The organism is Neomoorella stamsii (assembly GCF_002995805.1).
GTDB lineage: Bacteria > Bacillota > DSM-521 > Neomoorellales > Neomoorellaceae > Neomoorella > Neomoorella stamsii.
In genome coordinates, this window is sequence record NZ_PVXL01000050.1 from 1 (window position 1) to 115,343 (window position 115,343).

A 115,343-nucleotide genomic window follows, 5' to 3' on the forward strand; every position below is an offset into this window, starting at 1 on the left:
AATTTCTTTTGCACCTCATTCATTCGGTTTCTCGCCTCCTGGTTGGTTTGTTTGTTTTGGTCTATTATTTTTTTACCAGGAGGCTTTTTTATTGGCAACACCTACCTTACATCATTACAGGAATGCTTTCACCTTAGACAACCCCCGTTGCATAGGATGGAGCAGGGGGTGAGTGACGTGGGCTACCAGGCACCAGTAATCTTGCTGGCAGCTGTTGCTTTCCTGGCCCTGGCCTATGGGTGTTTCTGGTGGCGGCAAAAAGAATTAACCTTAGACTATCCCTGCCTGGCCCTCCTGGTGGGTAACCAGGAAGAATTTCTAGAAGGCCTCTTGCTACGGTTTTGGTGGTGGTGCTACTGGTACGATTCGCCATGGAGGTTAGTGGTAATTACCGACGCTCAGGCAAAGGCGACCCTTGCTATCTTGCGCCATTTTTTTTATCCCTATCCCTTTTTCCGGGTAATTTACGCCCGGGAAGAAGCACTTTTAACGATGGAATTTACGGCCGGTGCTGGCGGGCTGCAGGCGCATTTTTTAGATATTCGAACAGAACAAGATTTTAACTCTGCCTGGACCAGGATCTACCGGACCTGCCTAAAAAAATAAATTGACAGAAGGAAAAAATAACCCTGGTGGCGAAATAGACTGCAAGAGTCAAGTTTAAGGAGAGCGGATTCATGGACGAAGGGCGCAGCCGGGAGGGGTGGGTGGCAGGATTAACCCTGGCCGCAGGGGGAGTATTTTTAACCCTCGCAGGTCCATCGGGCCCGGCTGTCTGGTGGGGTTTAAGCTGGAGTATAATTAACGGCCTGGTGCTGGTAACCAGAACCTTTTTTAGGAGCCGGCAGGGACAGTTCTTCCTCCTGGGGGTCAACCTCGTCCTGGCCGGCAGCTGGTTATTTGTTGGGGGCGGGCCGGGTACCTCTTTTTTTCCTTTTTTGCTGCTTTTGCCCCTCCTGGTGCCCCTTTACCTGGGCCAGAAGCAGGTTGTTGCTGCAGGCCTGGTGATGGTTCTATTTCTTGGTCTGTACTGGTATATTAAGGCTGGATTGCCATTAAACAGTCATTCCCTGGCCCTCTGGGGAGGCTGGATTGCCCTGGCAGGCTTTTGCTTTCTTGCCTGGCTCAAAATACTCGCTGAAGCCCTTAAGGTATCTTCCCTGCAGGCTGAGGTGGACCACTGGCGCCGGGAATATAAACTCTCCCGTTCCCAGCTGGCTGCTGTGGAGTTAATGGCCGTGACCGACGACCTGACCGGGGTTTTTAATTATCGCTATTTTGAGCAGAGCCTGGAGCGGTTGTTGAGTCCCCAGCACCAGCTGCGGTCCCTGGCTGTTTTAATGGTGGATATTGATCATTTCAAAGAAATCAACGACTCTTACGGCCATCTGGTTGGTAACCGCGTGCTGAAGGAGATAGCGGCCATCTTGAAAGAACACACCCGGGAACAAGATATTGTCACCCGTTTCGGCGGGGAAGAATTCGCCATTATTTTGCCCGGTACTGACTACCGGGGAGCCCTCCAGGTGGCGGAAAGAATACGTCGGGCCGTAGCCGAACACACCTTCAACCGGGAAGGGCCGCCTGTCCACCTGACGATAAGCACCGGGTTGGCTGTCTGGCCGGAAGATGGAGTCCAAAAAGAGGAACTGGTCTCGCGGGCCGATCTGGCCCTTTACCAGGCCAAGACCACGGGGCGCAACAGCGTATGCCCGTACCGGCTGCTCAAGGCTGATTCCGGGCCGTAACCCTGGCTGGCCAGACAATGCCAGCCTGTGACAAAGCTATTTTCGGAGTCACCTGAGGCTATCTTCGAGGGAGGGCCGGCCATGACGGTGGAGGGGAGTTATGCCCCGGTTTTTTGCTGGCAAGGGTTTGTGTACTTAGCCTGGGGAGACCGGTCTGGCCGGGTGGGGATCAGCCATAATCCGGGCCTGGATCGTACCTTCTGGCTGCAGCGCGGCTGCCGGCAGTTTTCGTTGTTAACACCGCCATTACCCCTAGGTACGGCGGCTTTTTTATGCGACTGGCTGCAACGCCACCTTCCTTTAAAAGGAGAACCCCCGCTCCAGCAGGCTGCCGCCCTGGTAAACAGGGGCCGATTAAAATTAGGTCTACCGCCGTGGGAGGCTCCGGCCAACACCCTGCCCGAACCCAGGCCGGCGCCGGCGGCAGCAGAGCTGGTTCTGGTGCAAAAGTACCTGGCGGGCCGGATCCTCTGGCGGGAAGAAATAGCCCTGGCCCTGGCGGAAAATAAAGCTGTAGTGAGTACCCCCCTGGAAGACCTCCTTCACTGGCTCTACCTGGCAGGGGAGGTAATCCTCCTGCCGGGAGTTGGTTATGAACCCAATGGTGAGCCCCGCTGCCGGCGTTGTGGCCAGGCCTCCAGGTTATTAAAGGTAGCTTGTGCTGCCTGCGGGAGTGGGGACTGCCTGGTGTGTGAAGGGTGCCTGGCCATGGGGCAGGCCCGCAGTTGCCGGCCTCTCTATGCCCGCCCCTGCCAGGCTCAGGCCGCCGCCCGGGGAAGGCCAGGCTTGGATACCCGTCCCCGGCTCAACTTTGCCTTGACACCGGCCCAGGTGGACGCCTACCGGGAAGCGGAAAGCTTTGTTTTCCAGGGAAAGGAAAAGGAGTGTTTACTCTGGGCCGCCTGCGGTGCCGGCAAAACGGAAGTGGCCTGCGGGGCTATTGCTGCCGCTTTAAGCCGGAGTAGAAACGTCCTTTATGCCTGCCCCCGCCGGGAGGTGATCCGGGAGCTAGAGGTACGGTTAACCTTTGCCTGGCCGCATTTCCGTATCCTGGCCCTTTATGGCGGGAGTCCCGGTAAATTTGGTGCAGCCGACCTCATCCTGGCTACCACTCACCAGGCGCTGCGTTTTTACCGCCGTTTTGACCTGGTAATCCTGGATGAAGTCGATGCCTTTCCCCTGTCCGAAGACCCCATGCTTTATTATGCGGTTGCCAGGGCCCGCCGGGAAGACGGCCAGACTCTGTTTCTTACGGCTACCCCGCCGCCGGGGCTGGTAGCCAGGGTGAGACGCCGGCAGGTAAAGGTAATTTACCTGCCGGCCAGGCACCACGGCCATCCCCTGCCGGTACCGGAGATCCTCCGGGACCCTTTTTTAAGCCGGCCAGGCGCAAAACGCCTCCCCCGCTCCCTGGTTAATTGTTTGGACCTGACCCTGGCGGAAGAGGTCCAGCTCATTATCTTTGTCCCGGCTGTTAAACTGGTGGAGGAAGTAGTTGCCTGGCTCTTACAGGAACGGCCGGGACCGGACCCAAACCGGCCCTGGGTACAGGGTTGTTTTGCCGCCCACCCCCGGCGGGATGAAATTATCGCCGCCTTTCGCCGGGAGGAGTTTCCCGTGCTGGTAACGACTACCGTTATGGAGCGGGGGATTACCATTCCCCGCCTCAATGTCCTGGTCCTCTATGCCGATGAAGAAAGGGTTTTTACCGCCAATACCCTGATCCAGATGGCCGGGCGGGCCGGGCGTTCGCCGGCCTACCCCAGCGGCCGGGTATGGTTTCTGGCCAGCCGTATCAGCCCGGCCATGGCCGGGGCCCGCCGCCAGATCCAGGAATTCAACGATCTCGCCCGCCGGCGGGGATACTTGCTGGTAAGGGAGAAGTGAGAGGGGGCGCGTTATGCTTCTCTCCTGGCTTTTTCCCCGGGGTAAAGCCTGTGCCTGGTGCGGCCGGCCGGTGCACCAGGGGTTCTTTTGTACCAGCTGCCGGCAGCAGCTCCAGGCCTGGCAGCAGCACTACCATCCCTGCCTTTACTGCGGCCGCCTCCTGCCCCTGGGGAAGCAGGCAGTATGCAGCCAGTGCCGGGAGGAATTGCCTCCCTTCTACAAAGCCCGTGCCGTGGGCCCTTACCAGGGGTTATTAAAAGAAATGATCTGGGCCCTCAAGTACCAGGGCCGCCGCTCCCTGGCCAACCCCCTGGGACACCTTTTAGCCGGGGTAGTTGTCAGGGAATTGGGGCCGGGGCGTCCCGACCTGGTAATCCCGGTCCCCCTCACCAGCACCCGCCTGCGGGTGCGGACCTTTAACCAGGCTGAACTCCTGGCCCTGGCCCTGGGGCAGGAACTGGGCCTGCCGGTGAATGGGGAGGTAATGTTCAGGGTCAGGGAAACGGCGCCCCAGGTCAACCTTTCCCGGCGCTCCAGGTGGCAGAATTTAGGCGGCGCTTTCCAGGTAACAGCACCGGGTAAAATAACAGGGCGCCGTTTGCTCCTGGTGGACGATGTCCTGACTACGGGGGCAACGGCCAGCGCCTGTACCCATGCCCTGCTGGCTGCCGGAGCGGCTGGTGTGGCTGTAGTTACCCTGGCTACGGGTATCGAAAATCTTCCCTGCTTTTCAGCATAAATAGCCATAGCGAATACCTGTATCGACAAAATTTTAGGCCTTCCACATTTCCATCCACAGTTCCAGGGCAGGGATTGCAACTTATTAACAGGGTTATCCACTTTATCCACAGGTTTGGGGACTAAAAAACAAGCTTACGAAGGCTGTTTTCGACAACCAAAATCTGGCATTTTCTGTTTAAGAATGATTTGACAGCCAACTTTAACCATGATAAGATGAAATTGCTTGAGGGTGTTCCCGGCCCCAAGGGAGAATTTTTTAGGAGGAATGTTGACAAGATGTTGGGCAAGGTTAAATGGTTTAGCCCGGAGAAGGGTTACGGTTTTATTGAGAAGGAAGACGGCAAGGACGTCTTCGTACACTTCTCCGCCATCCAGGGTGAAGGTTTTAAAACCCTGGCTGAGGGTCAAGCGGTGGAATTTGACATTGTCGAAGGACCTCGCGGTCCCCAAGCAGCAAATGTGATTAAACTGTAGCCTACCAGGCCCCGGCTTGTGCCGGGGCCTTGCTGGTATTTTAAAGGGCAGGAGGCAGGAATTTGCCCTTCTGTGGGGAATAATATATAAACGGAGCAGAAAGGAGTGCTTTAAAGGAATGGAAATCATCATCCGCGGCAAAAACCTTCCAGTAACCGAGGCTTTAAAACAGTATATAGAAAAAAGGTTGAGCAAAATTGAACGGTACCTGGAAGGAGTGGATGAGGTCCAGGTTAATCTATCTGTTAATCGTGACTCCCATGTTGTCGAAGTGACCATTCCCCTCAACGGCTACCTGCTGCGGGGTGAAGAGGCCACCGGTGACATGTACGGGTCTGTTGACCTGGTAGTAGAAAAGCTGGAAAAGCAAATTGCCAAATATAAAACCAGGCTGGCCAGGAAGCTGAAGAACGGTACCTTAAAGGAACTGGTAGCCGAAAATCCTGAAGAAGCCACTCCGGAACCGAAATTAATCAGGACCAAGCGTTTTCCCATCAAGCCCATGCCGGTGGAAGAAGCTATCCTGCAAATGAACTTGCTGGGACATAATTTCTTTGTCTTTTCCAATGCGGAAACGGAAGAGGTTAACGTCCTTTACCGCCGCCGTGATGGTAACTACGGTTTAATTGAGCCGGAATATTAATACAACAACAAAAGATATTTGGAGATTTTGGGAGATACTGGTCGCGATTCGCCTGTATCTCTCTTTTTTTGCCCATATTTTATTCCTGTTTAGCAGGGAATTTTATCCTTGTCCGCGAATATAGACCAGAAAACTGAGAGAGAGAAAGGTGAGGGGGTTGCCGGAGTCGAAACGGGAACCGGGGGTTGCCGATTATGAAAAGGTAATCTGCCAGATAAAAGATGTCCTGGGGGCGCGGTTAGTAACAGCTCCTGATGGGAGTATCAGCGAAATACATATCATGGCCGGTAGTAACCGTAATCCCAAGCAAATTGTCCGCGACGTGGAATCGGCCCTTCTTATTCAACTGGGAATTACTGTTGACCATAAAAAGATCAGCGTGGTCCAGGTACAGGGCCAGGAGTTAACAGGAGAAGTGGCTGAAGATAAGGCCCTTTACCGGTCCACCTGTATGCCCCTGCGCCTGGTGAGCCTTAACCTCTATACCCGGGGCCTAGAGGCCGAAGCTACAGTCGAACTGGAAGCCGGACTTAGTGGTACTATCTACCAGGGGTATGCCTGCGGGCCCAATACGCCGGAGCGCCACCTCTGGCTGGTGGCAGATGCTACCCTGAATGCCGTTGAAAAATATAGCTGCGGCATCTGGAATCTGGCCCTGGAAGACCTGGTGCTGGTGGAAGTAGCCCACCGCCGGGCCGCCCTCTGCGTTATTGTTTTAGTCAGCCAGGCAGGATACGAATACCTGGCCGGTGTAGCCCTGGTTAAAGGTGATGACCGCCAGGCTGCCGCTCAGGCCGTCCTTAGAGCCCTTAACTGTCGCTCCTGTGTATACGGGTCAGCAGGGTAAAAATTCTAAAGGTAAGGCAAAACCTCAATTGCTCCTGGCCCTGATTCGTGTTAAAATATAGGCGATAAGGTTTATCCTTTTAAGGAAAGGAACCGGCACGGTTCCTTTTATATTGAGGTGATAAAAGTAATGCTGGGAATATTGCGTAATCTGCTTGATGATAATGCCCGGGATATAAAAAAATTAAGCCGCCAGGTCGAGGCTATCAACGCCCTGGAACCTGAAATACAGGCCTTGCGTGATAGCGACCTCCAGGCCAAAACGGCCGAGTTTCGCCGCCGCCTGGATAACGGGGAAAGCCTGGATGAACTGTTGCCGGAGGCCTTTGCCGTGGTCAGGGAAACCTCGCGGCGGGTCCTGGGGCAGCGTCACTTTGACGTCCAGCTCATGGGGGGGATTGTCCTCCACCAGGGCCGGATTGCGGAAATGAAGACCGGTGAAGGCAAAACCCTGGTGGCCACCCTGCCGGCCTACCTCAACGCCCTTACCGGCCAGGGGGTGCATATTGTAACCGTTAACGACTACCTGGCCCGGCGGGACAGCGAGTGGATGGGCCGTATTTACCGCTTTCTGGGGCTAAAGGTGGGCCTGATTGTTCATGGTCTGGATGCGGCCGCCAGGCGGGAAGCCTATGCCGCCGATATAACCTATGGTACCAACAACGAGTTCGGTTTTGACTACCTGCGGGACAATATGGCCCTACATCCTGAGGAGATGGTCCAGCGGGAGCTAAATTATGCCATTGTCGATGAGGTGGACAGCATTTTAATCGACGAGGCCCGTACTCCCCTCATTATTTCCGGTATGGCCGAAAAGCCGACGGAAATGTATTATACCGTGGCCCGGATTATTCCCCGTTTAAGGCCGGGGATAGATTATACTGTTGATGAAAAGGCCAAAGTAGCCACCCTGACGGAAGCCGGGGTGGCCAGGGTGGAAGAAATGCTGGGGGTGGACAACCTTTACGACGATGCCAATATCGAGCTTTCCCACCACGTTAACCAGGCCCTCAAGGCCCATACCCTGATGAAAAGGGACCGGGACTACGTGGTCAAGGACGGCCAGGTAATTATCGTCGATGAATTTACCGGGCGGCTCATGTTTGGCCGGCGCTACAGCGAGGGGCTGCACCAGGCCATTGAAGCCAAAGAAGGGGTCAAGATTGAACGAGAGTCCCAGACCCTGGCGACCATTACCTTCCAGAACTACTTCCGGATGTACAAAAAGTTGGCAGGTATGACGGGTACGGCGGCCACGGAAGCAGAGGAGTTCCGGAAAATTTACCACCTGGATGTAGTGGTGATTCCCACCAACAAGCCCATGATCCGCAGGGATTACCCTGATGTCGTCTACCGGACGGAAAAGGGTAAATTTGAGGCGGTAGTAAACGAGATCTGCGAGCGCCACGCTAAAGGGCAGCCCGTGCTGGTGGGCACCATTTCCATCGAAAAATCGGAACGCTTGAGCGAGATGCTAAAAAGGCGGGGCGTACCCCACCAGGTACTGAACGCCAAGTACCATGAAAAGGAAGCTGAGATTATTGCCCAGGCCGGCCGGCTGGGCGCGGTGACCATTGCCACCAACATGGCCGGCCGCGGTACGGATATCATCCTGGGGGGTAACCCGGAGGCCCTGGCTAAAGAAAGGATGCGGCAGGCAGGTTTCAGCCCGGAACTGATTGCCGCGGCAAGCTGGTTTAAAGTGGATGGAGAAAACCCGGAGGTAGAGGAAGCCCGGCGGGCCTACCAGGAGTTTCTAGCAGCAACCCAGAAGGAGACAGAAGCTGAACGGGAAAAGGTCGTGGCCCTGGGGGGTCTCCATATTATCGGTACCGAGCGCCATGAGAGCCGGCGCATTGATAACCAGCTGCGTGGCCGCGCTGGCCGCCAGGGCGACCCGGGCTCCAGCCGCTTCTACGTCTCCCTGGAAGATGATTTAATGCGCCTCTTCGGGTCCGAGAGTTTAACCGGGATTCTTGACCGCCTGGGGATGGATGACAGTACGCCCATCGATCACCCCCTGGTGTCCCGTTCCTTGGAGCAAGCCCAGAAAAAGGTGGAGGCCCATAACTTTGACCTCCGCAAGCACGTCCTGGAATATGACGACGTCATGAACCAGCAGCGGGAGATTATCTACCGCCAGCGGCGGGAGGTGTTGACCGGGGCGGACCTGCGGCCGACCATTGAAGACATGATTACCACCGTCGTGGATCGGACCGTAGACCGCTTTGCCGGCGAGAGCAAATACCCCGAAGAGTGGGACCTGGCCGGCATGCTGGACTACGCCGAACAGCTCTTTTTACCCAATTGCGACCGGGAAGCTTTAATCCAGGCCATCCGCGAAATGGAAAAGGAAGAAGTTTACGGCTTCTTGAGGGAAAAGGCCCTGGAAGCCTACCGGCAGCGGGAAGCAGAACTGGGCCCGGAAAATTTGCGCACCATTGAGCGCCTGGTTCTCTTGCGGGTAGTAGACGTCAAGTGGATGGATCACCTGGACGCCATGGATCAGCTGCGCCACGGCATCGGCCTCAGGGCTTATGGCCAGCAGGATCCCCTGGTGGCCTACAAGTTTGAGGCCTACCAGATGTTTAACGACATGATCGCCTCCATCCAGGAAGACGTGGTCCGCTATCTCTACCGGGTGAAGGTTGTCCAGCCGGAAACCGAACGGCCCCGCCAGGTGGTGGAAAACCGTTATGCCGGGGAAGAAACAGGGCCGCGGCAACCGGTGCGCCGGGAGCAAAAGATAGGCCGCAACGACCCCTGCCCCTGCGGCAGCGGCAAAAAATACAAAAAATGCTGCGGGGCAGGAAAGTGAGGGGAAACCTTTTATAGTGGCTAATGCCTACGCTGGGAACAATGAAAATTAGGGCTAGCTTTAGTTTGGAGCGAGCGACTTGGCCCGAGTGGCAAAGCGGCCGCAGGCTGTGCCGGAGAGCGAGGGCGGGGCCGAGGACAGCGAGGCCTTCGGCCGGCCTCTGAGGCATGGATGCCGAATAGGCCGGGAACCCCGCCCGAGCCGAAGGCTGAGCCTTAGGCCGCTCCGCGAGGGTCAGGGAGCGAGCGAAAACAAAGCTAGCCAGCAAAGAAGCTATTTTTGGGGAGTGATTTACCATGCTACAGGACTATAAAGGCCGCCTGGAGGATTTAGCCCGGCGGCTGGAAGAATTGAGGGTTTCCCTTTGACCTGGAAGCAGCAACGGCAGAAATAGAGCACCTGGAAAAAGAGATGCTTAAGCCCGGCTTCTGGGAAGACCGGGGACGGGCCGAGGCCGTGGGGAAACGCCTCAACTACCTTAAAGAGAAACTGGCCCGGTACCAGGAACTGGAGAGGAAGTACACCGACGTCCGTGAACTCTGGCAGCTGGCCCTGGCCGAAGAAGATACTACCCTGGAGGCAGAGATCGTCGGGGAACTGGCGGCCGTGGAAGGCCAGGTAGAAAAAGAGATCCTGGCCACCCTTTTGAACGGCCGCTATGACAGCCACAATGCCATCCTCTCCCTGCACCCCGGCGCCGGGGGTACAGAATCTCAGGACTGGGCCGCCATGCTCCTCAGGATGTACAACCGCTGGGCCGAAGATCATGGTTACCAGGTGGAACTCCTGGATTACCTGGAAGGGGAGGAGGCGGGGATTAAAAGCGCCACCATCCTCGTCAAGGGCGAGAATGCCTATGGCTACCTACAGGCCGAGAAGGGCGTCCACCGCCTGGTGCGGATTTCGCCCTTTGACGCCGCCGGTCGCCGGCATACTTCCTTTGCCTCCGTCGACGTTATCCCCGAGGTGACGGCCGATGAAGAAGTGGTTATTAACCCCGACGATTTAAAGATCGATACCTTTCGCTCCCAGGGTGCCGGTGGCCAGCACGTCAACAAGACGGATTCGGCGGTGCGCATTACCCACCTGCCCACGGGCATAGTCGTTACCTGCCAGAACGAGCGTTCCCAGCACGCCAATCGTCTTGCAGCCATGAAAATCCTCCAGGCCAAACTGGCGGCTCTAAAACGCCAGGAGCAGGAGGAGGAACTGGCCCGGATCCGGGGTGAGCAGCGGGAGATAGCCTGGGGGAACCAGATTCGTTCCTACGTCTTTCATCCCTACAGCCTGGTGAAGGATCACCGTACCGAGGTGGAAACAGGCAACATCCAGGCTGTCATGGATGGCCAACTTGACCCCTTTATCCACGCCTATTTACATTGGCAGCGGCGCCAGAATGGTTAAAAGCCCGGCTTCTTAAGCCGGGCTTTTACCTTGACATGGGGGGAGGTTTAGTGTACGATGAAATTGGGTCATTTGGGTCTTTTGGGTATAATATTTGGGTTTCTGGGCATTGCTAAAGGAAATTGTACCAGGAAAGGAGAGGGGTTAAGCAATGGTCGCCGTGCGTGCCAACCTGGACCTGGCCAAGAGATACGTGGCCGAGAAAGTTTTACGGGAAGCCTTCGGTTACATGGAAAAAAATCCAGAAGAGAATTTCCCCCGCCTGCTGAATGTGGCCCGGATGCTGGCCCGGAAAGAGGTACATAAACAGCAGATCGCCAAAGTCCTGGAGGCTTACCGGCAAAACCCCAGCATCCACGCCTATGTGAACCGCCTTTTTAACCTGCACCCCAATGTCAAGCAGCGCCTCATTTACAACTGGTTCGTCAACGCCATGCTCCTGGGTATCCCCCGCCAGCAACAGATGGAAAAGGAGACGGGGGTCCATATCCCCAACTTTTTCCTCCTGGACCCAACCAGCGACTGCAATCTGCGCTGCCACGGTTGCTGGGCCGGGGAGTATGCCCACCATGACAGCCTGGAACTGGACCTGGTGGACCGCCTCTGCCGGGAGGCTAAAGAAGTGGGCATCTACTGGCTGGCCATGTCCGGGGGCGAGCCCTTCCGCTGGCCCCACCTCTTTGAACTGGCAGAAAGGCACCCGGATATGGCTTTCATGCTCTACACCAACGGCACGTTAATTGATGACGCTGTTGCCGACCGCCTGGTGGAAGTGGGCAACATCACGCCGGCCATCAGCCTGGAAGGCTGGCGGGAACGAACCGACGCCCGCCGGGGTAAAGGCGTCTTTGACCGGGTCATGAAGGCCATGGACGCCTTAAGGGAACGAGGCCTGGTTTTCGGCGTTTCCCTTACCATTACCCGGGAAAACGTCGAGGAAGTAACCAGCGATGCCTTTATCGATTTCCTGCTGGAGAAGGGGGTTATTTACGGCTGGAGTTTCCACTACATTCCCATTGGCCGGGAACCCAAACCCGAGCTCATGATCACTCCCGAACAGCGGGCCTACCTGGTGGAGCGCGTGGCCTATATCCGTAACCACAAGGGCCTGCAGCTGGCCGATTTCTGGAATGACGGCGAGCTGACCCTGGGCTGCATCGCTGGTGGCCGCCGCTACTTCCATATTACCGCCAGCGGGGCCGTCGAACCCTGCGCCTTTATCCACTTCTCCCTGGAAAATATCAAAGAGAAAAGTTTAATGGAGGTGCTCCAGTCGCCCCTCTTCCGGGCCTACCAGCAGCGCCAGCCCTTCAGCGATAATCTGCTGCGGCCCTGCCCCTTAATTGACGTTCCCGGAGCCTTAAGGGAGATCATTGCCGCAACAGGGGCCAGGCCTACCCACCCGGGGGCGGAAACGGCCTTAAGCGGATCCATTGGCGCCTACCTGGATACCAATGCCGCCCGCTGGGCCGAAGTTGCCGATAGAATCTGGCAGGAACGCCATCCGGTGGAAGCAGAAAAACAATTGACAGCCGGGAAATAAAAGGATATGCTGGGGGTAGCAAGTTATGGGAGAGGGACGCCTATGCTTACCAGACGCCGGTCCCAGTTCCTGGACAGGATCAGGGAAATCTACCAGGAAACCGGGGAGCCCGTCCATTATATTACCGTGGCTGAAGCCCTGAAGGTCAGCAAGTGGACGGCCTACGACGTCCTGCTGGAGCTGGAGAAGGAAGGTTTCCTGGAACGGCAGTATGTCGTCAACAGTAACGAAAAAACGCCGGGCCGCTCCATGATTATGTTTGTTCCCACCCCCCTGGCCGAAAGTCATTCTACCTTTGCCCTCGACTGGCAGGAGGCTCGATCCAGGTTGCTGGAAACCTTAAGCAATCTCTTACCCCGGGAGGCCGGCCGGGTGGCGCGGGAACTGTTAGAAGAGATGCCCGGTAAGGCCCACCCGGTAATTACCAGCGCCTACACCCTGACTATCCTGCTGGTGTATTTAAAATCCCTGGGGGAAAAGGCCCTGCAGCTGGTGCGCAGTGCCCTGAAGAAAGCGCCGCGGCCGGAGGCCGGGTTGCTCCTGGCGACGGGTACGGGCTGGGGCCTGGCCGCCAACATGCTGCCCCAGGGTAACCTGGCCGGACAGTTGGCTGCTTATTTGAGCCGCCTTCAGGAGCAGATCGAAAATTTAACCGGCGGCGAACACAAACTGCTACTGGATTTTCTTCATGAAGCCCTGGAACGGGCCAGTTAAAAGGCAAAAGCCCGGTGCTGTATCAGCCCGGGCTTTTTTAAACTAAATGGAGGCTTAAGTTTATGTCCCTGCGGCGCCGTTATATCCACCTGCACCGTTATCGCCAGATAGTGAATATCCTGGCCCGCTATGGTTTTGGCTATCTCCTTGACCAGCTGGGGCTGGGCGAGCTAATCTTAAGGCGACCGCGGCAGGAAGCCCACTTATCTGCGGGAGCGCGCCTGCGCCTGGCCCTGGCCGAACTGGGTCCTACCTTTATCAAGCTGGGGCAAATTTTGAGCACCCGCCCCGACCTTTTGCCACCGGATATCATTGCCGAGCTGGCCCGCCTCCAGGACCGGGTGCCGCCCTTTCCCTTCGCTGAAGTTAAACAGACGGTAGAAAAGGAGTTGGGCCAGCCCCTGGAACAGCTCTTTCGCGAATTTGATCCCGAGCCCCTGGCGGCCGCCTCCATTGGCCAGGTGCACCGGGCCACCCTGCCTGAGGGCGACCAGGTCATCGTCAAGGTCCAGCGGCCGGGCATAGCAGAACAGGTGCGGGTGGACCTGGAAATTCTCTTCGACCTGGCCCGCCTGGCCCAGCGCCATACGGCTTACGGCCAGATCTATGACTTCACCCGGATGGTAGAAGAATTTGCCCGGGCTATGGAGGGAGAACTGGATTATACCCGGGAAGGCCGCTATGCCGATCGCCTGCGGGAAAACCTGGCCGGCAACGCCCAGGTCTATATTCCGGCCGTTTACTGGGATTATACCACTGTGCGGGTGCTGACCCAGGAATATGTAGAGGCGGTAAAACTAAACGACCTGGAAGAAATAGACCGGCAGGGTTATGACCGCCGGCGGATAGCCATCAATCTTGCCCGGGCCATTTACCAGCAGGTCCTGGTGGATGGCTTTTTCCACGGCGATCCTCACCCGGGGAACCTGGCGGTACTGCCGGGGGAAGTGATTGTCTTTATGGATTTTGGCCTGGTGGGGGTTTTAAGTGAGGAGCGCCAGGAGCAGTTTATCAACCTGATGCTGGGCATCATCCGCCGGCGCAGCCAGGATGTCCTGCGGACCATTTTGGCCATGGGAGTGGTGCCGGACGGGGTGGATAGGAATGCCCTGAGGCATGACATAGAAACCATGCGCGATCGCTATTACCACCTCCCTTTAAGCCAGATCAGCCTGGGCCGGGCCGTTGAAGAGCTGCTGCAGCTGGCCTTCAAATATCGTTTACGCCTACCGCCGGAACTAACTATGCTGGCCAAGACCCTCATTACCCTGGAAGGCCTGACCCGGGAATTAGACCCCACCCTGGAGCTGGCTGAACTGGCCGAGCCCTATGGCCGGGAACTCTTACGCCGGCGCTTTAGTGCCGGGGCCCTCTGGCAGGCCCTGGCTGATAACCTGTCTTCCACGTGGGAGATGCTGCAGCACCTGCCCCGCCAGCTCCAGCATATAGTGGAAATGCTGGAAGGGGGAGAATTAACCCTTAAAATTGAATTCCTCAATTTACGCTCCCTGGTGCGGCAGATGGACCGGATTATTAATAAACTAACCATGAGCGTAGTCCTGCTGGCCTTTAGCATTATCATGGCCAGCCTGATTATCAGTACGGCCCTGGGAGCGCCAGGTACCAGCCTCTTTTTCCGCCTGCCCACCCTGGAGATCGGTTTTGGAGCTGCCGGTTTAATGCTTTTATGGCTGCTGGTGGCCATGTGGCAGGGTGGCCGTGATTGAATAATGTCTCCTGTTAAGGCGAACAATGGAGGTAAAAAGCGGGGGATTGCCATGCCTTACAAAATAACCAATGCCTGCATTGCCTGCGGCGATTGTACGGTGGTTTGTCCCCGGCAGGCCATCGTGGAGGACGGCAGGACCCATAGTGGTGGTAGCAATTCCTTAAATGGCGTCGTTCCTGAGGGGGATGGGGCCGGTTCCTCTGGCAGTCCGGCCGCTTTTTATCGGATAACGGCTGACTGTGATGCTTGCGGCTGCTGCCGGGAGGTTTGCCCGGCCCAGGCCATTATCTGGCAGGAGTGAGCAGGCGAGGGCATGAAAATGGCAAAACTACTGTGGCTAGGCAGGAAAATAGCTTTTTCTGGCGAAAAGGAATAACGTTCCAGGGGGGGTAGGTGATTTGCGGCGTAAAGAATGGTATGATTACATTGGTATTACAGCCGGCACCCTGATCACTGCCCTGGGACTGGTCCTTTTCCTGGTACCCAATAAAATTGCCGCCGGCGGCGTCAGCGGCCTGGCCACGGTTCTCCATTATGTCTTCGGCTGGCCGGTGGGCCTGACCATGCTGGTCCTCAATATCCCCCTTTTCCTGGCCGGTCTTAAGGTCCTGGGCTGGAACTTCGGCCTCAAGACTCTCTACGGTACCATTATGCTTTCCGTATTTACCGATACCCTCACCCTGTGGCTCCATGCGCCAACGACCAATGCCCTGCTGGCCTCTATTTACGGCGGCCTCATGAGCGGTGTGGGGCTGGGAGTTGTTTTCCGCTCCGGCGGGAGCACCGGTGGTACCGACCTGGCGGCCCTCCTATTTGGCCATTTTCTCCATATAAGCTCCGGGGTGGGCCTGCTCCTGGTTGACGCCATGGTAATCAGCCTGGCGGGTCTCACCTTTAATGTGGAACTGGCCCTGTATGCCCTCCTGGCCCTGATTTTAACCAGCCGGGCCATTGATGCCATCCAGGAGGGCGGCGGCTATGCCAAGGCAGCTATCATAATTTCCGACCATGCCGGAGCAATAGCCCGGCAGGTAATGGAGCAGCTGGATCGCGGCGTAACTGGCCTGGCCGGCCGCGGCCTTTATACGGGCAAGGAACGGGAAGTTTTACTGGTGGTGGTGCAGCGGTCCGAGGTCAGCCGCCTGAAAAGCCTGGTGGCGGCCATTGACCCGGGGGCCTTTGTTATTGTAAGCAATATCCATGAAGTTCTGGGCGAAGGTTTTCGCCAGTGGAGGAGATGATGGGTTTGACAGCAGATTTTCCAGAGTTAACGGCAACGGCGCGGCGGCTGCGGCAGCACATCATCAGGATGGTTGGTGCCGCCGGTTCCGGCCACCCCGGGGGGTCTTTATCGGCGGTAGAAATTATGACGGCCCTCTATTTTAAAGTCATGCGCCTGGACCCGGCCCGCCCGGACTGGCCGGAGCGGGACCGGTTCGTCCTTTCCAAGGGCCATGCCGCCCCGGTCCTTTACGCTGCCCTGGCGGAAAGGGGCTTTTTCCCGGTGGAAAAGATCACCACCCTGCGCCGGCTGGGGAGCCCCCTGCAGGGCCACCCGGACCGTAAGGCCCTGCCAGGGGTGGAGGTTTCTACCGGCTCCCTGGGCCACGGTCTGGCCGTAGCCAACGGCATGGCCCTGGCCGGCCGCCTGGACGGGCGGGATTACCACGTCTATGTCCTTCTGGGCGACGGCGAATTGGAAGAAGGCATGGTCTGGGAAGGGGCCATGGCCGCCGCCCACTATCGCCTGGACAACCTGACGGCCATTGTCGATCACAACCATCTCCAGATTGACGGCCGGGTAGAAGACGTCATGTCGCCGGAGCCGGTGGCCGATAAATTCCGTGCCTTCGGCTGGGAGACAAGGACCATTGACGGCCATGATTTCGGCCAGATCCTGGCCGCCCTGGCCTGGGCGCGGCAAGTAAAAGGCAAACCGGCGGTAATTATCGCCGAAACCATCAAGGGTAAAGGGGTCAGTTTCATGGAAAACGAGGCCGGCTGGCACGGCAAAGCCCCCAAGCCCGAAGAAGTCGAAAAAGCCCTGGCCGAGCTGGCATAACCGCTACCCCCATGGGCGGCTGACACCCGTCGCCGGCGAAGGCTGTTGACGACGGTATGTCCCGTAGCCGCGAAGGAACGAGCCAGATGAACAGGCAGCCCGTTCAGGGGGCATAATTTGAGCAGGAGACTATTTTCGGGGGAGATACATATGACCAAAATCGCGACTAGGGAAGCCTACGGTAAGGCGCTGGTGGAGCTGGGGCGGCAGAACAGCCAGGTAGTGGTCCTGGACGCCGACCTGTCTAAATCCACCATGACGGCTTATTTTGCTAAAGAATTTCCCGAGCGCTTTTTCAATATGGGCATTGCCGAACAGAGCCTCATGGCCACGGCTGCCGGCCTGGCCTTGAGCGGCAAGATCCCCTTTGCCAGCACTTTTGCCGTCTTTGCCACCGGCCGGGCCTACGACCAGGTGCGCAACGGCATAGCCTACCCCAGGGTAAATGTTAAGATTGCCGCCACCCACGCCGGACTCACCGTAGGCGAAGACGGGGCCTCCCACCAGGCCATCGAAGACATCGCCCTCATGCGGGCCGTACCCAACATGACGGTCATCGTTCCGGCCGACGGCGAAGAAACCAGGCAGGCCGTCTTCGCGGCCGCCGCCCACCAGGGACCGGTATATATCCGCCTGGGCCGCCCGGCTGTTCCGGTTATTTACAACGAGAATTATCAATTCCAGATTGGACGCGCCCACACCTTGCGGCAGGGGAAGGATGCGGCCATCATCGCCTGCGGCGTCATGGTCCATGAGGCCTTGAAGGCAGCGGAGGAACTGGCGGCGGCGGGCCTGGAAGTTATGGTCGTTAATATGAGCACCATCAAACCCCTGGACAGGGAGGCGGTCCTGGCGGCAGCAGCCACCAGGGCGGTGGTTACAGCCGAAGAACACACCGTCATCGGCGGCCTGGGGAGCGCCGTCGCCGAGGTCCTGGCCACGGAGAAACCGGTACCCCTGGCCATGGTCGGCATCCGCGACACCTTCGGCGAGTCCGGCAAGCCCGACGAGCTGATGGCCAAATACGGCCTGACGGCAGCAGACATAGTGGTGGCGGTGAAGGGGTTGAAGGGAAAAAAGGATTAAAATCAAAGTCGCCCTGGAAGCCGCCCTCCGCCGGCGTTCCGGATAAACTGACTACCACAGTTGACTTCTGCGATTTGAAGAAGCGCATCGACATTAAACCGCCCCTGAGGAGGCGGTTTTTACTTTTAGCGTGGGGGCAAAGCGCCCCCCTGGATACCAGGATCGGGTCAGCGGTTAGTCGGGGCGGCGTTTCGGAAATTGGTAGGAGTGCCGAAATAGTAATGATAATTTGGAAAATATCAGGTGTAGGGGCTGGCTGGAGCGGTGAATAATGTGACGAGGCCTGTTCTTCGTTTGATAGACATGCCGCGCTTCCGGGAGGGAACGCCGGCGAACCGGGGCCGGGGGAACGACTGTCAATGACTGGTTGGGAATAGAACGGGATGGCTTAAAGAGTTACGATTATACATCGTCCGGGATCTGGAGGGCGGCGATAAAGGCGGCGATGTTTTTGGCCGGGACACCGGTGCGCTCCGCTAAGAGCTTCACCAGCGGGTCGGCGGCCAGGGAACGATAGCTGGCCAGGGGTAACGGCGTGGCGGCTCTTTCGACGCCCACCAGTTCGTCCAGGGAAACACCAAAGAGTCGGCTCAGCCTGACCAGCGTCTCCAGGCCGGGCTGCTTCGTCCCGCGCTCCCAGTTGGCGACGGTGGGACGCTCGACGCCGACCATCCTGGCCACGTCTTCCTGCCGCAGGCCCTTCCGCTGGCGCAGCTCCTTTAGCGACTCGCCGAACTTCAGCACGATCAACACCTCCAAAGTTTCTAATAGAAACCTTATATGTTTGGAATCCTATTGATAAGTTTCCATTAGATTACATATAATGTTTCCAGACGGCACATCAGGGGATGAGCAGTACGAGAAGAAGGAGGCAGCCAATGCGCACTGCCTTGCGCAGGGTCCGGCTCCAGGCTGGCCTGACGCAATCCGAACTGGCCCGCATGGTGGGGTTGACCCGTGCTTCCTACACGAACAGCAGACAGTTATCAGATTACGGTCCGCGCCCCCTATCCCACCGATGCCGGGAGTTCGGCAAGTGTAACGATCACTCCAGCGGATCCTGTTAAGCTGGCGATCCAGGGTCTCACGGATGAAGACGGTAGTGCACCTGGCATCCAGATAACGGTCGGTAGCACCCAGAATTTGGTTATCACACTGGTCGACAGGTACGGCAACGTGGGCGCAGAGAACAGCTCCGGCAAGGACATCCACGTAAAGCTGATCGATACCGATACCCAGGCTAACTTTGGTAGCAACCAAGAAGTCGAGGTAACAATTGCGCAAGGAGCCACGCAAAATACTGCGGCGTGGACGCCCAAGACCGCTGGCACGGTGACCATCACCGCCACCGACGTGACGGAAAACCCGAACCCGCAGATGCAGGCGGCTTCGGTGGACGCGCAGGTGCGTGCTGCCGCTCCTGCTAGCATTCTGCTGGACGGACCCAGCTATCTCGATAAGGACGAAGAGGGTGCCTATAACGTCACTTTGAAGGATGCCTATGGGAACACGGCCCCAGCACCAGCAGGTGGCATCACCGTTACCCTGGCTGCCAGCCCCGGTGATGGCGTAACTTTCACACCCAGCAGCGTTGTGATCCAAGAAGGTCAAAGCTCAGGCACCTTCAAATTCAAGAGCAGCAAGGCCGAGATGTACAACATCACGGCGTCAGCTACCGGTCTGGTGCAGGCCGAAAAGAGGGTCGCCGTGGGCGTGACCGTCCTGAGTAAGCTTGCCGTCACCGCACCGGCTACGGGCGAGGTTGGTATTGCCAACGAAATAACCATCGAGTTAAGAGACCAGTTCGACAAATCGTTTGCCGCTCCGAACGACCTGACGGTCACCCTGAGCACCGACAAAACCGGTACCTTCTACGACAAGCCCTCGAACGGTACTAGCATCCTCAGTGTAACCGTTCCAAAGGGCCAGAGCAGCGTCAAGGTCTACTACGTGCCCGGCACCAACGCCGTTGGCGCTCACAAGCTGATCTTTTCGACTGTTCAGCTTTTGAGCGACGGGCGCTCTACAGGTACCACCGTCACGGCTGAGGCCACCATCAACGTGGGCACCGGCGCTGAGCTTAGCCTCGTGGTGAGCGGGCTCAACTTCACCGCCGGCCAGCGGGGCGAGGCCACCATCACGGTTAAAGACGGCCACTATAACGACGTTCCTGCAGGCCCGAACGGCCGTGTGGTCTATCTGGAAACCGAGAGCCCGACCGGCAAGTTCTACTCTGCTGCTGAGGGCGGCGACCCGATCACCCAGGTGACCATCCCGGCAGGGCAGGCAAGCGTGAAGGTCTACTACGTGGACACCGAGAGCTGGACCAAGAAGGCTATGGCCGACGGTAAGCTTTCATCCGCAGCTGTTTCGGATAGTGGGCTTTATAGCTACACTGTGGCCTTCCGCTCTGAGGGTGTGATTGGCTTCTCCGGAAAGGCTATCGTCACTCCGGACGAGGCCAAGGCCATCACCTTTGACATAGCGCAGCAGGATGTGAACGCGGTGCCCGATTCGATTTGGACCCAGATCGGTTCCAAGATCGGCGCCACCGACCTGATCGGTATTGCCAAGATGCGCGTCGGCGTGGTCGACCAGTACGGCAACCCTGTACCGCAGAACACGCTGCTTCGCATCTCGGTGAAGAACGACTCGCCGTCGGCGTTCCTCTGGGTTGACTACGCGGAACTCGAGAACGGCGAGTGGGCTGAGGAACACGATGCCTGGCTCATCGTCACCGCGCCTGGCACGTACAACGTGACCGCTTCTGCGGGCGGCTTCGAAGCCGTCTCGAAGCAGGTCGTCTTCGAAGAGCCGTCCCTAGAGATCGTAGCTCCGGCTACGGCCCTGCCCGACATCCGCGTGCCGGTGATGGTAAGGCTCACCAACCTATGGGCTTCCGGCCGTGACCTCGAGGTTGACCTTGCCACCAGCACGACGAACAGCGCCTTCTACGCTACTGATCAAACCGCGGAGCCCATCACCCAGGCAGTCATCCAGGCATATAACAGCGAAGTCACCGTATACCTCGAAAGCGACGAGCCGCTGGGCACCGCAGTTGAGCTCACCGCCTCCATCGCCGACCTTAACCTGACGGCAAAGGCAACTATCAACCTCGGCAGGAGTGCTGATGGTACTACGACGCTGAGCCGCGGCTGGAACATCGTCTCCACGCCGTGGACGCTGGCTGAGGGCAAGAACACTATCGATCAGGTTCTGTCCCATCCCGAGTACGTAGAGCAGGCCTACGGCTACGCCAACGGGCAATGGTATCAAGTGACCACCGCGGATCCAGCGACCATGGAACTCCGGCCGCTGGAGGCGCTGTACGTGAAGCTCAAGGGTGCCATCGACGCGGCCTTCTGGGCGAGGCGCGGCCTGGGCACGCCGCCGGTGCGGGATCTGGCGGCCGGCTGGAACCTGATCGGCAACCCGGCGAGTAGTGCAACGGGAGCGAACGAAGCTCTCTCCAGCATCACTGGCAGCTACGCGGTGGTGATCAACCCGGTTGGTTGCAACCAGGGTGACTGGGTCTATACCCCGCAGACGGCAACGGTACCTAACATGGAAGCTTTCCGCGGCTACTGGGTCTACATGACCAAGGCCGATAAGTTGGCTGGCCAGGCTATGCCGCCGCTGGAGTAGGGGGTAGGTAGGGAATGCGCAGGCAGCGCCACGTAAGGCTCTTGAGCATGTTGGTGGTCGCTGCCCTGCTCTTAGCGGTGATGGGCGGAGGGCTGGCCCTTGCGCAGGGCACGCCCTCCGCACCCGTCTTGCCGCAGAGCTTCTGGGGCAGCGTGAAGGATGCGAGCGGTAATCCCATTATCTCTGGGACCGTGGAGGCTTGGATGAGCGGCGTGAAGCAGGATAGTATCGCCATCGTCAACGGGCAGTACGGCGGTCCTGCTGGTTTTGATGAAAGGTTAGTCGTTCAAGGGACAAGCGAGGAAGTAGGTAAAACCATTGAATTTTATGTGAATGGTGTCAAAGCTAATGAAACGTACCAGTACGCGCCAGGAGAAAAAACGAACCTTAACTTGACCGTAGCTGGAGCACCCCAGCCCCCCCAAGATACTACCCCACCAGCGGTGGTCAGTACGGATCCGGCTGACGGTGCCACTGGAGTTTGGGGTTGATAAGACTATCACTGTAACTTTCAGTGAAAGCATTCAGGCAGGAGATGCAAAGGAAGGCGTTTTAGTTAAGGACTCCGTGGGCAACGCGGTGGCTGTGAACACAAGCATCGAGGGCAATATTCTCAATGTAAAGCCAAGCACAAACCTCGCATACAATACCAAGTACACCGTAGCCATCCCCGCCGGCGCGGTGAAAGACGCGGCGGGAAATAACCTAGCGCAGGCCTACGTGTTCAGCTTCACCACCTCCCAGGCAGTATCGAAAGTAGAAATAAGCGTGCCTTCTGATGGCAAGCTGGACAACTTCACCATGCCGCCTGGCGCTTCCAGCGTAGTTTTGAACCAAGGCGGCGCCCAGATGGAAATCCCGCAAGGCACTTTTAGCGGCGCAGCAGCAATCACTTTCAAGCCTGTGGATAATACTGGGCTTCCCGGCGCCAGCTCGATAGGCCAGGTCTTTGAAATAAAGATCGAGAAAGTGACCCTTTCCCAACCGGTGACCCTGCGACTGCCTGCACCGGCCGGCGATCGGGTACGGGTGTTTAAGCTGGTAGGCGACCGTTGGGTTAACCTTGGAGGCACCGTAAGCGGTGGATATGTAGAGGTAAGCCAGAACTTTTTTAGCCTCTTTGCTGCTGCCAATGCCCCGGCACCTCCTACAGCCAGCCCGGAACCCGGCAGTTACATTGGCAGCGTGCAGGTGACCCTTTCTGCGGAATCTGGCACCACTATCCTTTACGGGCTTAACGCTCCCCCGCAGAACACCTACACAGCGCCCATAATGCTGACCTCGAACGGTACCATCCGGTCGGTGGTAGTGAAGGACAACCTCACCAGCGATGAGGTGAACTTTGCCTACACCGTAACCACTTCCACCGATAGCGGCGGGGGCGGCGGTGGCGGTGGTGGGGGAGGCGGTGACGGCGGCTCGACCACCCCTTCCACCAACCGGGTAGAGCAGCCCATCCAGTCCAGTGCGGCGACGGTAGCTGAACTCTCCGGCGTCGCCCGCGTTGACGTGCCGGCCGGGGCGGTTGCCGGCACGGGCGTGACCATCGCCGCCGAGGTGAAAGACGACTCCCTGGCCGCCCAGGCCGGCATGCCCCTCATCAGCAAAGTCGTCGACGTGACCCTGAACAACGGTACCTTGAGCGGGCAGCTAACCATCACCATCTACTACGATAAAAGCAAGCTCGGCGCCGAGCAGCAGCCTGTGGCCTGCTATTACAACGCTAGCCAGAGGCAGTGGGTGCGCCTTGAGGGCAGCGTGGACGAAAACGCCGGCACGGTGTCAGTCACTGTAGACCACCTCACCACCTTCGCCGTGTTCGCCGCGGCCAAGGAAGTAATGCCGCCGGTGACCTTCAAGGACATGCAGGGCCACTGGGCCGCCGGGACGGTAAGCCACCTCGCGAGCATGGGCGTCATCTCCGGCTATCCCGACGGTACCTTTAAGCCTGACACTCAGATCACCCGGGCGGAAGCTACTGCCATCCTGGCGCGGGCACTGAAGCTGGCACCGGGCACCGAGCAGGACCTGAAGTTTAAAGATAACGCCGCCATTCCCGAATGGGCCCGGGGGGTCGTCGCCGCTGCAGCCAGGGAAGGGCTGATTAAAGGTTATCCGCAGCCTGACGGCAGCGTCACCTTCGAGCCCGGCCGATCCATCTCCCGTGCGGAGCTGGCCGCTATAGTGGTCCGCATCCTGGCCATGAAGTCGGGCGCTCCGGCGCCGTCCGAGCTGAAGTTTGCCGACACGGCCAGCATCCCCGGCTGGGTGCGTCAGAGCGTGGCCCAGGCCGTAGCTAGCGGGATCGTCGCCGGCTATCCCGACAACACCTTCCAGGCCGAGCGGCCCGTTACCCGGGCGGAAGCCGCGGCCATGATCCTGCGCCTTCTGGATAATATTGGAACCTAGGGAGGCCAGTAAAAGTTGCAAGAAGCAAACTAGAAATAACCGTTAAAGAAAAGGCAAAAGGCGGGGCAATTTAAAGCCTCGCCTTATTTTGTTGCGGATAGTAAAGTTTGGCTGACTGTCCGGGGCTCCTGCTCTTTGTTAGCAGCGCCCCGGTTTTATATACAGAGTAGACTGCCAGCGGCACCCTGACTTGACTGGAATTCCCAACCGGTAAAGGCAAAATTACCGGCGACCGGATGGCATGGATCTGGCAGATAAAAGCCGTCTGGTCGACAGGACCCGCCTCAAAATATCGGGCAAAATCACTGTTCTAGCTGTTTCTTCAACACGGCGATCTCGTCCGGAGTAAGCCCCGTAGCTTTAACAATGGTCTCTATATCGAAGTTGAGCAGCAGCAGGTTCCGGGCTACTTCTCGTTTGCCCTCTAATTTTCCTTCCAGTTTTCCTTCCAATTTACCTTCCAATTTACCTTCTAATTTACCTTTCTGTTCGCCTTCTTTTAAGCCTTTTAACAAAGCCTGCTGTTGCATCTCTTCCAGGGTTATTTCCAGGTTGTAAATCATCCGTTCCACCTCCCAGGGATTGCTTGCGTCCAGGATGCCGTCGATTTTTGCGCTAAAATCTCCGGGTATTCTGGGCTTGACGACGTTCTTCAGCCAGGTGGTGAAATGGCGGAACTCATCAGGCGTGAGCCGCCTTAAAATACCTGACAATTTCTGCAACCGTCCTGCCAGCTCTTCCGGGCGCATCTTCTGGTCCAAAAGAAAGACGCTGGTGATTAAATTGGCCGCCCTGATAAGCTCTTCTTCATTGTAACGGTTGACGTCAAATAGCAAGTAGCGGTAGTCCAGAAAATGCCCGCTGAAGTCTTGGTAACCGTCTAGCATTTCTTTGAAGGAGAGCGCCGCCGTCCAGGAGCTGGCCCCGTTGTAGAGCACCGCCGGGATGATGGGCGGCAGGCGGAAATGCTTGCTCTCCCGCTCGTGCTGCGGGGTGTTGTTGTAGATTTCCCGCCAGATTTCGACCATATAGAGCAACAGCCGGAAAGGTATCAGGTAGTCTACGGTTGACTGCAGCTCCAGCAGGACGTAAAAGATGACGTTTTTATCCCTGGTCTTAAGCCTGTAGACGATATCAGCTTCTTTCTCGCTGAAATCCTGGAGGACGTAGGACTTATTCATCAGGATGAGGTCATCGGCGTCAATGGTCTCCACCCATTTTTCCCGGACAAAGGTTTTTAAGAGTTCCATGAACACTCTTTTGTCGGCCAGGAGCTGCCGGTAACCTTTGTCGTAGGGGTGGTGGGGAAGCCGGGGCTGCCCTTCATTTTCCGGCAAGGGATCACCTTCTTCTGGATTTTATTATAGCAAATTTTTGTGGTATGACCGGAGGGGAGAGATATTCGCTGGCACAAAAACGCTAACTGGTGTCGCTATAGAATGCGTAAAGAAGGTTTATTAACCACCTCGCAGTTGAATGGATTTTATTTTGTAACGGAATACCCCCCCGGTGCATTTACTTCTACTTCATCACCGACTTTTTTTAATAATAATGATTTGCCTACCGGTGATATGAGATATCTTTTTCTCCTAAGCTATTATGAAAGGGATTCACTATGCAAAACTTAAAAACTTCCTGGGTATCCAAGTCTTGAAATTCAACTTCACTACCGACAGTGACAAAGGGGACTTGACCGCCCGCAGTTTGTGACTTATTTCCTCGACTTCTACCAAGTGTTTGACTAAATTTTCAAAGGTAGCTTTCGACAAGGTAACCTTAGCCAATTTAATTCCTCACAACATTTGCCCATTAAATGGAAAATCCCATATAAAGCGTAAGGGCGCTTCGCCATAGTATTTTCAAAAACAATCAATAACAGTAGGTAATGTACCATGACCAAAGTGGCGTACCCCAACCAAGGCGGGCTGCCCTGCGCTTTAACTCCCTAACGTTCTTTTCGGTAACTGGAGAACTCAAAGCCTTTGATGTTTCTAAAGAGCAGGGCCAGGCATGCCCCATCAGAGAACAGTGCTTTACCAGGAAAACCTCTAGCATTGCCCGGCCATAGAACGCAAGCAGGCAGAGATGGTACACCTTGGAGCCCGCAAGGCCCGTTAGTTCGGCCTTATCAAGGTGCGGCTGCAAATGCTTTTTATAGCGGCGACGGTGAACTACTGGCGTTTTCTTTCTCGACCTTTCACTTCCCTACAAAACGCCGGACTGCAGCACGGACCAAAGTGGAGTACCCCAGCCCCAGGCGGGCAGCCCTGCGCTTTAATTCCTCAACGTCTTCTTTCGGTAACCGGACGGTTACCGATACCAGAGAACGATGAGGCTTTTCCCTGACCTCCTCAAGGCCCTCGAGTTCACTTAAATCTGTCCGGTCGAAGAAGTTGGCCAGGGCCTGGAGATCGTCTGTATTGGGCGGGAATTTCTTCACTTCTTTTTCCTCCTTTCATAGCGACGGCGCTCTACAGGTACCATATCGCGGGCAGTAACAGGCATGGCGATGCCGTTACCTTCATCTAGTAATACCACTACCAGATACCTGCCGCCGGCGGTACGGCCCAGGGCATAATAAATATACTTGTCGGCGCGGCTCTCAGACCTGGGCCCACGCAGGAGCAGGCAGCGCGGGTCGTCAAAAACGGCCTCTTCTACTTCTTCGGTATTAATGCCATGCTTTTTCTCAATATGTGCTATTCGATCCGGGCGCCAATGGAGAGTATGAAACAAGACGTCCCCTCTCCTTTGTATTACATCGTAATACAAAAGGAAGGAAAAAACAAGTCCTTAGATCGATAGACAAATTATAACAATAACCACCAACCAAGAGGATTCTTGCCAGTTGTGTCGAAAACAACCCATGTGGTTGTTTTTTCTTTTTCCCCTGGAGGTGCTGGTTTGAGTTTAATCCAGTTTTATAATGTTACCAAGGTTTACCCGCCGCATATTACCGCCCTGGATGATATCAGCGTGAAGATAGATAAAGGCGAATTTGTCTTCCTGGTAGGACCCAGCGGGGCAGGTAAAACGACCTTTATCCGGCTCCTTTTCCGGGAAGAAGTGCCCACCAGGGGGCAGATTCTCATTGGCGGCCGGAGTATTGCCCGTCTGAAAAGGAGTGAAGTGCCCTTTTTGCGGCGCAATATCGGCATCGTTTTCCAGGATTTCCGTTTACTACCGGAATGGACTATTTTTGAAAATGTAGCCTTTGCCTTACGCGTGATAGAAGTTTCTCCCCGGGAAATTAAACCGCGGGTCGAAAAGGCCCTGGAACGTGTGGGCTTGAGTAACCGGGCGCGGATGTTTCCCCACCAGCTGTCCGGCGGTGAGCAGCAGCGGGCGGCCATCGCCCGGGCCATCGTCAATAATCCCCGCATCTTGGTGGCCGATGAACCTACCGGCAACCTTGACCCGGCAACGTCCAGGGAAATAATGAAACTCCTGGAAGAAATCAACCACCTGGGAACCACCGTGATCATGGCCACCCATGCCTGGGATATTGTCAACAGCATGCGCAAGCGGGTTATTGCCCTGCAACATGGCCGGCTGGTACGGGATGACCGGGAGGGGGCTTATGGTTATGAAGCTTAGAACGGCCGGCTATTTCTTCAAACAGGCCGGCATATCTTTGTGGCGCAATTTCTGGATGAGCCTGGCGGCGGTGGCCAGCGTGGCCATCTCCATGTTTCTCCTGGGAGCCTTTTTGCTCCTGGTCTTTAATGTCAACTATATTGCCGCTAACCTCCAGTCTAATGTCGAAATCGCCGTCTTTCTCCAGGTTGATACCCCGCGCCAGGCAGCTTACCAGGTCCGGGACCAGGTTAAGGCCATGCCCGGCGTGACGGAGGTTACCCTGGTACCTAAAGAAGAAGGTTTGAAGCAATTAAGCCAGCAATTTGGCGGCGAAGAGGAACTCTTAGGGGCTACCGGTGGCGTCAACCCCCTGCCCGACTATTTGCGGGTCCGGGTGGCCGACCCGGAAACCATTCACGAAGTGGCGCGGTCCATTGCGAACCTGCCGGGAGTGGAAAAGGTAAATTACGGCCAGGAGGTTGTCGATCGCCTATTTGCGGTGGTACGCTGGTTGCGCTGGCTGGGAGCAGGCATTGTCCTTGTCCTGGGGCTGGGGGCCCTCTTCCTGATAATCATCACCATCCGCCTGACGGTTTACTCCCGCCGGCGGGAAATCAACATCATGAAGTATGTAGGTGCTACCGACTGGTTTATTCGCTGGCCCTTTTTCCTGGAAGGCCTTTTCTTAGGGCTGGTGGGTTCAGGGTGTGCGGCCCTGGCCATTTATGCCGGTTACAGCATGATCTTAACCAGGGCGGGGTCGGCCCTGGTTTTCATACCCCTCCTCAATGACCGGGGACTGTTATTAAACAGCGTTTTGAGCCTGGTGGCCGGAGGTGCCCTGGTAGGAGCCCTGGGCAGCCTCCTCTCCATCAGGCGTTTCCTGAAGGTCTGATCTAGCGCAGAAGGGAGGTGAAGCCATGCGCGGTAAAGTTACGGTCTGGTTGATCCTGGCGGTTTTTGCCCTGGGTATCCTGCCGGCCTATGGTGCTACCCTGGAAGAACTGAAAAAGCAGCAACAGCAAATCCAGAAGAATATCGAGGACCAGCAAAGGCTCCTGGAGCAGAAGAATGATGAAGGCGAAGCCCTCCTCCGGCAACTGCAGCAATTGGAGCAGGAGATCAAGGAAAAGGAGGCCCAGATAGCCAGGCTGGACCAGGAATTGAACGCCGCCCAGGCACGCGTCCGGCAGGTAACCCTCGAGCTGCAGCAGGCCGAAGCGGCTCAGGAAAAACGCATGGATATACTGCGGACCAGGCTCAAGGATATCTACCAGGTGGGCCAGGTAAATTACCTGGAAGTCCTCCTCCAGTCCACCAGCCTGGAAGATTTCCTGGTGCGCATGGAACTCCTGGCCAAGATCGCCCAGGGTGATATGAAGCTCATTCAGGAAATCAAGGCTGAAAAGGAAAAGATTGCCGTCCAGAAGGCCCAACTGGAAGCCGAGCGGGATAAGATTGCCCAGCTCCGGCGCCAGGCCGACGGTGAGCGGGTGCAGCTGGCTTCCCGCCAGGAAAGTCGGCGGCAGCTCCTGGCCCAGGTCGAAGCGGAGAAAAAGCGGGTCGCCGCGGCTCTGGATGAAATGGAAGCCCTAGCCCGCCAGATTGCCGCCAAAATCCGGGCCGAACAGGCCAAAAGCAAGCGCCAGTTATCACCAGGGGGTACAAAGGGTATGCTCTGGCCGCTACCCGGTTATACGGATATTTCTTCTCCCTTTGGCTGGCGCATCCATCCTTTGCTGAAGACCAGGCGCTTCCATGACGGCGTTGACCTCCCGGCTCCAACAGGGACGGAGATCATTGCCCCGTTAGACGGCCAGGTCATATCTACCGGCTACCTGGGGGGGTACGGCAATCACATTGTCATCGATCATGGCGGGGGGTTGTCCACCATGTACGCCCACCTGTCGGCAATCCTGGTCCGGGAGGGCCAGGAGGTAAAGAAAGGCCAGGTAATTGGCCGGGTAGGTTCAACGGGTTGGAGTACAGGCCCCCATCTCCACTTTATGGTCCTGCTCCAGGGTGAGCCCACCAACCCCATGAATTATTACTAATCTCTATCCCTGCTACATAAATTAAAGTATGGGTTCAGGGAATGTTTTATAGCAGGCGGTGGTTGGCGTGGCAAAGATCTGGCGACAGGTTACCAACGGGCTACTGGTCCTTTGTGTTCTGGTCACCCTGGCCCTGGGAGTGGGGGTGGCAACCCACTTCCAGGAAGTAGAGCAGCTGGTTAAGACCTATACCCTGTTGCGCTTCCAGGCGCTGGAGCCTATCAATACGGACAAGCTCATGGAAGGGGCCATCAGGGGCATGGTGGATGCCCTTGATGACCCTTATTCTACTTATCTTGATGCTAAAACTTACCGGCACCTCCAGGAAAGCGTTGCCGGCAGTTACGGTGGCGTTGGCCTTTTGATTACCCTGGATGAGAAAGACAAGAGGCTGATGGTGGTTTCTCCCTTTAAGGGTACTCCGGCCCAGCGGGCGGGGATTAAAAGCAGGGATTATATCGTGGCCATCGACGGCCGCGATACCACCGGCATGGACCTGGAGACGGCCTCCAACCTGATGCAGGGGCAGCCAGGCACCAGGGTCGAACTCACTATCCTCTCCGCAGGCGAGAGTAATCCCCGCAAGGTAACCCTGACCCGGGAGATTATCAAGGTACCGACGGTGGATGGCAAAATACTTCCCGGCCATCCCGGCACCGGTTATATCAGCTTGACCATGTTCAATGAACAGACGGCCGGCGACCTGGGGCGGCAGCTGAACGAACTGCGCCAGCAGGGGATGCAGAAGTTGATCCTAGATTTGCGCAATAACCCCGGCGGTGCTCTGCCGGCGGCCGTCGATGTGGCCAGCTATTTTGTGGCTAAAGGGCCGGTGGTTTATATCGCTGACCAGAAAAATACCGAAGCCCTCATGGCCCGCGGGTATGCCCAGCCCTTGCCCCTGGTGGTTCTGGTGAATAAAGGCAGCGCCAGCGCGGCGGAGATTGTGGCCGGGGCCATCAAGGATAGCGGCAGCGGCATCCTGGTAGGCGAGACGACCTTCGGCAAGGGCATCGTCCAGACTATTTTTCCCTTACCCGGCGGCGCCGCGGTGAAGATTACCACCCACAAATACCTGACCCCGGGCAAGCATGATATAAATAAGAAGGGGATTACTCCTGATTACGTAGTCCCCATGGACCCCCAGCTGGAACAGCAGGTCCTGGCCCACGCCCCGGACCTGGAGCGGGATGTCCAGTTGCAGAAGGCGTTGGAGGTGCTGGGGAAATAGGGTATACTCCGGAAAGAATCTCGAGAACCCAGTGACCGGCGGCAGTGCAGATAATTATTCAGAAGAGAAAAAGGACTCCCCGGGGGCACATGTTATAATTTAGATAGTGCCCCCCTTTTTATAACCGGAACAGGGAGGAGGAAAACTGATATGCGCCGCATCCTTTTTGTCATCGACATGCAGAATGATTTTGTCGCCGAAGGTGGGGCTTTAAGTTTTCCCGCTGCCAGGGAAATAATACCTTTTATAACAAGTAAAGTGAAAGAAGCCCTGTCCCAGGGGCAGGAAGTGCTTTTTACCCTTGATACCCATGCCCCCGGTGATGCCGAATTTCAAAAATTCCCGCCCCATTGTTTAGAGGGGACTTCCGGCCAGGCCCTGATCCCTGAATTACAGGCGCTAATTGCCCCTTATGAGGAGACAGGGCAGATTAAATTTCTCAAGAAGAACCGCTATAGCGCTTTCTTTAACACCGATTTAGATGCCTGGCTGGGGCTGACGCCTGGCAGCCCTATGGAAAAGGTGAGCCAGGTCGACCTGGTGGGCGTATGTACTAACATTTGCTGCTTTTTTACGGCTGAAGAGCTGGCCAACCGTGATATTCCTGTCCGCGTCCTGGCAGAAGGTATGGCTTCTTTTGACCTCGAAGCTCACCGCTGGGCCCTGAACCAGATGCGGCAGGTTCTGGGGCTCCAGGTGGTTGAATAATGGCCTGCCAGAGTTAACCGGGAATGGGAGTGCCTTTTGCTCTTAACAGGAGGCCAGCTCTGGAGTAAGAGAGTTGTCTTTAGCCTGGTATATGCCGGCATACCTGGAAGCCGGCTGGCAAATTACTAGTGGGACTGAGACAGAGAGTTACCATCGGGTCCGGTACGGAACTGGAAACCCGACGAAAGAATAGCTGTTTTCTGGAGAGGAATCATATGCCGGAAAAGCTACAACTGGTGGCAAAAAACTGCTATATTTACCGGGCTGGAGACAGCCCGGTAGCGATTCATGTTTACCTGAGCCAAAAGCTCCGGGCTGATTTTACCGAGGCTGAGGCCCTGGAGCAGCTTTATAATGCCTCCCTTTTACCCGGGGTAGTCGGGCCGGTTATTGGCATGCCCGATATCCATACCGGCTACGGCCTGCCTATCGGCGGGGTGATGGCTGCCGACTACGAGCGAGGAGTCGTCTCCGCTGGGGCAGTGGGGATGGATATTAACTGCGGCGTGCGGTTATTGACTACCAGAATCCCGGCTGCGGAAATAGAACGGGCTATACTTACAAAGCTGCTGGCGGCCATTGCCCGGAGGGTGCCGGCAGGGGTGGGGCGGGTCAGCCAGGTCAAAGAGCTGCGTCGGGCTAGCCTGGAAGCCGTTGCCGCCGGCGGCGCCAGGTACTTCATCCAGGAGGGTTTTGGCCGCGGGGAGGACAGGGAGAGGATAGAAGATGGCGGCTGCCTTTCGGGAGCCGACGTAGCTGCCGTGAGCAAGGAGGCACGGGAGCGGGCCGACCAGCTGGCCACCATCGGCGGCGGCAATCACTTTGTGGAAATCGGCAAGGTGGCGGCCGTCCTGGAGGAGGGGCTGGCCGCCAGGTTCGGGCTCCATAAAGACCACCTTTACATTTTAATCCATACCGGCAGCCGGGGCTTAGGCCACCAGATTTGTACCGATTACAGCAACCTGATGTGGGCTAACGGGGAGCAAAACGGCACGCCGGCACCGGTCAAGGGTCTGGCCTGCGCCCCCATCGCTTCGCGCGACGGCCAGAATTACCTCAAGGGTATGGCCCTGGCTGCCAATTACGCTTTTGCTAACCGCCAGCTCATTACCCACTTTATCCGGGAAGCCTTTGTTGAAGTTTTGAAAAAGCCGGAGGAAGATCTGGGCCTGGACCTTCTCTATGACGTAGCCCATAACATTGCCAAAAAAGAAAAGCATGGCGCAAAGTGGCTTTTAGTCCACCGCAAGGGGGCTACCCGGGCCCTGCCCGCCGGGCATGGGGACAATCCCGGCTGCTACCTGGCAACGGGACACCCGGCCATTATCCCGGGGAGCATGGGGACAGCCTCCTATGTGGTGGTGGGGACGGGCGAGATAAATAAGACTTTCTGCTCGGTCAACCACGGTGCCGGCCGGGTTATGTCCCGGAAGAAGGCCCGGCAGGAATTTTCCCGCGAGGATTTATTGAACCAGCTCGGCGGTGTTGTGGTCGCTGCCCGGGATATTAAATTCTTAAAGGATGAAGCGCCCCTGGCTTATAAAGATATCGATGCGGTTGTCGCTACCCTGGCGGAGGCCGGCCTGACCCGGCCGGTAGTGAGGCTCCAGCCCCTGGGGGTGCTGAAGGGTGAAGGGGAGGAAGCTTAAGTAAAAAATTTTCAGGCTCAAATCTTTGGCAGGCAGGGTTCGCGGCGATTTTTGATGCGTCAGCCCTGGAGGGCCGACGGGACCCTGGTTGTAGAATTAAATCTGGCTTTATGATACATTTGTCCAGAAAGCGGAGGGAAAGCGGAGTGATCCCGGAGAGGGTCCCGGCCATGATGTTAAACTACACTTAACGGGTCGGCCGTCGTCTACCGGCGGGGGCAGAACAATGGTATTATAAAAGTCGTGCGAGCAGGTATGATTTAGATAAAAAAAGCAATGCGTTGAGGTATAATAGAAGCAGGGTAGGAGAAATTTGAGTTATCCTGGACAGACTCGCTGGTTGTTACGAAAAAGGCGTGCCGGGAGAGCTGCCGAGTTGGAGAAAGGGGGCTGGATGCGATGGCAACGGAATTTAGAGGTATAACTCCAGAATTATACCATGCTATTATAGCTATAGTTGATCAGCGCATGGCTGAGATCAAGGTTACCCGCGCAGATTTCGATGATCTCAAAGATGTAGTCAAAGAATTGGCCGAGGCGCAGAAGCGTACCGAGTATAAATTGGAGGAGCTGGCCGAGGCCCAGAAACGCACCGAGGCAAGATTGGAGGAACTGGCCGAGGCCCAGAAACGCACGGAAGCGGAATTGCAGCAGCTGGCGCGCCAGGTGGGTTCTCTTTCCGCTACAATGGGTTTTGGCCTGGAGATATAGCCAGGGTTGTCCTACCTGGTTATCTGGAACGCAATCTGGGTGTAAAGATAGATAAGCTTACCAGGAAATATATAGATGCCGGCGGCGAACCGGTGGAAATCGATCTTTTCGGCCCGGGGAGTAAAGATGGGCGGCCGGTGATGGTGTTGGGCGAGGTAAAGGTACGTATCTACAGCCGGGAGGTAAAAGCTTTTGCCCGTAAAGTGGCCAGGGTACGAGCATCACTCCAGGGCGAAATACTAAAGGTTATGTTCGGCTACCTGATTCACCCTTCGGCTTCGGAATTAGCGACCCGGGAGGGGATAATCCTGGTAGCCTCTTATGAACGCTAAAAATGATTGCTCAAGATACAGGAATTTGTTTTAAGGTTACAGGCGCGAAATATGAACCTGCCAGTGGTCGCCGTAGAGGAAAGGCCTGAAACGCGATGATTTAATGGGGAAATCAATGAATATCAAGGCTTGCAGCAGATTTTAAATGTGTCGAACCTGGTGAGGCCGGCCCGGGGTAGTGTACCCCGGGCCGCTATGATATAATAGCTCCCGGAAGGGGGAAGCGCCATGCCGCCCTTTGTTCTGAAGTCAGATTACCAGCCGCGAGGCGACCAGCCGCAGGCCATTGCCGCCCTGATGGAGGGGTTGCAGAAAGGCTACCGCCACCAGACCTTGCTGGGGGCGACGGGTACCGGCAAGACCTACACCATGGCCCAGGTCATCCAGGCCGTGCAGCGGCCCACACTGGTCCTGGCCCCCAACAAGACCCTGGCGGCCCAGCTCTGCGGCGAGTTCAAGGAGTTTTTTCCCGACAACGCCGTCGAGTATTTTGTCAGCTACTACGACTATTACCAGCCGGAGGCCTACGTGCCCCAGACGGATACCTATATCGAAAAGGACAGTTCCATCAACGACGAGATCGACAAGCTGCGCCACTCGGCTACCGCCGCCCTCTTTGAGCGGCGGGACGTCATTATTGTGGCCAGCGTTTCCTGCATTTACGGCCTGGGCTCGCCGGAGGACTACAGCACCCTGATGCTCTCCCTGCGGGAGGGCCAGGAATACGACCGGGATGCCATTTTACGGAAGCTGGTGGACATCCAGTACAGCCGCAATGACTACGACTTCAAGCGGGGTACCTTCCGCGTCCACGGCGACGTGATTGAAATTTTCCCGGCTTCCTACCATGAGAAGGCCGTGCGGGTGGAAATGTTTGGCGATGAAATCGAGCGCCTGCTGGAGATCGACACCCTGACCGGGGAGGTCCTGGCCCGGCGCCGGCATGTGGCCATCTTCCCGGCCAGCCACTATGTGGTGGAAGAAGGCAAGATGGAGCGGGCTTTAAAAAGCATTGAGGCCGAGCTGGAGGAACGCCTGCAGGAACTGCGGCAGCAGGGGAAACTCCTGGAGGCCCAGCGCCTGGAGCAGCGGACCCGGTTTGACCTGGAGATGATGCGGGAAGTCGGCTTTTGTAAAGGCATCGAAAACTATTCCCGCCACTTGACCGGCCGGGCGCCGGGGGAGCCGCCCTATACGCTACTGGATTACTTTCCCGATGATTTCCTGCTGATAATCGATGAGTCCCATATCACCGTGCCTCAGATCGGCGGCATGTATGAAGGCGACCGTTCCCGGAAAGCAACCCTGGTGGAGTATGGTTTCCGCCTGCCCTCGGCCCTGGACAACCGGCCCTTGACTTTTGAGGAGTTTTGCCGGCACATCAACCAGGTAATCTACGTCTCGGCGACACCGGGGCCCTATGAACTGGAACACTCCCAGCAGGTGGTGGAGCAGATCATCCGGCCTACCGGCCTGGTGGACCCCGAGGTTCTGGTGCGGCCTGTCAGGGGCCAGGTTGACGATCTGGTGGGCGAGATAAATAAGCGGGTGGCCAGGAATGAGCGGGTCCTGGTGACCACCCTGACCAAGCGCATGGCCGAGGATTTGACCGATTACCTGCGGGAAGTGGGCATCAAGGTGCGCTATATGCACTCCGATATCGGCGCCATTGAGCGCATGGAGATCATCCGCGACCTGCGCCTGGGGGTTTTTGATGTCCTGGTGGGGATTAATCTGCTGCGGGAAGGGCTGGACCTGCCGGAGGTTTCCCTGGTGGCCATCCTGGATGCCGATAAGGAAGGCTTCCTGCGTTCGGAGCGCTCCCTGATCCAGACCATCGGCCGGGCCGCCCGCAACGCCAACGGCCAGGTCATCATGTACGCCGACACCATTACCGCCTCCATGCGGCGGGCTATAGATGAAACCAACCGCCGCCGCCAGGTGCAAATAGAGTACAACCGCCGGCACGGCATTATCCCCCGGACCGTCAGCAAACCGGTGCGGGATATTATTGAAACCGCAGTGGCAGAGGAACCGGCCAGGTACCAGGCGAGCAAATCTCAGGCTAAGGAAACTAAGGAAAAGAAGAAGGGCCAGTTTACGAAACGGGAGCTGAAGTCTCTCATCAGCCAGCTCGAGAAAGAGATGCGGGCGGCAGCCAAAAGGCTGGAATTTGAACGGGCCGCCGAGCTGCGGGACGCTATCCTGGAGTTAAAGCTGCAGGCGGGTTAGCACTGAAAACCGCGCTTTTCCCATGTTTCGCGTTCCTTCATGACATAGACGTCTATCTCTTCTCTGGTTTGGCCGTAGAAACCCTTTAATGCTCCGGCCAGCAATGCAGTGTAACTTTTTTACAACTAACAAGTGGTTTTGACAAGAATGGGTGATTAATGTTGCCATTTATCGCCGATTTCCACATCCACTCCTGTTATTCCCGGGCCACGAGCAAAGATGCCAGCCCGGAAAACTTCTACCGCTGGGCCCTTTATAAAGGCGTGACCCTGGTGGGCAGCGGCGATTTTACCCACCCGGCCTGGCGGGAGGAACTGCGGGACAGGCTGGAGCCGGCGGAGGATGGCCTTTACCGCCTGAAGGAGGAATTCTGCCGGGCGGTAGAGGAAGATACCGCCGCCGGAATGCCGGAGGCCTGGTTTAAGGGTGGAGACCCGCTTCGAGGCATTTTTCGCGGCGGATCCAGTTACGTTCCCTCCGGCCTGGACGGGCGGCCCCTTGTGCGTTTCATCATAAGTGGAGAAATCAGCACCATTTATAAAAAAGACGGGCGCACCCGTAAAGTCCACCACCTCATCCTCCTGCCCGATCTTGAGGCAGCGGAAGCCCTCAGCCGCCGCCTGGAAGGGATCGGCAACCTTCATTCTGACGGCCGGCCTATCCTCGGCCTGGACAGCCGCCAGCTCCTGGAGATGACCCTCGAGGCCTGCCCGGAAGCCATCTTTATCCCGGCCCATATCTGGACCCCCCATTTCTCCCTCTTTGGCGCCAACTCGGGGTTTGACAGTATAGAAGAGTGTTTTGAGGACCTGGCTGATTACATCTACGCCGTGGAAACGGGCCTTTCCTCCGATCCGCCCATGAACTGGCGCCTTTCAGCCCTGGACCGCCTTACCCTTGTCTCCAATTCCGATGCCCATTCTCCCCGCCACCTGGCCAGGGAGGCCAACATCTTCAACACAGAGCTTTCCTACCCGGCCATCCGCCGGGCCCTGCAGGAACGGGAGGCGGCTGGTTTCCTGGGAACGCTGGAGTTCTTTCCCGAGGAAGGCAAGTATCACTACGACGGCCACCGGGCCTGTAATATTTGCTGGCCGCCGGCCCGGACGCGGGCGGCAGGTGGAGTGTGCCCCGTCTGCGGCCGCAAGGTGACCGTTGGCGTGCTGCACCGGGTGGAGATACTGGCCGACCGGGAAGAGGGGGTTCGCCCGGAGGGCGCCCGCCCTTACGAGAGCCTGGTTCCCCTGCCGGAGGTGCTGGCGTCAGCCCTGGGGACGGGTACCGCTTCTAAAAAGGTCGCCGCCCTTTACTTTGACCTGCTCCACCGCCTGGGCCCGGAACTGGTAGTGCTGCGGGAGGCCCCCCTGGAGGCCATCGCCCGGGTGGCCGGGTCGCCGGTGGCTGAAGCCGTCCGGCGCATGCGCGCCGGCGAGGTAGAGAGGCAGCCGGGCTTTGACGGCGAGTATGGCCGGATCCTGCTGCTCCGGCCGGAGGAGAGGGAGTATTTCGTAGGGCAGGCCAGCCTGTTTGGGGAAGCCGAGGAAATTGCTGCCGCAGCAGCTACAAGTACCTGCCAGGCAAGTACAGCCGGGAAAAAGACTAAACCCGGTAAGGCCGTAAAGGAGAACGCAACGGTAAAGGGTAGCGATGCGGCAGCGCAGGCGAGGTGGCCGGCAGACACGGAGGGGTTAGCCGTGCCGGCAGGGGGAGGGGTGACGCCATCTATAGCGGAGGACCCAAGCCAGCCCGCAGGCCCTGCCGGTGAGGAACCCGTTCTGGTTGAGACGGCAGCAGGCCCCGGTGTTCCCCTGGCCGGTCTCAATGAGGAGCAGCGGCTGGCAGTCACCGCCACAGAGGGGCCGGTTATTGTCCTGGCCGGGCCGGGCACGGGTAAGACCCTTTCCCTGGTCCACCGCCTGGCCTATTTAATAGGGATGCGAGGCATTGCCCCCAACCAGATTACGGCCGTCACCTTTACCAATAAAGCTGCCGCCGAAATCCGGCAGCGCGTGGTTGAACTGCTGGGGGAGGCCGGGGGTATTGAGGATTTAACCATCGGCACCTTTCACAGCATTTGCCTGGACCTGCTGCGGTGCTGGCCAGGCCAGAACAGGGCAATGGCCTTTACCTTTGCCGGCAGGGAGCAGCCCACCGTCCTTGATGAGAGCGACGCCAGGAGCATCCTGGCAGAAATCCTGCAAGAAAGCGGGAGGGGCGGCTCCCGCCAGGCCCCGAAGCTGCAGCGGCAGATTTCCCTTCTCAAAAGCCGTGGCCTGCTTCCCTCATCCCCCTGGGTTCCGGAGGACCTGCGGCCAGTTTACAGCGCCTACCAGGAGCGGCTGGCCGAATACGGTGTCATGGACTACGATGATCTCCTGCTCCTGGCAGTTGAGTTGCTGGACGGTTGGATGGCTGCCGGGGAGGACACCCCGGAGGTTAAAAGGCTGCTGGCCCGGTTTACCCACCTCCTCGTTGACGAATTCCAGGACGTTAATCCGGTCCAGTACCGGCTGATCAGGCTCTGGAGCGGCGACGGCGGCAATCTCTTCGTCATCGGCGACCCCGACCAGGCCATCTACGGCTTTCGCGGGGCCAGTAACCGTTTTTTCCGGCAGCTCCAGGAGGACTTCCCGGCTGCACGGGTTTTCCGGCTAACCCGCAACTATCGCTCCACGCCCACCATCCTCCGGGCGGCTGCGGCCGTAATCGCCCATAACCCGCATCCTGGCCTTAAACTTCCGGGCGACAAGGTTCTTGTCGCCGCAAAGGAGGAGGGGCCCCCGATCCTTCACCTGGAGGTCCCCGGTGAGATGGCTGAGGGCATCGCCATTGTCAGGGAGATCGGCCGCCTGGTAGGCGGCACGACCATGCTTCAGGCCCACGGCCAGGGAGGCACGGCACCCATGGAAGTCCCGAGGGGGATGGCAGGGGAAGCCCTCGGTTTTGCCGATATAGCCGTCCTGGTCCGGACGGGGCGCCAGTTAGAGACCCTGGAAGAATGTTTCCTGAAGGAGGGGATACCCTACCGGCTGGTAGGCCGCGAAAGCTTCCTGGAAGACCGGCCCGTCCGGGAGGCCCTGGCCTTTTGTTGGTGCCTGGTCAACCCGGAAGACGATTTTCATATTTATCGCTGCCTCGGTGCGGGCCCCTTTAGCCAGGATAAAAGAGATATTGCGCTGGTCCGGGAGATAGCCAGGCAGATGCATTGCCCGGCCTGGCAGGCCATAGAAAGGTTAACTGCAGGCGAGGTGTCGCCAGGGGCAGCAGTCAGGAAGGGTTTGCAGGCCTTCAGGAATGCCGTGGCGACCTGGAGGACCATAATGCGCCAGGAACCTCCTGAGCGCCTCCTGGCCCGCTGGATGGAGGAGTATAACCTCCAGGGAGTAGAAAACATGAACCGCTTGCTGCGGGTGGCGGCGCGTTTTAACGACCTCCATGCCTTCCTGCGCGGGGTCGTCCTGGCCGGGGAAGCTGACCATGAGCGCTGGGGCAGCAATGTTACTTCCCCCGAAGCAGTAAGCCTGATGACCCTCCATGCCGCCAAGGGGCTGGAGTTCCCCGTGGTCTTTATTGCCGGTGTAGAAGAGGGACTGCTTCCCCTGAAAGAGCGGGAAGCCTCAACCCTGGCTGATAGCGACCTGGCTGAAGAACGCCGCCTGTTTTACGTCGGCCTTACCCGGGCGCGGGATATATTGATCCTGGTATCATCCCGCAGTAGGACTATTGCTGGCAGAAAGGTACCTTTCCGGCCCTCTCCTTTCCTGCTGGAAATACCTCCGGAGTGCCTGGAGAAAAAATTTTGGCCCGGCAGGACAAAAGGCAGGCAGGGAACAGATGATGGGAAATATAAGCAACTGCGCCTGTTTTAAATATGGAGTTAGAAACAGGCGCTCTTCCGGAATCATTTGAGCAAAAATTGGCAATAATTTATGCAGGACTATGTCGTTAATTATCGAAATAAAAAATTAAAAAGGTCGGGGGGATCTGTTTTGGGCCTGTTATCCCTGCAACAGCTGGCAGACCCGGCCATTCTAAAGAGGCTGCTAAGCTCTTTTACCGAGGCCACCGGGATGCGGGCAGTAATTTTAGATACTACTATGGAACCCGTTATCGGCGTCGAAGATTATACCTATCACTGCCGGTTGTGCCAGCTGGTTAACTCGGTGACAGAAGGTGCCGAACGTTGCCGGGAAACCTACCGCCGTGCCTGCCGGGCGGTGGAACTCATTGATCCCTGTATCCTCTTTTGCCATGCCGGCCTGGTTCACTGGGCCGCACCAATCAAATTGCAAGATCAGGTCCTGGGAACAATTATTTGCGGCCAAGCAATTATGTGGGAACTGGATGAGCAGGCCATGCAGGAGATATTTAACCGGGTGGCGGACCTGTGCCTACCACCCCGGGAACTGAGGGCTGCCATCCAGAAATTACGGGTTGTCCCGGCGCGGCAAGTCCAGCAAGGAGCGGAACTGTTAAAGAAGCTGGCGGCCCGGGTGGCAGCCAGCAGCCTGAGCAGCCTGGGGGCTACCGGGCAACAGGAAAAAAGAGGACCTTTAAAAGGGCCGTCCCTCTGGGACTGGCTGGTGGAAAGGGCCCCGTGGGAGCAAGGTAACGGCTACCAGCTGGATCTGGAAAATGAGCTGGCGATCAGGGTGCGCCTGGGGGACCGGCTGGGGGCAGAGACTATCCTGGAAAATCTCCTGGGGAACATCCTTTTTACCAACATCGGCCGCGCCGAAATTATCAAATATCGCCTGCTGGAGTTGCTGGCCATCCTTTCCCGGGCGGCTGCTGCCGGCGGCGCCAGGCCGGAAGAGATTTTAAACTTAAGTGCAGCCAGTATGCAAAAAATTTCCACCCTGTCCCTTGAAGAGAGCTTCATCTGGTTGCTGCGCACCCTGGATGAATTTATGGACCGGATCTACCGCGCCAGGGAAAGCCGCCAGACACCGCCGGTGGAAAAGGCTGTGGCCTATATCAATACCAACTACAGGCAGAGTATAGGTTTAGAAGATATAGCTGTCTTTGTTGATTTAAGCCCGGCCCACTTGAGCCGCCTGTTTAAAAAGGAAATGGGCCGCACGGTAATTGAATACCTGACCCTGGTGCGTATAGAAGCTGCTAAACGTTTGCTGCGGGAAGGGAAAACTATCGAAGAAGTAGCCACAGCGACAGGCTTTAATGAAGTTACCTATTTCAGCCGTGTATTTAAACGGGAGGTTGGCGTAACGCCTGGAACTTACCGGAGTAGATATGCCTGAAAAGTGATACTGTGAAAACGATCCCAATGGTCAAAAATATGCAAAAAAGTATCCGGATAGTTCAAAGGGTAAAGATGGTCTGATGGCGAAACCAAATTTAAATTTTACGGAGGTGACCTGTATGACCATGACACCGCGGGAAAGGGTATTAACTGCCCTGGCCCGGGGGGTGCCCGATCAGGTGCCCTTTGTGGAAAATGATGTCGAGGAGCCCCTCCAGGTAGAGATCATGGGCCGGGATGACTTCACACCGACCGAGCTCTGTGAGGTACTGGGACTGGATGGTTTTGGCTATCATTATCCTACCGGGGGGGAAGCCGGTACCGGCCAGTCCATGCAGGGGGGCGATGCCTTCCACGAGAAGTACTACTTCCCCAACAAGGTAACCTTTGACTTCTTCCCACCCTGGATCGCCAAAATGGGCGTTGATGCCGGTGGGCGCAACTTCATAGAAAAGGGCCTGCTGGTGGATGAAGAATCCTTGAAGCTCTTTGATGAATACCTGCCCGACCCCGATCACCCGGCCCGGTACGAACGGGTGGCTGAATGGATTGCCAAATACAAAGGCAAATACGCCGTCTTTGCCCGCATCCGCTTGGGCGCGGCTTCGACCATTAACAGCATGGGACTGGACCACTTCTCCTTTGCCATTTTTGACAATCCAAAGCTGGTCCATGAAGTCCACCGGCGTTTCTCCGAATGGTCGGCCCGGGTCGTCGAGCATTTAAATGAAATGGATTTCGACTTCTTCTGGGCCAACGATGATATAGCCGACAACCGCGGTCCCTGGGTATCACCGCAGATGTTCCGGGAATTTTTCCTGCCCCACATGAAAGTGGTGGCCCAGGCCATCAAAAAGCCCTGGATCTTCCACAGTGACGGCAACCTTTTTCCAGTTATGGACGACCTGCTCACCCTGGGGATGAGCGCCATTCACCCCATCCAGCCGGCAGCCATGGATATTGGCAGGATGAAGCGGGAGTATGGCCACCGCGTCTGCCTGGTGGGCAACATTGACCTGGACTATACCCTAACCCTGGGTACACCGGAAGAAGTGGACGCCGAGGTTAAGGAACGCATCCGGGTAGCGGCGCCGGGGGGTGGCTATATATGCAGCAGTGCCAACAGCCTGCCCAGCTACGCCAAAAAGGAAAACGCCCTGGCCATGAGGGATGCTATTAAGAAGTATGGTAAGTATCCCATTCAATTGGATTAAATTGCCGGCATTAACATTGAGGTAATTAGCAAAGGAGGGGATGCAAAAGGGCCGATAGGACGACAATAAGGTCAAAAAATGCTGGGGTTTAGTATATTTAACCTGTTAAAGGAGGGATTTGGTTGAGAAGGATCCGTGTATTGTTAATAGTGGCACTGGCAATAATTGTGGCACTGGCAGCAACGGGCTGCGGCGGTAACCAGGCAACATCAGGACAGGGCTCCGCAACTTCAGGAAGTTCATCCTCGTCAGGAACAATGGCCAAACAACCGGAGTTTGTCTGGCGGATGCAAGTGATCCATAATACCGGGCAGAGCGACTTTGAACAAAATAAACAGACGGCGGAAAAGATTTATAAGGCTACCAACGGCCGCTTAAAAATCGAAGTGCACCCCAATGGTACCTTTGCCAGCAGTATGGAAGCCTTCCAGGCTGCCGGCGACGGCGTTTTTGAGATGCTATCCAGTTGGCCCATATATGCCAAAGGAATCGACTATGCGTTCGTCCCACTGGGGACCGGGAATCTCACCATGGACGCCCACGACAAATGGGTGTGGGTCTATGAGGCCGGCGGGTGGGACCTGTTACAAAAGGCCTTTGATAAAATAAATTTGAAGCTCCTGGCGGTTGAAATCTGGGGAACGGAGGTTTTAATGGCCAATCAACCTTTCAAGAGCATCGAAGAAATGAAAGGTAAGAAAATGAGGACCTCTGATCCGCGCCTGCTGGAGAAGAACGGCGTGGCGGCCATTACCATGCCGTTAGAAGAGGTTTTCACCGCCATGTCGACGGGGGCCGTTGATATGGCCGAATTTGGCAATCTTGATTGGAACAAAGGGATAGGTTTGACCGATGTTGCCAAATACGGCATCTGGCCCGATTTCTGGAATGTTCACTTTATCACCACGGTCGTTGTCAACAAAAATGCCTGGAATAAGCTGCCGCCGGACATCCAGCAAATTGTGGAAATGGCTTTCCAGTCAGATGAACTCAAGCACTGGACCCGGAGTCAGTACCGCAGCGCCATTACTATGAAAGAGCTTGAAAAGAGCGGTAAGATGCAATTTGTCAGGATGCCCGAAGAGCAATTCATCAAGCTGCGGGAGCAAATGTATGAAATTGAGCAAGAGGATATAAAGAAATATGGCGGGCTGACCGCTGAGGTCTACCAATCCCTGTACAAGTTTATGGAAGACTGGTATCCCTATAAAGATATAGCCAGGTGGTGGGGCTGGGGCCTGACGCCGGAGCAGCAATTGGGGTACCAACCTAAGAAGTAACTTGCTATCCTGTTCCTCCAGGGCTGCCATGACTGGAGATAATCATGGCAGCCTTATAATCGATTTTTTTTAAAGAGGTGCTATAAAAGCATGACTGGTAAGTTGGCTAAGGTCCTAAAAGCAATTGATTCCCTTAGCGAAAATACAGGGAAACTATTTAGTTTCCTTATTCTCATAATGGTGGGCCTGGAAACCATTGAGGTGATAAGAAGGTATATTTTGCATTCACCTACTACCTGGGCCTGGGAGGTCGTGGTGTTACTCTATGGAGCCCATTTTATTACCGGCGGGGCATGGGTGCTTAAAGAAGGGGGGCACGTTCGCACCGATATATTGTTCAGCCGCTTTTCGCCTAAGATGAAAGCTATTGTTGACTTGCTTCTGTTCGCAATTATTTTCTTCACCTTTGTTGGCGTAATGATCTGGAAGTATTCCATCCATGCAATTTATTCCTGGTCAATAAAAGAGACGACTTACACCATGTGGGCGCCTCCTTTTTACCCCTTGAAAACTGTGGTTGCCATAAGTTTCATCTTTTTGGGGTTGCAAGGTTTGGCCAAATGGATTCGCGATCTAATTTTTGTTATTAAAGGGGAAGAAATTTAAATGACACCGTTAGAAACAATTCTAGTTGTAGGGATTATTTTCTTAATTGTTCTTTTTATGGGTCACCCCCTGGCATTTACCCTGGGTGGTTTGGGGATAATTTTTGGAGCTACATTGTGGGGTAACCCGGGAGTACTCAATCTTTTTGTGCGCTCAACGAACAACTTGATAACCAGTATAGCTTATGCCAGTATTCCCTTGTTTATCTTTATGGGTGCCGTGCTCGAGCGTTCCGGGGCTGCCGATGACCTTTTTGAATCCATGTACGTGATTCTCGGCAGGTTGAGGGGCGGTCTGGCGATAACTACGGTGGTCATTTGTACCCTGTTGGCGGCCGCCTCCGGGATTATCGGTGCCTCCATCACCGTCATGGGCATGCTGGCCCTACCGTCCATGCTAAAGCACCGTTACAACCCCGAACTGGCAACCGGGACGATTATGGCGGCAGGGTGCCTGGGCACCCTCATTCCTCCCAGTATTATCTTGATAATTTACGGCGCCCAGGCCCAGATTTCCATCGGCAAACTTTTTGCAGGGGGTATTGGGGCCGGTTTAGTTCTTTCCGGCCTCTATATAGCATATATTTTCGTACTCTGCCTCCTGAAGCCAAAATCCGGACCGGCAATAGCGCCGGAAGAGGCAGGCAAATATACCAGTCAACAAAAAATAGTCCTGGCCATAAAATCCATCCTGCCGACCCTCGGGCTCATTCTAATGGTCCTGGGTTCTATCCTGTTTGGAGTGGCCACACCCACGGAAGCGGCCGCCCTGGGGGCGGTGGGCGCACTGCTCATAGCTGCCCTTCATCACCGGCTTAACTGGCAAATGGTAAAAGAAGCGTCTTTTGCTACTATGAAAACGACGGCGATGATTATGTATATTATATTAACGGCGTCTATGTTTACTTCGGTCTTTTTAGGCCTCGGAGGCGGCCAGGTGATATCCGGCATTGTTAACGGGCTCAATATGAATCGCTGGTTGATATTGTCCGTAATACTGTTTATCGTTTATATTATGGGTATGTTTATTGATTCTTACGGCGTTTTGCTTATAGGTGTTCCCATTTTTACGCCGGTAGTATATGCCCTGGGCTTTGATCCCATATGGTTTGCGATTATTTTTGCCGTAATGATCCAGATGTCTTACCTTTCACCGCCGTTCGCTTACGCCGTTTTCTATCTCCGGGGTATTGCCCCCAAAGAAATAAGTACGGCCCAGTTGTACCGGGCGTGTTTTCCCTTCATGGCCCTCCAGGTTATTAGTTTGATTATCCTGTCCCTCTTCCCGGCTATAATCACCTGGTTGCCCAGCAAAATAATGTAGAGTGTATTATAAATAAATGGGAGAGATACCAGAACAACATTATTCAAGGAGATGGCTATGAGCCCAGAAAATAAAGGAAGCTTTGACAGGCGCATTATCGCCTGCGAAGTTTTGCGCTACGAATTGGAAAGCCTGGGCGTGCAGCCGGACGAAGCCATATTTTTAAAGCAGGGCCTGCACCGGACCCCGGAAAAGCTGCGGGTTACCATCCAGGAAAATATTGATCAATTAGAAGCCGGGGGTTTCCGCGGCAGGATTATCCTGGGGTACGGGCTTTGTGGTAATGGCATCGCTGGTCTTAAAACCAGGTACTGCGACCTGGTATTTCCTGGAGCCAATGACTGCATTGACCTCCTCCTGGGTTCCTGTCAGGCCCGCCAGGAAGATACGCTGAAGGGCTACGCCTACTACTTCAGCCCCGGCTGGGTTGCTTTCAGTGAGAACTCTTATACTGAATACCAGCGCTGCCTATCCCTTTACGGGGAGGAAACGGCTCGCTGGGTTATAGGCGAGATGCTGAAGGCCTATACGCGGGTAACTTATATTGATACCGGACAACAGGCTGGGGAGGAAGATCGAGAGTTTGTCAGGTTATTTGCCACGACCTTTAATCTTATTCCGGATGAAATTAAAGGTAGCCTGGAGTGGCTGGCTCGCCTTTTACATGGCGAAGGTGACGATATAATTAAGATTGCTCCTGGAACGGCAATTGAGGCCGATAAACTGGGGCTGGCAGGGAATATTCTGAGCCAGTGACAGGGTGATAAGGCTAAGGCAGTAAGTAAACTGATTCCGCGACCGGGTAAATACCCGGTCTTAATTTTTGTACGCTCATCAAAATGCTATTAGAGGCGGAAGCTTACCGCCCTTCCATTCGATAGCAGCATCCTGATTATTCCCTCCAGGTATGCCCTTACTGGCGTTTATGGTATAATACTGGCGGAGAAGCAAGGTATTACCCTGGCCAGGTTTTACGCCTGGCGATAAGCCCAGGGAATTTCCCGAGGGGGTATATTATGGCCACTGATAAAATTGTCATCCAGGGGGCGCGGGCCCACAACCTGAAGAATATTAACGTCACTATCCCCCGGGATAAACTGGTAGTCATTACCGGCCTGTCGGGGTCGGGGAAGTCTTCCCTGGCCTTTGATACCATCTATGCCGAGGGACAGCGCCGTTATGTAGAGTCCCTTTCTTCCTATGCCCGGCAATTCTTAGGCCAGATGGACAAACCTGACGTCGACGTAATCGAGGGACTATCCCCGGCCATTTCCATTGACCAGAAGACGGCCAGCCATAACCCCCGCTCCACGGTAGGTACGGTGACGGAGATCTACGACTACCTGCGGCTGCTTTTTGCCCATATTGGCCGCGCTCATTGTCCCCAGTGCGGCCGGCCCATTACGCCCCAGACGGTTTCCCAGATGGTGGACCGCCTGCTGGCTTACCCGGAAGGAACCCGTTTCCAGGTTATGGCCCCCATTGTCCGGGGCCGCAAAGGGGAGTACCGCAACGTCCTGGAGGAGATCCGCAAAGAGGGTTATGTGCGCGTCCGGGTGGACGGGGAAATCCGGGAAACGAGCGAGAATATCAATCTGGCTAAAAATAAAAAGCATACTATAGAGGTAATCGTGGACCGCCTCCAGGTGCGGCCGGGCGTGGCCCCGCGCCTGGCCGAATCCCTGGAAACGGCCTTGAAGCTCACCGGCGGTATTGTCCTTATCGATATCGTCGGCCAGGAAGAGTTGCTTTTAAGCGAGAAATTCGCCTGCATTGAGTGCGGCGTCAGCCTGCCGGAAATCACGCCGCGGCTCTTTTCCTTTAATAATCCCTACGGCGCCTGCCCGGCGTGTACCGGCTTAGGCGTAACCATGAAGGTCGATCTAGACCTGGTCATTCCCGATCGCGACCTTACCTTAAGGGAAGGGGCCATAGCGCCCTGGAGCCGCAGCAATAACGGTTACCAGCAGATACTGGAGTGCCTGGCTGAACATTACGGTTTCAGCCTGGATGTGCCCGTGCGGGAGCTCAAGCCGGAGCACCTGCAGGTTATCCTTTACGGTTCCGGGCAGGAGCGGATTAAATTCCGCTACACCAACCGTTTTGGCGACCGGCGCACTTACGAAGCCCCCTTTGAGGGGGTCATCCCCAATCTCGAGCGGCGCTACCAGGAAACCCAGTCGGAGTGGGCGCGGGCGGAGATTGAAAACTATATGAGCCAGCAGCCCTGCCCGGCCTGCAAAGGGGCGCGGCTGAAACCGGAAGCCCTGGCCGTCCGGGTTGGCGGCCTTAATATCTGCGAAGTGGCGGCCCTTAATGTCCGGGCGGCGGCCGGGTTTTTGCGCAATTTAACTTTAAGCGAGCGCGAGGAGATAATCGCCCGCCAGATTTTAAAGGAAATCCAGGCCCGGTTGCAGTTTTTGCTGGATGTGGGCCTGGACTACCTGACCCTGGACCGGGCGGCGGCCACCCTCTCCGGGGGGGAAGCCCAGCGCATCCGCCTGGCCACCCAGATCGGATCGCAGCTCATGGGCGTCCTGTACATCCTGGACGAGCCCAGCATCGGCCTGCACCAGCGGGACAACGCCCGCCTGATTGCCACCTTGAAGCGCTTGCGGGATCTGGGCAACACGGTCATCGTCGTCGAGCATGACGAGGATACCATGCGGGCCGCCGACTATATCATCGACATTGGTCCCGGGGCCGGGGAGCAGGGCGGCCGGGTGGTGGCGGCCGGTACCCCGGCAGAAGTAATGGCCAATCCCCGCTCCCTCACCGGCCAGTATTTGAGCGGCCGGCGGCGTATCCCGGTGCCGGCAAGGCGGCGCCGGCCGGGCGACAAATGGTTGACCGTTAAAGGCGCCCGCGAGCACAACCTGAAAAATATCGATGTCAGCTTTCCCCTGGGCCTGTTTATCGGCGTTACCGGTGTTTCCGGCTCCGGCAAGAGCACCCTGGTCAATGAGATCCTCTACCGGGCCCTGGCCCAGCGCTTGAACGGTGCCCGGACCAACCCGGGGGCCTTTGAGGCCATTACCGGCACCGAGCACCTGGACAAGGTCATTGAGGTCGACCAGTCGCCCATCGGCCGGACGCCGCGGTCCAATCCGGCCACCTATACCGGTGTTTTTGACGACATCCGCGCCCTCTTTGCGGCCACCCCGGAGGCCCGCACCCGGGGTTACAAACCGGGGCGCTTTAGCTTTAATGTGAAGGGCGGTCGCTGCGAGGCCTGCGGCGGTGATGGTATCATTAAGATTGAGATGCATTTCTTGCCCGACGTTTATGTACCCTGTGAAGTCTGCCAGGGGAAGCGTTATAACCGGGAGACCCTGGCCATAAAATACAAGGGAAAATCCATTGCCGACGTCCTGGCCATGACCGTGGACGAGGCGGCGGAATTCTTTGCCGCCATTCCCCGCCTGCACCGGCGCCTTGCCACCCTCCAGGACGTGGGCCTGGGCTACATCACCCTGGGCCAGCCGGCCACCACCCTTTCCGGCGGGGAAGCCCAGCGGGTGAAGCTGGCCGCGGAACTGGCCCGGCGCAGCACCGGCCGGACCATGTATATCCTGGACGAGCCCACCACCGGCCTGCACATGGCCGACATCGAGCGGCTGTTGAACGTCCTGCAGCGCCTGGTGGATGCCGGCAATACGGTGGTGGTAATTGAGCACAACCTGGATGTCATCAAGTCGGTGGACTATATCATCGACCTGGGCCCCGAGGGCGGTGAAGGCGGCGGCCGGGTGGTGGCCACCGGCACGCCGGAAGAGGTCTGCCGGGTGGCGGAATCCTATACCGGCCAGTTCCTGGCCCCCGTCCTGGAGCGGCATAAAGAGAGGCAGGCGGGCCGGGACCTGGAAGGAAGCCCGGAGCACCGGCCTCCGGGCGGGCATCAGGACCTGCCCCGGGTAGTAGGGCAAGAGTAGATGAGGAAGGGATACCATGGACCTGGAGGAGAAACTGGCGCGCTTGCCGGATCACCCCGGCGTCTACCTCATGCGCGACGCCAAAGGCGAGATCATTTATGTCGGCAAGGCCGCTTCCCTGAAAAACCGGGTGCGCTCCTATTTCCGCGGCCAGCACCCGCCGCGGACGCAGGTCTTAGTCAGCCATATTGCCGACTTTGAGTATATCCTGACGGATAACGAAGTCGAGGCCCTGATTCTAGAGTGCAACCTGATTAAAGAACACCGGCCGCGGTACAACGTCAGTTTAAAGGACGACAAAAGCTACCCGTATATCAAAATAACCACCCAGGAACAATTTCCCCGGCTGCAGATCACGCGCTCCCTGGTCCGGGACGGTTCCCGCTACTTCGGCCCCTACACCAACGTGGGGGCTTTGCGGGAAACTTTAAAAATCCTGCGCGGCCTTTTCCCGGTGCGCACCTGCCGGGAGACGCCCCTGCAGCACCGCAGCCGGCCCTGCCTCAACGCCCATATTAACCGCTGCCTGGCACCCTGCAGCGGTAAGGTCAACCAGGAGGCCTACCGGGAAGCGGTAGACAATATTGTCCTGTTCCTGGAGGGGAAACATACCACCCTGGTCAAGGAATTAAAGGAACAGATGGAAGCCGCCGCCGGACGGCTGGAATTTGAAAAGGCAGCCAGGCTCAGGGACCAGCTGCGGGCGGTGCAGGAGGTCTGCGAACGCCAGAAACTTGCTGCCGCCAGCGGGGAGGATGCCGATGCCGTTGCTTTCGCCCGGGAAGGGGAAGCGGCCCTGGGCCTTATCTTCTTCAGCCGGGGTGGAAAGGTTATCGGCCGCGACCATTTTTTCCTTACGGGGACAGAGGGCTTATCCCGGGGCGAAATTATGGCAGCCCTGCTGAAAGAATATTACAGCCGGGGGGTAGAAATTCCCCCGCAAATCCTACTCCACGACGAGCCGGATGACGCCGCCACCATCGCCCGCTGGCTGGGCCGGCTGCGCGGCGGCCGGGTCGAGTTGAAGGTACCCAAACGGGGCAGCAAGTTAAAGCTGCTGCAGCTGGTCCATGAAAATGCCGTCAGCCTCCTCCAGGAGCACCTCCTGGCCCGCCGGCGCCAGGAGGAGGGTGGCAAGGCGGCCCTGATGGAATTGCAACAGGCCCTTGGCCTGCCGCGGTTGCCGCGGCGCATGGAAGCCTATGATATTTCCAACTTCCAGGGGAGCAGCCCGGTGGGGGCCATGGCTGTCTTTGTGGACGGCCGGCCGTTGACCTCGGCCTACCGCCGCTTCCAGATCAAGACGGTCAAAGGCCCCAATGACTTTGCCTCCCTCCAGGAGGTTTTAAGCCGGCGTTTCCGCCGCGCCGCCGGGCAGGACCCGCGTTTTGCCGAGTTACCGGATTTCGTTCTTATTGACGGGGGCATGGGCCAGCTTCATGCCGCCCGGGAGGTCATGGCGGCCATGGGTGTGGCGGCCATTCCTACCTTTGCCCTGGCCAAGGAGGAAGAGCTGTTGTTCCGGGAGGGCAGCCCCGAACCGGTACGCCTGCCCCGGGATAGCCGGGCCCTGCAGCTCCTGCAGTACCTGCGGGATGAGGTACACCGCTTTGCCATTACCTACCACCGCCAGAAACGGGAAAAGGGCGCCTACCGCTCGGTACTGGATGACATTCCCGGAGTAGGTCCCAAACGTAAAAAAGCCCTGCTGCGCCATTTTGGGTCTGTTGCTAAAATAAGGGAAGCTACTTTAGACGAATTAATGGCCGTAGAAGGGATGAACCGGGCGGTGGCGGTCCGCATCCTGGAAGGCCTGGGGAGGAAAAATAATGGGGAGAATCCGGCTGGTAGCCCTTGACCTGGACGGGACGCTGTTAACCGACGATTTAGTTATTGAGCCACGGGCTAAAGAAGCCATAAGGAGAGTCCGGGAAAGGGGCATAACCGTAACCCTGGCTACGGGGCGCATGTTCAGTTCGGCCAGGCCCTACGCCGTGGAGCTGGGGTTGGATTTACCGCTTATTGTTTACCACGGCGCCCAGGTGCGCCACTCAGGGACGGGGGCAATCCTTTTTGAGCGCACCATTCCTTTGGACCTGGCCCGGTGTTTAATCACGCACATTCGCCAGTTTGGTTATGCCTATAACGTTTACCTGGATGACCGGCTCTATGTAGAAAGCATCCAGGCGGAGAACGAAAAATATGCCTGGCGGGCCGGGGTGGATTTACACCGGGTGGAGGATATGCTAACTTTTCTCCAGGAGGAGAAAAGAGAGCCCCTGAAGATCGTCGCCCTCCGTGACGGCCCGGAACTGGATCCCCTGGAAGCGGCCATCCGCCGGGACGTGGGGGAAGGGGTTTACCTCACCCGGTCACTGCCCCATTACCTGGAAATGCTCAACCCAGAGGTTAACAAGGCCCGGGGGCTCCAGGCCCTGGCGGAACTGGAGGGCATCCGGCCGGAAGAAATTATGGTTTTTGGTGACAGTTATAACGACCTCCAGATGTTCCGCTATGCCGGCCTGGCGGTGGCCATGGCCAACGCCCCGGCGGAAGTCCGGGCGGCCGCCGATTATGTCACCGGCAGCAATAACGACGGCGGTGTGGCCCGGGCCCTGGAGAAATTTATCCTGGGAGGTTGACCTTTGCTCCAGTCCTTCCGGGCTGATTACCATGTACATACCCGGCGCAGCGACGGCCGGGCCAGTGCCAGGGATATGGTGGCGGCGGCCCGCCGGGCCGGGCTGGAAGAAGTGGCCCTGACTGACCACGGCCCGCGCAATATCGGTGTGGGTGTCAATGCCGCCGGCGTATTCTTACGCCTGAAAAGGAAAGTGGCAACCTGGGAGTCCCCGAGTATCCGGGTGCTGGTAGGTGCTGAGGCCAATATTGTGGGTTTAAACGGGGAAATCGACATCCCGGCCGCCGTTTACCGGCAGCTGGATCTCCTGCTGGTGGGGCTCCATCCTTATGTCCTGCCCCGGGATTGGCCGGCAGCCCGTGACCTGGTGCTGGCCAACCAGCTCCAGGGACGCAGCCGCCGCTGGCGGGAAAGGGCCGTGGAGGCCAATACGCAGACTTTAATGGCGGCCCTGGAAAAGCACCCTGTCTTTTGCCTCACCCACCCGGGCCTGGGGATGCCGGTGGATATTGAGCCCCTGGCCAGGGCCTGTGCCCGGGCCGGCACCCTGTGGGAGGTAAATACCGGCCACCTCTACCAGCGGCCGCAAGAGCTGGCCAGGGCCGCCCGCTGTGGAGTGAGGTTTGTCGTCAACAGCGACGCCCACCAGCCCGCCACTGTGGGCCGCCTGGAAAAGGGGTGGCAACTCCTGCGTGCCGCCGGGGTACCCCCGGAGCAGGTAATAAACTTGCGTCATTGATGCTTTTAAGGGAGGGGAGAGTAATGACGGCAAACAACTATCCACGTCTCGTCATTGTAACTGGCCTTTCTGGAGCCGGCAAGACCCAGGCTGTGCGCTGCTTGGAAGACCTGGGCTTTTTCTGCGTTGACAACCTGCCCCCCTCCCTGATACCAGGGCTGGTTGATCTCCTGGGGCAACCCGCCAAAGAAGGGGAAGGGATAAACAAGGTGGCCCTGGTTATGGACATCCGCGGCGGCCAGTTTTTTGACGGCCTGGAGGAAGCCCTGGCCTACCTGGACGGCCGGGATATCCCCTACGAGATCCTTTTCCTGGAGGCGGCCGATGAAATCCTGGTGCGGCGTTACAAAGAAACCAGGCGCCGCCACCCCCTCTCCAGCGGCGGCCAGATTCTGGAAGGCATTATCGCCGAACGGCGGCGCCTGGAAGAACTGCGGGGCCGGGCCAGCAAGATCATCGATACTTCCGAACTCACGCCGCGCCAGCTTAAAGAGCAGGTAAGCGAACTTTTTGGCGACAGCCGGCGGCAACTGGTGATTAACATTATTTCCTTTGGCTATAAATACGGCATTCCCCTGGATGCCGATCTGGTTATGGATGTGCGCTTTTTGCCCAATCCTTTTTATATCCCCGCCTTGCGCCCCTTTACCGGTCATGATCGCTGTGTGGCCGAGTTTGTCATGTCTGCCCCGGAGGCCCGGCAATTTATCGAACAGTTTGCCGCCCTCCTGCGCTTCCTGATCCCCCATTACCAGCAGGAGGGCAAGTCCCACCTGGTCATTGCCATTGGCTGTACCGGTGGCCAGCACCGCTCGGTGACCCTGGCCAATAGACTGGGAGAAATACTCCGGGGCGATAATTACGACGTAGTAGTCAAGCACCGGGATGTAGTGCGTTATCTGAGCAGCGACAGCAGGAGGTAGGCAGGCGGGTGGAGGGTTTAAAGTGGCTTTACCCGGGCTTAAAGATTAAACGCTGGCTGTTGCTGGCTGCCGTGGGCCTGTTTTTACTGGTTTCCGGATTAACAGTGATCCTGGGGGTTACTCTCTTAGCCTCGGCGGAAAGGGGCGTTACCTGGTTTATCCTCCATACCCTGGGAGCCCTGGGTTCGCCCCTGCTGGGCGGGGTGGCGGCTGCGGGCCTGGGGGTGGTCCTTATCATTCTGGGGCTCCAGCGCCTGGCCAGTTCGGTTTTTAAAGTCCTGTTCCCCGGCAATACCAGTAACCTCTGGCAACTTTTTTACCGGCGCCAGTACCTGGCGAAAGGTCCCCATATAGTAGCTATCGGCGGGGGCACGGGTCTGGCCGTCCTCCTGCGGGGGCTGAAAAAGTACACCCGGAATCTCACGGCCATTGTAACCGTAGCCGACGACGGCGGCAGCTCCGGCCGCCTGCGCCAGGAGTTAAAAATCCCGCCACCGGGGGATATTCGCAACTGCCTGGTGGCCCTGGCGGATACAGAAAGCCTTATGGAGGAACTGTTCAATTACCGCTTCCACCAGGGAGAGGGCCTGGCCGGCCACAGCCTGGGAAATCTGCTGCTGGCGGCTATGACGGATATGGCCGGTGATTTTGACCGGGCCATCCAGGAACTGGCCCGGGTGCTGGCGGTTGGCGGCCGGGTTATTCCTTCCACTACCAGCCATGTCGTCCTGGGAGCCGAACTAGCCGATGGTACTACCATCCTGGGGGAAAGCAATATCCCCCGGGCCGGCAAGCGGATTAAAAGGGTGTTTTTACAGCCGGCCACCTGCCGGCCGCCGGCAGCCGCCCTGGACGCCATAGCCAGGGCCGATGCCATCATTATCGGCCCGGGGAGCCTCTATACCAGCGTCCTGCCCAATTTACTTGTGCGCGGTTTGACTGAGGCTTTACGCCAGTCCCCGGCACCGGTGTTTTACGTCAGTAATATCATGACCCAGCCGGGGGAAACTGACGGTTATACGGTGGCCGATCACCTGCAGGCTATTATTGATCACTGCGGCCCGGGCCTGGTGGATGTAGTTATTGCCCATCGCGGCCCTATTTCCCGGGGTGCCCTGCGGCGTTACGGCGAAAAGGGGGCCCACCCGGTCCTGATCAATGGACCGGGGATAGCTAGAATGGGCGTTGAGTTGCGTACGGGCTGGCTGGTGGACGAGATCCATGTGGTCCGGCACCACCCTGAACGCCTGGCCAGCCTGATAATGGAAGAGTTTTACCGCCACCATTCCCGGCGCCGGCAGCGCCTTATATACCTGGTCCGGGAGAAGTTTCGTAACCTGGCCCATTAACCGGGGCAGGATGGATGAACCGTACAGTAATAAAATGTTCCGGAGTGGGGCTAATGGCGATATCCTTCTCCTTCGAAACCAAAGAAGAACTGGCCCGGGTAAAAAAACGGCGCCCCTGCTGCGCTGAGGCCGAACTGGTCGCCATTTTACGCCAGGGTAACCTGGCCGGTTTACCGGGGGAGGGGGTAATCCTGCTGGCAACCACCCACGCTGCCATAGCCAGGAGGGTTTACTCCCTGGCCAGGGCGGTGCTGGGCCTGCCGGTCAAAGTACAAACTGAGCGCCGGAGCGGTAAAGGCCGGCCGCTTTTTAAGGTTTTAACTCCGGCCGGGGTAGAAGCATTGCAGGCCTGGCTGGCCGCCAGGACCGGGGCGCCGGAGTACCAGTGCTGCCGGGCCGCCTACCTCCGGGGTACCTTCCTGGTAACCGGCTCCGTCAATAAACCGTCGGCAACCCATCACCTGGAATTTCTCCTCGAAGGGGACGAGGAAGCCGCCCGCCTCCAGGACATTATGCAGCAGCTGGAGCTCCAGCCCCGTCTCAGCCGGCGCCAGCGCGGGCTGGTTCTTTACCTGAAAGACAGCGAGCAAATTGTCCGGGCTTTAAGCCTCATGGGGGCCCATAGTGCCGTCCTGGCCTATGAGAACGCCCTCATCTTTAAAGAAATGCGTAACCGGGTCAACCGCCTGGTAAACTGCGAGACGGCCAACTTGAGCAAGACCGTAGAAACGGGTTTACGCCAGGCAGAAAATATCCGCTACCTGGTGGCCACCCTGGGCTGGGATGGATTACCTGCCGGCCTGCAGGAGATAGCTGCTTTACGTCTCCAGCACCCGGAAGCAAGTTTAAAGGAACTGGGGGAAATGCTGGTACCACCGGTAGGGAAGTCAGGGGTCAACCACCGTCTGCGTCGCCTGGAACACTTAACCAAGCAGGTGCGGGCCCGGAGGGGGGAAATAGATGCGGCGAACGACAACCTACCCTGTTAACGGTCATAACGCCATGGCCTCCTGGCGCCGGGTTGCTCCCTTCTGGCGGGTAGCCTGGAATTTTTTTTGGATTGAACTCAGCCGCTTTTTACCCTTTTTGCGCCTGAAAAGCTGGCTTTTACGCCACCTGGTGGGGATGGATGTAGCGCCGACGGCTTCCATAGGGGTTATGGCCATGCCGGATATCTTAAGGCCGGATCTCATTCATATTGGCCCCGAGAGTATTATTGGTTATAATGTTACTATTCTGACCCACGAGTTTTTACCCCGCGCCTACCGCCTGGGGGCAGTGGAAATTGGCGCTTGGGTTCTCATTGGAGCCAATGTCACCATTTTACCAGGAGTGCGCATTGGCGATGGAGCCATTGTTGGTGCCGGAGCGGTAGTTACCCGGGATGTCCCGGCAGGGACCATGGTCGGCGGCGTCCCGGCGCGGGTGATAGGCAGGGTGGATGGTGATACCCGGGCATCTCGCCCGGGGCCGCCTCTTTCTCTGGAATAAGACCCTCATGCCGCTAACGCGGCACCATCAGAAGGATGAAAATAACGGGCTGGCATTTGTTTGGAGCGAGCGACTTGGTCCGAGCGGTTGAGCAGCCTTGGCGAAGCCGAGGAGCGAGGGCGGGGCCGAGGACAGGATGTCCGAGGCCAGCCTCTGAGGCAAGGAGGCCGAATAGGCCGGGAACCCCGCCCGAGCCCGAGGCTGAGCCGTAGGCTGATCCGCGAGGACCAGGGAGCGAGCAAAAACAATGCCAGCCTAGAGCTAAGTTATTTTCAGGGTAGAAACTGCTCCCTGGAAGGAGATGACCGGTGGGGAGGAAGACAATAGGAAATAACTGGTTAAAACACCTTCTCTGGGAAGCGCCCTACCAGAACTGGTTCCTGGTTACCCTGGCGGTTATCAATCTCCTGGGGTCCATTTATGGTTACTACTGGTACCGGGAGCAACTGGCTAGTACACCTTTAATATGGTGGCCCTTTACCCCCGACAGCCCCCTGGCGACAACCCTTTTTGCCCTGGCCCTGATCCTGGCATTCTACCGCCGGGAAAGCGGCCTGCTGCGGCTGGTGGCAGCAACGGCAGTGATCAAATACGGGCTGTGGGCGATGGTGATCATAAGTGACTACTGGCTGGCAGGGGCCCGGGTGACGGTGGTAGAGGCCGGCCTGTGGCTATCCCACCTGGCGATGATGGTCGAAGGCTTCCTCTTCCTGCGGCACTGGCCGGTCGCTCCCTGGCAGCTAGCCCTGGTGGTCCTGTGGCTGGGGTTAAATGACTTCGTTGACTATGGCCTGGGGTTGCACCCTTACCTCTTCAGCCCCGGTCAGGAAAGCCTGGCCCTGGCAACGGCTGCGGGCTTAAGCCTGGCCTTAAGCTTTTACCTGGCCCGGGCAATAAATTGGTCCCAGGGGCAGGAAAAATAGTCAGGAAGGACGAATAGTATAAATTAGGGGGGGAGAGTCATGCGCGAACGTTTAGGCCTTAACCTGGAACAGGCGCAAAAGTTAATCATGACGCCGGAACTGCGCCAGGCCATTGTTGTCCTGCAGCTCTCCACCCTGGAGCTGGCTGAATACGTCCAGCAGGAACTCCAGGAAAACCCGTTACTGGAAGTAAGGGACGAGGAAGAAGTTGCCGCGGCCGATGATGAACTGGTAGATGATCATGAGCCTTTCGAAATTGACTGGCAAGAATATTTCCAGGACGGCAGCGATTTGGGTTATGTCAGCGTTCCCCGGGAGGAACGCCCGGAATGGAATCACCAAAACCTCCTGACCGGCACGCCTACGCTGCAGGATCATTTACTGCTCCAGTTAAAAATAGCGGCCTCGACAACCCGCGAGCTGGAGATTGGGACGTTCTTAATCGGCAATCTAGACGCCAACGGTTACCTGAAGATTAGCCTGAAGGAAGCAGCCGCCTGTTTAAAGGTTTCCCCTGCGGCCGTCTGGCGGGTACTGCAGTGAATCCAGCATTTTGATCCTCCCGGGGTGGGAGCCAGAAACCTTACGGAGTGTCTTCTCCTCCAGCTGCGCCAGCGGGAAGATGCTCCCCCGGTAACGGAAAGAATTATTCGCAACTTTTTAACCGATGTTGCTGAGGGGCGGCTGACCCGTATTGCCCGGCGGCTGAACATGAGTCTCCCGGCCGTCCAGGCGGTGGTTGATTATATCCGCACCCTGGACCCCAAGCCAGGCCGCTCCTTTGGCGGCGGCCAGGAGAACCGCTATATCGTACCCGATGTAATCATTGAGCGGGTGGGTAGGGATTACGTGGTCCTGGTCAATGACCTGGCCATGCCGCGGCTGGGTATTAACCCCCTTTACCAGGCCTTAATGCGCCAGGAGGGGAGTTGCGACGAGGCAACCCGGCGTTTCATAGAAAGCAAGCTCAATGCTGCGGCCTGGCTTATTCGTAGCCTGGAGCAGCGCCGGCTGACCCTTTACCGGGTGGTTAACTGCCTGGTGCAAGAGCAGCGGGAATTCCTGGATAAAGGTATAAAATACCTGAAACCCCTGACCATGCGCCAGGTGGCCGCATCCTTAGGCATCCATGAATCTACCGTCAGCCGGGCGACGGCCAATAAATATGTCCAGACGCCCCAGGGAGTCTTTGAATTAAAATTTTTCTTCGCCAGCGGTGTGGAAAAAAAAGGCGGCGCTGCTGCCGCCGAAAGTATCAAAAAAATGATTGCTGAAGCCATCAGCCGGGAAGATGCCACCAATCCTCTCACAGACCAGCAGCTGCAGGAACTCCTGCAGCAGCAGGGGATCAAGATTTCCCGGCGGACGGTGGCCAAGTACCGCGACGAGCAGGGCATTCCCGCCGCTGCAAAAAGAAAACGTTACTAGGCTTGCAGGGGGCCAGGCGCCCCCTGTAACGGTTAATTCTGTCTATTTCTAAAGGAGGATTTTGGCGATTTGTGTTGAACAGTGAATGATGGTACAAGCGAGATCATTATATTGCCTGTTACTTTATGGTATAATAAAATAAAGCATGGCAGGTGGGAAGAACCCGGGTCAACCTGCGCTAGACAAACAGGGTTACCTCTCACATCTTATAAAGGAGGAGTAATACATAATGGCAGTCAAAGTAGGTATTAATGGATTTGGGCGGATCGGCCGCCTGGTGTTCCGAGCTTCCCTGGAGAAACCGGAACTGGAAGTTGTAGCCATCAACGACATTACCGACGTCCAGACCAATGCCCACCTCTTGAAGTATGATTCAGTCCATGGTCGTCTCAATGCTTCTGTTGAGGCCAGGGAAGACAGTATCGTTGTCAATGGCCGCCCCATTAAGGTTATCGCTGAACGGGACCCGGCTAAACTCCCCTGGAAGGACCTGGGTGTAGATATTGTCATTGAATCTACCGGCGTTTTCACCGATGCCACCAAAGCGGCAGCCCACCGCCAGGCAGGGGCCAAAAAGGTCATAATTACCGCCCCGGCCAAAAACGAAGATATTACCATCGTTATGGGCGTCAATAATGACAAGTATGATCCCGCCCAACACCATATTGTTTCCAATGCCTCCTGCACCACCAACTGCCTGGCTCCCGTGGCCAAGGTACTCCATGAAAACTTTACTATTCTGCGGGGCCTGATGACTACAGCCCACTCCTATACCAACGACCAGCGCATCCTCGACCTGACCCATAAAGACCTGCGGCGGGCCCGGGCCGGTGCCCTTTCCATCATCCCTACCACCACCGGCGCTGCCAAGGCCATCGGCCTCGTCTTACCCGAACTGAAGGGTAAACTGAACGGCCTGGCCATGCGGGTGCCCACCCCCAACGTTTCCGTCGTTGACCTGGTAGTGGACCTGGAAAAACCGGCCACAGTAGAAAGCATCAATACCGCCCTGAAGGCCGCCGCCGAGGGTCCCATGCAGGGTATCCTGGGTTACTGCGAAGAACCCCTGGTTTCCCGCGATTTCAACGGCGACCCGCGTTCCTCCATTGTCGATGCCCTGTCCACCATGGTTATCGATGGCACCCTGGCCAAGGTGGTAGCCTGGTACGACAACGAGTGGGCCTACTCCAAACGGGTCGTCGACCTGGCGGCCTTTATGGCTGCTAAAGGGCTGTAAAGGGACGGTCGCCGCAAGGCGGCCGTTTCGCATGCCGGGGCAATTAGGGTAGTATAATGAGGAAGTAGTCAGGCACAATTGCTGCCCATCTCCCACTTCTATTTTTGAAGGAGGCATGACTGGTGGCCAAGCTAACTTTGAAAGACCTGGACCTCAATAATAAACGGGTACTGGTGCGGGTCGACTTCAACGTACCCCTGGAGGCAGGCCGGGTAACCGATAACACCCGCATCCGGGCGGCCCTGCCGACCATCCAATACCTCATTGACCACGGCGCCCGGGTAATCCTCATGTCCCACCTGGGGCGTCCCAAGGGCAAAGTCAAGGAAGAGCTGCGCCTGGACCCGGTGGCTAGAGAACTGGAAGGCCTCCTCGGCCGGCCGGTACATAAAGTCAACGATTGTATTGGCCCCGAAGTAGAAACGGCGGTAGCGGCCCTTAAACCCGGCGAGGTTCTTCTCCTGGAAAACCTGCGCTTTTATCCGGAAGAAGAGAAAAATGACCCTGAATTTGCCAAAAAGCTGGCCTCCCTGGCCGACCTTTACGTCAACGACGCCTTTGGCGCCGCCCACCGCGCCCATGCTTCCACGGAAGGCGTGGCCCACTACCTGCCGGCGGCGGCCGGGTTCCTGTTGCAGAAGGAAATCGAAACCCTGGGGAAGGCCCTGGCCGACCCGGAACGGCCCTTTGTGGCCATTATCGGCGGGGCCAAGGTATCCGACAAAATCAGCGTCATCCGCAACCTCCTTACCAAAGTGGATACCCTGATTATCGGCGGCGGCATGGCCAATACCTTTTTGCGGGCTAAAGGTTATGCCATGGGCAAGTCCCTGGTGGAAGAGGACCAGGTCTCCCTGGCCCGAGAGCTTATGGCAACGGCAGAGCAGCAGGGGGTAAAGATGCTGCTGCCCCGGGACCTGGTGGTGGCCCAGGAGTTCAAGGCTGATGCCCCCCACCAGGTAGTAGCTGCCAGCGCCGTCCCCGACGGCTGGATGGCCCTGGATATCGGCCCCGAAACGGCGCGGGAGTATGCCGGTGCTTTGACCGGTGCCCGGACCGTCGTCTGGAACGGGCCCATGGGCGTCTTTGAAATGGAACCCTTTGCCCGCGGCACCGAGGCTGTGGCCCGGGCTGTGGCGGCCGTGGACGGCATGACCATCGTCGGCGGCGGGGACTCGGTGGCGGCAGTAGAAAAGATGGGTGTGGCGGCAAAAATTGGGCATATCTCCACCGGCGGCGGCGCCTCCCTGGAGTTCCTGGAAGGCAAGGCCCTTCCCGGTGTAGTAGCCCTGACGGAGAAATAGGGCGAGGGGAGGGATTCGCTTGCGCCGACCGATTATTGCCGGCAACTGGAAGATGCATAATACTACCGATAAGGCCAGGGAGCTGGTTACCCTGCTGAAGCCCCTGGTAGGTACCACCGGCGTGGAAGTGGTTGTCTGCCCGCCTTTCACGGCCATAGCGGCAACGGTCAATGCTGCAGCCGGTTCCAATATCTCGGTAGGCGCCCAGGACCTTTTCTGGGAAGACTGGGGTGCCTATACCGGTGAAGTATCCGCCCCCATGCTGAAAGAACTCGGCTGCCGTTTTGTCATTATTGGTCATTCCGAGCGACGCCAGTACTTTGGCGAGACCGATGCCACAGTCAATAAAAAGCTCCATGCCGCCCTGCGCCACGGTCTGGTCCCCATCGTCTGCGTCGGCGAAACCCTGGCCGAAAGGGAAGCCGGTAAGACCCTGGACGTGGTCCGCCGCCAGGTCCGGGAGGGTTTAAAGGGGCTGGTACCAGGCCAGGTGGAAACCCTGGTGGTGGCCTATGAACCCGTCTGGGCCATCGGTACCGGCCGGACGGCTACGGCAGCCGACGCCCAGGAGGTCATCGCCTTTATCCGGGAAACCTTAAGGGCCATGTATGGCGAAGAGGCGCGGGCTACTCGCATCCAGTACGGCGGTAGCGTCAAGCCGGAAAATATTGCCGAGCTCATGGCCCAGCCCGATATAGACGGCGCCCTGGTAGGGGGAGCAAGCCTGGACGCCATTTCCTTTGCAGCCATTGTCAACTATCAGCAACACTAGCCTGAAAGAGGGGTGGGGTACCGGGTAGTGCTCTCCCACCGCTCACCCCGTAGCTCCCCAATAAAAGTAGGGAACAGGAGAAATCATCTTGGTAAATGTTAATCGACCTTTAATGTTAATCATCCTTGACGGTTTCGGCCTGGGGCAGCCGGGGGAAGGCAATGCCATCAGCCAGGGCCGTTTACCCAATTTCCGTCGGATGCTGGCTGAATACCCCCATACCCGCCTCCAGGCTTCCGGGGAAGCCGTGGGCTTGCCGGCAGGCCAGATGGGCAATTCCGAAGTCGGCCACCTGAATATCGGCGCCGGCCGCATTGTCTACCAGGAATTAACCCGCATAAGCCGGGCCATCCGCGACGGTTCCTTTTTTACCAATGAAGTGCTCCTCAAGGCCGTGCGGGCGGCAAAGGAACGGGGCGGCGCCCTGCACCTGATGGGCCTGGTCTCCGACGGCGGCGTCCACAGCCACCTGGAGCACCTGTATGCCCTCCTGGAACTGGCCCAAAGGGAGGGAATGGAGCAAGTCTACATCCACGCCTTCCTGGACGGCCGCGACGTCCCCCCGGCCAGTGCCGCCGGCTATCTGGAGCAGGTGGAGGCGGAGTGCCGGCAGCGGGGCACAGGGGCCATCGCCAGCATCATGGGCCGTTACTATGCCATGGACCGGGATCGGCGCTGGGACCGGACGGAGCGCGCCTACCGGGCCCTGGTAGGGGGAGAAGGGTACCAGTTCCCTTCTGCGGCGGCGGCCATCCAGGCTTCCTATGACCGGGACATTACCGATGAATTTGTCGAGCCTTCCATAATCACCTGCGCCGGCCGACCCGTGGCGCTGGTCCGGGCCAAAGACAGCGTGATTTTCTTTAACTTCCGCGCCGACCGGGCGCGGCAGCTGACCCGGGCCTTTGTGGACAGAGAGTTTGAACCCTTTGACCGCCCCGGCGGGCGCCTGGATATCCAGTTTGTCTGCCTGACCCAGTACGACGTCACCATCCCGGCGCCGGTAGCCTTCCCGCCCCAGGTTTTGACCAATGTCCTGGGCGAGGTCATAGCCAGCAACGGCCTGAAGCAGCTGCGTATTGCCGAGACGGAAAAGTACGCCCACGTCACCTTTTTCTTTAACGGCGGCGTGGAAGAACCTTTCCCCGGCGAAGACCGCTTGCTCATTCCTTCGCCCAAAGTGGCTACCTATGATCAAAAACCTTCCATGAGCGCCCGGGAAGTTACGGACGCCGTTCTGGAACGCCTGGATAAGTATGATTTTATCGTTTTAAACTTTGCCAATCCCGATATGGTTGGCCATACCGGCGACCTGGCAGCGGCCATTACGGCCGTGGAAACGGTGGACGAGTGTATCGGCCGCATTGCCGCGGCCATGGAGGAACGCCGGGCGCCCCTCCTGGTAACGGCCGATCATGGCAACGCCGAAGAAATGCGGGAACCCAACGGTGAGCCCCATACGGCCCACACCAGCAATCTCGTACCCTTTATTTTAGTCGACGACGGCTACCGGGGCGCTGCTTTAAGGGAAGGTGCCCTTGAGGACGTGGCCCCCACGGTACTGGACATCCTGGGGCTACCCAAGCCGGCGGAAATGACCGGGAAAAGCTTGATAGAAAAAGCAAATTAACACGGAGGTGTTCTTAGCCTATGACCATTATCAACGATATCTACGCCCGGGAGATCCTCGACTCCCGTGGCAACCCCACGGTGGAGGTGGAAGTATTCCTGGAAGGCGGCGGCTGGGGCCGGGCGGCCGTACCCTCGGGAGCTTCCACGGGAGCCTATGAAGCCGTTGAGCTCCGGGATAAAGACGAAAAGCGCTACGGCGGTAAAGGTGTCCTGGACGCCGTCAACAACGTCAATGTCATTATCGCCCCGGAACTGGTGGGCATGGATGCCCTGGATCAGCGGGAAGTAGACCGGCAGCTCATCGAATTGGACGGTACCCCGAACAAGAGCAAGTTGGGGGCCAACGCAATACTCGGGGTTTCCCTGGCCGTCGCAAAAGCGGCAGCCGATGCCCTGGGCCTGCCCCTGTACCGTTACCTGGGCGGGGTCAACGCCCATACCCTGCCGGTACCCATGATGAATATTTTAAACGGCGGCAAGCACGCCGATAACAACGTTGACATCCAGGAGTTCATGGTCATGCCCGCCGGCGCCAGCGACTTTGCCGGTGCCCTGCGCATGGGCGCCGAGGTCTTCCACAGCCTGAAGGCCGTATTGAAGGGTAAAGGCCTCGGTACAGCTGTCGGCGATGAAGGCGGCTTTGCCCCCAATTTACGTTCCAACGTGGAAGCTATAGAAGTGATTCTGGAAGCCATCACTAAAGCCGGCTATGAGCCGGGCAAGGATTGCTTTATTGCCCTGGACCCGGCCGCCACGGAGCTTTACCGGGACGGTAAATACGTCTTTGCCGGCGAAGGCGTCACCCGCACCAGCGCGGAGATGATCGACTTCTGGGCCGATCTGGTAGAGAAGTACCCCATTATCTCCATCGAAGACGGCCTGGCTGAGGACGACTGGGAGGGCTGGCAGAATCTTACCAAACGCCTGGGCCATAAAGTCCAGCTGGTGGGCGATGACCTCTTCGTTACCAATACGGAACGTTTGCGCCGCGGCATAGAGATGGGTGCGGCCAATGCGATCCTGATCAAGGTGAACCAGATCGGCACCCTGACGGAAACCCTGGAAGCCATCGAGATGGCCAAAAAGGCCGGCTACACGGCCGTTGTCTCCCACCGTTCCGGGGAAACGGAAGATACCACCATTGCCGATATCGTGGTGGCCGTCAACGCCGGCCAGATCAAGACCGGTGCTCCTTCCCGCACCGACCGGGTGGCCAAGTACAACCAGCTCTTGCGTATTGAAGAAGAGCTGGATGCCGCCGCCCTCTACCCGGGCCTGAAGGCCTTTTACAACTTGAAGAAATAGTACCTTATATAAATAAACCCCGGCAGGCAATCTGCCGGGGTTGATCATGTGCGCCCTTATCCCCAAATAGTTGGCCAGGCGGTCTCAAAACCAGCCTTTGCGCCGGAAGAAAAAGAGCATCACTGCGGCCAGCAGGGCCATGACCCCCAGGACGGTAAAATAGCCGTAGCGCCATTCCAGTTCCGGCATGTAGCGGAAATTCATGCCGTAGATACCGGCGATGAGGGTTAAAGGCATCATTATCGTAGTAATTACCGTCAAGACCTTCATGATTTCATTGAGGCGGTTGGAGGTCAGGGAAAGGTAGATTTCCAGGGTGGAACTGGCCAGGTCATGGAAGGTTTCCACCTGGTCGATCAGGCGCAGCATTTCGTTGTAGATATCCAGGAAAAAGACCCGGTTTTCCGGTTTTACCAGCTTGAACTCGGGATAGGCCAGGAGATTGATTATATCCCGCTGGGCGCCAAGAATTTTGCGCAGTTTAATGGCCTGGCGCCTTAAGGTAAAGACTTGATTGAGAATCTGCCGGGTGGGCCGGCGGAAGACTTCCTCTTCCAGGTATTCGATTTTGCTTTCGGTGCGGTCAAAAAAGGTAAAAAAGGTTTCCGTCAGGGGTTCGAGCAGGCTGTAAAGGATAAAGTCGACGCCCTTCTGGAAAAGCTGCGGGTCCTGACGGTGCTGGTTCCAGAGTTTGGTCACGAACTCCAGTTCTTCCTGGTGGACAGTAACGATAAATTTGGGACCCAGGAAGACATTGAGGGCTGTGGTCAGGGAATGCTGGTGGGCCTTCACACATCGCAGGGTGAGGAAGGCATATTCATCATACTGGGCCATCCCTGGCCGGTAGTGGGGGTGACGGCAGTCTTCTACGGCCAGGGGGTGAAAATGGAAGAGGTCCGTCAAGAGGTCCAGTTCCGCTGGGGCCGGCTGTACCAGGTCCAGCCAGGTAAACTCCTCACCCTGCCGGGGCTGGAAACCAGGGGGCAAATTTTCCTTGAGTCCCTGTTGCGGGTGAAAAATTAAGAGGCGCTGCATGCAAATCACCTGGAATCAGTTTTTCTTTAGTTTACCACAGGAGCGGCTATCAAGTACCGGGTTATGACAATATTGTTCCGGTGGGAGAAGGGTGTTAAAATGGCCGCCAACTTCCGGCCTCCGACTTCCGCAATATATATCGGCACTTCGGGCTACAGCTACCGCGACTGGCTGGGCTACTTTTACCCGCCGGGACTGGCGGCTAAAGATATGCTGTCCTATTACGCCCGGGAATTTAACTTTACCGAGGTTAATTCTTCCTATTATGCCCTGCCGCGGCCCCAGAACCTGGAGCAAATGGCCCGCAAGGTGCCGGCCGGGTTTATTTTTGCCGTGAAAGCCTATCGTACCCTGACCCATGAGCGGGGTGATACCACGGCCGGCGACAGCCGGAAGCTGCGCCAGGCTCTCCAGCCCCTGGTGGACCGGGGCCAGCTGGGGGCTGTCCTGCTCCAGTTCCCCTTTTCTTTCCGCAATAACCAGGCCAACCGCGAACATTTAATCAAGCTGAAGGATCTTTTGCCCGATGTACCCCTGGTAGTGGAATTTCGCCACAACAGCTGGGTTAATGACGCCATCTGGGATTTCTTACAGCGTTATAAATTGGCCTATACCTGTGTCGATGAGCCAGCCCTACCGGGACTGGTGGGGCCGGTGGTCCGCTGTACGGCGGCAGTGGCCTACGTCCGTTTTCACGGCCGTAACGCGGCAAAGTGGTGGCATCATGAGGAAGCTTATGAGCGCTATGACTACCTTTACACTCCTGCCGAACTAAAAGAATGGCTGCCGGGCATCGCTTACCTGGCTGGCCAGGCGCGGCAAGTCTTTGTGGCCTTTAACAACCATTACCACTCCCAGGCAGTAACCAACGCCCGGATGTTAAAGGATTTACTGGCCGGGCGGGTGTAGGTATCTCCCCCTTTATTTTGCCGGGCTTTGTTTTCCTAGCTCTGTCCTGTCTACAACCACCGTTCCAGCTTCACATTTAACCTTCCCTTACGGGTGGTACCCTCCAAGGCGGCGACTTTGGCCCGGCCGTAACCCCTTAAAGAGAGGACATCCCCCGCAGCCAGCTGGCAATCGGGATTGGTTTCTTCGCGCCAGTTTACCTTAACCTGACCGCCCTTAATTAAAGGGACGGCCTTGCTGCGGGAGAGGCCAAAGGCTGCGGCCAGCAGGGCATCCAGTCGGGGCGAAGCTACGGTGGCCGTGATAACCTTGGTTTTGGGGGTGGGGATTTCCAGGCCGGACAGGGGCTCCAGGGCAGTAGTAACCGGGGCCCGGCCGACGCTGGTGAGATTATTAGCCAGAAAAGGGCCGCTTTCCGCAAGGATTATTACCTGGCAACGACTGTTGCCGGTGATGATATCACCTATAACCTCCCGGCGCAGCCCTGTGGCCAGGATAGCTCCCAGAAAATCCCGGTGGTTTGGCTGGTGAAAACGCTCATTCCAGGTGATTACCAGGACAGCCAGAGGGGACTCAATAGTGGCGGGATCCTGGTAGTCAGGGCAGATTATAGCTATCCGGCGTTCGGCTTCCGGGTAACCGCCGTTAAAGATAAAATTAATATCCCTTTCCTGGCGGAAAAAAGCAGAAGCAATTGCCTGCTCGGCCGGGTCCAGGAAACCGGTAAAACGGAATGTGTGCCTCTGCCGTACTTGCCTGGCCAGGTCCGCCAGGTGGGCCAGGAAAAGCCCCTCCTTTTTTGCGGTCATAGCCATCCCCTTTTTACACAAGAGAACTTAGCCGGCAAAAAAATAGAGTTTACCGCTTTCCAGGGCGCAGGCAACCCGGCCCTGGTCCTTCAAATAGCTTAGAAAGGCCGATAGGCTGGCCAGGTTAAGGAAGTACTGGGGAATGTCCATAGGGAGATTCTCCTCGATGGCCAGCTCTGCCAGGAGGTCTTCCCGGGTCAGGGGCCGGGCCAGGAGTTCGGTAATCCTGTCCAGGCAGGCATTAATCTGCCGGCGGTTGCTGGCCAGGACGGGGGCCGGGTCAGCAATAACTTCCGGGCTGTGGGCCGGCAGTAAATACTTGATCTCCAGGCCGGCCAGAGCTTCCAGGGTTGTCAGTTGAGCCTGGATGTCCTGCAGGAAGGGTAAAGGGTATTTGGCCAGGATGGCCGGGTGAAAGACGGCATCGCCACTAAAAAGGACACCATCGGGGGTCAGAAAAGCCAGGTGCCCGGCGGCATGCCCCGGTGTGGCGATGGCCTGGATACGCAGGTCCAGGAGCTTCAAAGATCCAGGACTGATGGTACTGTCAACCTCTACCGGCCGGGCAAAAAGAAGGGGGATTTTAATTTCCGCAAAAGGCTGAGAGCCGTACAGGGTCTTTACCCCCAGCAGGTTATCTTCCATAAATATTTTTTCCCCGGGGGAAGCCAGGATCTCCAGGCCGGGGTAAAATTCCTTTAATAACCGGTGGGCACCGAAATGGTCGGCGTGGCCATGGGTGGTCAGGAGGTATTTGGGTTTGAGGCCGCTGGCGGCCAGGACGTTCTTAATCTTATGGGCGATGGTATTGTTGATTCCCGAATCGATCAGCAGGCAGTAACCGCTTTTAGTAGTATAGACGCCTGCATTGGTGGCGCCGGGAATATAGCAGGTATGGCCATGAATTTTTACCAGTCCCACCAGGTTATTTTTCCTTTCTAAATGGTAATAGCCATTTTATCTGATTTTATCATATTTACATTCAGGGGTACTACCCGGAGGGCATAAAAAAAGTGCCGCTCGGGCACTAATCGTTAATCGATACAAAGTCTTTACAATAGCCATCCCCGTTACGGGGCGGGTAAATACGGCCACAGTAGTGGTTGTTTAAGCAATATATGCATTCTGTCATTTCACAGGGCGTAAGATTAACGCTGGTTGCGGGGAGCGTGGCCATAACCTTTTGTCCCTCGGGGAACGCCTCTTTACCGGTATTACTATAAACCTCCTGGAGCATAACCCATCCTCCCCTCCTTGTTCTAAGGATATTGTATCATGTATACATTAAATCTGGAAGTGCTCTAGAGGCCTGTTTTACCATGATTTATCGGGTTTCCTTGCCCACAGGTTGATGTTTTGGTCGCGCAGGAAGATTTGCATTTTTTCTTGCTTAACCGGGTATTTATTTGTTAAAATTATGACGTCACGGCAGCACAGCAGGGAGGTGAAGTTGTTGCTGCATACCATTATCCTGGTGCTTGATATGCTGGTAGCCCTGGGACTGATAGCCACAGTCCTTTTACAGTCCGGCCGCAGTGCAGGTATGTCCGGTGCCATTGCCGGCGGCGCGGAAGCCATCTTTGGCAAGAAGAAGGGCCTTGATGAGTTTCTTAACAAGGTTTCAGCAGTCCTGGCCGGTTTGTTCCTGCTGCTGACTTTGTTCCTCTCGGTAATCTGAGCCGGCAAAGTTTTTACCATGTACATCACCTGGTGAAGACGATATTATTTGGGCGGTGGCGCCCAATTTTTTTCATGGAGGTTGATTTTGAATGACCCGGCAGGAAGCACTACAACTAATGGAGAAACACCTTAAGAATAAAAATTTGCGCAAGCACGCGCTCGCCGTGGAGGCAGTCATGCGGGCCCTGGCCCGGCACTTTAGCGAGGATGAGGAAAAATGGGGCCTGGCCGGTTTGCTCCATGATATCGACTATGAAAGCACCAAAGACGATCCTGACCGTCACAGTCTGGTTGGGGCTGAAATGCTGGCCCGGGAAGGTTTACCTGAAGAGGTGGTCTACGCCGTTAAGGCCCATAACGAGCGCCATGGCCTGCCCAGGCTGGACCTGATGAGCAAGGCCCTGTATGCTACTGACCCCCTGACGGGGTTGATTGTAGCTGCAGCCCTCATTCGCCCTGAAAAGAAACTGGCCATCGTCGACGTGCCCTTTTTACTTAACCGTTACCATGAGAAGTCCTTTGCCCGCGGGGCCAGCCGGGAGACGATAGCCGCTTGCAGTGAGCTGGGGCTCTCCCTGGAAGATTTTATGCATATTGGCCTGGAAGCCATGCAGGGGATTGCCGGCGAACTGGGCCTTTAGATAAGACACCCGGTTAGCAACCGGGTATCTTTTTACCAGGACAACAGGAAATAATATAGCGAGGAATATTTCATCTTGGACACATTGCGAAAGGAAACCTGTATGGACAAAAAAGAATTGTTGGCCCTTATGCGGACCCAGTCCTACCGGCCCCTAACGGCGGCAGAGTTAATGGAGGTCCTGGGCCAGGAGGATGAGGAAGCCTTCCGGGAATTTCTCCATTCCCTGGAACAGGAGGGCTATATTGTCCGCACCCGCAAGGATAAATACGGCCTGCCGGAAAAGATGGGCCTGGTCAGCGGCCGTCTCCAGGCTTCAACTAAAGGTTATGCCTTTGTCGTCCCCCGGGAAAAGGAGCAGGCCGATGTTTATATTAGCGCCCTCAACCTGAACGGGGCCATGCATGGAGACCTGGTCCTGGCCAGGATTTTACCAGGTACTACCGGCCGGCGGCAGGAGGGGGAAATTATCCGCGTCCTGCAGCGGGCCAACAGGCGGGTGGTGGGAACCTTTACTGCCACCCGGCATTTAAGCTTTGTGGTCCCCGATGATGCCCACCTGCACCAGGATATCCTTATTACCCCCGGCAATTCCCTGGGGGCCAGGGAAAAGGATAAGGTCGTGGTGGAGATTACCCGCTGGCCGGAGGCCAGGCGCAATCCCGAGGGCCGGGTGGTGGAGGTACTCGGCCAGGTGGGCCAGCCGGGAGTTGATGTTTTAAGCATCATCAAAAAGTATGACCTGGAGCCGGAATTTCCCCCCGAGGTTTTACGCGAGGCCGACGGCTTAAGCAAGGAGTTGGGCCCGCGGGAACTGGCCGGGCGCCGGGACCTGCGGGACTGGCGCCTGGTGACCATTGACGGCGCTGACGCCCGCGACCTGGATGATGCCGTGTCCCTAGAGCTTTTGCCCGGTGGTAATTACCTCCTGGGAGTACATATTGCCGACGTTAGTTTTTACGTCCGGGAAGGGAGCGCCCTGGACCGGGAGGCTTTCAACCGGGCGACGAGCGTCTATTTTGTAGACCGGGTCATTCCCATGCTGCCGCCCCGCTTATCCAATGATATCTGCTCGTTAAATGCCGGCGAGGACCGCCTGGCCATGACAGCCCTGATGACTATTACGCCGAGAGGTACGGTAAAGGATTACGAACTTTTTCCTTCGATTATCCGCGTCCGGGAGCGGATGACCTATGATGCCGTCCGGCGCATCCTGGTAGATGGCGACCCGGAACTAATGGAGCGCTACCGGGAACTGGTACCGGATTTCCAGCTCATGGCCAGGCTGGCAGCTATTTTAAAGCGGCGGCGGGAGAAACGGGGGGCCATTGATTTTGATTTCCCGGAGGCCAAAGTAGAACTTGACGACCAGGGCCTGCCGGTGGCCATTATCCCTCGACAGCGATCGGTAGCCGAGGGGATTATTGAAGAATTTATGATTGCCGCCAACGAAGTTGTGGCCCGACACCTCTACGAACTGGCCGTACCGGCTGTTTACCGGGTCCACGAGGAACCGGCACCTGATAAGATGGAAGAGCTCAATAACTTCCTGGCCTTCTTCGGGCTGCAGATCAGGCCCAACCGGGAGGGACGCTTCAACCCCCGGGCTTTCCAGGAGATCCTTACCGCCGTCAAAGGGCGGCCAGAGGAGCTGGTGATCAGCACCGTCATGCTGCGTTCCATGATGCATGCCCGTTACGCCGGCCAGTGCCTGGGACACTTTGGCCTGGCCTCCCCTTATTACTGCCACTTTACCTCTCCCATCCGCCGCTACCCGGACCTGGTTGTGCACCGCATTTTACGGGAAACCTGGTCCCCGGGAGGGTTAACACCGCAACGTATGGCGGAACTCGATGCCTTTGTGGCCCTGGCTGCGGCCCAGGCCTCGGAAAGAGAAAAAGTGGCCGAGGAAGCCGAGCGGGAAACCCTGGATATGAAGAAGGTCCAGTACATGGAACGCCATGTGGGAGCTACCTTCACCGGCGCTATCAGCGGGGTGGTACCCTATGGCTTCTTTGTAGAGCTGGAAAATACCGTCGAAGGCCTGGTCCATGTATCCACCCTTACGGACGACTACTACCATTACCAGGAAGACCAGCTGGCCCTGGTAGGCGAACACACCGGCAAAGCATTTCGTATCGGCCAGCCGGTGGAAGTGCTGGTGGCCAGGGTCAACGTTGAGGCCCGGCAGGTGGATTTTGAACTGGTTAAACCGGAGGCTACAGTGGACACCGGGCCGGTGTCCAGGGTTAGAGGCCAGCAGCAGGTAAAATCGCGAGAAAAGGACACTGGCTCGGCCGGGAGCAAAACCAGGCGTAAAATTCGCGGCCAGAGCCGGCGGCAACGGAATAAAGCTACCCGGGGCCGTTCATAATAGCCATAGATATTACCTCATTTAATTTAAAAAGGAGGCAGGGGTATGCCCCGGCGGGTAGCAGTGGAAAAGGATCTCAGCGCCATCGGCGATCACCTGGCGGAAAACGGCCTTGAGGTCGAGCGAGTTGATATGACCGACCTGACGCCATCCCGGTTACAGGGCTACGGGGCCGTTGTTATCAGCGGGCAGACAACCAACTTTATGGGCATGGAAGATATAAAAGCAAAAGTGCCGGTAATTGAAGCCGCAGGTAAGACGGCGGATGAAATTACGGCCATGGTGAAAGAGCGCCTGCAGCTGCAAGATTAGGTAGAATCTGGGCGGCCCCTTGACGTTACCCCTGTTCGGTGTGTTATAATAAATCAGGCGGGAAAGCAGGAGTGACAAAGATGGGCCGCCAGGTAAAAATTGTGACGGACAATCGTCGCGCCCGTCACGATTATTTTATCTTAGAGACTTATGAAGCCGGTATTGCCCTTACCGGTACGGAGGTTAAATCCCTGCGTAACGGTAAGGCCAATATCAAGGATAGCTACGCCCGGTTAGAAAATGGTGAACTGATTCTCCATGATATGCACATTAGCCCTTATGAGCAGGGAAACCGCTTTAACCACGAACCGCGCCGGCCGCGGCGCTTGCTAATGCACCGCTACGAGATCCAGCGCCTGTACGGCAAGATCAGGGAAAAGGGTTTGACCCTGATACCGTTAAAGGTGTATTTCAATGAACGCGGCCGGGCCAAGGTTGAACTGGCTCTGGCCAAAGGCAAGCGGCTCTACGACAAGCGGGAAGATATCGCCGCCCGTGACGCCCAGCGGGAAATCGCTAAAGCCTTTCGCGAACGGCAGAAGTTTTAACGAGGGGGCGTAATGGTTTCGACGGGGGTGGCATTGGCAGTAGTAGCCAGGCGAGATCCCACCGGCTCGTTAAACGGTGGAACGGCTATAAGTGCCGAAGATAATTTAGCTCTGGCTGCTTAATTTAAAGCAGCCCATCCGCCTGGTCCCGGCCTGCGGGGACCAGTGCCGGGTGTCAAAGTTAGCAGGCTACCGGCAAGGCCCCGGCCTGGGGGTCTGAAGGGAATCCCAATCAGGCTGGCCTGAGGGCATCCGGTTTCCGGGAGGCCCGATGGCGAGAAGCAAAACGGAAACTATCCTGGTAGAAGCTACTGTGGGTGCACCTTCGGACGGGGGTTCGACTCCCCCCGCCTCCACCAGTCTTATAGCATTACCTCAATCCGAACTTGATAAACCATAATTTTGTGGACCAGACGGTCGACTTGCCTATGGTACCGTCGTAGAGGTTGGCCGGGGTAACCTCCACCGTGGTGAGCCGCGGGGATTACCCATGGCTACGGGTGCTGCTAGGACGGTGAGACCGGGGGTCCGTCCCGTCATTCATGCGCCGCTTTTCTCCAGGAACAGGGTCTGGGTCGGATAGGCGAATTCGATACCCTCTTGGGCAAAGCGCCGGTAGATCTCCAGGTTGATGGCCTGCTGGACGTCCATGTAGACGTTGTAATCCGGGACTGTTACGTAGTACACCACCTCGAAATTCAAGGAGAAGTCCCCGAACTCCTTGAAGTGGGCCCGGTCAAAACGGGTATGGGGCTGGGATTCGATGATCCCCCGGATGATCCCCGGGATGGCCTGCAGCTTCTCGTAGGGAATTTGGTAGGTCACGCCAATGGTGAAGAGAATCCGGCGCTCCTGCATCCGCTTGTAGTTCCGTACCCGGCTTTGGAGCAGGTCGCCGTTGCCAAAGATGATCTGCTCGCCGCTCAGGCTGCGGATGCGGGTACTCTTGAGGCCTATATGCTCTACTGTGCCCATCAGATCATCGACAATAATGAAGTCGCCTATAACAAAGGGTTTGTCCAGGACGATAGAGAGGGATGCAATGAGGTCGCCAAGAATTTTCTGCACCGCCAGACCTACCGCGATGCCACCCACGCCAAGACCAGCAATGAGCGTGCCCAGATTCAGATCGGCGATGTTCTGCAGCGCCAAAAGGCCCACGATGGTCCAGAGCAGGACCCGGCCAATGACGCCGATGGCTGAGAGGGTGGTGGCGGCGACCGCATCTTGGTCCAGGAGCTTCCGGGCGTAGCTGTTAATCCAATTGGTGATGAGAGCGTTGCCCCACAGGGCTACCTGGAGGAAGAAGGCTCCGATCAGAACCTTCCGTAGGACAGCGTTGGTCTCACCCAGCTCCAAAACCTGCGACCCGGCCCAGATAGCGACGGTCAGGAGAAAAAAACCACTGGTCTTGTCTAATAGCTCTACTGCCATGTTGTCCAGCTCAGTGGTGGTCCGTTCGGCTACAGCCTTAAGCCGCCGGAGTGCAATCCGCAGCAGGACCCGCTGGCTCAGGAGCGTTGCTATGGTGATGCCCAAGGCCAGGCCCCACTCCATCCAGTAATTACCATAAATTAACCATTCCATACCGAACAAGTCGAACGCCTCCTTACCGGTTTCCAATCCCAATTATCCAGGTGCGGTAGAGTTATCATACCATATGGCTGTCTCCCGGGTATTCGGCTGCTGGCTGCTATCTTATTGATTCGCCATTAAAGATGGAATTCCTGTACCGGTCAATAAGAGCCTTGCACCCTTCTGGCTGCGAGGCTTTTTTGCGTCCTGCCTCAAGGTAAGCAATAATCATCTCTTTGATGAATGTGGGGAGCTATTTAGCCGCCTGACTATTCTATGTAGCCATCCAGGACCTGTCCCATACACCCGAGACTCATTTTTGATAAGCGGAGAAAACTAGCGCTCCCATGGATGCCTTAAAGTGCATACATCACTCCGCTGGTTACACTGCCGGCTGAAACAGCTTTGTATATTAATAGATTTTCCGGGGAAAATATCCTTGAGGTGATGGTAAATGGTTTTAGAAGGTCTGGCGGGACCAATTGTTTTCCTGGGCGGCTTGATTCTCATGTTCCTGGTTGTGCCCTGGGAGCGAGTTAAGGAACTGGCCCTCATTGGGCTGATAGGCGGATTAGTCCTGGCTTTCGTGGTAGTTTACCTGATGCAAAACTACTTTGGTTTCTGGGCCTTCCGCCGTGTCGACCTGGTTAGTATCAGCGGGATACCCCTTTTCCTGGCGGCAAGTTGGTTTCCGCTAATAATTGTCTTCAGCCATCTCCTGGCCCAGTACAGGAGCATCCTGCCGGTGGTACTTATCTTACTTGCTTTTCCTCTGGGTGCCACCTTGCTCCATTTACTCCTGCGGGCCAATGGCATGCTGTTTTATCGCAACTGGAACCTGCCCTTAACTTTCATTCTCTCTTTAGGCATCCACCTGGTGATCATGTTTTATCTTTATGCGACGGGCCGGCTGGAGAACTTGCGTGGACTCGCCCAAACTCAAACTTAAGGAGAGCGCGGTATTTTCACCATAACCGAACCCCCAGAAAAGCAGGGTATAATTTCCATCCTGCACTGGTAAATTAAAAGGTCAGCCCGGGTAGAAAGGCTGACCTTATTTTATCCTTTTCAGCTTAAGCAGCAAACCTGGGGATTACCAGGTATGGAGAAAGGATTCCATTATTGCCTTAAGGTTAGTTTGATTGCCTGCCCTGGCTACCCGGGAAGCTGGAAAGAGGATTCCCCTGTGCTGCAGCGAATATAAACTGAAGCAATACTTCCGCGATGGGCAGCAGGTTTCACTGGTAACCTGCTTCGCTCTTATTTTGCCTCAACCGGAGGAGAGATGCGGCAGGTGGACGTCTTAAAACACTGCAATCTCTGTCCCCGGGCCTGCGGGGTTAACCGCCTGGCCGGCGAACGCGGTTTTTGCCGGGCTGGAGCCCGGCCAAAGGTAGCCAGAGCAATCCTGCATCACTGGGAAGAGCCCTGCCTGAGCGGCAGCCGGGGATCCGGTACAGTCTTCTTTTCCCACTGCAACCTGCGCTGTATTTTCTGCCAGAACTACCGCATCAGCTGGCAGGGCAGGGGCCAGGAAATGGCGGTGGAAAGCTTGGCGGCCCTTTTTCTTGATCTCCAGGCTCAAGGGGCCCATAACATCAACCTGGTATCTCCGACACCCTACAGCCCCTTTTTAGTTCCCGCCCTCCGGGAGGCAAGGAAACAGGGACTACAGATCCCGGTAGTCTATAACTGCAATGCTTATGAAAGCATAGACTCCTTACGGTCCCTGGAAGGCCTGGTGGACATTTATTTGCCGGATCTTAAATATCCAGATCCGGAACCCGCCGGGCGTTACAGCCATGCGCCTGACTATTTTAATGTGGCCACGTCAGCCATCCTGGAGATGCAGCGCCAGGTAGGCACCCTGGTCCTCGATGATGACGGCCTGGCGCGGCGGGGTCTTTTAATTCGCCACCTGGTTTTACCCGGCCAGGCCAGGGCTGCCTGCCGGGTGCTGGACTGGATAAAGGCAACTTTACCCCGGGAGACGCATATCAGCCTGATGGCCCAGTATGTGCCCGTCTGGCAGGCCGGGCGCTGCCCCGAGATTAACCGCAAGCTTACGGCTGCCGAGTATGAAACTGTCCTCGATTACTTTGAAAACCTCGGTCTCGAAAATGGCTATTATCAGGAGCTAGAGGCAGCTACAACGGCCTATATCCCTGATTTTTAAGATTACAGGTTTAAATGGAGTTGCAAAATTTTAGGAGGTGCGCTATACTAAAAGAGCCTCTAAAGAACGTTGGCCTGGCCTACTACTAACTATCTCCCCTGGGATAGCCCTGGTAAGTATGGTACATGCCCCGTTGGCTTTAGGGAGACTATCTTGTGGGGAGAAGTAAGATGTTTTACCAGGACAAAACGTTAACGTGCAAAGAATGTGGCAGAGAGTTTATCTTTACGGCCGGCCAGCAGGAATTCTTCGCTGAAAAAGGTTTTACCAACGAACCATCCCGGTGTCCCGATTGCCGGGCCGCCCGGAAAGCTCGCCAGGGCGGTGGCCAGAGGCGCAGCGATTTCCGTTTTGGTCCCCGGCAGATGTATAAGGCTATCTGCAGCCAGTGCGGTTCCATGACGGAAGTACCCTTTGAGCCCCGGGGCGACCGGCCGGTATACTGTCGGGATTGCTACAGCAGCATGAGGGTCAGGAATTACCGTTAGCTTGGGAAGCCTCTTAAGGGGCTTTATCTGAAACCCGGCTTAGCACTTAAGCCGGGTTTCGTGCTGGTTGCTATCTTTCCAGGACCAGGACCATCTCTCCCGGTTCCAGGGATATATTTTTAAACTTTAAACCATAATCCGGCGGCGGTAAATTCAGGACCAGCTTGTCCCCCGGCAGGAGTTCAGTCCAGGTGGAGGGGTCAAGGGGCAGGCCGGCGAAGGCCACATTTTGCGGAATAAACAGGAGCTGGTGGGGGCCATAAACCTGGAGGGTACCCTGGACCTCAAAGTCAGGTCCCGGGATTTTTATAACTCCCCCTGGCAGGACCAGGCGGATGTCCCGCAGTTGTGCTTGCGAACTCAACAAGGTTGTATTGAGGTTTTGCTGGCTGAAGGCAGCTACTACCTCTCCCCGGATTAAATCAACCTGAATGGAATCCGGCCGTAACTTCTGCCAGGGCAGGGCCGGCAACTGCTGCAAGAGATACTGCAAAGCCGGCAGGGCGCCGGACCAGGCCTTTTCCAGGGCCAGCAGGTCCCGGGCCCAGGTGGTATTCTGCTGGCGCAACGCATTAAGCTTCTTTTGCTGTTCTTCCTTTAGCGCTGCCAGGATTTTCTGAGCCGCCAGGCAGGCTTCCCGGGCCTGCTCCAGTTCCTTTTCTTTGGCAGCCACCAGGTTGCTTTTTTCGCGGGCCAGCCTGGCCAGGGCCAGGTTATGACGGACGATACCGTAGAAATGACCGGCCAGGTGCTTTAGTAGCTCCCAGCGTATAAAGAAATCGGACCAGTTGGTACTAAACAAGGCGGCCGTTATAAAAGGGGAAGAGCCATAGGTGTAGAAAAAGCGTAAACTGCGGCCAAAATCTTTGCGCCCGGCAGCCAGATCAGCTTCCGCCCTGGCCTGTACCGCCCGGGCAGCCCGCAATTCTTCCTGGACAGTTTCCAGGCGTTTTACTAACTCCTGGTTCTCGGCAGTGGTTTTTTGTAACCTGGCATCCAGGCGCAGGATATCCTGTAGGATACGACTTTCCTGGTTCTGGCTGTCCTGGAGGCGCTGCCTCAAGGTATCTTTAATATCCACGGCCCTGGAGGTCGGGATATAAACGGCCATTAAAAAAAAGAAAATCGTAAGCCAAGCAATCTGGCGGCGCATTTTTTTCCCTCCCCGGGCATAATATTCGCCAGGGAAGGGTTAAATCCTGCTGGTGATGGTAAAAGATGTAAAATTTAGCCTCGATACAAGAGCCAGCTTCGGCTTGACAGGCTTATGCTAAAAGATTATAATAAAATCTGCATCAAGGGGAAGGGCGTGTAGCTCAGTTGGGAGAGCGCTAGAATCGCACTCTAGAGGCCAGGGGTTCGAATCCCCTCACGTCCACCAAAGAATTCTTACGGGCGCGTAGCTCAGTGGGAGAGCGCTTGACTCACATTCAAGAGGTCGCAGGTTCAATCCCTGCCGTGCCCACCAGGATACTTTAAGAGGTTTGAAGGGTTTTAAGTCCCGTGAACAGCTTCCTGTTAGGAGAAACAGGAAGCTGTTCACATTTTGTTCACCTGCAACCTCCAGGGCCGGTAGTCATGAATTATAGACACTAGAACAACCAACATTTGGTTATTAGAAACGACAAGAGGCTTTCATAATTATATAAACCCTTAACTCGGGGAATTTTTGAGTAATTTTCACCGGCAATTCTGTTGAGGCAAATTGGGACTTCGAGGGGTAAAGTTTAATTTGATAGCGTAAGCAGAAGTATCATGTTGTTAAATATGCTGAACAACAAAAAATATACTACCTGGCTTTATTGATAAAGACGCTCTCAATAATGTATAATACTAGAGGCGGTTCCCTTATTAAAGAGAACCGCCTCTATATAAGAAAAAGAAGAGCTTAGGGAGTTGTACCCCACATTAAGTCATGGGTATCAATCTTCAATAGGAATATGTTTGCCGCGTTTTAACCCTGCTTCTTTCTTTGGCAGTTTTACTGTTAACAGGCCGTTTTTGTAAGTAGCGGAAATTTTTTCTTCTTCCACGCCTTCCAGGAAAAACCTGCGCTCAATGCTGCCACTCCTCCGCTCTTTGCGAATGAAGTTTTCCCTTGTTTCATCGATAATTGTATCCTGTTTGACAGAAATATTGAGCGCACCATCGTCATAAGTAATTATAATATTTTCTTTTTCTATTCCCGGCAATTCAGCTTCCACAATATACTCATGTTCTGTTTCCTTGACGTCTGCCTTAAAGGGTTGGCCGAATATAGGGACCCAAAACAAGTCTTCGTTAAATACCCGTTCCATGAAATTCTCGACATCAGAGAATATTGGCCTCAAGCTTTTTCTCCTGCCATAAAAAGGTATCAGCCCAAACATTGTACCATACCCCCTTTAAGTTTTATTGTAGTTTCACTTTTATTTTAAGAAGATAGTCAGGTAAAGTCAAAGTCAAATTTGGTCAAAATAAGGTCAAATTTTGTCAAGAATTTAATGTTATAGCTTATTGGCGCCAAATTTAACAGTAATTAGCATGTTTTTACACGCCATTATTGCTTACGGTAAGTATTCCTAGTATCATATTTAAAGAAGAAAGGAGGCTTACTTATGGAAGAACAATTCATCAAACCTACTGAACGCAGCCAGGTAACTATACCCAAAGAAATGCGGGAAAAACTCCAGATCAACCAGAATACCAGACTGCGTATTTATGTCGATGGTAACAAAGTCGTCTTGGAACCGGTTTCCCCTTTAGACCTTATTTTTAAGGAGCTTGAGGTTGAGGCCCGGGAAAAAGGGTTTACCAGGGAGGAACTGGATGAATAAATAGCCACAATACGCGAGCGCCTTGTGAAAGAGCTTTATGGTGAAGGCCAATGAGGATAATGCTCGATACTAATATCCTTATATCCGGGATGGTCTTTGTAGATCGTAAAATAGAATTGACCCCCAATCGTCAAGTAAAACTGACCCACCTTATGATAAAATCTCCCTCGAGAGGGGGAGATAAAAGAGGTAGTCAGCATGTATAAATGGTAGCCCATCAAGGCACTGCATGCCCAGAGGGTAAGCATCAAGAAAATAGCCTGGACAGTGGGTGTATCCAGGAATACCGTCAGGAAGTATCTTAAAGAGACCAATCCACCACAGTTTAAAGCCAGGGAGTACGAAAAAATATAATGGACCCAGAAAGCTAGACACAAAAACAGGGGGTCCTAAGCGTCAAATGAGCGTACGGAAAAAATATCCAACTGATTTTAAAGCAAAAGTTGTGCTGGAAATTCTTAAAGAGGAGGAGTCTATTTCCCAGTTATCCTCTGAATACGGTATTCACCCATCCATCCTTAACCGCTGGAGAAATATGGTGGTAGAAAAGTTGTCATCCTTCAAAAAGGGCCTGACCGTTTTCATCAACAAAGTCTATGACTTGAAGGTGGCAACTGGACTTAATTACCTTCTGGAGAAACTCCTTTCTTTCTAATAACGGTTTAGAGGTGAGATTGGCTTTTACTGGCGTAATGCCATTAGTAACTCGGAGAATTGGCTACGGCTTTCCATGTGCCGCTTTTTGTGCGTCTCGTGTTGGCATACCTTTTCCCTCTTGCCTTCTTTCCTCCTGCCGTATTACCAGTATTCCCTAAGATTTATTCTCGAGTGCCTCTGGAATTTTTCTCCCAGGCCCACCTCCTTATTTACTACCATTTTTCTTTGCAGAACACCTATACCCTTATTCGTACATCTATCCGCAAGTTGCTGCACTCCCTGACCAGGAAAGCCGACTTTGATTCCCAGCTTCTTGCCGGGCTGAAACTGAATTACCAGGAGAGGAAGAAACCGGCCATTGACTGGAGTAATGCTGAGGCCCGGGAAGTGCTTCTCAACGATTTAGTTAACGATGCCCTGCGGGTGCTGGAGGTGACGGCCACCCTTCCCCTCACGGAAACCGAACCAAAGCTCCGGACTATCTTAGAAAAGGTCACCTTTCAGGATATCGACCCCAAGGCAGACGGTAAAGAATTTCAAATCAAAATGGGTGTAGCTGAAGATCGGCTCATCTCCACGGTCGATCACGATATGCGCCATGGTAGAAAATCAGCAGCCCGTACCTTCAACGGGTATAAGACTCATATTGCCATGGTTCAGGAGTTCGAGTTCATTGGCGCGGTGGAAGTAACCCCCGGTAACATCTACGACGGCCAGGTGGCCAAAGACCTCATTTGACCAGCAACCCGAGGACCGGCGGCCCCAGCGTATGATAGGGGACCATTGCTATGGCGCCGGCCCCATCTGTAAAGGCATGGAAGAACGCCACATCGAGGTGGTGGACCCAGTAACCGAAGCCAGGGACCCCCGGTGGTTCTCTTCAAGAAAATCGACTTTCAAATGGACCTTGAGGCCGAACCCTGCCGTCTCCTTATAACGTTCATCGCGCCTTCCTCAAGGCTTCGCGTAAGCATCCCACGCCTCGCGATTATTTAATCTTCTTTTACCTAAAATTAACCTTGGTTTCCTAATTTTTTAACATGGATATGCTATATTCTTTTATGAAAAAAATTTTTCATAAAGTATTTGGTCGTGAAATACAGGGAGGACAAGTTTAAGTATGGCTAAAGATCGGCTTTGCGTCCAGAAGCCCTGCTGCTTAAACCCTGGCGGGGCAACGGCGGACTTTAGGGCCGCGTGCTGCGCAGTTTTTACCGGGGCCGGGAGGTAGAATGTTTTGTAGCTGTAGGCAATCAAACCCTACGGGTGATGATGCTGGGGAAGACAGCCTGGGTCCCAGGGCAAGAGGTTGAAGTAGAGGTTAAAGAGGGATTGGTGTTGGTAGCTTAAAGAGAGGTGGAGAAGGTTGCAGATTGGTGTGGCTTCGGAATTATTACGTTCACTTAGTTTGCCGGCAGTTATTGACCTGGCAGCAGCTACGGGATTTCAAGCCATAGAGGTGTGGCTGGATCACTGGCAGCGCAACGGCTTGAAACCAGCACAGCTTTTGCGGTACTTGTGTTCTAGCGGCCTAATCTGGACCGTACATGCTGACATGCGCGATTTAAATCTTATCTCAACCAACACCGGCATCCGCCAGGAATCGCTTCGTCAGGTTAAAGAAGCTATCCACCTAGCAGCGGCCATTGAAGCCCAAGTACTAACCATCCATCCAGGACGATTGAGCTCTAGTAAGGACCGGCCGGAAGATTTCTGGCCGAAACAAGTTGAGGTTTTTCATCATTTAGCGGAAACGGCTGCCGTTGCCGGCGTACAATTAGGAGTTGAAAACATGGAGCCGCGCGCAGGTGAGTTTGTGGTTGGCCTGGACGATTTAGAGCGCCTGCTGGCGGCGGTGGACAGTCCTAACCTCGGAGTGACCCTGGATCTTGCCCATCTCTTCGGGCAGCCAGGGGCGAGAGAGTTCGTTGGCCGGGTACCGCACCTAGTTAATGTCCACTTGAGCGACGCCGCGCCAGGCCGTTGCCATCTTCCCCTGGGCCAAGGAGAGTTAGACTATGAGGGGCTTTTGGATACCCTACGCCAGCGCTACGATGGCCTGCTAATATTGGAGGGCTATACCCCTGGTCCCCTTGGCCGGGAACGGGAAATTCTCGCTTACCTGTATGGGAAATGGCAAGAATATATAGTTCAAAAGATGATACCTCAATAGCCATAGGAGAAGGTTTGGCTTTTTTAAATAAAACGATTTCCCCGCCTGCGTTTATAGGGTCCAGAATTTAGCAGGTGTTTACACAAACTTTAATCTTCTTTTAAACCTGGCTAACCTGCCCTTAACTGTATGGCAACATTTTTACCATAAAATAAACCAGTAAGCAAAGGCAGTAGAATAAAAAAGTGAGCAAGGAGAGAGAACATGATAAATTGCAAGGAACATTAAATCTGGCAAGGAAACTCGGACAGGTTGCGGCTCAGGCAACCTGGCGCAAGGAGCCGGTGGAGGAGCTCCGACGCAAAGTATCCACAAATGAATAATGGTACATCAACTCGAAAAACCTTGGCGGACGGCCGCCGGCCAAGTGGTTTAGTAGGAGGATGATCCATGGCTAATGTTTTTAAGTACGGCAAGAAAGCTATAATGGCAACTCTCTTATTAATCCTGATAGTTGTCACTTCAGCTTGTTCAAGTAAAGCTCCGGCCCAAGGAGAAAATAATAACCCTGGCATGGGGAATTCTAATTCTTTCGGCAAAATGGTTCTCTATACTTCACAGCCCCAGGATGATGTTACCAAGTTATTAGACGGTTTTAAGGCCAAATACCCGGGGGTCGACGTGCAGGTGTTTCGTTCCGGCACTGAAGAGGTGATCTCTCGCTTTACTATGGAAGCCCAGGGCGGCAAACCCCAGGCTGATGTCCTGTTCCTGGCCGATGCTCCCACTTTCCAGCGCTTAAAAGACCAGTGCTTCCTGGAAGCCTACACTTCCCCCGAACTGAACGAAATTAACCCGGACTTTGTGGATCCAGACCATATGTATGCCGGCACCAAGTTGATAGCTACGGGCATTGTTTATAATACTTCAGCTCCCAAACCTGAAGCCACCTGGCAGTTCCTGCTCTCGGAGCAGGCTAAAAACAAGGTAGTTATGCCCAGCCCCTTTTATTCTGGTGCGGCTGCCTTTAACCTGAGTGTTCTTACCCGGGAGGGTTTCGCCGGCTGGAATTTCTTTGAGAAGCTAAAGGCTAACGGGGTGCAGATTGTTAAAGGCAACGGGGATGTCAAAAAGATGGTAGCCAGCGGTGAAAAGCCTTACGGCATTCTCATTAACTTTGAAGCCCTCAAAGCTAAAAAACAGGGATCACCCGTAGATTTTATCTACCCCAGGGAGGGCCTGCCGGTTATTACCGAACCGGTTGCTATTGTCAAGGGGGCACCTCACCCGGAAATGGCCAGGAAGTTTGTTGATTTTGTACTTTCCAAGGAAGGGCAACAATTGGCAGCGAAGATAGGTTTTTACATGCCTGTTCGTAAAGATGTACCACCTCCGGAGGGTTACCCGCCACTGAGTGAAATTAAGTTTTTACAACGGGACCCTAAAGAACTAGCCCTGGTCCGGGAGGATGACAAAAAGAAATTCGCCGATCTCTTCAATCTACCCAAATAGGTGGGGGTAATAAATTGTGATGCGCCTTGCAACTAAAGAAAAGCCGGTTACCCTGGCTGTGGTGGGCGCTGTTCTGGCCCTCACCACAGCTTACCCTTTAATCCGTCTCCTTTTGGCCGGTTTTTTCACACCTATTGAGGGGTTTACCCTGGCACCCCTGCTTCAGGTAGTGTTTCAAAAAGCCACCTGGACGGTTCTCTATAACACGGTGGTGGTTTCCCTAGCAGCTACAGCTATTTCCTCGATCCTGGGGATAACCCTGGCCTGGCTTGTGGTTAAAAGTGACTTGCCGTGTAAAAGCGTGATTAATATTGCCACGCTGCTATTTCTATTTTTGCCGCCGTATGTTCATGGTTTAGCCTGGCTCCAGCTCTGGGGTCCCGTGGGCTGGTTTAACCAGTTAGCAAGTTTTATCGCAGGTAAAAAAATAGTACTCTGGAATGTCTATGGCTTGGACGGCACGATTCTTCTCTTGGGACTCCTGCATTATCCCTTTGTTTACATGACGACTGCCACCGCCCTGGGGAATATTCCCCCGGAAGAAGAAGAGGTGGCTTTCACATACGGGGTAAGCCGGAGTCGCGTTGTACGACGGGTTACATTACCCCTGGCCCTTCCCGGTATTGCCGCCGGGAGTATCCTGGCCTTTGTAAGCTCCGTGGGTAATTTCGGTATCCCTGCCCTGGTTGCCCTGCCTGCCGGCAAAATACTCCTTACCACTTATATTTTTCAGCAGGTAGTCGGTTTTAGCAGTATTTCCTTTGCCAGGGTGTCTCTATTGGCTACCCTGGGAGCCATGCTGGCGATAACCGGTATGATGGTGCAAAATTTGTTTTTAAAACACCAGCATTTTACAGTTTTGACCAAAAAGACAGCCCCTTTGTACTACTCCCTGGGGCGGGTCCGCATTCCCCTGGCGGTATTCCTTTATTCTTTTCTGGCCTGCGCCACAATAGCTCCTTTAATAGCCATGTTTTTAAACTCCCTTCTTCCTGCTTATGGCGTACCCCTCACCCTGGAGACAATCACTTTAAAAAATTACCGGTTTATTCTGGCCGACTTGAATGCTACCCGGCGGGCCATTGCCACCAGTTTTATCCTGGCAGGCGGAACTACCTTAATAACTATACCCCTGAGCTTTGTTGTAGCCCGGGGAATAGCGGAAAAGCGAAGTAAATTCTATCTCTGGGTGGACAGGTTGGGAACAATACCCTATACCCTACCTGGTACAGTACTCGCTTTGGCTGTAATACTGGCCTGGGTGGACCCCTGGATCCCCATTCCTATTTACGGCAGTATAGTAATGATTTTGCTGGCTTATATAGCCCGCTTTTTTACCCTCGCCGCGCGTAACCTGACCGCCGGTTTTGCTCAACTCAACCCTTCTTACACCGAGGTTGCCCGGGTCCTGGGTATCCGGCCCTGGCAGTGCTTGTGGAAAATTTCCCTGCCCCTCCTGCGACCCAATATCCAAAATGCCGCCCTGCTGGTTTTCATTACTGCCCTTACCGAACTGACGGTGTCAAGCCTGCTCTGGATATCAGGATCGGAGACTATTGGAGTTACGATCTACAACCTTGAAGCGGCAGGGTATACCACTTATAGTACCGCCTTTGCCACCCTGGTGGTCCTCTTTTTTGGCGTGTTCTTCCTGCTGTTAAAAAGAACCAGGCTGCAGACTTTTTTACCCGGGAGGTAACCCATGTCCAAACTTATAGTTGATGGTATTTCATAAAAACTTTGGTAGCGTGACGGCCTTGCAGAAGATTAGCCTGGAAGTGGCTGAAGGGGAGTTTATCTGCCTCCTTGGTCCCAGCGGTTCCGGGAAAACAACCCTTTTACGTATAATTGCCGGCCTGGAGCAGGCTACTAGCGGTAAGATTATCCTCGACGGTAAAACCATTACTCGGGGAGCGTGGCACCTGCCGGCAGAGCAACGCCAGGTAGGCCTGGTGTTTCAGAATTATGCCGTATGGCCTCATATGACGGTGGAGGAAAATGTGGCTTTCCCCCTGGCAAGTCTCCCTTTGAACCGGGGGGAGAAAGAAGAAAAGGTAAGGAGAGCTATCCGTGCAGTTGGTCTGGCCGGACTAGAAAAGCGCAGCCCCGCCCAGCTAAGTGGCGGGCAACTCCAACGGGTGGCCCTGGCCCGGGCTTTAGTTACCAATCCGCGTGTAATGCTCTTTGACGAACCCCTCTCTAACCTCGATGCCAGGCTGAGGGATGAGATGCGCTCCCAACTCCGCACCTGGCACCAGGAGTTAAAGTTGACTACTGTTTATGTAACCCATGACCAGGCTGAAGCTATGGCTATGGCCGACCGCGTGGCCGTTATGGCAGAAGGCAGGCTCCAGCAGATAGGCGGCCCGACCGAGATTTATCGCGAGCCGTGCAACCATTTTGTGGCCCGGTTTCTTGGTAAGGCTAATTTTAGTGCGGGAATGGTTCTCCGAAGTGTTGGCAGCGGCGAAAACCACAGTTACTTGATAAAGAGTTTAATGGGGGAGATAATTGCCCGGAGCAGAGAGCCCCTAACCCCTGGCACGCAGGTGGAGGTTGTAATCAGGCCTGAGGATGTGGAAATACTTCCTCCTTTGGACAGGCAAAAGGGCGGTAACTGGCGAGTAACGGAGGTTGAATTTGGAGGTCCAATGACTACTTATCGCGTAAACTTCGAGGAAGGCGGGGCAAGCTGGTATGTTATGGCCTTGGGACAGCCCCGGTATCCGGTTGGTAGTGAAGTTGAATTAAAGGTGCGGGATGCCTGGGTACTGCCCACGGCCGTTGAGCAGGGGCAAATCATGGAGGATAGAAGAAGCTCAGGCATTTCCCTCAGGCCTCAGCGGGTAGCTGTTGTTTCAGCGTAAATAATAACTGCGACTATATTAATCAAAGGCCGTGTGGAGAGCCCATGTTTATTTTTGTTCACAAAGCAACTCCCTCAAGAATAGTGTAATTGCAGCCCCTTGTATACGGGAAGAAAGTGAAAGAAATGGCCCTACGGCTACCGGGAATAGTCTGGATCTTCTTCGCCTTTGTGCCCTGGATCCTGTACTGGGCGCTGTCCGGCCTGGGGCTTTGGACGGCGGCCATTACGGCCGGCCTGGCGTCGGCTCTGGCCTTAAACGCCTTCCGCCTGGCGCGGCAGCAGGGGAAGACGATGGAACTGGTGACGCTTGGTTTCTTCGCCGCCCACTTCGCGGCGACCGTCGTCCTGGGGTCGCCCTTCTTCAAGGTCTACGACGCCGTGCTGGTCGGCGCCACCCTGGCGGCGATGGCCTGGGGGACGCTCTTGGCCGGCAGCCCCTTCACCCACCAGTACGCCCGCGAGGACTGGCCGCGCGAATACTGGCTCCATCCCCTCTTTTACCGCACCAACGCCCTGATTACGGCAGTCTGGGGTACGATTTTTACCTTCAACGCCGCGCTGGGTGTGCTGGCGCTTGCCTGGCCGGAGGCCCGCCTATGGCTCACCGTGGCCGTCCCCAACGCCGCCATCGGGGCCGGCATCGCTTTTTCCCTTTTCTTCCCCAGCTGGTACCCCAAACACTTCCTGGCGCGGGAAATAGCCGTCCGCGAGCCGTACCGGTGGCCGGACCCGGTCTTCGGCCCCGCGCGGCCGGCCGGTGAAGCCGAACACGACGTCATCGTCGTGGGCGCCGGCATCGGCGGCCTTACGGCGGCGGCCTTCCTGGCGCGGCGGGGCCTGAAAGTGCTGGTGGCGGAGCAGCACCACCGCCCGGGCGGCTTCTGCACCTCGTGGGAGCGGTACGTGCGGCGGGACGGCGAGTTGCGCTACGTTTTCGACGCGGGGGTGCACGACGTCAGCGGGCTGGGACCGCGCGGCCCGGTGACCAATCTTTTGCGTCGGCTGGAAATCGGCGACCGGCTGGAATGGCGGCGGGTGGGCCACGAATACGTGCTGCCCGGCTTCCGGCTCAAGGTGCCCGGCACGGCAGAGGAACTGGTCGAGGCCCTGCAGGCGCGCTTTCCCGCGGAGCGGGAGGCTATAGCTACCTTTTTCGCCGAGATGGAGGGCGTATACCGCGACCTCTACGCCGGCGTGGAGCGCACCGGCGGCGTGCCGTGCCCGCCGCGCACGCCGGGGGAGATGCTGGCCTACCCGCGCACCCACCCGTATGCCTTCCACTGGATGGACATCCCCTACACGGTCATGCTGGAGCGGTTTTTCCAGGATGCCTCTTTGAAACGGTTCCTGCTCCTCCTGACGGGCTACCTGAGCGACCGGCCGGAAGCGCTCACCGCCGCCCAGATGGCCCCCCTTTTCGGCTACTACTTCGACGGCGGCTGCTACCCTGTGGGCGGCTCCCAGGCCCTTGCCGACGTGCTGGCAGACGTGATCGAGGCGCACGGCGGCCGGGTACTCATGCGCGCACCCGTAGAGCGCATCCTCATCGAAGAAGGCCGGGCCGCGGGCGTAATCCTGGCCGGCAGACAAGTCCACCGTGCCGGGGCCGTCATCTCCAACGCCGACGTCCGCAAGACCTTCCTGGAACTGGTGGGGCGGGAACACCTGCCGCCCGACTTTGTGCGGCGCATTGAAGGCCTGGAATTTTCCACCTCGGCCTTCGCGGTCTTCCTGGGCGTCGACTTCGTACCGGACCTGGAGCCAGTTACGCTGGTTCACACCGAAGACGGTCGGGGGCTTGGCATAATGACTCCCTCCAGCGTCGATCCCGGCCTGGCGCCGCCCGGACACGCCGCCATCACCCTGCTGACCCTGGTCCCCCAGGCGGAGGCAACAACCTGGGACCGCCGGATGCCCGACTATGCCCGGCGCAAAAGAGAGTTCGGCGACGCGTTGATCACCCTGGCCGAACGGGTGCTCCCCGGCCTGCGGGAGCACATCGTCTTCCGGGAGGAGGCTAGCCCGGCTACGTTCGCCCGCTATGCCTGGACGACGGGCGGTGCCATCTACGGCCCCGCCGGTCAGTGGCGGCCCCCGGCCAAAAGCCCAGTGGAGCGGCTCTACCTGGCCGGCGCCGGCGTTTTCCCGGGGGCGGGCATCGAGGCGGTGGTCATCTCCGGCACCCTGGCTGCCGACGCCCTATATCCTGACGTCAAAACCAGAACTCCCGGTACAGGCACCTGAAAACGCGTGCACAAAAAGGAGGCTTACATGGTGACCCTTTTAAACAGAGAATGGTACCAGACCATTGCCAGGCGCCGGTCGCGCCGGCTCTACGAGGCGCGACCGGTGGCGCAGCTACCCTGGAGCAACTGGACAGACTATGCCGGGAATTCAAGCCCTTCCCCGAGGCGCGAGCGGTACTGGTGTCCGCCCCGGAGGAAGAGGTTTTCCGGGGCATTCTAAGGCATTACGGAAAGATTAAGGGCGCCCCCGCGTTCATCGCCTTTCTGGGTCGGCGGAAAGTCCTTACCAATACGAGCGGGTGGGGTACCTGGGCGAGGGCTTAATCCTGGAGGCAACCCGCCTCGGGTTGGGCACCTGCTGGGTAGGTGGCTTTTTCCGCCCGGAGGTGGCGGCTCGCTTGGTCGGAACGCGCCCCAGCGAAAAGGTGGTGGCCGTGACACCCGTAGGGTATGCCGCCGGCAGGTGGTCGGCGGAGGAAAAGCTCATGACCGGTTTCGGACGCAACCACCGGCGTAAGCCCCTGGCGGAACTGGCCACCGGGCTTGACCAATCTTACTGGCCGAACTGGGTCAAAGTAGCGCTGGAGGCGGCCCGCCTCGCCCCCTCAGCAATGAACCGGCAACCCTGGCGGTTCGAGGTGGGGAAAAACACTATTACGGTGGTCGTGGACAACCTGCACGAAACCTACAATATTCCCAAGCGCCTGGACTGCGGCATCGCCATGCTGCACCTGGAGCTGGGCGCCCTGGCCGCGGGCGTTACCGGAACCTGGGAGTTCCTGCCGCCGCTACGGGTAGCCATGTTCACCTTGTAATCGACATAAATGGGACGTGTGGGCCACCCGCTTTCTCTCCCGCGGGAGTGCCGCTTCGTTGTGGTATGGTGGCGCTTGGCGGTGGCGGTGGTGGCTGGCGGTCTCGCCCTTTTGCCGGCCGTGTGTCCCCGGACGGAGGGATCCGCACAACAGGCGTCAAGGCCGATTCGAAATCGCGTCTCAGGGCGCACCCGAAAAACTTCTTTAGGCACTCCCCTGTAAGTGGCAAGGGTAATGCGTTTAGTATGGTCTTAGACCAAGATCACGCGCGGGAGAACCAAGCGTGACGTGGACTTTAGCCCAGAGGGAAGGAGTGAGCCGTGAACGTGCTGACCTTGAACCGCACGACCCAAATCGTGCCACAAGCAGGGGAACTCGCCTTGGAAGTGGACGGGCTGGTGAAATCTTACGGAAAGGTTGTCGCGGTCTGCGGTATTAGCTTTCACGTACCAAAAGGCCAGGTTGTGGGGCTGTTAGGCCCTAATGGGGCCGGAAAAAGCACCACGATTAAGGTTTGCCTGGGGCTGACACGCCCCACCCAGGGCATTGTGCGGGTGTTCGGCAGTACGCCCGTCACCGTGGAGCCCGCCGGCGCATTCACCGCCTGGTTCCCCGACTGGTACCCGGCATATATCGCAGCTGGTGGGAACAAGCATAGATAAAAATCGTTGCATATTTCAGATCGGCTCCGAAGTATTATGTGCATGAAACCTGAAACAGCTTAAACTGGTCTCTTATTAATTTGTTGCTACCTAGGCTGAATGTCGCTTGTGAATCCGGGGGTTATGAGTATGTTTTGCGGAGCGCGCAAGACAATATGCTTGTAGATAGAGGGAGGAGAAAATGTTGGATACTAAACTAAAACATGCTTATATTCTGTCGATCTTTATCGCAGTCTTAACTTTGGTTGCATCCGCAGGGGGGCTTTTTATCAGCAATTTATACCGGGACAACTCCAACTTTATTCTGATAGGATGGTATGGAAATGACTTGGTCACACTCTATGTCGCTTTTCCGCTGTTGGTTATAACGTTGATTATGTCGATACGCGGTTCGCAGCGAGCACAACTGGTCTGGCTAGGGATGCTAGATTACACGCTTTACAATTACGCCTTTTACCTTTTCGGGGCTGCTTTAAACCGATTTTTATTGATTTATGTTGCATTGTTCACGTTGTCGATTTTTGCACTTATCTTTGGACTGGCGAACATCGATGTCAACTCAATCAGCCAGAAATTCCAGGCGAGGACGCCTGTCAAATGGGTTAGTAGTTATATGATGTTATGGGCTATTTTACTAGGGATAGCGTGGATCGGTCAATGGTTAAGTTTTGTTGTAACGGGACAGCTTCCGCAGAGTGGCTTAGACATGGATGGTTTCAAACTGGTGGCTACTCTGGATTTATCACTTGTAGTGTCCGGTCTTGTGTTGGGAGCTATCTGGCTGTGGAAGCGCCGCCATTGGGGATATGTACTGGCAGTGATGTTCAATGTCAAGGGTTTCACTTACACACTGGTTTTAACTGTCGGTTCTTTGTTGCAGGCTAATGCTGGTATGGAGGGAACCGCAGCACTGGTACCGTTATGGATTTTTCTTGGTATGGCCTGTCTGATTTCTTCCCTGATTTTATTAAGGAATATGAAAAGGGAGTAGCAAAGTGATTTTACTCGTGTGGAGGGTAAGGGTTTCATCCTGTGATACGATATATTAAGGAATGTTTAAGTTATCCTAGCCGTCTGTGCATTGGTAAGCCTGTTTGTTGCCGCACTTCGTATAACGCTGTATTCCCGCAAGGGCGCGGGAGAGAAGGGACCGGGGTGGGCCGCGCCACACTCACCCAGCCTAAGTCAGCATGACCGGGCTCGGTCAAACCTAAGATAAGAGTAATCTAAGGTTTGACCTTCACCTTAAGGCTGGGTGTCGACGGGAATCCTCAGGATGTTATACGCCATGCAATGCAGGACGCCCGCCATCCGTGGCGGGATTCCTTGGGTGCGCTTTTTGGAGTTTTTTTAGGGCGTATTTCCTTGTCAACCGCTATCTGATATATTAGCAAGCATTTGCACACCACGCTTTCGTAGGTAGTCACGTATGGTGTTGATGTCTTTTAGGTATGTTCCAATAAGGTCCAGGTACTCGTAGATTACAGATTCCCCCGGCTGAGGACAGTGGCTATTAGCTTGGGATTTAAGCCGTATAGATGTAGTACCAGTACGGAGTCGAACGCTGTAGACGTCCGCTGACCTTGGACTGTGATAAGTCTGCCGGGCGATTTCCAGAACAGAGAGGCCCCAACGTAAAATTTCCGGTGTACGCTGTATAACGCTGGTACGGCTTATTTGATTGGGGCAATGATATTCGCATTGGTCGATTGTTTTTCCGCCTACTTAAAAGATACGACACCCAACAAGAGAGATTCGAAGTTCTTAAGGAAGTTTTTACTTGCGAGCGGGCTATTTCGATGATTGTAAGTGAAATAGTAGTCTTGGAGGGGGCATCTCTACCAATGACACTGAAATTATTCAAAAACAACTGGCCGAGATGGGTTAGGTAAGGGGGTAGGCGTCCTGTCCTTACCCCCTTTTCATTATGTACGGGAATTGCGTTTCCAGCTCAAGCTTTCCGTTTTATTTAACTATAGGGGTATACTGTAGTATACTTAAATTAGTGGAATTGCGGGAAAGAGAATAGGGGAAGAGGCTGACAACGCTATTTTAGCAGGGGGGCTAAATATGGTACCCAAGCTAACGATCTGGCTGCGTATTACGCTAAAAAATACCCTTTGACTTTTACCGACGATTTTTCGCCAACTGACCCGTCCCTAACCGAGCTTTATAAGGAAGCCTGGCAAGTTGCTGCCAGAGCGGCGGCCAGCTTAAAGGGTAAGTACGGCGCCAAAAAAGTAGTGGCCAGCTAGAGGATGTTTAATCTCACTTTATGAGACAATAGTCCATAAAACGGAGAGAAAGCGGGTCGGGACCCTCACCCCGGAAGAAAGAAAAGAGATGCAGTGTCATAATGAAGTATGAGCCCGGATCCTGGAACCGGCTCGCTTCCCTGCAGCAGTACGGCCGGTCTTGCGTTAGAACCATTTTCTTAGGTATTTCTTAAGATGATCTCATATAGTTCTAATAAAAAGCGGTTATATTATAAGCTGAAAGGAGGAGATCAATATGGAAGATGTAGTTACATAAGCCTCGCCTTACCATACATCATAAAAATTAAAAGTGAGGAGATGTTAATATGAGCAAATTCAAAAAATACCTCAGCTTAACTCTAGCCGCCGCGCTGATAATGGGTTTAGGCGTGACAGGCATTGCCCTGGCCCAGGGAAACGCTTCTACCAAACCTAAGGCGAGTTTGCACCAGATTTACCTGGAAAAATTAGCCGGTGTATTGGGTATCAGCCAGGATCAGCTGGTGAGTGACTTAAAAACAGCAGGACAACAAACTGTTGATACCGCCGTTTCCGAAGGGTTAATTACCGCCGATCAGGCTCAAAAAATGAAACAGGCTATTGAACAGGGACAATTTCCCGGAATGTTTGGAGCAGGAATGTTTGGAGGAAAGGGTCATCGCCCTGGTGTTAGAGGTTTGAATAACCTGGATGCCGTTGCCTCAGCATTGGGAATAACTCCCCAGCAGCTTATGCAGGAATTTAAAAACGGCAAATCGTTACAACAGCTGGCCGCAGAAAAAGGCGTAAGTTTAGACCAGATTAAAGAAAGTATAATCAATGCCACGAAGACCAAACTGGACCAGGACGTAGCCCAGGGCAAGATAAGCCAGGAGAGGGCCAACCAGATTATAGAACGCTTACAACAGCTTGATTTGACTAAATTTCACAGCCGGGCAAAGTAAAATCTCCGGTTCTCACCTGTATAATTTTGGCAAGTAAAAGACGCCCGTACAGGGAAAGACCCGCCTCCTGTATTTAAAATAAAAGGGATAGACCTTGTAGTATTCTACGAATGGGTCTATCCCTTTTTTATAAAAACTATGGAATTACCTTTGAGTACGCGGCCCAGGTTTTAACAATCCCGGGCTCGAGGAGATGCTACTGCGCGGGCCGGGGCCTGTTAAAGGGGAAGTTGCTGCGGTGTTAGCCCTCCATAAATTGACTTCCAACGGGCGATGGTTTACTATAATAGGCGAACTACCAGGAACTTTTGGGAGGATTAAATAATGAAGGCCAGGCTCCAGCAAGACATGAAAGAAGCCTTAAAAAACCACGATAAAATCCGGTTGCAGACTATCCGTATGGTCTTAGCCAGTATCAAAAACGCCGAAATTGAAAAAATGCATCCCCTTTCGAACGAAGAAATGGCTGCCGTTATCCAGCGGGAAATAAAAATGAGAAAGGAAGCTTTAGAACAGTTCGCCCGCGGGGGACGGGAAGACCTGGTCCGGCAAACCGAAGCCGAGATCAAGGTCCTGGAAGAATACCTGCCCCAGCAGCTGAGCGATAGCGAACTAAAGGACATCATCCAGCAGACTATCAGCGAAGTAGGGGCGCAGTCGAGCAAGGAAATAGGGAAAGTAATGGCCGCCTTGATGCCCAAAATCCGCGGCCGGGCCGACGGCAAGAAAGCTAACGAAATGGTAAGGCAATTACTCGCTTAAAAGCCACCTGGCCATTACGCACCATTTAACTGCTTTGTTCAGGAACCCGTTTTTTAGCCTGCCGGTAAACGGTACCCCGGGCCAGGGCAATGTTTTCGCCGGTACTGGTAGTAACCGTCAACCGGTAGACCCCGGTGCGCCGGGTAAGGTGTTCTTCCTCGGCAGTAGCTACCAGCTTTGTTCCTACCCGGGCCGGGCTGAGGTAATTAATAGTTACCGACAGGGCTACGGCCGGGTCGCCGTGGGAGTTGCTGGCTAACCCCAAGGCCGTATCGGCCAGGGTAAAAATGGCGCCCCCGTGGCCGATGCCGTGGAAGTTGGCCATGTTTTCTGTGAGGGTCATGGCCACCCGGGCATAGCCGGGGGCCAGTTCCAGGAGTTCAATTCCCAGAGAGCGGGGAAAGGTATCAGCAGCATACCTTTCTTTGACTGCCTGGAGGGAATCCATCGAGTCGCCCTCCCCCGAAAATAGTGGTTTTTTCAAGTCGTTTCCTGGCGGCAGGCTATGATATGATAGGTCCTGCCGTCGCTGTCGCCGCGGCTCTGGTAGTCGAGGCCGTGGTCCTCTAAAAGCTTTAATAACAGGTCGGCCTGGTGGGCATCGGCGGCCTCCATGGTAATAGTCAGCTGGTCCCCCGGATTCAGGCGCGGCAGGACGTCCCGCACCCGGGCCAGGTCGTTGCTGGTAATGGCGGTACCCATCCTTAAGGCAATATCAGGCATCAAAGGGCCTCCTCCCTGATTTTTTCCTTAGTTTTGCCGGGGAGAGGGCCTTTTAATGCTTTTATTTATTCATCACAGTCAACAGCCGCACCAGGCGTTCGGCGGCGTCGGCCAGGAGGGAGGCGGCGTTTTCCAGGCAATAGGCCAAAGGCACCGGCCGGGGGACGATGCTCATAAAACCTTTAATGCCGTGGTCATAGACGGTGCTGGCGCCTTCGCCAATGGAGCCTACCAGGGCGACCACCGGGATGCCGTATTTCCCTGCTACCCGGGCGACGCCGGCGGGAACTTTACCATAGGCTGTCTGGCGGTTGATTTCTCCTTCGCCGGTGATGACCAGGTCGGCGCCTCTGGCCAGGATGCCGTCGAGGTCCACCGCTTCTATAACAAGTTCAATACCGCGGCGCAAATTAGCGTCCAGGAAGGCTGCCAGGCCGGCCCCCAGGCCGCCGGCAGCACCGGCGCCGGGTAGCTCCCGGACATCTTTCCCCAGGTCACGTTCAATGATACCCGCCAGCCTGGCCAGGGCGGCATCCAGGCGGGGGACCATCTCCGGCGTGGCGCCCTTCTGGGGACCGTAGACGGCCGACGCTCCCCGGGGACCGCACAGGGGGTTATCAACGTCGCAGGCTACCAGGATTTCCGCTTCCTTTACCCGTGGATCCAGGCCCTGGATATCAATGCGGTCCAGTTCCTCCAGCCCGGCGGCACCCGGCCCGATATCCTGCCCCTTAGCATCCAGGAGCTTCGCCCCCAGGGCCTGGGCCATGCCGGCACCGCCGTCGTTGGTGGCACTGCCGCCAATGCCCACAATCAACCGCCGGCAGCCGGCGTCCAGGGCCTGGCGGATGAGCTCACCGGTACCGTAGGTGGTGGTAAACAGGGGGTTACGCTTTTCCCGGGGTACCAGGGGCAGGCCCGAGGCCTGGGCCATTTCCACCACGGCGGTGGTACCATCCCCCAGGATACCCCAGGCGGCTCGGACCGGTTGCCCCAGGGGACCGGTGACGGTGGTGGTGATTTCCCGCCCGCCGGTGGCGGCTACCAGTGTGGTCGTTAAACCTTCACCGCCGTCGGCCATGGGCACGGTGACGGTTTCTACCTCCGGGAAAACCCGTTTGATACCTTCAGCTATAGCCGCCGCAACTGCGGGCGCGTCCAGGCTTTCTTTAAAGGAATCCGGGGCAATGACAATGCGCTTCATTTTTTTACCTCCAGTCGCTAGAACCTCCCTGTAAATATTCGCCGGGAAAATAAAAATACCTACCTTACTTCAACCTTGACACTTAAAAAAGCCCAATTTATAATGGAAGTAAATCCTTCGTTAGGTGAGGCTTCTGCATAGACAGACGCCACTGCCCGGAAACGTCGAAAGACGCCAATGGGTCAACAGGTATTACCGGCTTAAGGTTCTACCTAATGTGGCTGAGAGTTATCTCTAGCTATGCACGTGCCAAAGCTCAACGAGTGGGGGTATATAGGGCTATTTATGAACTCTATGTCTTCCCACTTGGGAAGACTATTTTATTGGTTGGGAGGTGAACCCCGTGGCGCGGGCAACGAACCTGGCCCTGACCATGATTATGGCCGCCCTTTTAATCGCCTTTGCCTACTTTGCCTACCAGGGCCACCGGGCTGTTACCCTGGCAGGAGGGACAACAGTTGTTACCAGTATCGGTATCCTTCCCTATTACGCCTTCCGGTCTTTTGTGCGGATGCTGGGCGCCTATATCCTGTCCTTTATCTTTACCCTTACTTATGGTTATAAAGCCGGGACAGACGAACGAGCCGAGCGCTGGCTCATTCCCATCCTGGATATCCTGCAGTCGGTGCCCATCCTGGGGTTCTTCCCTGCGGCCGTTTACTTTTTTGTCTCCCTTTTCCAGGGCCGCCTCCTGGGGGTTGAACTGGCATCCATCTTTCTTATCTTCACCAGCCAGGCCTGGAATATGACCTTCGGTTTCTATGAGTCCCTGACGACTGTACCCAGAGATCTCCGGGAAGCGGCTGATGCCTACCGGGTGAGGGGTTGGCGCCGTTTCCAGAAACTCTACTTACCCGCCGGTATACCCAAACTGGTATATAATAGCATCATGTCCTGGGCCGGTGGCTGGTACTTCCTTATTGCCGCAGAAATTATTGCTATCGGGCCGGTAGAGTATTCCCTGCCGGGCCTGGGGAGCTACCTCATCAGGACCACGGAGAAGGGCGAGCTGATGCATACAGTGGCCGGCCTTTTAACCCTGATCATGTTAATTACCTTTATGAATATTTTTATCTGGCGTCCCCTTTCCGCCTGGGCGGAAAACTTTAAATATGAATTTGGCAGCGGCGGTGGTAACCATATCCCGGGGGGCTGGGGCTACCGCCTCTGGTGGCAGGCGCCGGGCTTCCGGGAAATAAGGTTACTGGTGGTACAGGGAGGCGCGGCCTTGACCCTTGCTTTAGAAAGTTATGCTTCTAAACTTGAAAGGAAATTAGCAGGATGGGATTTCTGGGAGCGTTTGGTGGGGAACACCCGGCGCCTTATTTCCTGGGGCCTGGCCTTGTTGCTGGCTTACGCCCTGATGCGCGGCCTGGTGGCCCTGGGCACCCTTTTCCTGATGCCCTGGCAACCGGAGGTCTTCAGCATCCCCAGGGCTATCCTGTTTTCTTTCCTGCGTTTGCTGGCAGCATACCTGCTGTCCCTCGCCTGGACGGTACCGGTAGCCATCTGGATCGGGCACAATAAAAGGGCCTATGAAATCCTGACACCTGTGTTTGAAATACTGGCTTCAGTGCCGGCAACAGCTCTATTCCCCATTATTGTTTTTATCCTGGTAGGCCTGACGGGGGGCATGAACCTGGCGGCCGTACTGCTGGTGTTGACGGGTATGCAGTGGTACCTCCTTTTTAACCTCATCGCCGGGGTGAAAAGCATTCCCCGGGATTTAAAGGAGGCGGCGGCAGCCTTTGGCCTGAAAGGTTTCGGGTACTTGCGCCGGGTAGTCCTGCCGGCCATGGTGCCGTCCTTGATTACCGGTAGTATTACTGCCTGGGGTGGCGGCTGGAATGCCCTGATTGTTGCCGAATATGTGGTCTATGCCGGCCAGACCTATACGGCCTTTGGTATTGGCTCCTTGCTGGATACGGCTACTTATAGCAGCGGCAGCTTCCAGTTAATCTGGTCCAGTCTAATAGCCATGATGGTGACTATCGTCCTCATGAACCGTTTCTTCTGGCGGCGGCTCTATGAAGTGGCTGTCCAGCGGTTTAAAATAGAAGCCTGAAGGGGGTGGTGTCCCTGGCCTTACTGCTTGAAGTCAGTCATGTTTTTAAAACCTATACCGATGCCAACCGGTCCCTGACAGTCCTTAATGATATTTCCTTTACCATTAATAAGGGAGAATTTGTCTGCCTGGTAGGCCCGTCGGGTTCTGGTAAGAGCACCCTGCTGAGGATGGTTGTCGGCCTGGACCGGCCGTCCCGGGGGCAGATTTTTTACCGCGGCCAGGAAGTTAACGGCGTCATGGACAAAATGGCCATGGTCTTCCAGTCCTTTGCCCTGTTGCCCTGGCTGACGGTCATGGGCAACGTAGCCCTGGGCCTGGAAGCCAGAGGTATACCCCGGCCGGAAAGGGAGGCCATTGCCAATAAATATATTGATAAGGTGGGCCTGGATGGTTTTGAAGAGGCTTACCCGCGAGAGCTTTCCGGGGGCATGAAACAACGGGTAGGCATTGCCCGGGCCCTGACCATGGAACCGGAACTCCTCTGCATGGATGAACCCTTTTCCGCCCTTGACGCCTTTACGGCCCAGAACCTGCGGGAGGAACTACTGGACCTGTGGCTGGATGTAACGTTGCCCGTCAAGTCGGTCTTCATGGTGACCCACGGCATTGAGGAAGCCGTTTTTATGGCCGACCAGGTGATTGTGTTATCGAAAAGGCCGGCCCGGATACTGGCCGATGTCAGGGTAGACCTGCCCCGCCCACGCAATATGAAGGATGAAGCCTTCGCCCGGGTTACGGATAAGATATACTCCCTTTTGTTCTAAGACTTCTAAGACCGGGTACAGGCTTTGCTTTGGATGGCGCTATTGGAAAACGCTTGAATGGCATTCAAGAGGTCAAAAATTAAAAAAGGGGCCGGAACACCACCGTCCCCTTTTTAGTTTTTAGACGGATAAAAAGCCCCCTATCCACCTTAAAACCCTGATATTCTCCTTCTAGCAAAGGCAATTTACCTTTGCTCAAGGGGAATATACTTTCTTTTACCTATCACATTTTTATAGGCGGGCCTGATAATCCTGCCCCCGCTCACCAGCTCTTCCAGCAGGTGGGCACACCAGCCGGAGATTCTGGCTATGGCAAAAATTGGCGTATAAAGTTCGACGGGAATATTTAACATCTTATAAACAAAGCCAGAATAGAAGTCCACGTTGGGAGCGATAATCTTTTCGGTACCCTTTTTCGCAGCAAATAATTCCGGCGCCACCTTTTCAATGGTCAGGTAGAGGCCAAATTCTTCTTCCATGTTTTTCTCTCTGGCCAGTTCAGCAGCCTTGTTTTTCAATAAAACAGCCCGGGGATCAGACAGGGTATAAACAGCATGGCCAAGGCCATAGATCAATCCCTTTTTATCAAAGGCTTCCTTATTTAGAATTTTAGTCAGGTAATATTTAATTTCCTCCTCATCAGCCCAGTCCCTCACATTTGCCTTTATATCATCGATCATTTCCATTACCTTAATATTGGCGCCGCCGTGTTTTGGACCCTTTAAAGAACCCACCGCTGCCGCAATAACCGAATAGATATCGGTCCCCGTTGAAGAGACCACATGGACGGTAAAGGTCGAGTTGTTGCCGCCGCCGTGCTCGGCATGGAGCACCAGGGCCAGGTCCAGCAGTTCGGCTTCCAGGCGGGTGTAGTGGTTGTCAGGCCTGATCATGTACAGAAAGTTTTCGGCCGTGCTCAGGTCTTTTCGCGGCAGGTGAATATACAAACTTTGATTTTCATAAAAATGGACTTTAGCCTGGTAACCGTAGGCCACCATGATGGGGAAGCGGGCAATCAGCTCAATACTCTGCCTGACGACGTTTTTGATACTTAAATCATCCGGGTTTTTATCATAGGAATAAGAAGCTAAAACGCTCCTGGCTAATTTATTCATGATATCATTACTGGGAGCTTTTAAAATCATGTCTTCAACAAATCCATCAGGGAGGCACCGGTTTTCAGCAAGGAGATTTGTAAATTCCTCCAGCCATTGCCGGTCGGGTAATTCTCCAAAAAGCAATAGATAACAAACTTCCTCGAAACCATAGCGCCCTTCCTTCTGGAAACCTTTGACAATATCCCAGATGTCGATGCCCCGGTAGAGCAGCCGCCCCTGATCGGGGATTCTCTCGCCCTCATCGAGAATGTAGCCGTGGACTTCGCCGATCTCGGTCAGGCCCACCAGGACACCGGTACCGTCACTGTTACGCAGGCCCCGTTTGACATTATACTTCTCATATAAATCAGGCTCGATGTAGTTATTTTTTTCGGCTAACAGAGCAAGTCGATCCAGGTAGGTCAACCCATCTATTTGCATGTTAAAACATCCTTTCTACTAAACGGGTAAAGTTATTTATCCTCTTTATATTCTTCACCAAAGCTTGTTTTCCTTTTTTAGATGGAGAAAAATTAGTTGTGATGAATAAGGGATAAAAATGATGGAAGACCGCTGAGCTTGGAGGAAATTGGTAGTTTGTGTCGAATCTCTAGTTAACGTTATTAGCGGGACCGGAAACATAGCAATATGATAGCTTTTAAACACTGAAGTAGGGGCAAATATTTCTGTCCGGCCTTTGTCCCTGGTGATCCAGAGAGCAAGGAGGTAAAGAGCGGCTGCCAAAGGGCCGTCATTTAACACTCTCGCGGGACTGCCGGTCCGGCAAGCAGGCCTTTTCTGGCGAGCACTCCCAGCAGGAGGTATGTGGTTCCTTTCATGGAGAGAGGGAAATTAATACAGTACTACGAAGAACTGAAACACATCGGCTTACAAAGACTGCAAGAGAGCATGAGCCAGGCTCTGGGACTGGCAGCTCTGGTCACCTGCCCGGATGGGCAACCGCTCACCGAAATCTCCAACCTGTGCTCTTTCTGCGCCCTGCTTAATGCTAGTCCAGAAGGAAGAGCCAGGTGCGCGGCTACACGTGTTGTCTCTACCAGGGCTGCCTTGGAGGCAGGGAGAGCGGTTCGCGACACCTGCCATGCCGGGCTGGTGCACCTGGCGGTCCCTCTCCGGGTAGCGGGAGAAACGGTGGCGGTACTGGTGGGTGGCAGTGCAGCTCTGCAGCCGCTTACAGAAGAGGCAGTGGCGCAGCTGGCCCGGGAAACAGGCATTGACCGAGAGGAGCTTTTAGCGGCGGCCAGAACGGTACCCCTCTGGTCTGAAGAGCGGCTCTGGATTGCGGCGGAGATGATGGGGGCAGTAACGGAAACCGTGGCCCAGCTGCTGTACACCAGGCAGGAACTGCAGAAAAAGGCAGACGAAATCAGCGCTCTCTTTGAATTCAGCAAAACTGTTTCCGGCAGCCTGCAGGTGGCCGAAGCTGCCCGGCAGGGACTTCAAGCGGTGCTGGAATTGACTGGTGCCACCAGCGGGTCGGTGATAATGCTGGGCGAAGCGAGACCAGGGGCGGCGGATCTTGAGGTGGCGGCTACCCTGGAGCCGTACAACGAATTAAGGGTAATTCCTGCAGGGGAAATAATAGCCGCGGTTGAGCGGGAAGCTGTCGCCGCGCACTTTGACAGCCGCCCCGGAGAAAGCACGCCCGAAGAAAAGCGGCCGGCAGTTGCAGTACCTCTTACAGCTGGGGGCAAGGTAACGGGGGTACTCACCTTAGCAGGCAAGCCAGGGGGGCAGCGCTTCACTGGAGAGGAAGCCATCTTCTTGACCACCCTGGGCACCATTCTGGGGCTGGCGCTGGAAAATGCCCGGCTTTTCCGGAAGGTGCGGGAAAGGGCAGCGATGCTGGAACGGCTGATCGAAGTAGGGCAGGTGTTATCGAGCCACCTTGATGTGGACCTGGTGCTTGAATCGGCCCTGGCAAGTGTGAGGGACGTGCTGGGTGCACGGTGGTGTGCCCTGCGGGTACTTGACGAAAATACCGGCGAATTGGTGCTGAGGGCCAGCCTGGGTATGAACCAGAAGTTGCAGGCGAGGGTCGCCCGCGTCCGGCCGGAGGATAACTTGTTGGGTGAAGTGCTCCAAAAAGGGGAAGCCGTGGTAGTAGAGGACCTGGCTGCCAACGGGTCTGGTAGGCACCTGCCCTACTACGCGCTTGAGATGCGGACCATGGTTGTGGTGCCGGTGAAAGCAGGCGGAAAGATTCTGGGCACATTGAAGGTTTATTCTCCTGTACCGCGCCGCTGGTCGGAAGAGGAAGTTGAGTACCTGGGTACCGTTGCGGCTCAAGTCGGGCTGGCGCTGGAAAACGCCCGCCTTTACTCCTCCCTGCGGGAGTACTACCTGAGTACCGTACAAGCGCTGGCAGCGGCATTGGAGGCCAAGGACGTATACACGAGGGGGCATTCCATCCGGGTAGCCCAATGGGCACGCTCCTGCGCCCGTATGCTGGGACTTGGTGCAGAAGCGGAGGAACAGGTTTACATGGCCGGCCTATTACACGACCTGGGCAAAATTGGCATACAAGAGGACATTCTTCTTAAACCGGGCCCCCTCACCCCGGAAGAAAGAAAAGAGATGCAGGGTCATCCTGAAGTAGGAGCCAGGATCCTGGAACCGGCCCGGTTCCCTGCGGCGGTTATTGCAGCCGTACGGCACCATCACGAAGACTATGGGGGCGGGGGTTATCCGGCTGGCCTATCAAGAGAGGAGATCCCGCTTCTGGCGCGCATTATTCGTGTGGCGGATGCCTACGACGCCATGACCTCCGCCAGGCCTTACAGGCAGGCATTTACCCCGCAGGAGGCATATGAGGAATTGAAACGGTGTGCAGGTCGGCAGTTTGACCCCCGGGTGGTAGAGGCATTTTTACGGATTCCGCAAGAGAAAATGGAAGATATTGCTATACGGGGGGGGGGGGGCACCCTGATAGCTTTACTTGGCGAAATACTTTTTTTACTGAGGCGACCGCTTTGACCAGAGCCGGATCATATTATGGCGGGGAGGGCAACGACCGTTCGGGCTAAGCAGGCGGGATGGCTTATACTGACAGCGCCACGTGCAACCGAGGCGGTAACAAACAATAGCATACCCCCCAACGAGCTGAGTTCTTGGCGCGCTGCCAAATTGGTCAGCTATAAAAATGCGAGGTCATTTGGTAATGAGCATAGAGCAGGCTAAGGCCTTGTCTAAGTTCTGTAAAACCGTGATATATTTTCTATCAGCCCTGGGCATGGCGATTTGCCTTCATAAAGGGCGTAACCGGAAAGGATGCGGGCCCGAAAAATTTGCTGGCAAAGCTGCCTTGTACGGGGGGTATAAAGGTCGGCATTTCGGCCGGATTAGCCTACTTTCCCGAGGAAGGTGGGGACGCCCGCACTCTTCTTTCCGCTGCTGACACGCGCATGTACGCCGAGAAAGAAGCAAAGAAGGACCGTTTCTATGCGTTTGGGGGGTAGGTCCTCACATTCATCACAGAACCGGTCCATATTCGCAAATTGAACAATCTGCAGCCTTCCTGGCCCAGCAGAACATGCTGAGCAGCTTAACTACATTCGTCCTTCTGGCCTTATTATTCAAAGCTACCGGTGCAGCAGGGAGTAGTTGTCCCGAATATCACAGGCACATTCGCCACACCCATGACACCTATTCGTATGTCCTGCCTGATGCGCAGGAGGAAGCAGCTAGAGCGATAGTCAGGGCACTTAAGGGGGGCACAGGTTAGCAGCGGTTAGCAAAAACGAAATCTAAAACCTGAAAACCTTGATACCAGGACATTTTTAGCGGGTAATGAATTCTGTTCTAAGATCTGGTATAATATGATAAAATAGTGGTACCTGAAGATGGTATCCAATAGGGGGTCATAGCCACGGTGGACACTGGGCCTTTACCCCAGGTAGGTATAGGGATGGTCATTGGCCTGCTCGAAATGCTGGAGGATGTCCGGGGGAGGGAAGATATCTTTAAACTGGCCAGCAGTCTTTCGATGGAACTGGATGATATCGGACCGGTCATAGAGGCAGCTAAGGTGCTGGGCTTTATTGAAACTACCAATGGCGATATTACCCTGACCGGTTTGGGCACCCAGCTGCTCAATGCTGACATCAACGAACGGAAAGATATAATTGCCGGCCGGTTACGGCAGTTACCGGTTTTTAAAGAGGTCTTGCAGCTAATTAATTCCAGGCGTGGCCGGCAGGTGCGGCGGGCTCAAGTTATCAGCCGCTTTGCCCGCCGGATGTCTGATGAGGATGCCGAACTCCTGTTTAAAACCGTCGTCGACTGGGGCCGCTTTGCCGAGATTATCGGCTATGATACCAAGGGAGAAGTTTTATACCTGGATAAGGGAGAATAAAGATTATTCAGCTGGCCCTTGACAAACAGGTCAGGGGCCAGTATAATTAACAGTGCCGTGGGGCTATAGCTCAGTTGGGAGAGCGCTTGAATGGCATTCAAGAGGTCAGGGGTTCGACTCCCCTTAGCTCCACCAGAAAAGAAAAAGTGCCGCAGAGTGATGCGGCATTTTTTATTTTTGCCACCTGATTAACATTACCGGATTTGACGTTTTTGGGTGCGGTATGGTGGTAGTGAGCAAAGGGTAAGAGCTAGAGCAGTATAGCTTCCGGAGGGCAGGGATTTTTATGGTCAAGTTGCCTGAAAACATGAGTAAAGCCCGTTTCCTGGCCCGGCCCAACCGCTTTACCGTAATAGCGGAAAAGGCCGGGCAACAGGTAAAGGCCTTCCTGGCCGACCCAGGGCGGCTGGCAGAATTGCTGTTGCCCGGGGCCGAGCTTTACCTCGCCCCGGCGCAAGCCGGGGAAAAGCGGAAAACTCTCTACGACGTGGTCCTGTTGCGCCGGGACGGCATCTTTATTTCCCTGGACAGCCGCCTGCCCAACCGCCTTTTTGCCGCTGCCTTCCGCGCCGGAGAACTGGAGGCTTTTCAGGGCTACCGGCAGCTAACAGCGGAAGTCCGGGCCGGCTCCAGCCGCCTGGACTTTTTATTATCGGTGGGCGGGGAGGAGCAGGAAGCGAGACCACATGGTGAGGGGCTGCCACCCTGTTATGTTGAGGTCAAATCAGTAACTTTGGTGACCGGTGCAGGGGTGGCCCTGTTTCCCGATGCCCCCACCAGCCGCGGCAGCCGCCACCTGCAAGAGTTAATGGCTTTACGGGCCAGGGGTTACCGGGCAGCGGTGGTATTTATAATCCAGCGGGAAGATGCCTCGAGTTTTGCCCCCAACGAAGCCACCGATCCCCTTTTTGCCCGGGCTTTGCGGGAGGCGGCAAATGCCGGGGTCGAAGTTTACGCCCACCGCTGCCGCATCAGCCAGGCAGCGGCACGTCTCAGTGCTGCCGTACCTGTAAAGCTAACCTGAGCGACCTTTGCTGGAGCCTGCGCCTGGATTAATGCACAACAATGATAAATATTTACTGGTAAAAAATGTACCGTTAGTGGGCAGGAAATTTGCGGTATACGTCGAATAAATACCTCCAGGTGAAGAGAAAATGAAAATTCCTTTTATAGCCTGGCTGTTGCAGGGGATACCTGAGGCTATCGGCATTGCCGCCGTTATGTATGCAGCGGCAGGCTATGGTCTCCCTTGGCGCTCCATCTTACCTACTGGTCTAATTTTTGGGGTCTTTTTTTACCTGATACGCTGGCTGCCTATCGCTTTTGGTGTTAATACCATCTTAAATTTTTTATTTACCATCCTGGTTTTTAAAAAAGTTACCTCCTGCAATTTGGCCGTGGCCATAAGAAGTGGAATAACAGCATTAGTAACTGTTGTTGCAGGAGAGATTTTATTCATGCAGTTTGTTATTTTCGCTTCGGGTTTTAGACTTGAAGAGATTTATAGCCATATCTGGCTACGCGTACTGGCAGGCTGGCCGAATGTAGTACTACTTTTACTGGTGGCAATAGTTTCTAACAGGATTTTAAACAGGAGAACGGGTAAAGGGGCTGGGCGCGCAGGTGAATATTAATAAGGCGGCAGGTAGCCTGGCCCGGTATCTGGCTGTGGAACTGCAAGCTACCAGGGCGCAGGAAGAAGTGCTGGCTTACGGGTTGGAGTTGCTCTTTTTAGGTGCGATGGGCTTAATAGCTGTCGCCTTGGGGGGCTATTTGGTCGGGGCCCCTTCGGAAACCCTGTTTGCTTTATTGTGTGCCAGCCTGGTACGGCTCCCGGGTGGAGGAATGCATCTAAGCTCCCCGGGCAAATGTTTATCTTTTACAGCACTAATTTTTAGTATCATGGGCTTCCTGGCTCGCCGGTTGAGCGAATATTTATTTATGCAGCAGCACATAGCCTGGGTAGTTTCTGGCAGCGGCCTTTTAAGTTTAGCCATCAGCGCGTGGCTGACCCCGGTAACAAGCCCGGCCAAACCGATAAATTCCCCTGTATTACGGCGCAAGCTCCACAGATTAGCTGTTGGCATTTCGCTAATAGTGCCGGTAATCTTGCTTTTCATGCGCGGTCAGTGGCCCTCCCTGGCCCTGGCCGGGGCTGTAGGCCTGGCCTGGCAGGCTGCCATTATTTATCTTGCCAGCCTAAGCCAGAATAAGGAGGTGAAACCGGGATGAAGCGCGTGGCAGTGGTCTTCCTGGCGGCAGTTGCTTTTATGGCTACCTTTTTGGCCTATGTAAATGCTGCCTCAGCCTGTTATTTTGGTCTCTATGAGCCTGAAGTGCCTCAAAGTTTAAGAAAGTAAAATCGGGGATTTAGAACTTAGAGAGGTGGAGTTCACCTCTCTAATATTTATAGGGAAGGTTTAGCATGAAATGGAAGGAAGAACGAAGCCAGAAGATAGCTGAATATGTCTTATTCTTTTACCTGTGCGCCTTTACCGTTATGACTATAGCCTTATTGAGCGCCATGGGCCTTCCTTTTAGTCCCAAAGCGATGTATAACTATTATCAACTTGGTATTGCTTTGGGTGTGTTTGCTTTAGCAGGAATAATTTATCTCACAAAAGATTATGTAATAGTTCTTACCTCAAGCGAACCACCACGCCCCATAAGTTTACTAATTACCTTTCTTATCTGGGTCTTTACCATAGCTATCGTCTTTATTTCAGATTTCCATGGCAGTTCCTTTAAAGTCCTTTACTTTGTCCCGGTGATCTATGCAGCAATAAATCAGGGACAAAAATATGGCCTTATATTTTCTTTATTATGTGTCATACCTCTTATTATTCCTGACCTGCTGCATTACTCTCCTGACGGGGTCAATAAAGCCCTGGAAGCCGACCTGGTCCTCAGCTTAATTATTTTTATGGCCGCCTGGCTGATCGGGGGATTTCTAGATATAGAAAGGGAAACCATCAAAAAGCTGGCAGAACTGGCTAATAGAGACGACCTGACAGGCTTATGGAATAAACGTTATTTTTACCACACCTTTGAAGACCTGTTTACCCGGGCTAAAAAGGAAAATTTAAACCTCTCCCTAGTTCTTGCCGATGTTGATTACTTTAAAACGTACAACGACGCTTTGGGACACCTTGAGGGGGACAAGGTCCTAAAGAAAATTGGTGAGATTATTAGCCATACAGTTCCCTCAGAGGCTGTAGCTGCACGCTATGGCGGGGAAGAGTTTGCTATACTGTTACCCGGGTACTCCAGCCAGCAGGCACTTACTGTTGCTGAACAGATTCGTAAAGAAGTCGAGAATTACCCTTTCTTTGGCAAGGAGTATCAACCTGCCCAAAAGATCACCCTGTCTCTGGGCATTGCTACTTACCCTGTTCATGCTAATACATCCATAGAGCTTATTCGCCGGGCCGATGATGCCCTCTTCCGGGCCAAATCGGTTCGTAAGAACAGGACGGAGATCTACTTTTCTGTTTTAGACGAGCTTTGCACCTCATATAACAGTACGGGTGAGGACCTGCTCAATACGTTAAAGACCCTTCTCAGTGTCATCCAGGCCAAGGACCGCTACACACGAGGGCATTCCGAACGGGTTACAGAGTATGCAGTAGTTGTTGGCGAATATCTCAATTTACCCGCAGAAGAGTTAAATACCCTCAGGCTCAGCGCTTTTCTCCATGATATCGGTAAGATAGAGATAGAACGTGAACTTTTAAACAAACCTCTTCCTTTAAACGAGGAAGAGCGTTTGCTTTTTCAACAACACCCGGTCTGGGGGGGCGAAATAGTTCGTTCTGTACCCCTGCTGGCCAAATGCACCCCCATAATTCTTGCCCATCACGAGAATTTTGACGGCTCGGGTTACCCCTCTGGATTGAAAGGCGAGGCCATACCCCTTGGTGCCAGGATTTTACGAGTGGTGGATAGCTTTGATGCTATGGCAACCAATAGACCCTATCGCCGGGCTCTAACTGTCAGCCGTTGTCTGGAAGAACTCCAACGAGGGGCTGGAACCCTATATGATCCAGAAATTGTTACGGCCTTCCTCAATGTTTCGGAACGCATTTTTCGCTTGCTGGCAAGTTAGTGGAGAATTATTAGCGGCTGGCTGTGATGAGGAGTTTCTGGAGTTAAGTTCAAGGGACGGCAGGATTCAATGGCCCTGGGAGCGAAATCTAATAAAACGTTAATAAAAACATTATGGAAGCAGGAACTGGTATGGCTGTTTACCGGTTGGATACATGCGGGGAAATGTGCCCGATACCGATTGTGCGCACAAAGGTCAAGCTCAAACAACTGGCCCGGGGCGATGTTCTTATCGTTACCAGTGACCACAGTTGCACCAGCCAGTCCCTGGCCGAAACAGTGCAAAAAATGGGGTACCGCGTCGAGGTCAGAGGGGTGGCCAACGGCATCTGGGAAGTTGTAATTGAGAAGGGTTAACCTGACTGGCTAGGGTTTAAGGTAGGGAGAAGCAGAAGAGATACATGGGGGCTGGCTAAAGGTTTAACAGAAAGCCTTCTTATTAGTTAACAGGAAACGAAAGAACTTCTTTTGCAAACTTGTGGCCGGTTTGCCGGCCGGGTAAACAATATTAAAGGTGCTGCGAAAGGAAATGCCGTCCACCTGTAGGGCCTTTAAAGTGCCGGTTTGGATTTCCCGCCGGATGGCCAGGCGGGAGAGGAGGGAAACCCCGTGGCCGGCGGTAATGGCTGATTTAATGGCGTCGTTAGAATTTAACTCCAGGACAACATTCAGGTTGGCAATGGTTAGACCCTGCCCAGCCAGGGCGCGGGCAATCACCCCGCGGGTACCGGAGCCCTCTTCCCGCAGGATTAAGGGCAGGCGGCAGAGTTCTTCTAAAGTCACCCTTTCCTGGCCCTGCCAGCCGGCAGGTACAATTAAAAGGAGTTCATCTTCAGCTACACCCCGGGTGGCCAGGCCGGGCTGGTCGACAGGTCCTTCAATGAGGCCGATATCAATAGTTCTATCCAGCAACTTCTGGATGGTTTCTTCCCTGTTGCCGACCAGTAACTTGATATTGGCATCGGGTTATTTTTCTTTAAAGCTGTAAATGGTGCAGGGCAGGGCATAGCTGCCGATGCTGCTGCTGGCGCCGACAATGAGGCGTTCCTGGCCGCTCTTCCAGTTGTTGAGGTCGCGTTTTAGATTTTCTGCCAGCTGGAGAAAGGTCTGGCCGTATTCGTAAACGATTTCACCCAGGGCCGTTAACTCCACCCCTTTGGTAGTGCGGGTAAAGAGTTCGACTTCCAAGTCATTTTCTAATAGCTGGATTTGATAGCTCAGGGAAGACTGGGACATGTGCAGGATGCGGGCTGCTTCGGAAATGGATTTGACCTGAGCTACCGTGCAAAAGGCCTGCAGGTGGTTGAGGTTCACGGACCAGACCTCCCTGATGGATGGTTACGATTTTATTATAACATATCGCAACTATCTGGTGGATAAGGCGGTAAGTACCATGGCAAAGGAGCTGCAAATGGATAAACAGGTCAAGGTCAACCTCAGGTCCCAGGAACCTTACGCCCTTGGTTTAGCCCTGCTGGCGGCCGGCATCTACTGGTGGTTGCAGGGACACGGGCCGGGCCAGGGCGAAGCCTGGCTTTTTGGCCTGGCCTTTGGCTTTGTCCTCCAGCGCAGCCGGTTTTGTTTTGTGGCCGCCTTCCGCGATCCTTTCATTACCGGTAACACTTCTTTAAGCCGGGCCGTGGTCATCGCCCTGGCGGCAGCCACCCCGGGGATGGCCCTGGTGGCCTGGACGGGGGTTACCCTGGCGGATGTTCACCCGGTAGGCTGGCATACCCTGGCCGGCGGCCTCCTCTTCGGGGTGGGGATGGTCCTGGCCGGCGGTTGCGCCAGCGGCAATTTAATGCGGGTCGGCGAGGGGCACCTGCTGCAATGGCTGGTCCTGGGCGCCTTTATCGGCGGTTCCCTCTGGGGGGCCCGTGATTTCGGCTGGTGGCAGCAAGTAAGCATCAGCCGTTCTCCCACCCTGTTTCTCCCCAAAGTGCTGGGCTGGGGGCCGGCCCTTGTTATCCAGCTCCTGGTCCTGGGGCTAATCTACCTGGGTTTAAGGCACCTGGAAAACCGGTCCTTTCCTGATTTTACCCCCGCCAGGAGGCCGCGGCAGCCCTTTCACCTGCGTCGCCTGTGGACCCGTCCCTGGCCTTACTGGACTGGAGGACTGGCCCTGGCGGTCCTGGATGTGGCTTTAATTTGGCGCGGGGGCCAGCCCTGGGGTATTACCACCGCCTTTAGCTACTGGGGCGCCTGGCTCTGGGAGGCTTTTACCGGAGCGCCGCCGGACTGGTACTATTATTCTCTGCCGACCCACAGCCGGGCTTTGAGCCTGGGTTTCCTGGCCGAGCCCCGTACCCTCCTTGACCTGGGGCTCATCGGGGGGGCCTCTTTGGCGTCCCTGGCAGCTTCGGAATTTCGCTTCCACTGGCCGCGGCGCTGGCCCCTGGTGCCGGCCGCCTTAATGGGCGGGCTGTTGATGGGTTACGGGGCCAGGATTGCCATGGGGTGCAATATTGGAGCCCTTTTTAACGGCATCGCTTCCTTCTCCCTCCACGGCTGGCTCTTCGGTTTGGGCCTGGCCGGCGGCGCTTACCTGGGGAGCAAGCTCCTACTCCGTTTCCTGATATAAACCTGCAACCTATCGAAAGGTCTGGTGGCCGTCGAAGATACCGTTAGACAATTACTGAACCAAAGGGCTGTCAGGCCGCATGATTCCTGGCCAAGGGGAGCTTTTGCAGCTCCCCTTGGCCTTTACCGGGGCCATTCCAGGGAGGCAGGAGAAAAGGGGATTAACTAGTAAAATATATTGTGAAAGTAACATTGAGGGCAAATAGATGCCTGAATACATGTGTTAATAGCAACAGGTTACTTAATTGATAACGGAGGTGAGGGCATGTTAGAACAAAGAATAAGCCGGCGAACCTTCCTGAAAGGATCCCTGGTAGCCGGGGCTCTGGCCACCTTTGGCGGCAGGCTGGTGCCCCTGGGGCAGGCGGAGGCGGCAGAGGCAGCAGCCCCGGCAGCTTCCCAGGTCATCCCCACTATTTGTGAAATGTGCGGGGTTAAATGCGGTATTCTGGCCCATGTCCGGGAGGGCCGGGTATGGCGCCTTACCGGTAATCCCAAGGACTCCCAGAGCAATGGCCGTTTATGTGCCCGGGGCAATGCCGGAACTAAGACCCTCTATGACCCCGACCGCCTGAAGCAGCCCATGAAAAGGGTGGGCGAAGGGAAGTTCCAGCCCATTAGCTGGGAGCAGGCCTTTAAGGAAATTGGAGCAAAGCTCCAGGAATTGAAAGGCCGTTACGGCCCCCAGACCCTGGTCTGGCTGGCGCACCCGGAGCTTATTGCACCCCTGGAGAAGCATTTCATGGCCGCCTTCGGCTCTCCTAATTATACCGGCCATGGACCGACCTGCTACAGCAGCCGCAACGTGGCTTTTGAGCAAATGTACGGCGGTGTCCCCGGGGTGGACTACCGTAATGTGAAGTACTACATTGCCCTCGGTCGCAACCTCACGGGGGGCATTAAAAACCCTGATATTCAAAAGATAGTTGCCGCTAAGGCAGAAGGCGCCCACCTGGTGGCCGTAGACCCGCGCCTGAGTGATTTTGCTTTCTTTGCCGATGAGTGGCTGCCCATCAGGCCGGGTACCGACCTGGCCCTGGTTCTGGGCATGATTAACGTTATCATTAATGAAAACCTCTATGATGCCGCCTTTGTAGCGGAACGCACTGTGGGCTTTGAAGAATTGAAAGCCGGGGTGGCCACTTATACCCCTGAATGGGCGGCTAAAATCACGGGAATAGACGCGACGACCATCACCCGCATTGCCCGGGAACTGGCAGCGGCCAAACCGGCGGCAGCCATTGATCCCGGCTGGCATGCCGTTACCGGTTCCCAGTATTACAACAGCGTCCAGACGGCCCGGGCTGTAGCCGCCCTCAACGCCTTGCTGGGCAACCTGGGCGCCAAAGGCGGCCTGGCCTTCCCGCCTGGGATTAAATTTGGTGATCCCTCCGGTATCATGGGGCCCAAACCGCCGGCGGCAGCGGGGCCACGCTGGGATGGGGCCGGCAGCGAGAAATGGCCCCTCATTAAAGCCCACGGCATGATCCAGATTTTCCCTGAGAGGGTTAAAGAAGATAAACCCTACCCCATCAAAGCGGTAGTGATCCAGCACCTGAACCCGGTACGCTCCAGTACGGATTCCGGGGCCTTCATTGAGGCGTTGAAGCAGCTGGAGCTAGTGGTGGCCATCGATATCCAGATGAACGATACGGCCTACTATGCCCATTATGTGTTGCCGGAAGCCACCTACCTGGAAAGGTACGACCCTCTGATGACGGCGGGCAACAAAGTGGTGTTGCGCCAGCCCGCAGTAGAGCCCCTTTTTGATACCAGAGGCGCTGAAGAAATCATCACCGGCCTGGCTAAAGCCGCGGGCTTAAGCGAGTACTTTAACTTTACCCTGGAACAATATAACGACGCCCTGCTGGCTCCCCTGGGCCTGACCCAGGCGCAGCTGGCCCGGATAGGGGTCGCCGAAGTAGAAGCCAGGAAACCCGATTACACCAAACTCAAGACTCCTTCCGGCAAAATTGAGCTGGCCTGCCAGGCCTTTGTCAAGGCCGGCAGCACCCTGACCCCGGCCTGGGAGCCGCCCCTTGTGGAACCCAAGGGAGACGAGTTCCGTTTCATCCAGGGCCATGTACCCATGCACACCCATACCACTACTGACAACAACGCCTACCTGCACGCCATCATGCCGGAAAACGAGCTGTGGATCCATCCCGGCCGGGCCGGTAAGCTGGGTATCAAGACGGGGGATATGGTTGAAGTGGCTTCCAAGGTAAGCAAGGTCAAGGTGAAGGCCCGGGTGACGGAGGGCATCCATCCCGAGGCCGTTTTCCTGGCCCATGGCTTTGGCTGCGTTGTACCTTTAAGAAAGCTGGCCTATAACAAAGGAGCCAATGATAGCGCTTTGATACCGATTATTACGGCGCCTATCTCCGGGGCGGCGGCCCAGTGCGAAACTCTGGTGACGGTACGGAAGGCAGGGTGAGTTTAGATGGCTAAGTTTGGTATGCTCGTAGACCTGACGCGTTGTGTAGGCTGCCACGGCTGCACTGTGGCCTGCCAGGCCAGGTGGGACTTATTACCCCAGGTGCAGTTTACTAAAGTCCACCGTTATGAGGTGGGTACTTTTCCCAGGGTCAAAGGGGGTGTGGTTACCACCCAGTGCATGCACT

Annotated in this window: 104 protein-coding genes, 3 tRNA genes, 1 other RNA gene, 3 pseudogenes and 1 riboswitch (1 of these 112 running past the window's edge); of the genes and pseudogenes, 94 read left to right on the forward strand and 17 right to left on the reverse strand. The window is 55.6% G+C overall.

Annotated elements, in window-relative coordinates; all coding sequences use genetic code 11:
• Nucleotides 1–168 precede the first annotated feature (168 nt).
• The 16 genes from MOST_RS11175 (at nt 169) to MOST_RS11250 (ending at nt 17,695) form a co-directional block, all read left to right on the forward strand.
• Nucleotides 169–606 (forward strand): hypothetical protein, encoded by a 438-nt coding sequence (locus tag MOST_RS11175; protein ID WP_129588683.1) that lies wholly within the window; start codon nt 169–171, stop codon nt 604–606.
• A 71-nt stretch (nt 607–677) separates the two neighbouring features.
• Nucleotides 678–1,748 carry a GGDEF domain-containing protein gene (locus MOST_RS11180; protein WP_054936192.1) on the forward strand — a complete coding sequence of 357 codons (1,071 nt, stop codon included), beginning with the start codon at nt 678–680 and terminating at the stop codon, nt 1,746–1,748.
• Between the two features lie 81 nt (nt 1,749–1,829).
• Nucleotides 1,830–3,635 carry a helicase-related protein gene (locus MOST_RS11185; protein ID WP_054936191.1) on the forward strand — a complete coding sequence of 602 codons (1,806 nt, stop codon included), beginning with the start codon at nt 1,830–1,832 and terminating at the stop codon, nt 3,633–3,635.
• Nucleotides 3,636–3,648: 13 nt separating this feature from the next.
• Nucleotides 3,649–4,374, forward strand: coding sequence for a ComF family protein (locus MOST_RS11190; RefSeq protein ID WP_054936190.1), 726 nt, complete (start codon nt 3,649–3,651; stop codon nt 4,372–4,374).
• A gap of 278 nt (nt 4,375–4,652) precedes the next feature.
• Nucleotides 4,653–4,850 carry a cold shock domain-containing protein gene (locus MOST_RS11195; protein WP_054936189.1) on the forward strand — a complete coding sequence of 66 codons (198 nt, stop codon included), beginning with the start codon at nt 4,653–4,655 and terminating at the stop codon, nt 4,848–4,850.
• A gap of 118 nt (nt 4,851–4,968) precedes the next feature.
• A complete protein-coding gene (gene hpf, locus MOST_RS11200) occupies nt 4,969–5,493 on the forward strand; it encodes a ribosome hibernation-promoting factor, HPF/YfiA family (protein WP_054936201.1) in 525 nt (174 codons plus the stop codon).
• 157 nt (nt 5,494–5,650) lie between these two features.
• A complete protein-coding gene (locus MOST_RS11205) occupies nt 5,651–6,340 on the forward strand; it encodes a hypothetical protein (RefSeq protein WP_054936188.1) in 690 nt (229 codons plus the stop codon).
• Nucleotides 6,341–6,469: 129 nt separating this feature from the next.
• Nucleotides 6,470–9,157 (forward strand): preprotein translocase subunit SecA, encoded by a 2,688-nt coding sequence (secA, locus tag MOST_RS11210; protein WP_054936187.1) that lies wholly within the window; start codon nt 6,470–6,472, stop codon nt 9,155–9,157.
• 296 nt (nt 9,158–9,453) lie between these two features.
• A protein-coding gene (gene prfB / locus MOST_RS11215) for a peptide chain release factor 2 (RefSeq protein ID WP_106007153.1) occupies nt 9,454–10,561 on the forward strand; the annotation gives its coding sequence in 2 pieces (ribosomal slippage) (nt 9,454–9,522 and nt 9,524–10,561; 1,107 coding nt in all).
• 151 nt (nt 10,562–10,712) lie between these two features.
• Nucleotides 10,713–12,104 carry a radical SAM protein gene (locus MOST_RS11220; RefSeq protein ID WP_054936185.1) on the forward strand — a complete coding sequence of 464 codons (1,392 nt, stop codon included), beginning with the start codon at nt 10,713–10,715 and terminating at the stop codon, nt 12,102–12,104.
• 42 nt (nt 12,105–12,146) lie between these two features.
• Nucleotides 12,147–12,818, forward strand: a complete 672-nt coding sequence (locus tag MOST_RS11225; protein WP_054936184.1) for a LexA family transcriptional regulator — start codon at nt 12,147–12,149, stop codon at nt 12,816–12,818.
• A 62-nt stretch (nt 12,819–12,880) separates the two neighbouring features.
• Nucleotides 12,881–14,545, forward strand: coding sequence for an ABC1 kinase family protein (locus MOST_RS11230; RefSeq protein WP_054936183.1), 1,665 nt, complete (start codon nt 12,881–12,883; stop codon nt 14,543–14,545).
• A 51-nt stretch (nt 14,546–14,596) separates the two neighbouring features.
• Nucleotides 14,597–14,848, forward strand: coding sequence for a 4Fe-4S dicluster domain-containing protein (locus MOST_RS11235; protein WP_106007154.1), 252 nt, complete (start codon nt 14,597–14,599; stop codon nt 14,846–14,848).
• 97 nt (nt 14,849–14,945) lie between these two features.
• Nucleotides 14,946–15,788: a YitT family protein gene (locus MOST_RS11240; RefSeq protein WP_054936181.1), complete on the forward strand. Its 843-nt coding sequence runs from the start codon at nt 14,946–14,948 to the stop codon at nt 15,786–15,788.
• 5 nt (nt 15,789–15,793) lie between these two features.
• The gene (locus MOST_RS11245; RefSeq protein WP_277995684.1) at nt 15,794–16,609 is read left to right on the forward strand and encodes a transketolase; all 816 of its coding nucleotides are present in this window, start codon (nt 15,794–15,796) and stop codon (nt 16,607–16,609) included.
• Between the two features lie 150 nt (nt 16,610–16,759).
• Nucleotides 16,760–17,695: a transketolase family protein gene (locus MOST_RS11250; protein WP_054936179.1), complete on the forward strand. Its 936-nt coding sequence runs from the start codon at nt 16,760–16,762 to the stop codon at nt 17,693–17,695.
• Nucleotides 17,696–18,097: 402 nt separating this feature from the next.
• Here MOST_RS11250 and MOST_RS11255 read toward each other — a convergent pair whose 3' ends face one another.
• On the reverse strand, nt 18,098–18,439 hold the full coding sequence (locus MOST_RS11255; protein WP_054936178.1) for a helix-turn-helix transcriptional regulator: 342 nt from the start codon (nt 18,437–18,439) through the stop codon (nt 18,098–18,100).
• Nucleotides 18,440–18,573: 134 nt separating this feature from the next.
• On the opposite strand from MOST_RS11255, the gene MOST_RS18565 reads away from it, so the two are divergent.
• The 4 genes from MOST_RS18565 (at nt 18,574) to MOST_RS11275 (ending at nt 23,749) form a co-directional block, all read left to right on the forward strand.
• Nucleotides 18,574–18,762, forward strand: coding sequence for a helix-turn-helix transcriptional regulator (locus tag MOST_RS18565; RefSeq protein ID WP_245909667.1), 189 nt, complete (start codon nt 18,574–18,576; stop codon nt 18,760–18,762).
• Nucleotides 18,686–21,340 carry a hypothetical protein gene (locus MOST_RS11265; protein ID WP_245909668.1) on the forward strand — a complete coding sequence of 885 codons (2,655 nt, stop codon included), beginning with the start codon at nt 18,686–18,688 and terminating at the stop codon, nt 21,338–21,340. Before MOST_RS18565 ends, MOST_RS11265 begins: the two co-directional genes overlap by 77 nt.
• A gap of 203 nt (nt 21,341–21,543) precedes the next feature.
• Nucleotides 21,544–21,831 carry a hypothetical protein gene (locus MOST_RS16990; RefSeq protein WP_129588684.1) on the forward strand — a complete coding sequence of 96 codons (288 nt, stop codon included), beginning with the start codon at nt 21,544–21,546 and terminating at the stop codon, nt 21,829–21,831.
• Nucleotides 21,809–23,749 (forward strand): S-layer homology domain-containing protein, encoded by a 1,941-nt coding sequence (locus MOST_RS11275; protein WP_054936176.1) that lies wholly within the window; start codon nt 21,809–21,811, stop codon nt 23,747–23,749. The genes MOST_RS16990 and MOST_RS11275 overlap by 23 nt, the downstream gene beginning before the upstream one ends.
• A gap of 302 nt (nt 23,750–24,051) precedes the next feature.
• Here the strand turns inward: MOST_RS11275 and MOST_RS11280 are convergent, their stop codons facing one another.
• The 4 genes from MOST_RS11280 to MOST_RS11295 all read right to left on the reverse strand — a co-directional run bounded on the left by MOST_RS11280 (nt 24,052) and on the right by MOST_RS11295 (nt 26,485).
• Nucleotides 24,052–25,086 (reverse strand): Rpn family recombination-promoting nuclease/putative transposase, encoded by a 1,035-nt coding sequence (locus MOST_RS11280; protein ID WP_054936175.1) that lies wholly within the window; start codon nt 25,084–25,086, stop codon nt 24,052–24,054.
• Between the two features lie 146 nt (nt 25,087–25,232).
• Nucleotides 25,233–25,322 (reverse strand): GreA/GreB family elongation factor, encoded by a 90-nt coding sequence (locus MOST_RS18570; RefSeq protein ID WP_208974821.1) that lies wholly within the window; start codon nt 25,320–25,322, stop codon nt 25,233–25,235.
• Nucleotides 25,323–25,946: 624 nt separating this feature from the next.
• Nucleotides 25,947–26,189 (reverse strand): ribbon-helix-helix protein, CopG family, encoded by a 243-nt coding sequence (locus MOST_RS11290; RefSeq protein WP_054936174.1) that lies wholly within the window; start codon nt 26,187–26,189, stop codon nt 25,947–25,949.
• The gene (locus tag MOST_RS11295) at nt 26,186–26,485 is read right to left on the reverse strand and encodes a BrnT family toxin (protein WP_054936173.1); all 300 of its coding nucleotides are present in this window, start codon (nt 26,483–26,485) and stop codon (nt 26,186–26,188) included. The genes MOST_RS11290 and MOST_RS11295 overlap by 4 nt, the downstream gene beginning before the upstream one ends.
• A gap of 168 nt (nt 26,486–26,653) precedes the next feature.
• On the opposite strand from MOST_RS11295, the gene ftsE reads away from it, so the two are divergent.
• The 31 genes and pseudogenes from ftsE (at nt 26,654) to eno (ending at nt 65,607) form a co-directional block, all read left to right on the forward strand.
• On the forward strand, nt 26,654–27,346 hold the full coding sequence (ftsE, locus tag MOST_RS11300) for a cell division ATP-binding protein FtsE (RefSeq protein ID WP_054936172.1): 693 nt from the start codon (nt 26,654–26,656) through the stop codon (nt 27,344–27,346).
• The gene (ftsX, locus tag MOST_RS11305; RefSeq protein WP_054936171.1) at nt 27,336–28,223 is read left to right on the forward strand and encodes a permease-like cell division protein FtsX; all 888 of its coding nucleotides are present in this window, start codon (nt 27,336–27,338) and stop codon (nt 28,221–28,223) included. Before ftsE ends, ftsX begins: the two co-directional genes overlap by 11 nt.
• Nucleotides 28,224–28,248: 25 nt before the next feature.
• Nucleotides 28,249–29,382 carry a murein hydrolase activator EnvC family protein gene (locus tag MOST_RS11310; RefSeq protein ID WP_054936170.1) on the forward strand — a complete coding sequence of 378 codons (1,134 nt, stop codon included), beginning with the start codon at nt 28,249–28,251 and terminating at the stop codon, nt 29,380–29,382.
• Between the two features lie 67 nt (nt 29,383–29,449).
• Nucleotides 29,450–30,613 carry a S41 family peptidase gene (locus tag MOST_RS11315; protein ID WP_054936169.1) on the forward strand — a complete coding sequence of 388 codons (1,164 nt, stop codon included), beginning with the start codon at nt 29,450–29,452 and terminating at the stop codon, nt 30,611–30,613.
• Nucleotides 30,614–30,763: 150 nt separating this feature from the next.
• The gene (locus MOST_RS11320) at nt 30,764–31,321 is read left to right on the forward strand and encodes a cysteine hydrolase family protein (RefSeq protein WP_054936168.1); all 558 of its coding nucleotides are present in this window, start codon (nt 30,764–30,766) and stop codon (nt 31,319–31,321) included.
• Nucleotides 31,322–31,536: 215 nt separating this feature from the next.
• Nucleotides 31,537–32,970, forward strand: a complete 1,434-nt coding sequence (locus MOST_RS11325) for an RtcB family protein (RefSeq protein ID WP_083476527.1) — start codon at nt 31,537–31,539, stop codon at nt 32,968–32,970.
• A 399-nt stretch (nt 32,971–33,369) separates the two neighbouring features.
• Nucleotides 33,370–33,681 (forward strand): hypothetical protein, encoded by a 312-nt coding sequence (locus MOST_RS11330; RefSeq protein WP_054936167.1) that lies wholly within the window; start codon nt 33,370–33,372, stop codon nt 33,679–33,681.
• Nucleotides 33,678–34,013, forward strand: a complete 336-nt coding sequence (locus MOST_RS11335; RefSeq protein WP_489676596.1) for a DUF8196 domain-containing protein — start codon at nt 33,678–33,680, stop codon at nt 34,011–34,013. Before MOST_RS11330 ends, MOST_RS11335 begins: the two co-directional genes overlap by 4 nt.
• Before the next feature lie 228 nt (nt 34,014–34,241).
• On the forward strand, nt 34,242–36,245 hold the full coding sequence (gene uvrB / locus MOST_RS11340) for an excinuclease ABC subunit UvrB (protein WP_054936165.1): 2,004 nt from the start codon (nt 34,242–34,244) through the stop codon (nt 36,243–36,245).
• 158 nt (nt 36,246–36,403) lie between these two features.
• Nucleotides 36,404–40,114 (forward strand): UvrD-helicase domain-containing protein, encoded by a 3,711-nt coding sequence (locus tag MOST_RS11345; RefSeq protein WP_054936164.1) that lies wholly within the window; start codon nt 36,404–36,406, stop codon nt 40,112–40,114.
• A 120-nt stretch (nt 40,115–40,234) separates the two neighbouring features.
• A complete protein-coding gene (locus MOST_RS11350) occupies nt 40,235–41,506 on the forward strand; it encodes a PocR ligand-binding domain-containing protein (protein ID WP_054936163.1) in 1,272 nt (423 codons plus the stop codon).
• 121 nt (nt 41,507–41,627) lie between these two features.
• Nucleotides 41,628–42,722 (forward strand): uroporphyrinogen decarboxylase family protein, encoded by a 1,095-nt coding sequence (locus MOST_RS11355; protein WP_054936162.1) that lies wholly within the window; start codon nt 41,628–41,630, stop codon nt 42,720–42,722.
• A gap of 122 nt (nt 42,723–42,844) precedes the next feature.
• On the forward strand, nt 42,845–44,002 hold the full coding sequence (dctP, locus tag MOST_RS11360) for a TRAP transporter substrate-binding protein DctP (protein WP_129588685.1): 1,158 nt from the start codon (nt 42,845–42,847) through the stop codon (nt 44,000–44,002).
• 90 nt (nt 44,003–44,092) lie between these two features.
• On the forward strand, nt 44,093–44,608 hold the full coding sequence (locus MOST_RS11365; protein WP_054936160.1) for a TRAP transporter small permease subunit: 516 nt from the start codon (nt 44,093–44,095) through the stop codon (nt 44,606–44,608).
• Nucleotides 44,609–45,931 (forward strand): TRAP transporter large permease, encoded by a 1,323-nt coding sequence (locus MOST_RS11370; RefSeq protein ID WP_054936159.1) that lies wholly within the window; start codon nt 44,609–44,611, stop codon nt 45,929–45,931.
• A gap of 57 nt (nt 45,932–45,988) precedes the next feature.
• On the forward strand, nt 45,989–46,687 hold the full coding sequence (locus MOST_RS11375) for a DUF1638 domain-containing protein (protein ID WP_054936158.1): 699 nt from the start codon (nt 45,989–45,991) through the stop codon (nt 46,685–46,687).
• 260 nt (nt 46,688–46,947) lie between these two features.
• Nucleotides 46,948–49,863: an excinuclease ABC subunit UvrA gene (uvrA, locus tag MOST_RS11380; protein ID WP_054936157.1), complete on the forward strand. Its 2,916-nt coding sequence runs from the start codon at nt 46,948–46,950 to the stop codon at nt 49,861–49,863.
• Between the two features lie 16 nt (nt 49,864–49,879).
• Entirely contained in the window at nt 49,880–51,721 is a 1,842-nt protein-coding gene (gene uvrC, locus MOST_RS11385) for an excinuclease ABC subunit UvrC (protein WP_054936156.1), read from the forward strand.
• Entirely contained in the window at nt 51,693–52,505 is an 813-nt protein-coding gene (locus tag MOST_RS11390; RefSeq protein WP_054936155.1) for a Cof-type HAD-IIB family hydrolase, read from the forward strand. The genes uvrC and MOST_RS11390 overlap by 29 nt, the downstream gene beginning before the upstream one ends.
• A 3-nt stretch (nt 52,506–52,508) precedes the next feature.
• Entirely contained in the window at nt 52,509–53,243 is a 735-nt protein-coding gene (locus tag MOST_RS11395) for a PHP domain-containing protein (RefSeq protein WP_054936154.1), read from the forward strand.
• 23 nt (nt 53,244–53,266) lie between these two features.
• Entirely contained in the window at nt 53,267–54,166 is a 900-nt protein-coding gene (rapZ, locus tag MOST_RS11400) for an RNase adapter RapZ (RefSeq protein WP_054936153.1), read from the forward strand.
• A gap of 8 nt (nt 54,167–54,174) precedes the next feature.
• Nucleotides 54,175–55,515, forward strand: a complete 1,341-nt coding sequence (locus tag MOST_RS11405) for a gluconeogenesis factor YvcK family protein (protein ID WP_054936152.1) — start codon at nt 54,175–54,177, stop codon at nt 55,513–55,515.
• A gap of 53 nt (nt 55,516–55,568) precedes the next feature.
• Nucleotides 55,569–56,504, forward strand: coding sequence for a DNA-binding protein WhiA (gene whiA / locus MOST_RS11410; protein WP_054936151.1), 936 nt, complete (start codon nt 55,569–55,571; stop codon nt 56,502–56,504).
• A complete protein-coding gene (locus tag MOST_RS18265; protein WP_054936150.1) occupies nt 56,476–57,006 on the forward strand; it encodes an acyltransferase in 531 nt (176 codons plus the stop codon). Before whiA ends, MOST_RS18265 begins: the two co-directional genes overlap by 29 nt.
• 308 nt (nt 57,007–57,314) lie before the next feature.
• Nucleotides 57,315–57,929 carry a DUF1405 domain-containing protein gene (locus tag MOST_RS11420; protein WP_083476523.1) on the forward strand — a complete coding sequence of 205 codons (615 nt, stop codon included), beginning with the start codon at nt 57,315–57,317 and terminating at the stop codon, nt 57,927–57,929.
• Nucleotides 57,930–57,968: 39 nt separating this feature from the next.
• Nucleotides 57,969–59,357: pseudogene (rpoN, locus tag MOST_RS11425) on the forward strand (RNA polymerase factor sigma-54).
• Between the two features lie 229 nt (nt 59,358–59,586).
• Nucleotides 59,587–60,594 (forward strand): type I glyceraldehyde-3-phosphate dehydrogenase, encoded by a 1,008-nt coding sequence (gap, locus tag MOST_RS11430; RefSeq protein ID WP_054936149.1) that lies wholly within the window; start codon nt 59,587–59,589, stop codon nt 60,592–60,594.
• A 122-nt stretch (nt 60,595–60,716) separates the two neighbouring features.
• Nucleotides 60,717–61,898, forward strand: coding sequence for a phosphoglycerate kinase (locus MOST_RS11435; protein ID WP_054936148.1), 1,182 nt, complete (start codon nt 60,717–60,719; stop codon nt 61,896–61,898).
• 19 nt (nt 61,899–61,917) lie between these two features.
• Nucleotides 61,918–62,670: a triose-phosphate isomerase gene (gene tpiA / locus MOST_RS11440; protein WP_083476522.1), complete on the forward strand. Its 753-nt coding sequence runs from the start codon at nt 61,918–61,920 to the stop codon at nt 62,668–62,670.
• A 112-nt stretch (nt 62,671–62,782) separates the two neighbouring features.
• Nucleotides 62,783–64,300 (forward strand): 2,3-bisphosphoglycerate-independent phosphoglycerate mutase, encoded by a 1,518-nt coding sequence (gene gpmI, locus MOST_RS11445; protein ID WP_054936197.1) that lies wholly within the window; start codon nt 62,783–62,785, stop codon nt 64,298–64,300.
• A gap of 20 nt (nt 64,301–64,320) precedes the next feature.
• A complete protein-coding gene (eno, locus tag MOST_RS11450; RefSeq protein WP_054936147.1) occupies nt 64,321–65,607 on the forward strand; it encodes a phosphopyruvate hydratase in 1,287 nt (428 codons plus the stop codon).
• Nucleotides 65,608–65,691: 84 nt separating this feature from the next.
• On the opposite strand, the gene corA is transcribed toward eno, so the two are convergent.
• The gene (gene corA / locus MOST_RS11455; protein WP_054936146.1) at nt 65,692–66,642 is read right to left on the reverse strand and encodes a magnesium/cobalt transporter CorA; all 951 of its coding nucleotides are present in this window, start codon (nt 66,640–66,642) and stop codon (nt 65,692–65,694) included.
• Nucleotides 66,643–66,741: 99 nt separating this feature from the next.
• Here corA and MOST_RS11460 point away from each other — a divergent pair, with 99 nt between their 5' ends.
• A complete protein-coding gene (locus MOST_RS11460) occupies nt 66,742–67,551 on the forward strand; it encodes a DUF72 domain-containing protein (RefSeq protein ID WP_054936145.1) in 810 nt (269 codons plus the stop codon).
• A 50-nt stretch (nt 67,552–67,601) separates the two neighbouring features.
• On the opposite strand, the gene MOST_RS11465 is transcribed toward MOST_RS11460, so the two are convergent.
• Nucleotides 67,602–68,360, reverse strand: a complete 759-nt coding sequence (locus tag MOST_RS11465; protein ID WP_054936144.1) for a YlmH family RNA-binding protein — start codon at nt 68,358–68,360, stop codon at nt 67,602–67,604.
• A gap of 27 nt (nt 68,361–68,387) precedes the next feature.
• Entirely contained in the window at nt 68,388–69,281 is an 894-nt protein-coding gene (locus MOST_RS11470; protein WP_054936143.1) for an MBL fold metallo-hydrolase, read from the reverse strand.
• Between the two features lie 532 nt (nt 69,282–69,813).
• Here MOST_RS11470 and secG point away from each other — a divergent pair.
• The 6 genes from secG to ssrA all read left to right on the forward strand — a co-directional run bounded on the left by secG (nt 69,814) and on the right by ssrA (nt 74,273).
• Entirely contained in the window at nt 69,814–70,038 is a 225-nt protein-coding gene (gene secG, locus MOST_RS11480; RefSeq protein WP_054936141.1) for a preprotein translocase subunit SecG, read from the forward strand.
• Between the two features lie 91 nt (nt 70,039–70,129).
• On the forward strand, nt 70,130–70,681 hold the full coding sequence (locus MOST_RS11485; RefSeq protein WP_054936140.1) for an HDIG domain-containing metalloprotein: 552 nt from the start codon (nt 70,130–70,132) through the stop codon (nt 70,679–70,681).
• A 102-nt stretch (nt 70,682–70,783) separates the two neighbouring features.
• Nucleotides 70,784–73,054 (forward strand): ribonuclease R, encoded by a 2,271-nt coding sequence (gene rnr, locus MOST_RS11490; protein WP_054936139.1) that lies wholly within the window; start codon nt 70,784–70,786, stop codon nt 73,052–73,054.
• A gap of 45 nt (nt 73,055–73,099) precedes the next feature.
• A complete protein-coding gene (locus tag MOST_RS11495; RefSeq protein ID WP_054936138.1) occupies nt 73,100–73,366 on the forward strand; it encodes a YkuS family protein in 267 nt (88 codons plus the stop codon).
• 80 nt (nt 73,367–73,446) lie between these two features.
• A complete protein-coding gene (gene smpB / locus MOST_RS11500; RefSeq protein WP_054936137.1) occupies nt 73,447–73,914 on the forward strand; it encodes an SsrA-binding protein SmpB in 468 nt (155 codons plus the stop codon).
• A 3-nt stretch (nt 73,915–73,917) separates the two neighbouring features.
• Nucleotides 73,918–74,273, forward strand: a transfer-messenger RNA (tmRNA) gene (ssrA, locus tag MOST_RS11505).
• A 181-nt stretch (nt 74,274–74,454) separates the two neighbouring features.
• Here ssrA and MOST_RS11510 read toward each other — a convergent pair.
• Entirely contained in the window at nt 74,455–75,501 is a 1,047-nt protein-coding gene (locus tag MOST_RS11510; protein ID WP_054936196.1) for a mechanosensitive ion channel family protein, read from the reverse strand.
• Between the two features lie 442 nt (nt 75,502–75,943).
• On the opposite strand from MOST_RS11510, the gene MOST_RS11515 reads away from it, so the two are divergent.
• The 3 genes from MOST_RS11515 (at nt 75,944) to MOST_RS11525 (ending at nt 78,153) form a co-directional block, all read left to right on the forward strand.
• Nucleotides 75,944–76,438 (forward strand): hypothetical protein, encoded by a 495-nt coding sequence (locus MOST_RS11515; RefSeq protein ID WP_054936136.1) that lies wholly within the window; start codon nt 75,944–75,946, stop codon nt 76,436–76,438.
• A gap of 336 nt (nt 76,439–76,774) precedes the next feature.
• Nucleotides 76,775–77,665, forward strand: a complete 891-nt coding sequence (locus tag MOST_RS11520; protein ID WP_054936135.1) for a radical SAM protein — start codon at nt 76,775–76,777, stop codon at nt 77,663–77,665.
• A 170-nt stretch (nt 77,666–77,835) separates the two neighbouring features.
• Complete coding sequence (locus MOST_RS11525) at nt 77,836–78,153, forward strand: zinc-ribbon domain containing protein (protein ID WP_054936134.1); 318 nt, start codon at nt 77,836–77,838, stop codon at nt 78,151–78,153.
• 70 nt (nt 78,154–78,223) lie between these two features.
• Here the strand turns inward: MOST_RS11525 and MOST_RS11530 are convergent, their stop codons facing one another.
• Nucleotides 78,224–79,306, reverse strand: coding sequence for a hypothetical protein (locus tag MOST_RS11530; protein WP_054936133.1), 1,083 nt, complete (start codon nt 79,304–79,306; stop codon nt 78,224–78,226).
• 152 nt (nt 79,307–79,458) lie between these two features.
• Here MOST_RS11530 and MOST_RS11535 point away from each other — a divergent pair.
• Nucleotides 79,459–79,534, forward strand: a tRNA-Ala gene (locus tag MOST_RS11535).
• Nucleotides 79,535–79,546: 12 nt separating this feature from the next.
• Nucleotides 79,547–79,621 (forward strand) — tRNA-Val (locus MOST_RS11540).
• Between the two features lie 454 nt (nt 79,622–80,075).
• On the opposite strand, the gene MOST_RS11545 is transcribed toward MOST_RS11540, so the two are convergent.
• Nucleotides 80,076–80,522, reverse strand: coding sequence for an Hsp20/alpha crystallin family protein (locus MOST_RS11545; RefSeq protein ID WP_054936132.1), 447 nt, complete (start codon nt 80,520–80,522; stop codon nt 80,076–80,078).
• A 228-nt stretch (nt 80,523–80,750) separates the two neighbouring features.
• Here MOST_RS11545 and MOST_RS11550 point away from each other — a divergent pair, with 228 nt between their 5' ends.
• The 17 genes and pseudogenes from MOST_RS11550 (at nt 80,751) to MOST_RS11615 (ending at nt 95,804) form a co-directional block, all read left to right on the forward strand.
• Nucleotides 80,751–80,969 (forward strand): AbrB/MazE/SpoVT family DNA-binding domain-containing protein, encoded by a 219-nt coding sequence (locus MOST_RS11550; RefSeq protein WP_054936131.1) that lies wholly within the window; start codon nt 80,751–80,753, stop codon nt 80,967–80,969.
• Nucleotides 80,970–81,194: 225 nt separating this feature from the next.
• Nucleotides 81,195–81,323, forward strand: coding sequence for a hypothetical protein (locus MOST_RS18005; RefSeq protein ID WP_269085206.1), 129 nt, complete (start codon nt 81,195–81,197; stop codon nt 81,321–81,323).
• 46 nt (nt 81,324–81,369) lie between these two features.
• Nucleotides 81,370–81,516, forward strand: a pseudogene (locus tag MOST_RS18575) (transposase); the annotation flags it as partial.
• A 183-nt stretch (nt 81,517–81,699) separates the two neighbouring features.
• Nucleotides 81,700–81,750, forward strand: a pseudogene (locus MOST_RS18580) (hypothetical protein); the annotation flags it as partial.
• 47 nt (nt 81,751–81,797) lie between these two features.
• Nucleotides 81,798–82,364, forward strand: coding sequence for a transposase (locus MOST_RS11560; protein ID WP_054936129.1), 567 nt, complete (start codon nt 81,798–81,800; stop codon nt 82,362–82,364).
• A 459-nt stretch (nt 82,365–82,823) separates the two neighbouring features.
• The gene (locus tag MOST_RS17280) at nt 82,824–82,976 is read left to right on the forward strand and encodes a hypothetical protein (protein ID WP_157049467.1); all 153 of its coding nucleotides are present in this window, start codon (nt 82,824–82,826) and stop codon (nt 82,974–82,976) included.
• A gap of 28 nt (nt 82,977–83,004) precedes the next feature.
• Nucleotides 83,005–83,799: a sugar phosphate isomerase/epimerase family protein gene (locus MOST_RS11565; protein ID WP_161952839.1), complete on the forward strand. Its 795-nt coding sequence runs from the start codon at nt 83,005–83,007 to the stop codon at nt 83,797–83,799.
• Nucleotides 83,800–84,189: 390 nt separating this feature from the next.
• On the forward strand, nt 84,190–85,251 hold the full coding sequence (locus tag MOST_RS11570) for an ABC transporter substrate-binding protein (protein WP_083476518.1): 1,062 nt from the start codon (nt 84,190–84,192) through the stop codon (nt 85,249–85,251).
• A gap of 19 nt (nt 85,252–85,270) precedes the next feature.
• The gene (locus tag MOST_RS11575) at nt 85,271–86,950 is read left to right on the forward strand and encodes an ABC transporter permease (RefSeq protein WP_106007159.1); all 1,680 of its coding nucleotides are present in this window, start codon (nt 85,271–85,273) and stop codon (nt 86,948–86,950) included.
• 49 nt (nt 86,951–86,999) lie between these two features.
• Entirely contained in the window at nt 87,000–88,118 is a 1,119-nt protein-coding gene (locus MOST_RS11580; protein WP_422879888.1) for an ABC transporter ATP-binding protein, read from the forward strand.
• 125 nt (nt 88,119–88,243) lie between these two features.
• On the forward strand, nt 88,244–90,364 hold the full coding sequence (locus tag MOST_RS11585) for an FAD-dependent oxidoreductase (RefSeq protein WP_054936194.1): 2,121 nt from the start codon (nt 88,244–88,246) through the stop codon (nt 90,362–90,364).
• A gap of 30 nt (nt 90,365–90,394) precedes the next feature.
• A complete protein-coding gene (locus MOST_RS17675) occupies nt 90,395–90,586 on the forward strand; it encodes a hypothetical protein (protein WP_208974818.1) in 192 nt (63 codons plus the stop codon).
• Nucleotides 90,587–90,665: 79 nt separating this feature from the next.
• On the forward strand, nt 90,666–91,181 hold the full coding sequence (locus tag MOST_RS11590) for a nitroreductase family protein (RefSeq protein WP_244266986.1): 516 nt from the start codon (nt 90,666–90,668) through the stop codon (nt 91,179–91,181).
• Between the two features lie 320 nt (nt 91,182–91,501).
• Complete coding sequence (locus MOST_RS11595; RefSeq protein ID WP_054936125.1) at nt 91,502–91,843, forward strand: ATP-binding cassette domain-containing protein; 342 nt, start codon at nt 91,502–91,504, stop codon at nt 91,841–91,843.
• 184 nt (nt 91,844–92,027) lie between these two features.
• A complete protein-coding gene (locus MOST_RS11600; protein ID WP_129588687.1) occupies nt 92,028–92,834 on the forward strand; it encodes a hypothetical protein in 807 nt (268 codons plus the stop codon).
• Nucleotides 92,835–94,424: 1,590 nt separating this feature from the next.
• The gene (locus tag MOST_RS11610) at nt 94,425–95,042 is read left to right on the forward strand and encodes a hypothetical protein (protein ID WP_054936123.1); all 618 of its coding nucleotides are present in this window, start codon (nt 94,425–94,427) and stop codon (nt 95,040–95,042) included.
• 324 nt (nt 95,043–95,366) lie between these two features.
• Nucleotides 95,367–95,804, forward strand: a complete 438-nt coding sequence (locus MOST_RS11615) for a GatB/YqeY domain-containing protein (protein ID WP_054936122.1) — start codon at nt 95,367–95,369, stop codon at nt 95,802–95,804.
• 25 nt (nt 95,805–95,829) lie between these two features.
• On the opposite strand, the gene paaI is transcribed toward MOST_RS11615, so the two are convergent.
• The 3 genes from paaI to MOST_RS11630 all read right to left on the reverse strand — a co-directional run bounded on the left by paaI (nt 95,830) and on the right by MOST_RS11630 (nt 97,731).
• A complete protein-coding gene (gene paaI, locus MOST_RS11620) occupies nt 95,830–96,252 on the reverse strand; it encodes a hydroxyphenylacetyl-CoA thioesterase PaaI (RefSeq protein ID WP_054936121.1) in 423 nt (140 codons plus the stop codon).
• A gap of 32 nt (nt 96,253–96,284) precedes the next feature.
• Nucleotides 96,285–96,527 carry a hypothetical protein gene (locus MOST_RS11625; RefSeq protein ID WP_054936120.1) on the reverse strand — a complete coding sequence of 81 codons (243 nt, stop codon included), beginning with the start codon at nt 96,525–96,527 and terminating at the stop codon, nt 96,285–96,287.
• A 61-nt stretch (nt 96,528–96,588) separates the two neighbouring features.
• Nucleotides 96,589–97,731: a glycerate kinase gene (locus MOST_RS11630; protein WP_054936119.1), complete on the reverse strand. Its 1,143-nt coding sequence runs from the start codon at nt 97,729–97,731 to the stop codon at nt 96,589–96,591.
• A 109-nt stretch (nt 97,732–97,840) separates the two neighbouring features.
• Nucleotides 97,841–98,006, forward strand: a riboswitch (M-box (ykoK) riboswitch).
• 68 nt (nt 98,007–98,074) lie between these two features.
• Between MOST_RS11630 and MOST_RS11635 the strand changes: the two genes are divergently transcribed.
• On the forward strand, nt 98,075–99,796 hold the full coding sequence (locus MOST_RS11635) for an ABC transporter permease (RefSeq protein WP_054936118.1): 1,722 nt from the start codon (nt 98,075–98,077) through the stop codon (nt 99,794–99,796).
• 8 nt (nt 99,797–99,804) lie between these two features.
• On the forward strand, nt 99,805–100,563 hold the full coding sequence (locus tag MOST_RS11640; RefSeq protein WP_054936117.1) for an ABC transporter ATP-binding protein: 759 nt from the start codon (nt 99,805–99,807) through the stop codon (nt 100,561–100,563).
• A 185-nt stretch (nt 100,564–100,748) separates the two neighbouring features.
• Here the strand turns inward: MOST_RS11640 and MOST_RS11645 are convergent, their stop codons facing one another.
• Nucleotides 100,749–102,101 (reverse strand): citrate/2-methylcitrate synthase, encoded by a 1,353-nt coding sequence (locus MOST_RS11645; protein WP_054936116.1) that lies wholly within the window; start codon nt 102,099–102,101, stop codon nt 100,749–100,751.
• Between the two features lie 396 nt (nt 102,102–102,497).
• On the opposite strand from MOST_RS11645, the gene MOST_RS11650 reads away from it, so the two are divergent.
• The 9 genes from MOST_RS11650 to MOST_RS11695 all read left to right on the forward strand — a co-directional run bounded on the left by MOST_RS11650 (nt 102,498) and on the right by MOST_RS11695 (nt 110,496).
• Nucleotides 102,498–104,657 carry an HD domain-containing phosphohydrolase gene (locus tag MOST_RS11650; RefSeq protein ID WP_106007160.1) on the forward strand — a complete coding sequence of 720 codons (2,160 nt, stop codon included), beginning with the start codon at nt 102,498–102,500 and terminating at the stop codon, nt 104,655–104,657.
• An 895-nt stretch (nt 104,658–105,552) separates the two neighbouring features.
• Nucleotides 105,553–106,035, forward strand: a complete 483-nt coding sequence (locus tag MOST_RS11660) for an AAA-associated domain-containing protein (RefSeq protein WP_054936421.1) — start codon at nt 105,553–105,555, stop codon at nt 106,033–106,035.
• Nucleotides 106,036–106,094: 59 nt separating this feature from the next.
• Nucleotides 106,095–106,170 (forward strand) — tRNA-Ala (locus MOST_RS11665).
• 151 nt (nt 106,171–106,321) lie between these two features.
• Entirely contained in the window at nt 106,322–107,059 is a 738-nt protein-coding gene (sfsA, locus tag MOST_RS11670) for a DNA/RNA nuclease SfsA (RefSeq protein WP_054936420.1), read from the forward strand.
• 130 nt (nt 107,060–107,189) lie between these two features.
• Nucleotides 107,190–107,669, forward strand: a complete 480-nt coding sequence (locus MOST_RS11675; protein ID WP_054936419.1) for a hypothetical protein — start codon at nt 107,190–107,192, stop codon at nt 107,667–107,669.
• Nucleotides 107,659–108,267: an accessory gene regulator B family protein gene (locus tag MOST_RS11680; protein WP_054936418.1), complete on the forward strand. Its 609-nt coding sequence runs from the start codon at nt 107,659–107,661 to the stop codon at nt 108,265–108,267. Before MOST_RS11675 ends, MOST_RS11680 begins: the two co-directional genes overlap by 11 nt.
• The gene (locus tag MOST_RS11685; protein WP_083476565.1) at nt 108,264–108,395 is read left to right on the forward strand and encodes a cyclic lactone autoinducer peptide; all 132 of its coding nucleotides are present in this window, start codon (nt 108,264–108,266) and stop codon (nt 108,393–108,395) included. The genes MOST_RS11680 and MOST_RS11685 overlap by 4 nt, the downstream gene beginning before the upstream one ends.
• A gap of 65 nt (nt 108,396–108,460) precedes the next feature.
• Nucleotides 108,461–110,140: a bifunctional diguanylate cyclase/phosphohydrolase gene (locus MOST_RS11690; protein ID WP_054936417.1), complete on the forward strand. Its 1,680-nt coding sequence runs from the start codon at nt 108,461–108,463 to the stop codon at nt 110,138–110,140.
• Between the two features lie 131 nt (nt 110,141–110,271).
• Complete coding sequence (locus MOST_RS11695) at nt 110,272–110,496, forward strand: sulfurtransferase TusA family protein (RefSeq protein ID WP_054936416.1); 225 nt, start codon at nt 110,272–110,274, stop codon at nt 110,494–110,496.
• A 63-nt stretch (nt 110,497–110,559) separates the two neighbouring features.
• Here the strand turns inward: MOST_RS11695 and MOST_RS17290 are convergent, their stop codons facing one another.
• A complete protein-coding gene (locus MOST_RS17290) occupies nt 110,560–111,093 on the reverse strand; it encodes a LysR substrate-binding domain-containing protein (protein WP_083476564.1) in 534 nt (177 codons plus the stop codon).
• 12 nt (nt 111,094–111,105) lie between these two features.
• Nucleotides 111,106–111,453 carry a LysR family transcriptional regulator gene (locus MOST_RS17295; protein ID WP_054936414.1) on the reverse strand — a complete coding sequence of 116 codons (348 nt, stop codon included), beginning with the start codon at nt 111,451–111,453 and terminating at the stop codon, nt 111,106–111,108.
• Nucleotides 111,454–111,532: 79 nt separating this feature from the next.
• On the opposite strand from MOST_RS17295, the gene MOST_RS11705 reads away from it, so the two are divergent.
• The 3 genes from MOST_RS11705 to MOST_RS11715 form a co-directional block, all read left to right on the forward strand.
• A complete protein-coding gene (locus MOST_RS11705; protein WP_106007167.1) occupies nt 111,533–112,720 on the forward strand; it encodes a YeeE/YedE family protein in 1,188 nt (395 codons plus the stop codon).
• Between the two features lie 264 nt (nt 112,721–112,984).
• Nucleotides 112,985–115,156: a molybdopterin-dependent oxidoreductase gene (locus MOST_RS11710; RefSeq protein WP_054936412.1), complete on the forward strand. Its 2,172-nt coding sequence runs from the start codon at nt 112,985–112,987 to the stop codon at nt 115,154–115,156.
• Nucleotides 115,157–115,162: 6 nt separating this feature from the next.
• Nucleotides 115,163–115,343 carry the beginning of a 4Fe-4S dicluster domain-containing protein gene (locus tag MOST_RS11715; protein ID WP_083476562.1) on the forward strand. 518 nt of this gene lie beyond the right edge of the window, so the window shows 181 of its 699 coding nt (coding positions 1–181); the start codon lies at nt 115,163–115,165; the stop codon falls past the right edge of the window.

Coding starts and splice junctions, on each gene's coding strand:
- MOST_RS11180 (WP_054936192.1), top strand. CDS start 678: ATGGACGAAGGGCGCAGCCGGGAGGGGTGGGTGGCAGGATTAACCCTG.
- MOST_RS11185 (WP_054936191.1), top strand. CDS start 1,830: ATGACGGTGGAGGGGAGTTATGCCCCGGTTTTTTGCTGGCAAGGGTTT.
- MOST_RS11190 (WP_054936190.1), top strand. CDS start 3,649: ATGCTTCTCTCCTGGCTTTTTCCCCGGGGTAAAGCCTGTGCCTGGTGC.
- MOST_RS11195 (WP_054936189.1), top strand. CDS start 4,653: ATGTTGGGCAAGGTTAAATGGTTTAGCCCGGAGAAGGGTTACGGTTTT.
- hpf (WP_054936201.1), top strand. CDS start 4,969: ATGGAAATCATCATCCGCGGCAAAAACCTTCCAGTAACCGAGGCTTTA.
- secA (WP_054936187.1), top strand. CDS start 6,470: ATGCTGGGAATATTGCGTAATCTGCTTGATGATAATGCCCGGGATATA.
- MOST_RS11220 (WP_054936185.1), top strand. CDS start 10,713: ATGGTCGCCGTGCGTGCCAACCTGGACCTGGCCAAGAGATACGTGGCC.
- MOST_RS11225 (WP_054936184.1), top strand. CDS start 12,147: ATGCTTACCAGACGCCGGTCCCAGTTCCTGGACAGGATCAGGGAAATC.
- MOST_RS11230 (WP_054936183.1), top strand. CDS start 12,881: ATGTCCCTGCGGCGCCGTTATATCCACCTGCACCGTTATCGCCAGATA.
- MOST_RS11235 (WP_106007154.1), top strand. CDS start 14,597: ATGCCTTACAAAATAACCAATGCCTGCATTGCCTGCGGCGATTGTACG.
- MOST_RS11250 (WP_054936179.1), top strand. CDS start 16,760: ATGACCAAAATCGCGACTAGGGAAGCCTACGGTAAGGCGCTGGTGGAG.
- MOST_RS18565 (WP_245909667.1), top strand. CDS start 18,574: ATGCGCACTGCCTTGCGCAGGGTCCGGCTCCAGGCTGGCCTGACGCAA.
- MOST_RS16990 (WP_129588684.1), top strand. CDS start 21,544: ATGAGCGGCGTGAAGCAGGATAGTATCGCCATCGTCAACGGGCAGTAC.
- ftsX (WP_054936171.1), top strand. CDS start 27,336: ATGAAGCTTAGAACGGCCGGCTATTTCTTCAAACAGGCCGGCATATCT.
- MOST_RS11310 (WP_054936170.1), top strand. CDS start 28,249: ATGCGCGGTAAAGTTACGGTCTGGTTGATCCTGGCGGTTTTTGCCCTG.
- MOST_RS11320 (WP_054936168.1), top strand. CDS start 30,764: ATGCGCCGCATCCTTTTTGTCATCGACATGCAGAATGATTTTGTCGCC.
- MOST_RS11325 (WP_083476527.1), top strand. CDS start 31,537: ATGCCGGAAAAGCTACAACTGGTGGCAAAAAACTGCTATATTTACCGG.
- MOST_RS11330 (WP_054936167.1), top strand. CDS start 33,370: ATGGCAACGGAATTTAGAGGTATAACTCCAGAATTATACCATGCTATT.
- uvrB (WP_054936165.1), top strand. CDS start 34,242: ATGCCGCCCTTTGTTCTGAAGTCAGATTACCAGCCGCGAGGCGACCAG.
- MOST_RS11345 (WP_054936164.1), top strand. CDS start 36,404: ATGTTGCCATTTATCGCCGATTTCCACATCCACTCCTGTTATTCCCGG.
- MOST_RS11355 (WP_054936162.1), top strand. CDS start 41,628: ATGACCATGACACCGCGGGAAAGGGTATTAACTGCCCTGGCCCGGGGG.
- MOST_RS11365 (WP_054936160.1), top strand. CDS start 44,093: ATGACTGGTAAGTTGGCTAAGGTCCTAAAAGCAATTGATTCCCTTAGC.
- MOST_RS11370 (WP_054936159.1), top strand. CDS start 44,609: ATGACACCGTTAGAAACAATTCTAGTTGTAGGGATTATTTTCTTAATT.
- MOST_RS11375 (WP_054936158.1), top strand. CDS start 45,989: ATGAGCCCAGAAAATAAAGGAAGCTTTGACAGGCGCATTATCGCCTGC.
- uvrA (WP_054936157.1), top strand. CDS start 46,948: ATGGCCACTGATAAAATTGTCATCCAGGGGGCGCGGGCCCACAACCTG.
- uvrC (WP_054936156.1), top strand. CDS start 49,880: ATGGACCTGGAGGAGAAACTGGCGCGCTTGCCGGATCACCCCGGCGTC.
- MOST_RS11390 (WP_054936155.1), top strand. CDS start 51,693: ATGGGGAGAATCCGGCTGGTAGCCCTTGACCTGGACGGGACGCTGTTA.
- rapZ (WP_054936153.1), top strand. CDS start 53,267: ATGACGGCAAACAACTATCCACGTCTCGTCATTGTAACTGGCCTTTCT.
- whiA (WP_054936151.1), top strand. CDS start 55,569: ATGGCGATATCCTTCTCCTTCGAAACCAAAGAAGAACTGGCCCGGGTA.
- MOST_RS18265 (WP_054936150.1), top strand. CDS start 56,476: ATGCGGCGAACGACAACCTACCCTGTTAACGGTCATAACGCCATGGCC.
- gap (WP_054936149.1), top strand. CDS start 59,587: ATGGCAGTCAAAGTAGGTATTAATGGATTTGGGCGGATCGGCCGCCTG.
- gpmI (WP_054936197.1), top strand. CDS start 62,783: ATGTTAATCATCCTTGACGGTTTCGGCCTGGGGCAGCCGGGGGAAGGC.
- eno (WP_054936147.1), top strand. CDS start 64,321: ATGACCATTATCAACGATATCTACGCCCGGGAGATCCTCGACTCCCGT.
- corA (WP_054936146.1), bottom strand. CDS start 66,642: ATGCAGCGCCTCTTAATTTTTCACCCGCAACAGGGACTCAAGGAAAAT.
- MOST_RS11460 (WP_054936145.1), top strand. CDS start 66,742: ATGGCCGCCAACTTCCGGCCTCCGACTTCCGCAATATATATCGGCACT.
- MOST_RS11465 (WP_054936144.1), bottom strand. CDS start 68,360: ATGACCGCAAAAAAGGAGGGGCTTTTCCTGGCCCACCTGGCGGACCTG.
- MOST_RS11485 (WP_054936140.1), top strand. CDS start 70,130: ATGACCCGGCAGGAAGCACTACAACTAATGGAGAAACACCTTAAGAAT.
- rnr (WP_054936139.1), top strand. CDS start 70,784: ATGGACAAAAAAGAATTGTTGGCCCTTATGCGGACCCAGTCCTACCGG.
- MOST_RS11495 (WP_054936138.1), top strand. CDS start 73,100: ATGCCCCGGCGGGTAGCAGTGGAAAAGGATCTCAGCGCCATCGGCGAT.
- smpB (WP_054936137.1), top strand. CDS start 73,447: ATGGGCCGCCAGGTAAAAATTGTGACGGACAATCGTCGCGCCCGTCAC.
- MOST_RS11510 (WP_054936196.1), bottom strand. CDS start 75,501: ATGGAATGGTTAATTTATGGTAATTACTGGATGGAGTGGGGCCTGGCC.
- MOST_RS11515 (WP_054936136.1), top strand. CDS start 75,944: ATGGTTTTAGAAGGTCTGGCGGGACCAATTGTTTTCCTGGGCGGCTTG.
- MOST_RS11520 (WP_054936135.1), top strand. CDS start 76,775: ATGCGGCAGGTGGACGTCTTAAAACACTGCAATCTCTGTCCCCGGGCC.
- MOST_RS11525 (WP_054936134.1), top strand. CDS start 77,836: ATGTTTTACCAGGACAAAACGTTAACGTGCAAAGAATGTGGCAGAGAG.
- MOST_RS11530 (WP_054936133.1), bottom strand. CDS start 79,306: ATGCGCCGCCAGATTGCTTGGCTTACGATTTTCTTTTTTTTAATGGCC.
- MOST_RS11545 (WP_054936132.1), bottom strand. CDS start 80,522: ATGTTTGGGCTGATACCTTTTTATGGCAGGAGAAAAAGCTTGAGGCCA.
- MOST_RS11550 (WP_054936131.1), top strand. CDS start 80,751: ATGGAAGAACAATTCATCAAACCTACTGAACGCAGCCAGGTAACTATA.
- MOST_RS11570 (WP_083476518.1), top strand. CDS start 84,190: ATGGCTAATGTTTTTAAGTACGGCAAGAAAGCTATAATGGCAACTCTC.
- MOST_RS11575 (WP_106007159.1), top strand. CDS start 85,271: ATGCGCCTTGCAACTAAAGAAAAGCCGGTTACCCTGGCTGTGGTGGGC.
- MOST_RS11585 (WP_054936194.1), top strand. CDS start 88,244: ATGGCCCTACGGCTACCGGGAATAGTCTGGATCTTCTTCGCCTTTGTG.
- MOST_RS11610 (WP_054936123.1), top strand. CDS start 94,425: ATGAGCAAATTCAAAAAATACCTCAGCTTAACTCTAGCCGCCGCGCTG.
- MOST_RS11615 (WP_054936122.1), top strand. CDS start 95,367: ATGAAGGCCAGGCTCCAGCAAGACATGAAAGAAGCCTTAAAAAACCAC.
- paaI (WP_054936121.1), bottom strand. CDS start 96,252: ATGGATTCCCTCCAGGCAGTCAAAGAAAGGTATGCTGCTGATACCTTT.
- MOST_RS11625 (WP_054936120.1), bottom strand. CDS start 96,527: ATGCCTGATATTGCCTTAAGGATGGGTACCGCCATTACCAGCAACGAC.
- MOST_RS11630 (WP_054936119.1), bottom strand. CDS start 97,731: ATGAAGCGCATTGTCATTGCCCCGGATTCCTTTAAAGAAAGCCTGGAC.
- MOST_RS11645 (WP_054936116.1), bottom strand. CDS start 102,101: ATGCAAATAGATGGGTTGACCTACCTGGATCGACTTGCTCTGTTAGCC.
- MOST_RS11650 (WP_106007160.1), top strand. CDS start 102,498: ATGGAGAGAGGGAAATTAATACAGTACTACGAAGAACTGAAACACATC.
- sfsA (WP_054936420.1), top strand. CDS start 106,322: ATGGTCAAGTTGCCTGAAAACATGAGTAAAGCCCGTTTCCTGGCCCGG.
- MOST_RS11675 (WP_054936419.1), top strand. CDS start 107,190: ATGAAAATTCCTTTTATAGCCTGGCTGTTGCAGGGGATACCTGAGGCT.
- MOST_RS11685 (WP_083476565.1), top strand. CDS start 108,264: ATGAAGCGCGTGGCAGTGGTCTTCCTGGCGGCAGTTGCTTTTATGGCT.
- MOST_RS11690 (WP_054936417.1), top strand. CDS start 108,461: ATGAAATGGAAGGAAGAACGAAGCCAGAAGATAGCTGAATATGTCTTA.
- MOST_RS11695 (WP_054936416.1), top strand. CDS start 110,272: ATGGCTGTTTACCGGTTGGATACATGCGGGGAAATGTGCCCGATACCG.
- MOST_RS11705 (WP_106007167.1), top strand. CDS start 111,533: ATGGCAAAGGAGCTGCAAATGGATAAACAGGTCAAGGTCAACCTCAGG.
- MOST_RS11710 (WP_054936412.1), top strand. CDS start 112,985: ATGTTAGAACAAAGAATAAGCCGGCGAACCTTCCTGAAAGGATCCCTG.